Annotated in this window: 95 protein-coding genes (1 of these 95 running past the window's edge); 45 read left to right on the top strand and 50 right to left on the bottom strand. The window is 67.9% G+C overall.

Annotation, left to right across the window (positions count from 1 at the left end; translation table 11 throughout):
- Positions 1-495 precede the first annotated feature (495 nt).
- Complete coding sequence (locus KOR34_RS23235; RefSeq protein WP_146568529.1) at positions 496-690, bottom strand: hypothetical protein; 195 nt, start codon at positions 688-690, stop codon at positions 496-498.
- Between the two features lie 108 nt (positions 691-798).
- On the opposite strand from KOR34_RS23235, the gene KOR34_RS23240 reads away from it, so the two are divergent.
- Together KOR34_RS23240 and KOR34_RS23245 are read left to right on the top strand one after the other, a co-directional pair.
- Positions 799-1,212, top strand: a complete 414-nt coding sequence (locus tag KOR34_RS23240) for an HD domain-containing protein (RefSeq protein ID WP_146568530.1) — start codon at positions 799-801, stop codon at positions 1,210-1,212.
- A 92-nt stretch (positions 1,213-1,304) separates the two neighbouring features.
- A complete protein-coding gene (locus tag KOR34_RS23245; RefSeq protein WP_146568531.1) occupies positions 1,305-1,508 on the top strand; it encodes a hypothetical protein in 204 nt (67 codons plus the stop codon).
- Positions 1,509-1,611: 103 nt separating this feature from the next.
- Here the strand turns inward: KOR34_RS23245 and KOR34_RS23250 are convergent, their stop codons facing one another.
- Both KOR34_RS23250 and KOR34_RS23255 read right to left on the bottom strand, forming a co-directional pair.
- A complete protein-coding gene (locus KOR34_RS23250) occupies positions 1,612-2,394 on the bottom strand; it encodes a hypothetical protein (protein WP_146568532.1) in 783 nt (260 codons plus the stop codon).
- Positions 2,395-2,592: 198 nt separating this feature from the next.
- The gene (locus KOR34_RS23255; RefSeq protein WP_146568533.1) at positions 2,593-3,054 is read right to left on the bottom strand and encodes a hypothetical protein; all 462 of its coding nucleotides are present in this window, start codon (positions 3,052-3,054) and stop codon (positions 2,593-2,595) included.
- A 172-nt stretch (positions 3,055-3,226) separates the two neighbouring features.
- Here KOR34_RS23255 and KOR34_RS23260 point away from each other — a divergent pair, with 172 nt between their 5' ends.
- Together KOR34_RS23260 and KOR34_RS23265 are read left to right on the top strand one after the other, a co-directional pair.
- A complete protein-coding gene (locus KOR34_RS23260) occupies positions 3,227-4,012 on the top strand; it encodes a class I SAM-dependent methyltransferase (protein ID WP_146568534.1) in 786 nt (261 codons plus the stop codon).
- A 22-nt stretch (positions 4,013-4,034) separates the two neighbouring features.
- The gene (locus tag KOR34_RS23265) at positions 4,035-5,327 is read left to right on the top strand and encodes a hypothetical protein (RefSeq protein WP_146568535.1); all 1,293 of its coding nucleotides are present in this window, start codon (positions 4,035-4,037) and stop codon (positions 5,325-5,327) included.
- Between the two features lie 2 nt (positions 5,328-5,329).
- Here KOR34_RS23265 and KOR34_RS23270 read toward each other — a convergent pair whose 3' ends face one another.
- Positions 5,330-5,878: a hypothetical protein gene (locus tag KOR34_RS23270; RefSeq protein WP_146568536.1), complete on the bottom strand. Its 549-nt coding sequence runs from the start codon at positions 5,876-5,878 to the stop codon at positions 5,330-5,332.
- Between the two features lie 1,443 nt (positions 5,879-7,321).
- Between KOR34_RS23270 and KOR34_RS23275 the strand changes: the two genes are divergently transcribed.
- The 4 genes from KOR34_RS23275 (at position 7,322) to KOR34_RS23290 (ending at position 14,468) form a co-directional block, all read left to right on the top strand.
- Complete coding sequence (locus tag KOR34_RS23275; protein WP_390620808.1) at positions 7,322-8,761, top strand: sigma-70 family RNA polymerase sigma factor; 1,440 nt, start codon at positions 7,322-7,324, stop codon at positions 8,759-8,761.
- Positions 8,762-9,005: 244 nt separating this feature from the next.
- Positions 9,006-9,971 (top strand): hypothetical protein, encoded by a 966-nt coding sequence (locus tag KOR34_RS23280; protein ID WP_146568538.1) that lies wholly within the window; start codon positions 9,006-9,008, stop codon positions 9,969-9,971.
- A 158-nt stretch (positions 9,972-10,129) separates the two neighbouring features.
- Positions 10,130-10,978, top strand: a complete 849-nt coding sequence (locus tag KOR34_RS23285; protein WP_146568539.1) for an alpha/beta hydrolase — start codon at positions 10,130-10,132, stop codon at positions 10,976-10,978.
- Between the two features lie 235 nt (positions 10,979-11,213).
- Positions 11,214-14,468: a LamG domain-containing protein gene (locus KOR34_RS23290; RefSeq protein WP_146568540.1), complete on the top strand. Its 3,255-nt coding sequence runs from the start codon at positions 11,214-11,216 to the stop codon at positions 14,466-14,468.
- A 59-nt stretch (positions 14,469-14,527) separates the two neighbouring features.
- Here KOR34_RS23290 and KOR34_RS23295 read toward each other — a convergent pair whose 3' ends face one another.
- The gene (locus KOR34_RS23295; protein WP_146568541.1) at positions 14,528-15,052 is read right to left on the bottom strand and encodes a hypothetical protein; all 525 of its coding nucleotides are present in this window, start codon (positions 15,050-15,052) and stop codon (positions 14,528-14,530) included.
- Between the two features lie 50 nt (positions 15,053-15,102).
- Between KOR34_RS23295 and KOR34_RS23300 the strand changes: the two genes are divergently transcribed.
- The 4 genes from KOR34_RS23300 to KOR34_RS23315 all read left to right on the top strand — a co-directional run bounded on the left by KOR34_RS23300 (position 15,103) and on the right by KOR34_RS23315 (position 19,473).
- Positions 15,103-15,396 carry a hypothetical protein gene (locus KOR34_RS23300; RefSeq protein WP_146568542.1) on the top strand — a complete coding sequence of 98 codons (294 nt, stop codon included), beginning with the start codon at positions 15,103-15,105 and terminating at the stop codon, positions 15,394-15,396.
- 947 nt (positions 15,397-16,343) lie between these two features.
- Positions 16,344-16,721, top strand: coding sequence for a BlaI/MecI/CopY family transcriptional regulator (locus KOR34_RS23305; protein ID WP_228714752.1), 378 nt, complete (start codon positions 16,344-16,346; stop codon positions 16,719-16,721).
- A 211-nt stretch (positions 16,722-16,932) separates the two neighbouring features.
- Positions 16,933-19,071 carry a M56 family metallopeptidase gene (locus KOR34_RS23310; protein ID WP_146568544.1) on the top strand — a complete coding sequence of 713 codons (2,139 nt, stop codon included), beginning with the start codon at positions 16,933-16,935 and terminating at the stop codon, positions 19,069-19,071.
- Between the two features lie 114 nt (positions 19,072-19,185).
- Positions 19,186-19,473 carry a hypothetical protein gene (locus KOR34_RS23315; protein ID WP_146568545.1) on the top strand — a complete coding sequence of 96 codons (288 nt, stop codon included), beginning with the start codon at positions 19,186-19,188 and terminating at the stop codon, positions 19,471-19,473.
- 30 nt (positions 19,474-19,503) lie between these two features.
- Here the strand turns inward: KOR34_RS23315 and KOR34_RS23320 are convergent, their stop codons facing one another.
- Entirely contained in the window at positions 19,504-20,514 is a 1,011-nt protein-coding gene (locus tag KOR34_RS23320) for a nucleoside hydrolase (protein WP_228714760.1), read from the bottom strand.
- A 166-nt stretch (positions 20,515-20,680) separates the two neighbouring features.
- On the opposite strand from KOR34_RS23320, the gene KOR34_RS23325 reads away from it, so the two are divergent.
- The 3 genes from KOR34_RS23325 to KOR34_RS23335 all read left to right on the top strand — a co-directional run bounded on the left by KOR34_RS23325 (position 20,681) and on the right by KOR34_RS23335 (position 26,048).
- Positions 20,681-22,444: an Hsp70 family protein gene (locus KOR34_RS23325; RefSeq protein ID WP_146568547.1), complete on the top strand. Its 1,764-nt coding sequence runs from the start codon at positions 20,681-20,683 to the stop codon at positions 22,442-22,444.
- Positions 22,437-24,182: a hypothetical protein gene (locus KOR34_RS23330; protein WP_146568548.1), complete on the top strand. Its 1,746-nt coding sequence runs from the start codon at positions 22,437-22,439 to the stop codon at positions 24,180-24,182. Before KOR34_RS23325 ends, KOR34_RS23330 begins: the two co-directional genes overlap by 8 nt.
- A 126-nt stretch (positions 24,183-24,308) precedes the next feature.
- Positions 24,309-26,048 (top strand): J domain-containing protein, encoded by a 1,740-nt coding sequence (locus tag KOR34_RS23335; protein ID WP_146568549.1) that lies wholly within the window; start codon positions 24,309-24,311, stop codon positions 26,046-26,048.
- Between the two features lie 3 nt (positions 26,049-26,051).
- Here the strand turns inward: KOR34_RS23335 and KOR34_RS23340 are convergent, their stop codons facing one another.
- Positions 26,052-26,873: a PEP-CTERM sorting domain-containing protein gene (locus tag KOR34_RS23340; protein ID WP_146568550.1), complete on the bottom strand. Its 822-nt coding sequence runs from the start codon at positions 26,871-26,873 to the stop codon at positions 26,052-26,054.
- Between the two features lie 223 nt (positions 26,874-27,096).
- On the opposite strand from KOR34_RS23340, the gene KOR34_RS23345 reads away from it, so the two are divergent.
- Positions 27,097-28,947, top strand: coding sequence for a DUF3592 domain-containing protein (locus tag KOR34_RS23345; protein ID WP_197531692.1), 1,851 nt, complete (start codon positions 27,097-27,099; stop codon positions 28,945-28,947).
- A gap of 9 nt (positions 28,948-28,956) precedes the next feature.
- Here the strand turns inward: KOR34_RS23345 and KOR34_RS23350 are convergent, their stop codons facing one another.
- Positions 28,957-29,412: a GNAT family N-acetyltransferase gene (locus KOR34_RS23350; protein ID WP_146568552.1), complete on the bottom strand. Its 456-nt coding sequence runs from the start codon at positions 29,410-29,412 to the stop codon at positions 28,957-28,959.
- A gap of 166 nt (positions 29,413-29,578) precedes the next feature.
- Here KOR34_RS23350 and KOR34_RS23355 point away from each other — a divergent pair, with 166 nt between their 5' ends.
- Positions 29,579-30,790, top strand: a complete 1,212-nt coding sequence (locus KOR34_RS23355; protein ID WP_146568553.1) for a permease — start codon at positions 29,579-29,581, stop codon at positions 30,788-30,790.
- Between the two features lie 11 nt (positions 30,791-30,801).
- Here the strand turns inward: KOR34_RS23355 and KOR34_RS23360 are convergent, their stop codons facing one another.
- The 5 genes from KOR34_RS23360 to KOR34_RS23380 all read right to left on the bottom strand — a co-directional run bounded on the left by KOR34_RS23360 (position 30,802) and on the right by KOR34_RS23380 (position 40,594).
- Entirely contained in the window at positions 30,802-31,182 is a 381-nt protein-coding gene (locus KOR34_RS23360) for a response regulator (RefSeq protein ID WP_146568554.1), read from the bottom strand.
- 46 nt (positions 31,183-31,228) lie between these two features.
- Positions 31,229-34,642 (bottom strand): PAS domain S-box protein, encoded by a 3,414-nt coding sequence (locus KOR34_RS23365; RefSeq protein WP_146568555.1) that lies wholly within the window; start codon positions 34,640-34,642, stop codon positions 31,229-31,231.
- 185 nt (positions 34,643-34,827) lie between these two features.
- Entirely contained in the window at positions 34,828-35,643 is an 816-nt protein-coding gene (locus KOR34_RS23370) for a PEP-CTERM sorting domain-containing protein (RefSeq protein ID WP_146568556.1), read from the bottom strand.
- Positions 35,644-36,197: 554 nt separating this feature from the next.
- Positions 36,198-37,682, bottom strand: coding sequence for a DUF1501 domain-containing protein (locus tag KOR34_RS23375; protein WP_146568858.1), 1,485 nt, complete (start codon positions 37,680-37,682; stop codon positions 36,198-36,200).
- Between the two features lie 17 nt (positions 37,683-37,699).
- Positions 37,700-40,594: a PSD1 and planctomycete cytochrome C domain-containing protein gene (locus KOR34_RS23380; RefSeq protein WP_146568557.1), complete on the bottom strand. Its 2,895-nt coding sequence runs from the start codon at positions 40,592-40,594 to the stop codon at positions 37,700-37,702.
- A gap of 156 nt (positions 40,595-40,750) precedes the next feature.
- On the opposite strand from KOR34_RS23380, the gene KOR34_RS23385 reads away from it, so the two are divergent.
- On the top strand, positions 40,751-41,179 hold the full coding sequence (locus KOR34_RS23385; RefSeq protein ID WP_146568558.1) for a putative quinol monooxygenase: 429 nt from the start codon (positions 40,751-40,753) through the stop codon (positions 41,177-41,179).
- On the opposite strand, the gene KOR34_RS23390 is transcribed toward KOR34_RS23385, so the two are convergent.
- Both KOR34_RS23390 and KOR34_RS23395 read right to left on the bottom strand, forming a co-directional pair.
- Complete coding sequence (locus KOR34_RS23390) at positions 41,176-41,637, bottom strand: DUF1569 domain-containing protein (RefSeq protein WP_146568559.1); 462 nt, start codon at positions 41,635-41,637, stop codon at positions 41,176-41,178. The two genes, KOR34_RS23385 and KOR34_RS23390, sit on opposite strands and share 4 nt — an antisense overlap.
- 32 nt (positions 41,638-41,669) lie before the next feature.
- The gene (locus KOR34_RS23395) at positions 41,670-42,608 is read right to left on the bottom strand and encodes a homocysteine S-methyltransferase family protein (protein WP_146568560.1); all 939 of its coding nucleotides are present in this window, start codon (positions 42,606-42,608) and stop codon (positions 41,670-41,672) included.
- 275 nt (positions 42,609-42,883) lie between these two features.
- Here KOR34_RS23395 and KOR34_RS23400 point away from each other — a divergent pair, with 275 nt between their 5' ends.
- Positions 42,884-43,297 carry a thioredoxin family protein gene (locus KOR34_RS23400; RefSeq protein WP_146568561.1) on the top strand — a complete coding sequence of 138 codons (414 nt, stop codon included), beginning with the start codon at positions 42,884-42,886 and terminating at the stop codon, positions 43,295-43,297.
- Between the two features lie 2 nt (positions 43,298-43,299).
- Here the strand turns inward: KOR34_RS23400 and KOR34_RS23405 are convergent, their stop codons facing one another.
- The 3 genes from KOR34_RS23405 to pelA form a co-directional block, all read right to left on the bottom strand.
- A complete protein-coding gene (locus KOR34_RS23405) occupies positions 43,300-44,742 on the bottom strand; it encodes a hypothetical protein (RefSeq protein WP_146568562.1) in 1,443 nt (480 codons plus the stop codon).
- A gap of 86 nt (positions 44,743-44,828) precedes the next feature.
- Entirely contained in the window at positions 44,829-46,226 is a 1,398-nt protein-coding gene (locus tag KOR34_RS23410) for a cytochrome c peroxidase (RefSeq protein ID WP_146568563.1), read from the bottom strand.
- A 166-nt stretch (positions 46,227-46,392) separates the two neighbouring features.
- Complete coding sequence (gene pelA, locus KOR34_RS23415; protein WP_197531693.1) at positions 46,393-47,478, bottom strand: pectate lyase; 1,086 nt, start codon at positions 47,476-47,478, stop codon at positions 46,393-46,395.
- Between the two features lie 374 nt (positions 47,479-47,852).
- On the opposite strand from pelA, the gene KOR34_RS23420 reads away from it, so the two are divergent.
- A complete protein-coding gene (locus tag KOR34_RS23420; RefSeq protein ID WP_146568565.1) occupies positions 47,853-48,728 on the top strand; it encodes a PEP-CTERM sorting domain-containing protein in 876 nt (291 codons plus the stop codon).
- A 92-nt stretch (positions 48,729-48,820) separates the two neighbouring features.
- On the opposite strand, the gene KOR34_RS23425 is transcribed toward KOR34_RS23420, so the two are convergent.
- The 7 genes from KOR34_RS23425 to KOR34_RS23455 all read right to left on the bottom strand — a co-directional run bounded on the left by KOR34_RS23425 (position 48,821) and on the right by KOR34_RS23455 (position 57,970).
- A complete protein-coding gene (locus KOR34_RS23425; protein ID WP_146568566.1) occupies positions 48,821-49,951 on the bottom strand; it encodes a M24 family metallopeptidase in 1,131 nt (376 codons plus the stop codon).
- A gap of 98 nt (positions 49,952-50,049) precedes the next feature.
- The gene (locus KOR34_RS23430) at positions 50,050-51,129 is read right to left on the bottom strand and encodes a hypothetical protein (protein WP_146568567.1); all 1,080 of its coding nucleotides are present in this window, start codon (positions 51,127-51,129) and stop codon (positions 50,050-50,052) included.
- Between the two features lie 138 nt (positions 51,130-51,267).
- Complete coding sequence (locus tag KOR34_RS23435) at positions 51,268-52,038, bottom strand: hypothetical protein (protein ID WP_146568568.1); 771 nt, start codon at positions 52,036-52,038, stop codon at positions 51,268-51,270.
- Positions 52,039-52,107: 69 nt separating this feature from the next.
- A complete protein-coding gene (locus KOR34_RS23440; RefSeq protein ID WP_146568569.1) occupies positions 52,108-53,637 on the bottom strand; it encodes an SHD1 domain-containing protein in 1,530 nt (509 codons plus the stop codon).
- Positions 53,638-53,826: 189 nt separating this feature from the next.
- Positions 53,827-55,899, bottom strand: a complete 2,073-nt coding sequence (gene uvrB / locus KOR34_RS23445; protein WP_146568570.1) for an excinuclease ABC subunit UvrB — start codon at positions 55,897-55,899, stop codon at positions 53,827-53,829.
- Between the two features lie 75 nt (positions 55,900-55,974).
- Positions 55,975-57,201 carry an NfeD family protein gene (locus KOR34_RS23450; RefSeq protein ID WP_146568571.1) on the bottom strand — a complete coding sequence of 409 codons (1,227 nt, stop codon included), beginning with the start codon at positions 57,199-57,201 and terminating at the stop codon, positions 55,975-55,977.
- A 76-nt stretch (positions 57,202-57,277) separates the two neighbouring features.
- Complete coding sequence (locus tag KOR34_RS23455) at positions 57,278-57,970, bottom strand: lysophospholipid acyltransferase family protein (protein WP_146568572.1); 693 nt, start codon at positions 57,968-57,970, stop codon at positions 57,278-57,280.
- A 253-nt stretch (positions 57,971-58,223) separates the two neighbouring features.
- On the opposite strand from KOR34_RS23455, the gene KOR34_RS23460 reads away from it, so the two are divergent.
- From KOR34_RS23460 to KOR34_RS23470, 3 genes are all read left to right on the top strand, one after another.
- Positions 58,224-59,819 (top strand): calcineurin-like phosphoesterase C-terminal domain-containing protein, encoded by a 1,596-nt coding sequence (locus KOR34_RS23460; RefSeq protein ID WP_146568573.1) that lies wholly within the window; start codon positions 58,224-58,226, stop codon positions 59,817-59,819.
- Positions 59,820-60,076: 257 nt separating this feature from the next.
- Positions 60,077-60,751, top strand: coding sequence for an ABC transporter ATP-binding protein (locus KOR34_RS23465; protein WP_146568574.1), 675 nt, complete (start codon positions 60,077-60,079; stop codon positions 60,749-60,751).
- Between the two features lie 40 nt (positions 60,752-60,791).
- Complete coding sequence (locus KOR34_RS23470) at positions 60,792-61,271, top strand: hypothetical protein (protein ID WP_146568575.1); 480 nt, start codon at positions 60,792-60,794, stop codon at positions 61,269-61,271.
- A gap of 109 nt (positions 61,272-61,380) precedes the next feature.
- On the opposite strand, the gene KOR34_RS23475 is transcribed toward KOR34_RS23470, so the two are convergent.
- The 3 genes from KOR34_RS23475 to KOR34_RS23485 all read right to left on the bottom strand — a co-directional run bounded on the left by KOR34_RS23475 (position 61,381) and on the right by KOR34_RS23485 (position 64,409).
- Positions 61,381-62,274, bottom strand: a complete 894-nt coding sequence (locus tag KOR34_RS23475) for a hypothetical protein (RefSeq protein ID WP_146568576.1) — start codon at positions 62,272-62,274, stop codon at positions 61,381-61,383.
- 393 nt (positions 62,275-62,667) lie between these two features.
- Positions 62,668-63,567 carry a hypothetical protein gene (locus tag KOR34_RS23480; RefSeq protein ID WP_146568577.1) on the bottom strand — a complete coding sequence of 300 codons (900 nt, stop codon included), beginning with the start codon at positions 63,565-63,567 and terminating at the stop codon, positions 62,668-62,670.
- Between the two features lie 212 nt (positions 63,568-63,779).
- Complete coding sequence (locus KOR34_RS23485; protein ID WP_146568578.1) at positions 63,780-64,409, bottom strand: DUF2238 domain-containing protein; 630 nt, start codon at positions 64,407-64,409, stop codon at positions 63,780-63,782.
- Positions 64,410-64,717: 308 nt separating this feature from the next.
- Here KOR34_RS23485 and KOR34_RS23490 point away from each other — a divergent pair, with 308 nt between their 5' ends.
- The 4 genes from KOR34_RS23490 to KOR34_RS23505 all read left to right on the top strand — a co-directional run bounded on the left by KOR34_RS23490 (position 64,718) and on the right by KOR34_RS23505 (position 68,913).
- Positions 64,718-65,071: a hypothetical protein gene (locus KOR34_RS23490; RefSeq protein WP_146568579.1), complete on the top strand. Its 354-nt coding sequence runs from the start codon at positions 64,718-64,720 to the stop codon at positions 65,069-65,071.
- A 244-nt stretch (positions 65,072-65,315) separates the two neighbouring features.
- On the top strand, positions 65,316-66,344 hold the full coding sequence (locus KOR34_RS23495; protein WP_146568580.1) for a DUF3500 domain-containing protein: 1,029 nt from the start codon (positions 65,316-65,318) through the stop codon (positions 66,342-66,344).
- 58 nt (positions 66,345-66,402) lie between these two features.
- Positions 66,403-67,359 carry an alpha/beta hydrolase gene (locus KOR34_RS23500; RefSeq protein WP_146568581.1) on the top strand — a complete coding sequence of 319 codons (957 nt, stop codon included), beginning with the start codon at positions 66,403-66,405 and terminating at the stop codon, positions 67,357-67,359.
- A 42-nt stretch (positions 67,360-67,401) separates the two neighbouring features.
- The gene (locus KOR34_RS23505; RefSeq protein WP_146568582.1) at positions 67,402-68,913 is read left to right on the top strand and encodes an arylsulfatase; all 1,512 of its coding nucleotides are present in this window, start codon (positions 67,402-67,404) and stop codon (positions 68,911-68,913) included.
- Between the two features lie 10 nt (positions 68,914-68,923).
- Here KOR34_RS23505 and KOR34_RS23510 read toward each other — a convergent pair whose 3' ends face one another.
- Together KOR34_RS23510 and KOR34_RS23515 are read right to left on the bottom strand one after the other, a co-directional pair.
- A complete protein-coding gene (locus KOR34_RS23510) occupies positions 68,924-69,895 on the bottom strand; it encodes a pectate lyase family protein (RefSeq protein ID WP_146568583.1) in 972 nt (323 codons plus the stop codon).
- Positions 69,896-70,090: 195 nt separating this feature from the next.
- Positions 70,091-70,609 carry a DUF3592 domain-containing protein gene (locus KOR34_RS23515; RefSeq protein WP_146568584.1) on the bottom strand — a complete coding sequence of 173 codons (519 nt, stop codon included), beginning with the start codon at positions 70,607-70,609 and terminating at the stop codon, positions 70,091-70,093.
- A 626-nt stretch (positions 70,610-71,235) separates the two neighbouring features.
- Between KOR34_RS23515 and KOR34_RS23520 the strand changes: the two genes are divergently transcribed.
- Positions 71,236-72,906 (top strand): ABC1 kinase family protein, encoded by a 1,671-nt coding sequence (locus KOR34_RS23520; protein ID WP_146568585.1) that lies wholly within the window; start codon positions 71,236-71,238, stop codon positions 72,904-72,906.
- Here KOR34_RS23520 and KOR34_RS26925 read toward each other — a convergent pair.
- Complete coding sequence (locus KOR34_RS26925; protein WP_197531694.1) at positions 72,872-73,045, bottom strand: hypothetical protein; 174 nt, start codon at positions 73,043-73,045, stop codon at positions 72,872-72,874. The two genes, KOR34_RS23520 and KOR34_RS26925, sit on opposite strands and share 35 nt — an antisense overlap.
- A gap of 335 nt (positions 73,046-73,380) precedes the next feature.
- Between KOR34_RS26925 and rpsU the strand changes: the two genes are divergently transcribed.
- Positions 73,381-73,578 (top strand): 30S ribosomal protein S21, encoded by a 198-nt coding sequence (gene rpsU / locus KOR34_RS23525; protein ID WP_146568859.1) that lies wholly within the window; start codon positions 73,381-73,383, stop codon positions 73,576-73,578.
- A 135-nt stretch (positions 73,579-73,713) separates the two neighbouring features.
- Here the strand turns inward: rpsU and KOR34_RS23530 are convergent, their stop codons facing one another.
- From KOR34_RS23530 to nadC, 4 genes are all read right to left on the bottom strand, one after another.
- Complete coding sequence (locus tag KOR34_RS23530; RefSeq protein ID WP_146568586.1) at positions 73,714-74,136, bottom strand: arsenate reductase ArsC; 423 nt, start codon at positions 74,134-74,136, stop codon at positions 73,714-73,716.
- A 91-nt stretch (positions 74,137-74,227) separates the two neighbouring features.
- Positions 74,228-75,448, bottom strand: coding sequence for an Lpg1974 family pore-forming outer membrane protein (locus KOR34_RS23535; protein WP_146568587.1), 1,221 nt, complete (start codon positions 75,446-75,448; stop codon positions 74,228-74,230).
- A gap of 528 nt (positions 75,449-75,976) precedes the next feature.
- A complete protein-coding gene (locus KOR34_RS23540; protein WP_146568588.1) occupies positions 75,977-76,750 on the bottom strand; it encodes a hypothetical protein in 774 nt (257 codons plus the stop codon).
- Between the two features lie 750 nt (positions 76,751-77,500).
- Positions 77,501-78,418 (bottom strand): carboxylating nicotinate-nucleotide diphosphorylase, encoded by a 918-nt coding sequence (gene nadC, locus KOR34_RS23545; protein ID WP_146568589.1) that lies wholly within the window; start codon positions 78,416-78,418, stop codon positions 77,501-77,503.
- Positions 78,419-78,514: 96 nt separating this feature from the next.
- On the opposite strand from nadC, the gene KOR34_RS23550 reads away from it, so the two are divergent.
- From KOR34_RS23550 to KOR34_RS23560, 3 genes are all read left to right on the top strand, one after another.
- On the top strand, positions 78,515-78,889 hold the full coding sequence (locus KOR34_RS23550; RefSeq protein WP_197531695.1) for a ComEA family DNA-binding protein: 375 nt from the start codon (positions 78,515-78,517) through the stop codon (positions 78,887-78,889).
- 106 nt (positions 78,890-78,995) lie between these two features.
- Entirely contained in the window at positions 78,996-79,640 is a 645-nt protein-coding gene (locus KOR34_RS23555; protein WP_146568590.1) for a hypothetical protein, read from the top strand.
- A 10-nt stretch (positions 79,641-79,650) separates the two neighbouring features.
- Complete coding sequence (locus tag KOR34_RS23560) at positions 79,651-79,836, top strand: hypothetical protein (RefSeq protein ID WP_146568591.1); 186 nt, start codon at positions 79,651-79,653, stop codon at positions 79,834-79,836.
- A gap of 30 nt (positions 79,837-79,866) precedes the next feature.
- Here KOR34_RS23560 and KOR34_RS23565 read toward each other — a convergent pair whose 3' ends face one another.
- Together KOR34_RS23565 and rpsR are read right to left on the bottom strand one after the other, a co-directional pair.
- Entirely contained in the window at positions 79,867-80,295 is a 429-nt protein-coding gene (locus KOR34_RS23565) for an acyl-CoA thioesterase (RefSeq protein WP_146568592.1), read from the bottom strand.
- Positions 80,296-80,403: 108 nt separating this feature from the next.
- Positions 80,404-80,682 (bottom strand): 30S ribosomal protein S18, encoded by a 279-nt coding sequence (rpsR, locus tag KOR34_RS27250; RefSeq protein WP_228714753.1) that lies wholly within the window; start codon positions 80,680-80,682, stop codon positions 80,404-80,406.
- 254 nt (positions 80,683-80,936) lie between these two features.
- Between rpsR and KOR34_RS23575 the strand changes: the two genes are divergently transcribed.
- The gene (locus KOR34_RS23575) at positions 80,937-84,101 is read left to right on the top strand and encodes a PAS domain S-box protein (protein WP_146568593.1); all 3,165 of its coding nucleotides are present in this window, start codon (positions 80,937-80,939) and stop codon (positions 84,099-84,101) included.
- A 62-nt stretch (positions 84,102-84,163) separates the two neighbouring features.
- Here the strand turns inward: KOR34_RS23575 and KOR34_RS23580 are convergent, their stop codons facing one another.
- The 4 genes from KOR34_RS23580 to KOR34_RS26930 form a co-directional block, all read right to left on the bottom strand.
- Positions 84,164-84,784, bottom strand: a complete 621-nt coding sequence (locus KOR34_RS23580) for a response regulator transcription factor (protein WP_146568594.1) — start codon at positions 84,782-84,784, stop codon at positions 84,164-84,166.
- A 285-nt stretch (positions 84,785-85,069) separates the two neighbouring features.
- Positions 85,070-86,326 carry an outer membrane protein assembly factor BamB family protein gene (locus KOR34_RS23585; RefSeq protein ID WP_197531696.1) on the bottom strand — a complete coding sequence of 419 codons (1,257 nt, stop codon included), beginning with the start codon at positions 86,324-86,326 and terminating at the stop codon, positions 85,070-85,072.
- Positions 86,327-87,726: 1,400 nt separating this feature from the next.
- A complete protein-coding gene (locus KOR34_RS23590; RefSeq protein WP_146568596.1) occupies positions 87,727-88,455 on the bottom strand; it encodes a hypothetical protein in 729 nt (242 codons plus the stop codon).
- Between the two features lie 516 nt (positions 88,456-88,971).
- Positions 88,972-90,858: a DNA methyltransferase gene (locus KOR34_RS26930; RefSeq protein ID WP_197531697.1), complete on the bottom strand. Its 1,887-nt coding sequence runs from the start codon at positions 90,856-90,858 to the stop codon at positions 88,972-88,974.
- 154 nt (positions 90,859-91,012) lie between these two features.
- On the opposite strand from KOR34_RS26930, the gene KOR34_RS23600 reads away from it, so the two are divergent.
- Positions 91,013-91,846, top strand: a complete 834-nt coding sequence (locus KOR34_RS23600; RefSeq protein ID WP_146568597.1) for a sugar phosphate isomerase/epimerase family protein — start codon at positions 91,013-91,015, stop codon at positions 91,844-91,846.
- Positions 91,847-91,854: 8 nt separating this feature from the next.
- Here the strand turns inward: KOR34_RS23600 and KOR34_RS23605 are convergent, their stop codons facing one another.
- Positions 91,855-92,559, bottom strand: a complete 705-nt coding sequence (locus KOR34_RS23605; protein ID WP_197531698.1) for a C39 family peptidase — start codon at positions 92,557-92,559, stop codon at positions 91,855-91,857.
- 22 nt (positions 92,560-92,581) lie between these two features.
- A complete protein-coding gene (locus tag KOR34_RS23610; RefSeq protein ID WP_146568599.1) occupies positions 92,582-94,036 on the bottom strand; it encodes a transporter in 1,455 nt (484 codons plus the stop codon).
- A 478-nt stretch (positions 94,037-94,514) separates the two neighbouring features.
- Between KOR34_RS23610 and KOR34_RS23615 the strand changes: the two genes are divergently transcribed.
- Positions 94,515-95,771 (top strand): hypothetical protein, encoded by a 1,257-nt coding sequence (locus KOR34_RS23615; protein ID WP_146568600.1) that lies wholly within the window; start codon positions 94,515-94,517, stop codon positions 95,769-95,771.
- Positions 95,772-95,899: 128 nt separating this feature from the next.
- Here KOR34_RS23615 and KOR34_RS23620 read toward each other — a convergent pair whose 3' ends face one another.
- A complete protein-coding gene (locus KOR34_RS23620; RefSeq protein ID WP_146568601.1) occupies positions 95,900-96,313 on the bottom strand; it encodes a hypothetical protein in 414 nt (137 codons plus the stop codon).
- Positions 96,314-96,704: 391 nt separating this feature from the next.
- On the opposite strand from KOR34_RS23620, the gene KOR34_RS23625 reads away from it, so the two are divergent.
- On the top strand, positions 96,705-97,106 hold the full coding sequence (locus tag KOR34_RS23625) for a hypothetical protein (RefSeq protein WP_146568602.1): 402 nt from the start codon (positions 96,705-96,707) through the stop codon (positions 97,104-97,106).
- A gap of 89 nt (positions 97,107-97,195) precedes the next feature.
- Here KOR34_RS23625 and KOR34_RS23630 read toward each other — a convergent pair whose 3' ends face one another.
- From KOR34_RS23630 to infA, 3 genes are all read right to left on the bottom strand, one after another.
- Positions 97,196-97,729 carry a glycine cleavage system protein R gene (locus KOR34_RS23630; RefSeq protein WP_146568603.1) on the bottom strand — a complete coding sequence of 178 codons (534 nt, stop codon included), beginning with the start codon at positions 97,727-97,729 and terminating at the stop codon, positions 97,196-97,198.
- 134 nt (positions 97,730-97,863) lie between these two features.
- Positions 97,864-99,594 carry a hypothetical protein gene (locus tag KOR34_RS23635; protein WP_146568604.1) on the bottom strand — a complete coding sequence of 577 codons (1,731 nt, stop codon included), beginning with the start codon at positions 99,592-99,594 and terminating at the stop codon, positions 97,864-97,866.
- Positions 99,595-99,866: 272 nt separating this feature from the next.
- Positions 99,867-100,091: a translation initiation factor IF-1 gene (infA, locus tag KOR34_RS23640; RefSeq protein ID WP_146568605.1), complete on the bottom strand. Its 225-nt coding sequence runs from the start codon at positions 100,089-100,091 to the stop codon at positions 99,867-99,869.
- Between the two features lie 420 nt (positions 100,092-100,511).
- On the opposite strand from infA, the gene KOR34_RS23645 reads away from it, so the two are divergent.
- From KOR34_RS23645 to KOR34_RS23655, 3 genes are all read left to right on the top strand, one after another.
- Positions 100,512-102,596 carry an HlyD family secretion protein gene (locus KOR34_RS23645; RefSeq protein ID WP_146568606.1) on the top strand — a complete coding sequence of 695 codons (2,085 nt, stop codon included), beginning with the start codon at positions 100,512-100,514 and terminating at the stop codon, positions 102,594-102,596.
- 106 nt (positions 102,597-102,702) lie between these two features.
- On the top strand, positions 102,703-103,689 hold the full coding sequence (locus tag KOR34_RS23650) for an efflux RND transporter periplasmic adaptor subunit (protein WP_146568607.1): 987 nt from the start codon (positions 102,703-102,705) through the stop codon (positions 103,687-103,689).
- A 118-nt stretch (positions 103,690-103,807) separates the two neighbouring features.
- On the top strand, positions 103,808-106,081 hold the full coding sequence (locus KOR34_RS23655; protein WP_146568608.1) for a biotin/lipoyl-binding protein: 2,274 nt from the start codon (positions 103,808-103,810) through the stop codon (positions 106,079-106,081).
- A 203-nt stretch (positions 106,082-106,284) separates the two neighbouring features.
- On the opposite strand, the gene KOR34_RS23660 is transcribed toward KOR34_RS23655, so the two are convergent.
- Positions 106,285-106,608 (bottom strand): type II toxin-antitoxin system RelE/ParE family toxin, encoded by a 324-nt coding sequence (locus tag KOR34_RS23660; RefSeq protein WP_146568609.1) that lies wholly within the window; start codon positions 106,606-106,608, stop codon positions 106,285-106,287.
- Positions 106,605-106,838, bottom strand: a complete 234-nt coding sequence (locus KOR34_RS23665) for a hypothetical protein (RefSeq protein ID WP_146568610.1) — start codon at positions 106,836-106,838, stop codon at positions 106,605-106,607. Before KOR34_RS23665 ends, KOR34_RS23660 begins: the two co-directional genes overlap by 4 nt.
- A 132-nt stretch (positions 106,839-106,970) precedes the next feature.
- Here KOR34_RS23665 and KOR34_RS23670 point away from each other — a divergent pair, with 132 nt between their 5' ends.
- Together KOR34_RS23670 and KOR34_RS23675 are read left to right on the top strand one after the other, a co-directional pair.
- On the top strand, positions 106,971-110,483 hold the full coding sequence (locus KOR34_RS23670; protein ID WP_146568611.1) for a hypothetical protein: 3,513 nt from the start codon (positions 106,971-106,973) through the stop codon (positions 110,481-110,483).
- A gap of 87 nt (positions 110,484-110,570) precedes the next feature.
- Complete coding sequence (locus tag KOR34_RS23675) at positions 110,571-111,881, top strand: hypothetical protein (protein WP_146568612.1); 1,311 nt, start codon at positions 110,571-110,573, stop codon at positions 111,879-111,881.
- A 28-nt stretch (positions 111,882-111,909) separates the two neighbouring features.
- Here KOR34_RS23675 and KOR34_RS23680 read toward each other — a convergent pair whose 3' ends face one another.
- Positions 111,910-112,458: a hypothetical protein gene (locus KOR34_RS23680; RefSeq protein WP_146568613.1), complete on the bottom strand. Its 549-nt coding sequence runs from the start codon at positions 112,456-112,458 to the stop codon at positions 111,910-111,912.
- 145 nt (positions 112,459-112,603) lie between these two features.
- On the opposite strand from KOR34_RS23680, the gene KOR34_RS23685 reads away from it, so the two are divergent.
- From KOR34_RS23685 to KOR34_RS23700, 4 genes are all read left to right on the top strand, one after another.
- Positions 112,604-113,875, top strand: a complete 1,272-nt coding sequence (locus KOR34_RS23685) for a serine hydroxymethyltransferase (RefSeq protein WP_146568614.1) — start codon at positions 112,604-112,606, stop codon at positions 113,873-113,875.
- A 76-nt stretch (positions 113,876-113,951) separates the two neighbouring features.
- On the top strand, positions 113,952-114,305 hold the full coding sequence (locus KOR34_RS23690; RefSeq protein ID WP_146568615.1) for a hypothetical protein: 354 nt from the start codon (positions 113,952-113,954) through the stop codon (positions 114,303-114,305).
- A 52-nt stretch (positions 114,306-114,357) separates the two neighbouring features.
- Positions 114,358-114,804, top strand: coding sequence for a response regulator (locus KOR34_RS23695; RefSeq protein ID WP_146568616.1), 447 nt, complete (start codon positions 114,358-114,360; stop codon positions 114,802-114,804).
- 67 nt (positions 114,805-114,871) lie between these two features.
- Positions 114,872-115,343 carry the start of a hypothetical protein gene (locus KOR34_RS23700; protein ID WP_146568617.1) on the top strand. The gene runs 1,385 nt beyond the window's last position, so only the first 472 of its 1,857 coding nucleotides appear in the window; its start codon is at positions 114,872-114,874; its stop codon lies beyond the right edge, outside the window.

Raw genomic sequence — 115,343 nt, forward strand, 5'->3', positions numbered from 1 at the left:
CCCACCCGCTACGGGCAACGCGCCCAGGCCGAGACCACCATCAGCATGCTCAAACGCCTCCTCGGGCCCCAGCTGCGAGCACGAAAAAAGCCCATGCAGCGACGCGAAGCCGCCCTCAAGACCCTCACTCTCAACCTCATGATCCTCTAAACATCTAGAAGCTTTCTACAGAGCTACTTTTGTCCACCTGCTGCGCGCGATAGGGACAAAAGTCTCCCCGGCCACAGCCACCGCGCACCACGCCGCGTACCCTCATTTCTAAGGCGTCAGGTGGCCGGTTTCTACTCGAAAGTGGCGAGATACACGGATGCCAAACAGGCTGCCGCAATCCGCAGCAACGGCCAACGAACATCGGCCGCGGGGCCTTAGCCCCCAGTTCCGCCCCGCCACGCAACGCCGCGTTGGATCACGCGTTCAGCCCAACAACCGGACGCAAACGCGTTCCGGCTGATGCGTTACGCAGTCGGCGAGAGTGGCAAACCCGCCGTACGGCCGCTACTTCGTCTCGTCGATCCGCCGGGTCAGCGCGAAGTAGATCACGTAGAACCACGACAGCAACCCTGCCACAATCGCCCACAGGATCGAGCGGTTCCGCTCCCACGAGCTGACGACCGCGATCGCCGACCCCAGGCTGATGCCGCCCTTGGTGACGGTTTCAGAAACCTGGTCGGCGAGGAGGAGGATGTCCATGGTGAAGCGCCTGCGTCTGCAAGAGTTGGTCATTGCTGACCGGGTGGGTCCGCGGGGGAGTATAATCGTCGCCAACGTTCCGTCGCAATCTTGCAACTCTCCGCCGCTATGCCCGCCCTTACTGACCTGGCCAAGCAGATCGCCACCGACGCCCACGCCGGGCAGTTCCGCCGCGATGGGGTCACGCCCTACATCGAGCACCCGCGGGCGGTGGCGTCGCGGGTCGGCGATGACCCGCGGCTGGTCGCGGCCGCGTGGCTGCACGACGTGCTGGAGGACACCGACCAGACCGCCGAGTCGCTGCTCGCCCAGGGCGTGCCCGCCGAGGTGGTCGACGCGGTCGAGCTGCTGACCAAGAGCCCGGCGGTCGCGTACGGGGACTACCTGGCGCGTGTGGCCGACAGCCCGATCGCCCGGCAGGTGAAGATCGCCGATATGCTCTCGAACCTGTCCGACGGCCCCACGCCGAAGCAGATCCGCAAGTACGCTGAAGGACTGCTGCGGTTAGTCCCCGCCGGCTGACCGGCGCCGTGGTGTGCCGCCGTTCGGTTTAGGCTATAACAGGCACGGCCACCGCCTGTAGCTCCTCCCCGGCGTCAACCGGAACGCGAACCATGGACCCTATTCTTGTCGGCATGCTGCGCACGGTGATCGGGTACAGCGTGTGCGGATCGGTTGTGGCGTTCGTGATCCGCTGGTGGAACCGCACGCAACCGGGCCCCCCACCCGACCAGGCGGCCGCCGTCGGCGCCCTGATCGGGGCCGGCCTGGGCGCGGTGGTAGCCGTGTTCGGGTCGATGCTCGACCGGGTCCCCTAAAGAATCGGCAACCACCTGTATCCATGCCCCGCCTGGGAGCGGGGAAGCGTCACGGGATACTGCCTACGCGGAGGCGATTGAATGCCGCGTCCGTTCTGTGGCGTTACCGGAAGCGACGCCGGCCGGCAACGCCCGCGACCAGCAGCAGTTCCACCAGGGTCGCCGCTCCGGGCTCGGGCACGACGGTAAGGTGGATCGGCGCGCCGTAGTGGATGAACGTAAGTGTGCTGTTGAACGCCGCAGGATCGCTGCCCATTAGGTTCGCCACCGGCAGCGGCGCCCCGGTCCATTGCGACGCAAGCAACCCGAGCACACCGCCTTCGGGATCCAACGCCCCATCGATCGTGAAGCGGGCCGCGCCTCCCCCTAACCACTCCGAGGAGACGCTTACTTCTTGCGATGGGAGTTCGTACCGGAACGAAGGCGGCTCGACCGTCGTAGCGACGTCGAAGACCCGCGGAACGACCTCCCCATCCAACGGCGACAAGATTGCGGGGGCGTCGCCCCACAGGGTTGGGTTGGTGAGGTTGGGCAGTGTGAATTGGTAGGTGTGATCCTCTACGGCGCTCCGTTCGAGAATCGTCCACGAGCCCGCCAACGCCGCCATCGCCGAGGGCCGCAGGTCGTCTAGCTTCGTGGCGACCAAGCCAAGACTCCCGACCTCTTCGTGCCGGAAGCCGTTGGGCATGGTGATCGAGAGCTCGACGTCATCGTCCCGGTCGACGGAGCCCAGCAGGGTGGGTGAGAGCGTGAACTGAAAACCGTACACCGCGCTCCCGTCAGACTGATCAAACCGACTCGCCCGCACGGCGAGGGAATAATCCGACTGCGCCAGCGCAACCCCCGCCCACGCAAGCACCCAAACACACGCCAAGAATCGAGCCATCATTGTTTCGCCCGCTGCTGCCGTAGATTGCGTCGCCCGTCTAACGCGGAGGGCGTCGCTTGCGGCTGGTCTATCGCCGCGTCGAGGGGGCATTATTGCGGCCGGCGCGCGACAACCGGTGAAGATCTGATGAAGACTGCACACCGGCTTGGTGAAACCCCAACCGCGCGGGCAGAGTGCATCCGGAGAGCAACTGCGCTAGCCGCGGAGCACGGCCTCGTCGCGCTGCCGCCGGCCTTCCTGCTCCAGCCAGCGGGTCACGCCGGCGCGGGTCGGCATCTTGAGCAACAGCGACACCCACAGCAGCGCGGCCATCGCCAACGTCCAGTTCGACCGCTCCTGCATGTGGGCCACCAGGTTCATGAGGACGCCCCCCTCGAGGATCGCCGCCGACACGATCAGCGCCGTCTGGTACACGCCGATCGGGTAGGCCGAGTTCTGCGCCTTGGCCTGCAGGAGCCGCCGTACCGGCCCGCTGAGGAAGATGGCGCCGAGCCCCATCACCAGGGCGATCTTGGTGAGCGGCCCCTCGGTCGGCTCGCCGCGCGCCGTCAGCAGCGCGACCAGGGCGAAGGTCAGCGGCCCCATGGCCAGCGCGCCGATGATGATCTGCATCGTCGTGACCTGCTGGTTGAAGTCGCCGGAGGTGGGCTGCTGCATCGGTTTCTGCGGGATCGGGGTGCTTGCGTTAGAATAGGGCCCCTGGTTCTACCACACCCGGCGGGGGTGGTCAGCGCTTGGAGAGCGTTTGCCGAACGCCTGTTGCGGGGCAGCGCCCCGCGAGCCACCCGCCGCCCACCACTCGCCGCCAGCCACCAACCGATCCCCCTGCATGCTCGACACGATCCAAGGCAACCTCTACGACCACCCAAAGTACTACGACCTTGTGTTCGGATCGGACTGGAAGGCCGAGATGGACTTCCTGGAGGACGTGTTCGAGCGGCACACCGACCTGGTCGTGGAGCGGCTGTTCGAGCCGGCCTGCGGCACCGGGCGGCTGCTGTACCGGTTCGCCCAGGCGGGGTACCAGGCGGCCGGCAACGACCTCAACCCCGCGGCGGTCGAGTACTGCAACGAGCGGCTGGCCAAGCACGGCCTGCCGGAGACCGCCGTCGTGGGCGACATGTGCGACTACCGCGTGGCCAAGAAGGTGGACGCGTCGTTCAACACGATCAACAGCTTCCGCCACCTGGCGACCGGGCAGCAGGCGCACGACCACCTGAGTTGTGTTGCGCGGTCGCTTAAGAAGGGGGGGTTGTACGTGCTGGGCCTGCACCTCACGCCGGCCCGGGGCCAGCCCGCCAGCAACGAGGAGAGCTGGGCCGCGCGGCGCGGAAACCTGAGCGTGCTGTCACGCATGTGGTCGATCAAGGTCAACCGAGCCGCCCGCAAAGAGACGGTCGGAATGACTTTTGACGTTTATACCCCGAGCCGCACGTTCCGACTGCAGAATCAGTTCGATTTCCGAACCTACACGGCCGAGCAGATGGACGATCTTATTGCCAGCGTCCCTTCGCTCCAGTGCGTCGCGACCTACGACTTTGCGTATGATGTCGATTGCCCCGTTCAAATAAACCGAAGCACCGAGGACGTGGTGTACGTGCTGCAGAAGCAGTGACGCCGCCCCCTCGGCCGGACCCGTGACGCCACCCACCACCCCCAGCATCACGCCCCCCAGCGCCTGCGGATGGCAGGAGCCCTGGGGCGTGTTCGCCAACTGGGCCGCCGCCCGGCTCGGCCTGGTGATGGAGTTCGACGGGCAGGCGTTCACGCTGCGGCCGGTCGCCGCCGACGCCGAAGACGAGCCGCCCCCCCAACGCAGCGGGCTGGGCTCAGCGTTCCTCTCACGCCGCCGCGCCAAGGACGACCCGCCGCCGGGCGAGAGCTTCGCCAACGCCGCGGAGCTTGCGCAGCAGCTGCTCGCCCGGCTGGCCGCGCTCGACCCGCCGCCCGACCTCGCGCCGGTCGACCAGCCCGAGCGCGTGCACGACCTCGCGCCCGCGCTGCTGGCCGCCTACCGGGTGCAGGACGGCGGCGTGCACATCGCCGGCTGCCACTTCGAGGACGTGCCGTTCGTGCGCGGCACCACGCTGGTCGAGGACGCCGCCGAGCCGACCTTCCGCCACACCCTGCACGACGCCGCCGGCGACGAGGTCGCCGCCCAACTGGCCGACGCGCTGCACCTCGCCCACACCCGCGACCTCGACTACCACCCCCACGCGCCGGCGCCCCGGCCCGCCGCCGACGACGCGCCGCCCACCACCGCGGTGGTGTGGGCCAAGCGGGTGGTGGGGCACCTCCAGTTCACCATCGGCGACGCCACCCTCAAGGCGCCGTTCGAGGGCTGGGCCAGCACGCTGGAGCCCCCGCTGGTGACCTGCCCCAAGACCGGCCGGCAGACCCGCAGCCTGGCGGCCGTCGAGCTGCCCGGACAGGGGAAGACGGCCATCGTCGCCGCCGAAGAGATCGCCCGCTGCGAAGAGAGCGACCGCCCGCTGCTGTCGCGTGACCTGGTCGACTGCGGCGCGACCGGCCGCCGCGTCGCGCCCGACCTGTGCGAGAAGTGCCCCGTGTCGGGCGAGTGGACGCTCAAGTCAGCGTTCACAACCTGCAACCGCTGCGGCCAGCGGGTCGGCCGCGGCTCTCAGCAGGGGGGCCGGTGCGAGGGCTGCCGCCGGATGCGCCGCGTCCGCGGCGGCGACCCCACGCTGCTGGCCATCCTGGCCGCACACCCCACGCTCGCGGCGCTCGGGCGGTGGCGGCTGGCCGAGACCAGCAAGGTGTACCTGCTGCAGGGCTCGCGGATGCTGGCGCGGTACCTGCTGGTGCTCGACCGTCAGGACCTGAGCGTGCTGCGGTCGTGCCGGCTGCAGCCGCTCGGCGGGACGACCGACCTGACGCCGGCCGAGAAGCTGTCGCTGCTCGCCTCTTAGCGCTACGCCTGCTTGCGTGGCTTCAGCTGGGTGAACAGCAGCAGGCTCAACACCGCGACCACCGCGCCGGCGATCACCAGCGTCGTGCGGACCAGGCGCATGTGCCGGACGTGGTCGATCGCCGCCTGCGTGCGCGGGTCGGTCACCGGCGCCAGCGGGCGGTTGAGCGAGTAGAACTCGACCCACTGCTTGTAGGCCTGCTTCGCGTTCATCTGATCGACCAGGCCTTCCATGCGCTGCGCGGTGGCGTTGGGGTCGAAGCCGCCGGGCATTGGCGGCTCGGTGGCCCACCACCAGCCGCCCAGGCCGGCCAGCACGGCGGCGATCAGCAGCCCGGCCGTCAGCACGCCGGCGCGGAACGACCACTCGCCCCCGCCGCGGGCCGACGGCGCGTCACCTGGTTGCACATCGAGCGGCAGATCACGCAACTGCCTGAGCGGCGGCACGTCGAGCTCAGCGCCGCACTCGCACACGACACGGTCGCCCGCCTGCGAGGGTTCGACGCGGATACTCTTGCCGCAGTCGCAGGGGAGCAGGTGCTTGGTTGCCATAACTTTGAGAACAGTCGCCGCTGGGGCCGCGTAGAGCAGGTAACAGGGAAGCACGCCGCCAAGCGGGAGAGCGGCTTCCCAGGCGAGCAGGAACGGACGGCGCCGCGTGCCCCGCCGAGGCTGCCTGCCAGCGTGATAGCTTATCTGCCGGGGCCTCCCTAGGGGGGCGGTCCTGGCGTGATTCGTCCACCGGTTTGCATTCGGGTGGCCGGCCGAGTCGGTCTATCGTACGGATTTTTCCGGTTTTGGCTATGGACCGGCGGCTTGGGCTGCTTAAAATTTAGTGCAGACCATTGACATCGCCCTAAAGACGGTATGCCCGGGCATGGCCTCCCCCCGCTTGGAGCCCACTGCAGCCGGCGACCAGGCTTTGTGCACAGGACGCGGTGATGAACGGTGGCTGCTTGCGTTCCAATAATCCGCCCCAGCGGGGGCAACTCCCTAGGCGAGTCAAGCTCGTCGACGGGCCGCTCAAGAATGAGCACTGCTGGGTCAGCGGTTGGTGATGCCCTGCAAGGTCACAACCAACAACAGACAGAGAAGAACGCGAGGGGTTGCGAGGCGGTGTCCGGCAGGACACGCCAGCGGCGTGACGGGATGGGTTTCGTCACGGCCGCCGCGCCGAGCAACCAAGATTAAGGGCGTGGCTGCCTGCGGGTCTTGGCCCGCGGCGCAGGCGTGTTGGGCAACTTCTATTTGGGTGGCATTCACGACAATGCACGAGTGAGACGACGCCGCGGGCGCGACGCCAGAGGGTCTGGGCAGCAGCCGGGATCGTTTGCCGAAGCGTCGGACTTTGCGCCAGCGTAATCTCCTCCCAAATAAGCTGCCCCACCCGGCTGGCGGTCACGGGGTGTTAGAATTATTTATCTCTACGCGACTTACAAAAGGGGTTGGCACTAAGGGGTTGGCAGACAACGGGTTGATGAGCACGCAGGCGGTCCTGGGATCGCCGACCTGCCACGACGGGACGGCCCACCGGCCCGCCGCGACTCAGCCCGCTTGCCCGGCTCGGGCCGCAGCTTCGCCGCTGCCGGCGCCCGCCGGGCTTGGCTCCGCTGCAGACGCACGGCTGCTTCCACATCCACGGCGAACGCGACGAACCGGCGGCCCTCCCTACCAGGGCGCCTCTCGCGAGCGTGTCTCGGAAGCATGGCGACAACACGGACGCTGCGGGCCACGCGTTGGCGCCGTCCAGCGGCCGGCCGCGTCGACGGACCGAGCACAAGCCTGCGGGGTTTGAGTCCCCACCCCCGACCGCCAAGCACTCCGGTCGCGAGAGCGAGCTAAACCTTCGATTGGTAGGAGTAAACTAAGTTGTACGAATCTATTCTGGACAACGACCTGGATGAGGATGGCGCCGTTGCAACCGAGGTCGCGACCGGGCTGGGCTCGGGGCTGAGCAAGTCCAGCGACGAGGACGACGACGACGGCATCAGCGCCGTGAGCTCGGACGACTCGTCCGACGACGACTCCGATGAGGAGGGCCTGCTCGACGGCGACGAGAACGAGTCCTGGTCCGACGACCCGGTGCGGATGTACCTCACGCAGATGGGCGAGATCCCGCTGCTGACCCGCAAGGAGGAGATCTCGCTCGCCCGCAAGATCGAGACCACCCGCACCGCGTTCCGCCGCAAGCTGCTGGCCTGCGACCACGTGATCCAGAACGCGGTGAAGATCCTGGGCCGCGTGCACCGCGGCGAACTGCCCTTCGACCGCACCGTGCAGGTCAGCGTGACCGACCGGCTGGAGAAGGAGCAGATCCTGGGCCGCATGCCGCACAACCTGCGGACCCTCGAGACGCTGCTCGCCCGCAACGCCGACGACTACCGCATCGCGACCAGCAAGTCGTACAAGCTGACCGAGCGTCGGGCCGCGTGGCGCCGGCTGGGCCAGCGCCGCTGCCGCGCCGTGCTGCTGGTCGAGGAGCTCGGCCTGCGGACGCAGCGCATCGAGCCGATGATCGAGCAGCTGGAGCAGTTCAGCCGCCGCGTCGACGAGCTGTGCGACCAGCTCTCGCAGATGAAGAAGGACCGCCGCCCCATGGAGGAGCGGAAGCCGGTCATCATCGAGACCCGCAACATCCTCCGCGCCCTGCAGGAGACCCCCACCAGCCTCCGCAACCGCGTGGCGGACCTCAAGCAGATCTACACCGAGTACCAGCGGGCCAAGCGCGGCCTGTCCGAGGGCAACCTCCGGCTGGTGGTGTCGATCGCCAAGAAGTACCGCAACCGCGGCCTGTCGTTCCTGGACCTGATCCAGGAGGGCAACGCCGGCCTGATGCGGGCGGTCGACAAGTTTGAGTACCGCCGCGGCTTCAAGTTCTGCACCTACGCCACGTGGTGGATCCGCCAGGCCATCACCCGCGCGGTGGCCGACCAGAGCCGCACCATCCGCATCCCGGTCCACATGGTCGAGACCATGAGCCGCGTGCGGAACGTCAGCCGCGCCCTGCTGCAGAAGCTGGGACGCGAGCCGACCATCGAAGAGACCGCCCGCGCCGCCGAGTGCACCATCGATGAGGCCCGCCGCGTGCTGGCCATGAGCCGCTACCCGATCAGCCTCGACCGCCCGGTCGGCAACAGCGAGGACAGCCACTTCGGCGACCTGCTGCCCGACTCCGGCGCCGAGAGCCCGTCGGTCGGCGCCGCCCAGGAGATGCTCCGCGGCCGGATCACCTCGGTCCTCAAGACCCTGTCCTACCGCGAGCGCGAGATCATCAAGCTCCGCTACGGCCTGGGCGACGGCTACAGCTACACGCTGGAAGAGGTGGGCCACATCTTCAAGGTGACCCGCGAGCGTATCCGCCAGATCGAGGCCAAGGCCGTCCGCAAGCTGCAGCAGCCCAGCCGCAGCGCCGAGCTGGTTGGCTTCCTCGACTAGAGTCCGCTGCGAATCCGATTACCCCAAGAGCCCCGCGTTCGGTTGAACGCGGGGCTTTTTTCGTCAGGTCCGCGCCGCGGTGTCTGAGGCAGCGAACGGAGTGGAACACTAGTCGACGCTGATAGCAGCGATCCGGGTTTCTGAGTCTTCCCAGCTTCCGAACGCGCCGACACGATCCGAGCTTTACCCCCGCCAGGCCCCGTGCTCGAATGCACCCGGGGCTTTCTTCGTTTGAGGGGCGCGCATGGGTTTGTTCAGCATGAGCTACCGGCGGTTCTCGCTCCGGGCGCTGCTCTGCCTGACGACCGTGGCGTGCGTCGGCCTGGGCTGGTGGACCTACCGCGCGCGGGAGCAGCGTTCCGCGGTGCGGACCCTCACGGAGCTTGGCGCCAACTGTGTGTACGACCGCCGCTCCGGCACGGCGCCCGGCTGGCTGCTGACCGCCCTTGGTCCCGACTACTTCTACGGGGTCGCGCTCGTCCAGCTCAACCTGAGCCCGATGCCTCCGCCCCCGCGTCCAAACCTAACGTCTGGCCTGCCGCTGCCAACGATGCCCCGGGGCGCCCCGCTGCAAGACCACGAGCTAGCGGCCGCCGTGCAAGCGGCGCGCAGCCTGGGATCGCTCCGCTCGGTGTGGCTCAGGTTGCCCGCCGCGTCCGCTGCGGCGCGGGCCGACACGCTCGCTCCGATCTTCGCCAAGATCGACACGCTGATGATCTGCCGCGAGCCGCCGGGCGATGAGCAGGGCTCGTCGCCCACGGGGCTGTTCGGCCTCCCGGAGCGCGACCCGGCCGCGCTCTCCCTCCCTCCACTGCTGCCCAACCTGGAGCTGCTGGTGCTAGAAGCCTGCGAGCTGAACCCCGCCGACCTGCGTCAAATCGCTTCCTGCGATCAGCTTGCCCAGCTCGACCTCTACCGCTGCGCGGTGCGGTGCAACAACCTGAACCGGCTCGCCGGCGCCATGAGCCTGCAGAACCTCCACCTGTTAAACATGGACTGGGTCGAACTGCCCTACAACTCGAATGGTGATCTGATGGGAAAGCAGTTTCTGAAACCGTCCGACCTCGCCGCTAGGGCCGGGCGAGAGCAGTTCTTCCCGGCCGATCGAAACCAGCGACTGCGAGAGCTCTTGCCTGGGGTGGCCACGCTACACCAGTACGTTGTGGACGATTACGTCATCCAGAGCATCCCACTGGCGCCGTCCCGATAGCGCGCGTGTCTTTGCATCATCAAACGCCGCGGCTACTTGATACGAACGGCGCGAGTTCAAGGCCGCTTGCTGCGGTTGACTGGGAACGGTCCGTTCTGCTACCTAGCCCCGCCGGCGCCGGATGTCGCGCCGACGCTGCTTACTCCCCGGGGCCGACGATGCGCGCTACAGGATTGATTGCACTAGCGGTCTGGCTGCTTGGCGCGGCCGGCTGCGCCCGGCTCGGACCGCTGTCTCCGCTGGCGCCGCTGGAACGCGCGGCGCTGTACCACCCGGCGGAGTACCCGATCGGCGACTGGTTCCCCGAGGACCTGGAGTACGAGGACGCCTGGTTCCGCGCCGCGGACAACGTGCGGCTGCACGGCTGGTACGCCCCGCACGACGAGCCGCGCGGCGTGGCGCTCTGCCTGCACGGCAACGCCGGCAACATCACGCACCGCGCCGCGATGCTGCGCACGCTGAACGGCCTGGGGCTGTCGACCCTCGTGTTCGACTACCGCGGCTACGGCCGCAGCCAGGGCAAGCCGAGCGAACACGGCATCCTACAGGACGCCCGCGCCGCGAGGGCGTGGCTGGCCGAGCGGGCCGGCGTCGTGGAGCGGGATGTCGTGCTCATCGGCGGCTCGCTTGGCGGCGGCGTGGCGGTCGACCTGGCCGCCCGGGACGGCGCCCGCGGGCTGGTGCTCAGCAGCACGTTCACCTCGCTGCCGGACGTCGGAGCGCACCACCTGCCGCTGCTGCCAACCGGCCTGCTGATGACCAACCGGCTCGACTCGCTGTCGCTTATCAAGCAGTACCACGGGCCGCTGCTGCAGTACCACGGCGAGGCGGACACGGTGGTTCCCTATGAGCTGGGGCGCGAGCTGTTCGACGCCGCGCCCGGCCCCAAGCGATTCGTGTCGCAGGAGGGAGCGGGCCACAACGACGACCTGAGCGCCGAGTTCTTCGCCTCGCTGGACGCATTCCTCGACTCGCTGCCGCCCGAAGAGCAGCCAACCGCGGGCTAGCAACCGCCCAGCAGCTGCCGGCGGAAGCCCGGCGGTTCCGAGGCCTACAAGTGTTGGCGCAGCGCCTCGGCAGGCAGCCCCAAGCGGCGAGCCGCGGCGTATCCGGCGCCGCCCGCGCATCCGGCGCCACCCGACACCGCGACGGCCAGACGCGGCGGCCGCGCCCGCGGGCCGCGCGGGCGGTGGGACGTACGTTTCCGGTGGACCCGCACTGGCCACCCGCCCGCCACGCCGCATGCCCCGTCGACTGTTTTTCCTGCTGACCGCCGTCGCGCTGCTCGACGCGTGCGGGCTCCGCCGCGCCGTCGCGGCCGACCTGCTGTTCGTCCGCACCAACTCCGGCGCGTACACCAGCGAGGAGCAGGCGCGGGTGACGCAGCTCGAGTCGTGGGGCTACACGGTCACGCCGATCTGGGACGGCGACTCGCAGGCCAACTTCGACGCGGCCGTCGCGGCGGCGGACGTGGCCTTCGCCGGCAGCACCGTGGACGATCACGAGCTCCTCTACAAGCTCCGCACGGCAGGGTGCGGCGTCGTAAGCGAGACGCACGGCCTGGACGAGGAGTTCGGCTACGTGAGCGCCGAAGGGTACAACGTTTCGGCCAGCACGATCGAGTCGGTGGACAACTCGCACACGGTTACCGCCGGCCTCGCGCCTGGAACGGTGACGATCGTTTCGTCCGCGCAGGAATTGTCCGCGAACAACGGCACGATCGCCACGGGGATGACGGTGCTGGCCAACCAGAACTACGGGCTGTCGCTCGGCGTCCTCGAGGCCGGCGGCGCGCTGGCCAACACCCACAACAGCAACAGCACCGCCAGCGGCCGCCGCGTGCGCATGCCCTGGGGCTACACGTTCAGCTGGTCGTCGCTCAACGCCGACGGCCTGCTGATCCTGCAGAACGCGCTGAGCTGGGCCTCCGCCGGCGACGACACCGACCTGCTGCTGCACTGGAAGCTCGACGAGACTTGCGGCGCGACGGCCACGGACTCCTCTCCCTACACCCGCGACGGAACCGTTTCGGGAACGACCGCCTGGACCGCCGCGCCGCGGAAGAACGGCCTGAGCACCGGCGCCGGCGGCAGGGTGGCCGTGACGGACGAGCTGGGCGAACCGGCAAGCTGGACCGTCGCCGGCTGGGCCGACACCACGGGCACGGAAGCCGACGGCGCCGCCGTGGTGAGCGTCGGCGACTGTGTGGCGCTGCTGTCCCACTACAGCGGCAGCGGCTCGCCGGCCGTGGCGTACTGGAACGGCTCGGCGTTGCAGTACGTGACCGCGTCGGGCGGCAGCCAGGTGGGCGCCGGCTGGCGGCACTACGCCGCCACCTTCGACAACGCCACCAAGTCGCTGCGGATCTACATCGACGGCGAGCTGGCCGGCAGCGGAACCACCAGCGGGTCGCCCGTCTACGACGTGGGGACCCGGACGGTCGCCGGCGACGTCGACACCACCTACTACGCGATGCAGCTGACCGGCGCCCTAGACGACATCCGGGTGTACAACCGGCCGCTGTCGGACGCCGAGGTGGCCGAGCTGTTCGGCTTCATGGGCCACTGGCGGCTGGACGAAGAGAGCGGCGCCACCGCCTACGACTCGTCACCGAGCGGCAACGACGGCGACTACCTCAACGCCCCCTATCTGGGCAGCCAGGGGGCGCGGACCAACAGCGTCACGCTGGCGGCCGACACCGGCCACGACCGGGTCCGCATCCCCCACGGCGCCATCGACGGGCAGACCGAGGCGACCGTGGCGTGGTGGATGCGGACCTCCAAGACCGGCGAGCAGGCGGTGCTCAGCGGCGCCAACGCGACGTTCTCCCAGGCGAACTCGTTCCTGCTGTTCTTCAGCAACCACAAGACCTTCACGCCCTACCTGGATGGGACCAACAAGTCACTCGGCATCAACTCGATCGCCGACGACCGCTGGCGGCATTTCGTGTTCACGCACGACCGCGCCAGCGGCGCCGCCGAGCTGTTCATCAACGGCCAGTCGGCCGGCACGCTCTCGTACCCCGCGCGGACGGGGACTTTCTCCGTCAGCGCCAACGGCCTGATCCTCGGCGAGGAGCAGGACTCGGTCGGCGGAGGGTTCGTAGAGTCGCAGGCGCTGGTGGGCGACCTGGACGACGTCCGGATCTACAACCGCATCCTGTCGCAGGAAGAGATCGCCGCGCTGTACGGGCTGATCGGCCACTGGCGGCTCGACGAGGCCAGCGGGACCACCGCGGCCGACTCATCCGGCGCCGGCAACGACGGCACGTACAACGGCGGACCGGCGCTGGCGGCCGCGGGGCCCTACCCCGGCGACGGCGCCAACTCGGCCGAGCTCGACGGCGCGGGCGACTACGTCGACCTGCCAGACCTGGCGGTCGACTTCCAGGACGGGTGCACCCTGTCGTGCTGGGCCCGCCCAACCTCCAACGGCGTGTGGGAGCGGTTCGTCGACCTCGGCAACGGCGCCGGCGGCGACAACCTGCTGTTCGGGCGGCGGTCGACCTCCAACGACCTGACCGTGCACCTGTACGGCGGGTCGCTCGGCGGGTCACAAATCATCACCGCCACCGATGGCCTCACCAACGACCAGTGGCGCCACTACGTCGCGGTGGTCGACCACCAGGGGCAGGCGACCCTGTACCGCGACGGCGTCGAGCTGACCACGGCGACCATCGGCGTGCCCTCGAGCGAGCAGCGTGCGGACAACTTCATCGGCCGGAGCAACTGGGGCGCCGACGCCAACTTCCAGGGCCGGCTGCACGACGTGCGGCTCTACAACCGACCGCTTTCGTTGAGCGAGATCGGCGAGCTCTACGGGCTGGTCGGGCAGTGGAAGCTGGACGAGTCGAGCGGCTCGGTGGCGGTCGACTCGTCGCTGATGCAGCAGCACGGGACCTACGCGGGCGGCGTCGCGTTGGGGGGCGCCGGGCCGGTGAGCAACCTGCAGGCCGCGTCGTTTGACGGCGTCGACGGCCACGTGCAGCTGCCGAGCTACTCGACCGACTTCTCGCGCGGCGTCACGCTGATGGCGTGGGGCAAGCCGTCGGCGGCGCCCTACTGGGCCCGCTTCCTCGAGCTGAGCAACGGCGAGGACGTCGACAACCTGGTGCTCGCCCGCGACGAAACGACCAGCACGCTGGCCGCCACCAACCACGACGGCAGCCTCAGCGCGGTCGAGCGGATGTACGCGGCCGACGCCATCACCAACAGCACGTGGCAGCACTACGCGTTCACGCTCGACTCCACTGGCCTGGGCACGCTGTACGTCAACGGCGAGTCGGTCGCGACCGACGTCATGGGCACGCCGAGCGACGCCGTCCGCGCGACCAACTACATCGCCCGCAGCTCGTACGGCGTTGACGGCTACTACCAGGGCCAGACCTACGACGCCCGCGTCTACAACCGCCCGGCCACCGCGGAAGAGATCGAGGCCGCCTACCAGTCGGGCCGTGTGCAGGGACTGCGGATCATCCGCTGGGTCGAGTCGCGGTAGCGCGAGTACGCACTGGCGGGCCGACCAGCGAAGGCGCTGTCACCTCGATTTCCCGAACGCTAGAAACTCCAGCGGACCTGGGAGTGGAATCCGGCGCCCGAATTCTCTGGCAGCGACCGGTAGATCGTTTCACGCCAGGTGAACTCGAAGCCGACCCGGCAGACCTTGTTCGCGTCCCAGAGCAGGTTGGCGAAGTAGGTGTCGTTCTGCACGCGTCCCAACGCCAACGGGTCGGCGGTCACGTCGGCGTCCCGCGGGTCGTCGATGCCGTAGCCCCAATGGCTGTGCAGGCAGGGCGTGAGGTACACGTAGGCCTCGCACCATCCGCCGCTCGTGCGGATCGAATTCAGGGTGTCGACGTTCACCATCTGGAGGATGCCGCCGTTGTAGGTGCCGAGCCCCCGCCCGGTGTGGTATTCGGCCGCGAAGCCGAACATCGGGCTCACCCGCCAGCGGACGTCGGCGCCCAGCCCCCACACGTCGGCCACCACCTGGGGGTCGGGCGGGAGCGGGGTGGTGCGGACCTGTCCGACGATGCCGGACACGCCCACCTCGAATGGCCGCGGCGCCCTGCGGCGCGCCAAGCGCCAACGCCAGGCGCCCCTCGACGTTGGGCCAGCCGTTGTCTTCACTGATGCCGAACGTGGGGTCGACCGTTGTTGGAACCGGCTCGCTCAGCGCGCCCTGCACGGTCCACTGCACCTGCTTGCTGGGGTTGAAGTACCGCTCGAGCCGCACCTGGCCGCGGAACGCGTTGCCCGAGTTGCCCGAGGCGGAGAGCGCTGAGAACGGGAGGATGGTCGGCAGCAGCGGGTTGAACACGTCGAACTGCAGGCCCGCCGCGAACCGCCAGTCGTCGTTCCGCACCTCGCCGAACGCCAGCATCGGCAGGAAGCCGTACTTGTCCGCCAGCACGTTGTCGTTGTAGAAGATGCCCAGCACCTGGCCGCCCGTCTGCCAGCCGCCGATCCGAGGGCCCGTGAAGGCCGCGCCCAGCGAGCTCTGCCGCCCGTGCAGGTCGAACGTGTTGTCGTCCCGCCCCGCGATGGCGCCCGGCGCCAAGAAGTAGGGCGTGCCCGGCGAAACAGGGCGGGCCTCGCTGAACAGCATGTCGGCGGTCAGGGTCCCGAACACGCTGACATTGTAGAAGGGGTTCAGCGTCGAGACCCGCGGGCAGTCGACGCAGGGCGCCTCGGGCGTGGGACACAGGCAGGAGTAGCAGCCGCTGCAGCCGCAGCAGCAACCGGCGCCGCACGTTCCGCAACAGCCCGAATCATCCAGGCAGCTCCCGCAGGTAACGCTGTCGCAGCCGATGTCCGTTCCCCAGCTGCACTGCGACGTGAGCCAGCTGTCGTCGGCGTCCAGACGCTGGATGAGCGCGTTGTGGTCCGCCTCGCGCTGCGCATCCCGCTCACGTAGGGACTTCAGCTCCTCCTGGATCGCGTCGAGCTGCAGGCGGGAGACCTCGACCATGTCCCCAGCCTCATCGGGCGTCGGCGCGGCGCCCAGCAAGGAGCACGCGCAAACCAACACCTGAGCCAACGCCATTGAGCCGTGTTTCACCACAATCGCCTCCGCGAGTGCTCTCAGGGGGTCTTCCCGCCGGCTGCGCGGCGCAACCTGCATTACTCCTGCCACAGGAACCTTAGGAGGGATCGGCGCCACAGTCCTGCAAACCGCTCGATCTAGCAGGATTAGCGGTTATGACGACCGACGATCTTCCCGCACCGTCAAAGTCCAACAGGGCGGCGGGGGTCACCTAGGATGTGCGAAGCAGGTTGGGCGGCCCGGTCGATCCGCCTTGACTCCGTTTACATATGTAATCTATGGTGCCCCGCAGACGAAGGATTCGCCCCCGCACCTGAGGAACCCGCCGTGGCAGACAGCGTCGCTATCTCCGATGCGGAGTGGCTGGTGATGAACGTCGTGTGGGACGACCAGCCGGTCGAGGCGCAGCAGGTGGTTGACCGGCTGTCCGCCGCCAACGACTGGTCGCCCGCCACCATCAAGACCATGCTCCACCGGCTGGTGAAGAAGCAGGCGCTCACGTTCGAGCGGGATGGCAAGCGGTACCTGTACCGCGCCGCCGCCCGCCGGGGCGACTGCGTGCGGCGGGCCAGCCGCTCGTTCCTCGACCGCGTGTTCGGCGGCTCGGCCGCGCCGGCCCTGATGCACCTGGTCAAGAACTCCAAGCTAACCGACGACGAGGTGGCCGAGCTCCGCCGCCTGCTCGACAAGAAGTCCGCCGACTAGCGGGGAGTCGCCCCCAGGTTCCCGTGCGATCCTACTAGTACGCTCTCCCTAAAATGGCTTCCTGTGATGCACTCGGGCGTGAGCACGAATCCCGCAGTTTACGAAGGGTTTCGTGCGGACCCAACGGCCCCGCTACAGGAACGTTGTTCGTGCCACTGGCACTAGCCGCAGGGCGTTAGCCCCCGGTTGCCAACCCAAGGAAGGTTCGATCATGCGAGGTTTCATCCACCCTGTCGAAGAGCTCTTCGAGGGGATCGCCAACGCCGCGATCGCCGCGGTGGCGGTTGTGCTGCTGGTGTGGCTGGTCGACCGGCTCGCCGGCCGGCGCCTCTCGCCAGGGATCCGCGCGGCGCTGTGGCTGCTGGTCGCGGCCCGGCTGGTGATGCCCACCGGCCCCGACAGCGCACTGAGCGTGCAGCGGGTCTGGAGCCTGTTCGAACGAGCGCAGCCTGCCGCCGCGGTCGCCGAGGCACAGAACGGAACGCAGGCGAGCCCGATGACGGGCGATCAGCCATCGAGGGCGGCCGAATGGGAGCGAGCCAGTTCCGGCACACCGGCAAGCGCTCAGCCGGCGCGCCCCACGCGGCGGAGCGGCCCGGACTGGGACGACATCATCTTTTGGACCCTGATGTTCGCCTGGCCCGCCGGCGTGGCCTGGGTGCTGCTGCGGGCGGCGTACGCGTCGGCCCGGTTCGCGTGGCGCCTCCATTCGAGCGCTGAGGAAACCGCGGACGCAACGGTCGACGTGGTGCTGCACGCGTGCGACGAGGTCGGCGTCTGCCGCCCCCGCATCAAGCGCGTGCCGGGCCTGGGTGCGCCGGCGCTGTTTGGGGTGCTGCGGCCGACGCTCTGCCTGCCCCTCGATAGCGAACTCTCCACCGCCGAGCTCCGCATGATCGCGCTGCACGAGGCGGCCCACCTGCGACGCCGTGACTGCCTGGTCGCGTGGCTGCTGACCCCGATCCGGGCGCTGCACTGGTGCAACCCGATCGCGTGGCTCGCCCTGGGCCGCTACGAGCGCTACCGCGAACAGGCGTGTGACGAGGCGGTCCGCCGCCGTTTGCCCGCGTCGCAGCTCACGTCGTACGCCGACCTGCTGCTCCGCTTCGCCTCGGCCAAGCCCGCGCCGGCGCCCGGGCTGGTGGGCCTCTGGTTCGCGCGGTCGGCCCGTGAACTCGGCGCCCGCATCGAGGCGCTTGACGAACCCACGCCCGGCCAGCGCCGCGTTCCGAAGCTGGTGGGCGTCGCGTTGCTGGCGGTGGTCGCGGTCGCGACGCTGACCGATCCGGCGGTGTCGCGTTCCAACGCCCCCGCGGCGGTTCTGCCGAAGCAGGTCAGCCCGTACAGCTGGACCATCCCGCCAGGTACTGACGCGGTTGATGATGAACTGCTGCACGAAAGCTACGACCTCACCGACGCGGTCGCCAAGATCGCCGAGGTTCGGCCGGAAGAACAGGAACCGCAGCAGTGGCTGCTGAAGTACCTGCACCTGTTCGACGGCGAGCACCGCGTGCTGCGGCCAGCGGGCTCCAACCGGGTGTTGGTGCGATCAACCAGGGAGGGACACCGGTTCTTCGCCAACCTGCTGGGCGATGCCGAGCGGTTCGGGCACACCTGGCAGGTGGTGGTCTCCACGCGGGTGTTCAGAGCCGAGGACGTCGAGAGCCTGCCCGATGTCGACTGGAAAAAGGTCACCGTGTTCCCCCCGACCGACAGCACCGTGGACCCTCCCCTGCCGTCGTCGGGCGAGTTCTCCGGCGATGAGCACGCGGCCGAAGAAATCTCGCTGTCGACCGAGTCAGTTAGCTTCGAGTACGCGCCGCACCTGGCGGTGCGGCTGTCGTCGGCTGCTACCGACCGCCTGATGAGGGCCGCCTCCACCGGTCGGGGCGATTCTCCCTACAGCGCGCCGAAGGTGACCCTGTTTAACGGGCAAGAAGCGATGGTGATCGACCGCTCTCAGACGCCCTTCGTCGTTGGGGTCGAGTACGTCGAGGGCGAGCACGCCACCGCCGCGCAGCCAACCATCGCCGTGCTGCCCGAGGGCGCCCGCGTCGACGTGCGGCCCCGGATGGTGGACGCCGACACGGTTGACCTCAACTGCCGGCTCGTGCTGACGCACATCGGCCGCGTGGGCGAGGCCAAGCTGCCGGGCCAGGACATCGTGGTTCAGACCCCCCGCATCGACCGCAAGTCGCTCTCCGCCCGCTGCCGCCTGAAGAAGGGGCAGACGCTGCTGCTGGCGCCCCTTACCGGCTTCAACGGGGACGCAAAGCAGCCGTCCGATCGCTCGTTCTATTACGCCGTGACGGTCGACTGGTTCGCCGACCCGCTGGAGCCCGCCAACTGACGCCCCGCCCGCACGCCACTTGCGGCCTCCTGAATCGCAGGGCTATCATCTAGCGCAGCGGCGCGGCGCCCGGCCCGACCGCATTCCCCACAAGGCATCCGGAGGGAGTCTGACATGCGTGCTTGTGTTCTGGCGTTGGTGCTTGGCGCCCTCGTTACCGGTTGTTCGAGCGACACCTCGGCGCCCGCCGCCGGCGCCGCGGACGGTGAGACGTCCGAGGTGATCGTGGTGGACGGCGTCTGCCCGATCAGCGGAGAAGCGGTCGACGAGGCGGTTACGGTCGACTACCAGGGCAAGACGGTCAAGTTCTGCTGCAAGGACTGCCTGGCCTCGTGGGAGAAGATGACCGACGAGGAGAAGCAGGCCAAGCTGGCCGCCGCCGAAGCGAAGCTCAACAAGTAGCCGCGGAGCTGAACAACCAGCCGCGGCGCATCACCCGCCGGGCGGCTGGCTGGCGAGCTGCACCATCGCCTCGATGGCCCGCGGCCGCGTCGCCTCGTCCACAATCAGGTAGCGGTCGCGGCCCCCGCCCGGCTCGAAGCGTGTGAGGCCGTCGTCGGCGATGCTCACCCGCCCCGGCTGCGACAACCGGAAGTAGCCGCGGTCCGGTCGGACCGCGTACAGCACCGACGTCAGGTCCCAGGTGGGGCGGTCGTGCGGCGGCGGGTTGTACAGCCGGTACGCCTCGGGCAGCGGGTGGTGGTCCGCGTAGCGGTAGTCCCGCTCGATGCTCTCGTGCGGGTAGCGGAGGTTGAGCCCCACCTCGAAGCCGCTCCACACGATCGGCGTCGGCCAATTGGCGCACAGCTTCTGAGCCGCGGCGATGTCCATCACCACGTTGTACTCGTAGTGCTCACGCGGCTGGCCGGTGGAGTCGTCGGGGACCTTGGCGAACGCGCCCGCCATAACCGACAGCAGCCGCACCTTCTTGGCCGCCAGCTCCCGCCCCGCCAGCGGGCTGTGCTGATCGGGCGCCGACTCCAGCAGGTCGGCCAGGTTGGTCGAGAAGCCCACCTGGCAGACAACCACCGAACCGTCCTCGGCCGCGGCGAGCGTCCTCCGCAGCACCTCGACCGCCGGCGGCGCCTCGCGCCCCGAACCGAGGTCGTGCGGGTAGCGAGGTCCGTCGGCGTCGGCGGACTCGCACAGACCGTTGTACTTCCCCTCCTCCGGCGTGACCCCGCTGCCACACACGCCGATCGGCACATCGCCCCGCCCGTAGAACGTGTTCACCACGTCGGCGAAGGGGGCGGCGTACGGGTGGTCCTTGGTGATCGTGACGGCCAGCAGCTCACACTCGCCCCGCGAACAGAGCGCGTGGATCATCCCGAGCGGCAGCACGTCGTCGCAGTCGTTGCCGAGGTCCGTGTCAAAGATCAGCGGGATCGCCGCGCCGTCGTCGGCCGCGCAGGCGCCAGGCAGGCCCGCTGCCAAAAGCAGCATCAGGATCACGCGGGCGGGTGCGTTGTTCGCCATTGCCGACTCCCCAACTACCACAGGAACAGGGCCCCCAGTATAAGCCAACCCGACGCGCGGCGCAGACGTTGCCCCGGCGGCCGCCCGCGAGTACCCTGAACCTAGTTACGCAGGGCCGCGTCTTGAGGGCAGAATGAGTCAGATTATCGGCATCGACCTGGGCACGACGAACTCGCTGTGCGCCGTGTTCTCCGAGGGCGAGCCAAGGCTGGTCCCCAACTCGCTGGGCAAGACGCTCACGCCGAGCGTCGTTGGCGTGCTGGACGACGGCCAGATCCTGGTCGGCGAGGCCGCCCGCGAGCTGCGCGTCACCCGGCCTGAGCGGTGCGCCTCGACGTTCAAGCGGCTGATGGGCGGCGGCGACAAGGTGACCCTGGCCGGCGCCGAGTACACCGCGCCGGAGCTGTCGAGCCTGGTGCTGGGCTCGCTCAAGCACGACGCCGAGAGCTTCCTCGGCGAAGAAGTCACCGAGGCGGTCATCACCGTGCCCGCCTACTTCAACGACAACCAGCGCAAGGCGACCCGCCTGGCGGGCCAGCTGGCGGGGCTGAAGGTGCGGCGGATCGTCAACGAGCCGACCGCCGCGGCCCTGTGCTACGGCTTCCACGACCGCCAGGCAGAGAAGAAGCTGCTGGTGGTCGACCTGGGCGGCGGCACGTTCGACGTCACGCTGATGGAGGTCTTCGAGGGCACGCTGGAGATCATCAGCACCGCCGGCGAGAGCATGCTGGGCGGCGAGGACTTCACCAACCGGCTGGTGGCCACCATCCTGGCCAACGACGGCCAGCAGCTCGAGGTGGCCGAGATGCGGTACCCGCTACGCACCGCGCGGCTCCGCCAGCAGTGCGAGCAGGCCAAGCGCGAGCTGGCCGCCAACGACGACGCCCGCGTCCGCCTGCCGGACGACGACGGCGTCGTGCCGCCGGACGCACGCGGCGTGAAGATCACCCGCGAGGCGTTCGCCAAGGCCGTGAAGCCGCTGCTGGAGAGAATAGAAGGCCCCATCGCCAAGGCGCTGCGCGACGGCCGCACCAGCCGCGACGAGGTCGACGAGATCATCCTGGTCGGCGGCGCCACGCGGATGCGGCCGCTGCGCGACTTCGTCTCGGTGTACTTCGACCGCGAGCCACTCACCCGCTTCGACCCGGACCAGGTGGTCGGGCTGGGCGCGGCGGTGCAGGCCGCGCTGATCGCCGACGACCGCGCGGTCGATGACATGGTGATGACCGACGTCTGCCCATTCACGCTGGGCGTCAACTACTCCAAGGAGCTAGGCGCCCAGCTGCGGGACGGCTACTACCAGCCCATCATCCACCGCAACACCACCATCCCGGTCAGCAAGGAGCACCCCTTCTTCACCATTGTCGCCAACCAGCCGACCGTCCGGTTCGACGTCTACCAGGGCGAGCACCGCATGGTGGAGAAGAACCTGAAGATCGGCTCGCTGGAGGTGACCGGCATCCCCCCCAGCCCGGCTGGACACGCCGTGTACGCCCGCTTCACGTACGACCTGAACGGGATCCTCGAGGTCGAGGCCTACGCCGAAGGCGCCGCGAAGCGGTTCCGCACGGTGATCACCTCGCACGCGTCGGAACTGGCCGAGGACGAGCTGGCCGAGGCGCTCGAGCGGATGCAGCGGCTCAAGTACTACCCCCGCGACGACATGGTCAACCAGCGGCTGCTGCGGCTGGGCGAGCGGCTGGTCGGCGAGGTCAGCCCGTTCCAACGCGAGCAGCTGGAGTCCGCCATCGACGCGCTGGAGCACGCGATGGCGGCCGGCGAGCGCGAGCCGGTCGAGTCCGCGCGGCAGACGCTGCTGCAGACCCTCTCGGCCCTCGGCTTCAACCCCGAGGCGGACCCAACCGCCGACGGCGAGGAGGGTCCGCCGCGTGAGTAGCCCCGCCGACCCGAAGGTCCGCGCGTACCTCAAACGCCAGCTCGCCCGCAACCCGTGGGAAGAGAGCGAGCGTATTGTCGCCGAGCGCGCCCGGGCGCTGCGGCTCAGGCCCCGCGCCGCGGCGTCCGCCGGCGTCGACACGGGCGAGGAGCGTCAGCGGCTCCGCAGCGAGCTCGACGCATTGCGGACCACGGCGTTCACCGCGCCGCTGCCGGAGCTTTCCGAGCGTCTCGCCCGGCTCAAGCTAGACGACTACCCCGACCTGCGGTCGGCGGCCGAGCGGCTGCGGACTATCCTGGCGTCGCGGAGTGTGCTGCCGCAGCTCACCGGCCACCGCGACTTCAACCCGGACTTCCTGGCGTGCTTTAAAGAGGTGCTGGTCTCGCCCGCCCGCGACACGGCCGTGCTCCGCGAGCGGGTGCTCAACTCGTTCGGCAACCGCAAGCTCCGCAAGTCGGGCGTGCGGATGATCCGGCTGCTCGAGAAGCAGGCGCCCGCCCTGTGCGCGCTGGAGCGGCCGTGGCTGGACGCGCTGACGAAGCAGAAGCACAGGTCCGGCGGTGCGGCGGCCGCAGGCAGCGCCAGCGAGAAGGCGACCCCCGGCTGGGTAGTCGCGGTGATTGTAATCTTCATCGTCCTGCCGGCGCTGCGCGCACTAAGCCGCTTCGGCGATGAAGAGCAGCCGGCGCGCAAACCGCCGACGGTGACCGTGACGCCACCCGACGTGACGTTCCCAAGACCCGACCTGCGGCTCAGCCCCAACACAGCGGAGCAGACCGAGCTTGTCAGCTGGTTCTCGACGGACGCCCTATTCGGCGCCCAAACCTACCAGTTCTCATTCCAGCCCACCCCGTCCAACCGCAGAACCGGCGAGTACGATCCCCTCCAGCAGCCTGAGGTCATTGCTTTCTACATGGCGCCGCCGGCCATCGATGAGGAGATCCAACGTCTGATTGCAGACTACAAATACCCCCTGCCAACGATGCCCGGCTTCAACCGAGCCGACCGACGCGAGATCGCGCGTCTCCGGTTCTACTACGGCCTCAAGAAACTGCACGACCAGTACATTGCCGAAGCCCAGAAGCGGGTGGAGACCGCGGCCAATGACCCTCCTCCCCAGCCCGCCGCAACGCCACTCGATGATGAGGCGAGCGGGAGCCCATGGGACGGCATGGCGACTGCGGGTGAAGAAAGTTTCAGCGACCGGCTAGGTCGTGGACGCTTCCCTCGACCGCGTTACGCCACCCCACCACCACCGCCCCGCGGCTCCCCGTTCAGGGTAGACCACGGCTCGCCGTGGACTGTTGGTGGGCGACGAAACGCCAAGATCACCCGCAGCTCGGCGACCACCGGTGAGATTCGGATCAGCCTGGGCGAGAAAGACGGCGTCCGCGTGTGGAAGTTTCGTTTCAAGCCCACCCCGGACGGCGTTGATACCGAAGACCAAGAGCCGCTGCATGAAACGGTCTTGCTGGAGTTCGAGGCCCCAGGTCCCGTCATCGCCCAAGCGCTCGACAATATTGCCGACGAACTCGCAGGGCAGCAGTTGCGTCGTCCCCCAAGCTTGCGCGAGGACTCCAACGAGTCCTGGGGGCGAATTAGCAAGCGGCTAAGCATCCCCACCGAGGCCCAGCGCTTGCGGCACGTCCAGCAGCTTAGCCTCCTTCACGCTCAGCACCGTCAGGACGCGCCGAAACCTGACGAAGCTGAGGCCTCCTCCCCGTGGGACAGCGAGTAGCCTCCCATCAATCCCCCACGATCCCTCGCAATCGCCCTGTCGTCTGGCGCCTCCCACCAGCCACGCCCCCATGGCTAGCAGACAGATCGCTGCCGCGCCGCTTCACCCCGCCCCGTTCATAGCCACTTGAGCCCATCCGACGAACCGCCGCCCGACTGGTCGCTACTGCCGCACGACGCGGCCGGGTTCTTCGGCCTGTCCAACCCTATCGACCGCAAGGACCTGAAGCGGGCGTACAACAAGCTGCTGCGGCGGTTCAAGCCGGAGAAGGCGCCGGAGGAGTTCCAGCGGATCCGCGCCGCGTACGAGTCGCTGGACGAGCGGCTCCGCTACGGCGACGCCTCGGCCGCTGCGCCGCAGGCGCCGATCAACTGGAACGCCGCGGCCAACAACAGCCAGCCACCCGCCACAGCGGCCCCCGAAGGTTCCTCGCCCTCGGGTGACGCGCCCCAGTACGAGATCATCCACCAGCCGCCGGATACGCCGGCGGAGAAGACCCCGTCTGAGGTTCTGGACGAGCGGCTCGATCGCGACTCTCCCCAGGAGCTGTACGCCGAGCTCGCGGCGGCGCCGGAGAAGAGCCCGTACGAGTACTACGCGCTGGCGGTGATGTCGGACGTTGTCGACCGGGGCAAGCCGCTCCGCTTCGCCGAGTGGCTGCTGAGCGGGCTCACCAAGCACCCGGACAGCGGCCCGCTGTGGCGGCTTCTGCACGACTACCTCCGCGGCCCGCTGCCCGACGGCGCCGAGGAGACGCTGCTGCCCGCGCTCGCCCGCGTCGCCGAGGACGACTCGTTCTACCCGCTGACCGAGCCGCTCTGGCTGGCGTTGCTGCGGGCGCCGACCGACGGCGACCCGGTGGAGCGCGTCGCGCGGCTGCTGCAGCAGTGCGAGCGCGAGCTGCGTGACGAGCGGATCGCCGGCCGGATGGCGTTCTACATCCAGCTGGCCAAGGCTTCGCTGCTGGCGAGCGACCACCCGTGGCCCGGCGAGGCGCTCGACTTCCTGGAGTCCAACTTCGAGCACGCCCCGCCCTGGCTCGAGGCCGACCTCGACATGCTGGGCGTGATGCGCGACTACCGGGCGGTGCGGCAGCGATTTGCGGCCAAGCACCCGCTCTGCCGGCGGCTCGACGCGGCGCTGCGCGACTACTTCCTGCAGGACCAGCAGGAGGGCGACCGCGCGGTGGTGGCGGCCCAGGTGGCGATCACCGAAGACCTCGACGCGCTGATGGCCGCCTTCCCGCTCTCGGACAACGACCTGCACGAGCACTTCTTCCCGCTGTGGAGGTGGGTGTCGTGGGACGTGGGGGAGCGCAACGCCCCGCCGCCTAAGGAGGAGAGCGGGCCGCGGCCGAACTGGCAGAACCGCGTGTACACGCTCATGGCGCACCTCGACCGCGACACCAACGGGGGCTGGGAGGGCTGGAAGTGGACGCTGCTGACCATCGTCTACCGCGCGGCGCAAGGGGCATGCTACCTCGGTGCGGCGATGCTGGTCGTGTCGCTGCTGGTTGGCTTCGAGCAGGCGGTGTTCCCACGGAACGCGCCGGAATGGTTCGTCGCCCTGCTCATCCTGGCGCCGATCGCCGCCGCGGTGCCGAGCGGCATCAAGCTGAGCCGGATGATAACCGACCGGGTGTGGCACCCGTACTGCCTACGCAACAGCCAGCGGCTCTACCATCAACTCTGGCGGATGCCGGTGCTGCAGCTGCAGGAGCGTAGCCACCTCGACGACCGCGAGTTCCGCGAGTGTTTCGCCGCCAGCGTCAGCGGCGAGGCCCAGATGTCCGCCTACATCAACATGTACGTCCAGCAGGACTACGCGCCGGCGGTGCTGTCGACGGCGCAGCGGTTCCTGGCCTGACCGCTAGCCGATCCGCCGACGACGGCGCAGCGACGCCAACAGGCCGACCGCCAGCAGGCCGGCCGCGGCCGGTTCTGGCGCCGACGAAGCAGCGGCGGCGGACGGAACCTGGCCGCCGTAGTTGGACCGCCAGTCGTCGTAGCTGGTGAGTCGGTCCTTGAGCGGGCCGTCGGCGTCGCGCCACACGGTGTAGTCGGCGGAGTCGACCTGGCCATCGGAGTTCATGTCGCCGCTGAGCGTCTGAGTCAGCAGGAAGTAGGGCGATGAGATGTCGATGGCCAGGCTGTAGCCGCCCACCGGATCGCCGAGCGGCTGCGCGAGCGGCGGAGCAAACCCCTCCAGCGAGAGGCCCTCGGCGGGGCCCGAGTTGTCGAAGATCAGGTTGGTGAACGAGCCGGTCTCCTGCGTGACGGCGCCGGCCGCGGCTTGGCTGACGAGCGCGCCGTCGGCCGCGTCGGTGCGGACCTCCCAGCCGCCGGCGTAGAGCACGTCCGGGCTCTCGAGGTAGATCCAGATCGCGTTGTCGTCCAGCACCCCCAGGTCCGCGACCGGGGTGATCTCGCCCGCCGACGAGACGTATAGCGGCGCCGCGGCGCCGTCGGGCGTGAACCGCACGTCCTCTAAGTCCCAGCTCACACGGTACGAAACCGTCTGCAGGTCGGTGACCACTTCGATGCCGACCGGCACGGTCTGGGCGTACGTCGGCTGAGCGGCGCCGGGCGCGTGGTCTTGCAGGACGAACTGCGCGTCGAACTCGGCGGTGAAGGTCAACGCGGCGGCGCTCTGGGTCAGCAGGAGCACCGCCATCAATGAGCGGAGGGGCATCGCGGCGGGGGGGATTAGAGGCGGGATCAACAGCAGCCCAATCCAGTCATTATAGTTGCGATAGTCGGACGGCAGAACGAAATGGCAAGATTCGCCGCCGCGTCCCGAATCTGCGGGCAATACGGCTTTCCCCTCTACGCGAACGGCCTGGTAGGGTAGGCTTCTGCAGCGTTTGCCGGTTGCCCGCATGCAGCCCACTCATCCACGGCCCGACCCCACCGCCATGGCGAGCAAGAAGCCCAACCAGAACGAAGGCGGACTTCAGCTCGGAGCGGGCTGCCTGGCGTTGTTCGCGCTGCCGTTCGCCGGCTTTGGGCTGATGGTGGCGTGGTGGTACGTGTCGGCGATCAGCACGTGGCTCGACGCGCAGCAGTGGGACGAGACCACCGCCGTGATCGAGTCGGTTGACCTCAAGGTGAAACGCGACAGCGACAGCACGTCGTACCGCGTCGTGGCCAGCTACGAATACACCTACAAGGGCCGCCGCCTGCACGGCGACCGGGTCGGCGTGTTCACCGGATCGGACAACATCGGCCGCTACCACCACCGGATGCACAGCCGGCTCCAGGAAGCGATGCGTCGGGAACGACCGACGCCGTGCTACGTCGACCCGGACAACCCCGAGCGCGCGCTGCTCGACCGTTCGATGCGGCTCGGCATGCTAGCGATGTACACACCCTTCGCCACGCTGTTCACCGGCGTGGGGGTGGGCCTGCTGGCGTACGGGCTGCCGATGGCGGGCCGCGAGCGGGCGGCGCTGCGGCTGGCCAAGCTCCACCCGGACGAGCCGTGGCGGCAGCGCCCGGCCTGGCAGGGCGAGTCGATCGCCCACAACAACGCCGCCAAGGCGTGGGGGCTGACGGCGGCCGCCGCCTGGGCGCTGGCGTTCACGCTGCCGTCCGCCTGGATCGCGTGGCAGGTCGACGACGGCGGCACGGCGCCAAGGATCGTCATCGCCGCGATGACCGCCATCGCGCTGGCTGTGGCCGGCGTGGCGGCGTTCGAGCAGTGGCGGACGCTCCGCTACGGGACCTCCCGCCTACGGCTGGCGACCATGCCTGGCGTGATCGGCGGGAAGCTGACCGGCGTCGCGGTGATCCCCACCCAGGTGAAGCCGGCCGAGGGGTTCCGCGTGCGGCTGCTGTGCCAAGAGAAACGCAACGTGAAGCGGAGTGGCAAGTCGCAGACCAAGACCATCACACTCTGGCAGGACGAACGGCTGGTGCTCCACACGCTCGACACGGGCGAGCCCCGCAGCACCGCCGTGCCGGTCGACTTCACGATCCCGTCCGACGCGCACGCTACCGAGCTAACCGGTCGGACCAAGCTGACGTGGAGGCTCCTGATCTCCGCCAAAGCGGCCGGCCCGGACTACCGAGCCGAATGGGAAACGCCCGTCTTCCTCACCGAAGACTCGCGGGACGGCGTCATCGCTGAGCTTCCAACGGCACACGCACCGGACACCCCGCAGCCAGAGGTCCCGCTGGCGAAGCTCGCCCGGCACGACGGCATCCGCGTGCAGGAGTCGGTCGGCAGGCTGGAGGTCGGCGTTCCCCCCTTGCGCGGCGGCAAGCTGGCGCTGCCGCTGATGGTGTTCGGGCTGATCACGGCCGGCTCGGCCTACTGGCTGTACACCGAGGCGCAGTGGATCTTTGTCGTGGTGTTCTCCCCGATCGCGGCCATCTGCATCCTGAGCGCGGTCGGCGTGCTGCTCGGCTCCAGCCGGTTGACCATCAGCGGCGACGATTGGACCGCCCGCTCCGGCTGGTACGGGCTGCGCCGCGCGCGGCGGATGCGGGTCGGCGACATCAAGGCGATCCGGCTGCGGACATCGTTCCGGGCGAGCTCTGACAACGGCGAGACCTACCACACGCAGCACGTGCTGGCCGACCTGCGGTCGGGCGGCAAGGCGACGCTTGTCACCGGCGTCCGCAACCCGCGGCTGGCCGACCTGCTGCGGGCGGAGCTGACCCGCCGCGCCGGGCTGGAGCAACCCGTACGCGACCAGCGGCCGCTCGACTCGTCCGGCTGGACGGACGCGCTCGACCTGCCGGCGGACGACCATGCGTCGTAGCGCAGTGGGTCACAGGTCGAGCGTCATGATAACGTTGACCCGCCGGTAGTCCGGGTGCGGGCCCTCCCGCGACACCCGGAAGCCGACCGAATCGTACAACGCCCTGGCGGTGGTGAGCTTGGTGTTGCTGTACAGCTCGAGTTGCCGGGCCCCGTTCGAGCGGGCGTAGGCGATGGCTGCTTCGATCAGCCGGCGGCCGATCCCCAAACCCCGGTACGCGGGGTCCACGGCGAACCGGATGAACTCCTGCACCTCGTCGTCTTTGGCGACCACCGCACACACGCCCGCGACCGCCCCATCAACGGTCGCCGAGAACACCACGCCGCCGGCAGCCGCGATGGCGCCCGGGTTGGCGGCCAGCCGGCGGTCGGCTTCCTCGATCTCGAAGTGCTCGGAGATCCAGGCCTCGTTGAGCGCGACAAACGCGGCCAGGTGAGCGGGGTTGTTGGTGTGAAGCGTCGTCATGATATGCCCTGCGGGGTGGATTCTCTCGTAGGTCACCTCTGCTGCGTGGCGGGTTCGGGACTTAGGCGGCGGCCAGCCTGCTGCGGACGGTCGCAGACTTGACCCGGCCGCCCGAGCGGGCGAACGTTACAATAGCCGAGTCTCCTTCTACCGTCAGGCAGGCGCTGTGCAGACCGCGATCCAATTCTTTATCGAGTGCTGGAGCATCACGCTGGAGCTCGCGCCGTGGCTGCTGCTCGGCGCTCTGGCGGGCGGGCTGCTGCACGTCGGCCTACCCGCCGGCTGGCTCAACCGGCAGCTGCGGGGGCCCTGGGGCGTGGTGAAGAGTGTCCTCCTGGGCGTGCCGCTGCCGCTCTGCTCGTGCGGGGTGATCCCCGTGGGGCTGAGCCTGCGCAAGGGGGGCGCCTCGAGCGGGGCGTCGGTCGGGTTCTTGATCAGCACGCCGCAGACCGGCGTCGACTCGGTGCTGGTGAGCGCCAACATGCTGGGCTGGCCGTTCGCGGTCTTCAAGCTGGCGGCCGCCGCGGTTACCGGCGTGGTGGGGGGCTGGCTGGCCGACGCGGCGGACAACACGCGGTCCGCGCCGGCGCTGCCGATCGCCCACGACGAGGCCCCGCCCGAGCGGAGCGTCCGCGAGGTGCTGAGCTACGCGTTGATGCTGCTGAAGTCGCTGTGGCGGTGGCTGGTGTTCGGCGTCGTGGCGTCGGCGTTGATCTCGGTAGCGCTGCCGCAGGACGCGCTGACCGGGCTGTCGGCCTACGGCGGCCTGGGCGCCATGGCGGTGACGCTGGCGATTTCTGTCCCGCTCTACGTGTGCGCGACCGCGTCGGTGCCGATCGCCGCGTCGCTGGTCGCCGGCGGCCTGCCGACCGGCGCGGCGCTGGTTTTCCTGATGGCCGGCCCGGCGACCAACATCGCGACGATCGGCGCAGTGCGCAAAGCGCTCGGCGGCCGCGCGTTGGCGGTCTACCTGGGCGTCATCATCGTGGGGAGCGTCGCCGCGGGGCTGCTGTTCGAGGCGGTCATCTCGGCCGAGACCGTCACCGCGATGCTGCACCACCACTCCCCCACGTGGTGGGCGGTGCTCAGTGCTGTGGTGCTGCTGGCGCTGATCGGCAGGTTCGCCGCCGAGGAGGCTGCCGCGTGGCTGGGCGGCCGCGCGGCCCACCCGGACGCCGCTGACGCGCAGGCGGTCGGCGTCGATGGCATGACCTGCGGCGGCTGCGTGCAGAAGCTCGAGTCGACCCTCCGGGCCGACGCCGAGGTGCGGGGCGCCAGCGTCACCCTGGAGCCCGGCCGCGCCGTCGTCCAGGGTCCGATCGCCCCGCAGCGGCTCCGCGAGCTGATCCGCCAGGCGGGGTTCAGCCCCCGCGCCTAGTCGCCGCGGGCCTACCCGAGCGACGGCAGGGCCGCCTCGAGGGCTTCTCGGAGCTGGTCCATGTCGACCGGCTTGGAGAGCGCCGAGATCACCGGCTCGCGTTCCAGCACCATCTGGTGCAGGTCGGCGTGGCCGGAGATCAGGATGCACGGCTGCCCCAGCTTGGCGATCTCCTCGGCGGCCTCGAGCCCGTCCATCCGCGGCATGTCCAGGTCGGCCAGCACCACGTCGAACCGCTCCGCGCGGCACCGCTCCAGCAGTTCGGCGCCGTTGGCCACGATGCACGCCACGCGGTAGCCCAGCTTGTCGAGCAGGCGGACCAGCACGGTCTGCGACGCGGGGTCGTCCTCGGCGACAACGATGCGGACGTGGTGGAAATTCGGCGTGGGCATCTAACGGCGGCTTCCTTGCTGCGGAATTCGAGTGGGGCGTGAAAGTCTAGCGGAGATTGCCGCTGCGTGCAGTGGCCATCAGGCCGTGCAGCGTGTTGATGAGCCGCTCCGGGTCCACCGGCTTGGCGATGTGCGACTGGTAGCCCGCCATCATTGCTTGCATCCGGTCTTCCGAACGGGAGAGCGCCGTGAGTGCGACCGCCGGCGTCTGGCCCCCCTCCGACTCGGGCAGCTCGCGCACGTTCCGCATGAACTGGTAGCCGTCGACGCCCGGCATGCCGATGTCGCTGATGATGACATCCGGGCGCGTGCTGCGGAGCAGCGACATGCCCTCGTCGGCGGACCCGGCCGCGGCCACCCGCGCGTCGGCCTGCCCGAGGATCCGCTGCAGCAGGGCGCGCGAATCGATCTCGTCCTCAACGATAAGCACCTTCAGCCCGTCCAAGCCGCTGTGGCCGTTGGCCTGCTTGTCGTCCCGCGACCGCTGGCCCGAGTTCAGCGAGCGTTTCAGGGGCAGGCGGACGGTGAATGTGGCGCCCTGCCCCTCGCCGCCGCTCGCGGCCTCGATCGATCCGCCGTGCAGCTCGACCAGGTTTTTCACGATCGACAGCCCCAGGCCGAGCCCGCCGTACGCCCGGGTGGTCGACGAGTCGGCCTGCCGGAACCGGTCGAACATCACCGCCAGGAACTCGGGCTTCACGCCGATGCCGGAGTCGCTGACCGCGACCTCCACGTGGCCGCCGTCGCGGCGGAGCGACATGGTCACCCGGCCCCCCTCGGGCGTGAACTTGATGGCGTTGGAGAGCAGGTTCCAGAACACCTGCTGCAGCCGCGTGGGGTCGCCGGACACGACCACCGGGTCGGGATCGATCTCCTGCCGCAGCTCCACGCCCTTCATGTCGGCCGAGTGCCGCACCGACTCGACCGACTGGCGGAGGACGTCGGCCGGGTTGATCGGCTCGGGCTCCAGCCGCACCTTGCCGGAGATGATGCGGCTCATGTCCAGCAGGTCCTCGATGAGCTGGGTCTGCGTCCGCGCGTTGCGCTGGATGATCTCCAGCCCCTCCGCCATCTCGTCCTTGTCCGACGACTCGGGGTCGAGGATCTGGGCCCACCCGAGGATCGCGTTGAGCGGCGTGCGCAGCTCGTGGGACAGGGTGGCCAGGAACTCGTCTTTCATCACGTTGACGCGTTCGGCCTCGGAGCGGGCGGCGCGCTCGGCCTCGAGGAGCCGCAGCCGATCGTCGGCGGCCTGCTTGAGGTTGTCGTAGAGCCGTGCGTTCTCGATCGACACCGCCGCCTGCGAAGCGATGCCGGCGACCACGTGTTCGATCTGCTCGCTGAACCGCCCCGGCTCGGGGTGGCCGAAGAACAACCCGCCGATCACCTCGCCGGAGCGGATCGCCACCGGCACCGCCAGGTAGCTCTTGACCGGCAGGTGGCCCGTCGGGAGCCCGTTGTGCGGCGAGTTCCTGCCGAACCGCTCGTCCTGGGTGATGTCGTCCGAGCGGATGATCTCCTCCCCGCGGAACGTGGGGCCGAACAGGTCGGTCGCCCGGGGCATGCCGAGGCTGTCGAACTCCTCCCGGTCGGCGCCGGAGAGCGCGTAGAGCAGCAGCGCGTCGCCGTGCTCGTCCTTGGTGTTGTAGAAGAACGCGGCGAACTTCGCGCCGCTCAGCCGGCGGCCGATGTCGGTTATGAACTGCAGCAGGTCGTCCAGCTCGAGCACCGAGCCAACCGCCTTGGCGGTCTCGTTGAGCAGCTCGAGGGTCTCGGTCTGGTCGCGGAGCCGCTGCTCGACGCGTTTCACGCGGTCGATGTCGGTGTTGGTGCCGAACCAGCGGACCACGCGTCCGGAGTCGTCGCGGAGGGCCTGCACGCGGGTCAGGAACCAGCGGAAGTTGCCGTCGGCGCCCTTCAGCGGGAACTCCATCTCGAACGGCGCGCCGGTCGCGAGGCTGTGCTCCCAGCGGGCGAGCACGGTCGGCAGCACGTCCGGGTCGTGCACGTCGCGCCAGCCCCAGCCGCGCATTTCTTCCAGCGAGCGGCCGGTGTACTCGTTCCACCGCCGGTTGTACCAGAAGATGTCGCCGTCGGGGTGCGCCATCCAGGCCAGCTCCGGCATCGTGTCCGCCAGGGTGCGTAGGTCGGACTCGCTGCGGCGGATCATCTCGTCGGCCCGCTTGCGCTGGGTGATGTCCCGCGCGATGTTCGACGCGCCGACGATGGCGCCGGACTCGTCCCGCACCGGCGAGACCGACATCGACACCTGCACGAGCGACCCGTCCTTGTGGAGCCGCTCGGTCTCGAGGTCCTGGATCCGCTCGCCCCGACTCAGCCGGGCGAGGATCTGGTCTTCCTCTTCCCGCCGCTCCTCGGGCGTGATCAGCATGACCGTCTTGCCGACGATCTCCGCCTCGGTGTAGCCGTACAGCTGCTCGGCGCCGGCGTTCCAGCTCACAATCGTGCCGTCGAGCGACTTGCTGATGATCGAGTCGTGTGAGGTCTCGACGATGGTCGCCAGGTGGTTGTGCGCGCGCTGCGCCTCGATCGCGTAGTTGCCAAGGTTCTTGGCGGTCCACCACAGCAGCGCCACGAACACCGCGACGCCGATCAGCACCAGCATCGCGGCGTTGAACTGCGCGTCGTAGTAGCCCGCGTCGGCGCCCCGCACCAGCACCCAGCCCAGAATCGGCGGGACGATCAGCACCGGCGCCAGCATGCGTCGGAACAGCCGCCCGCCGATGTCGTCGCGGCTCAGCACCGACGACACGCCGCGGTCGGGGAACGCCGCGATCGCGCCCACCGACAGCACCGCCAGGATGGTGCTGCTCTGCAGCGCGATCCCGGTCACCTTGGCGATGCCGAAGAGCTGGTCGGCGTTGAACAGGTACCCGGTCAGCGACAGCGAGGAGATCAGCAGCGGCGCGACCGCCAGGATGCTGCCGATCCGCCGGGCGCGGCGGCCGCGGATCATCAGCAGAAGGGTCACGCCGAAGATGGTGAACGAGATGCACGCCGGCGGCCCCATCCGCATCTTCGACGTGGTGGCGTCCTGCCCCCAGTCGCGGTTGGCCAGCAGCGTGTCGATGCCGAGGTTGGCGCCGGTCACGTGCTCCAGCAGCGTCAGGCCGCCGATCAGGATCGACAGCCACGCGGCCCCCTGCCCGATGATGCGGGCCCAACGCTGGCGGTACTGCGTGAGGAGGATCAGGGCCAACCCGCAGGCCATCGACGCGACCGCCGTGTTCATCAGCATCGAGATGCCGTCGTTCACGCCGTCGCCGTTGCCGTCGCCCCACCAGTTGGTGAGCTTGGGGACGTCGAACACCCAGCCGACGACCGTCACGGCGCCGCCGGCCAGCGCGTACCCACCGGCCGCGCACACCACCGCCTGAGACACCGCTTTGGGCGACAGGTTCCAGGTGCGGACCGGGGGAGAAGAGTCTGACTGCGGCATAGAAGATCGGGTCGCAAGCGCGCAACGGGAGTACGCCCCGGGAACCCCGGGAGCGGACACACGTGCAGACCGCGTGCCGGTGGGAGAGCGTTTACCCGATCGCTAGGGGCCGCCTGCGTTGCAAGCAGAAGCCTGGCAAGGCGGTTTCCCCGCCCGGCCTAGCCTAGCTGGCGGCCGCCACCTCCTCAAGAAGCCCGCCGGCGCCGTCCCGCCTGGTCCGCCAACGACCAGACTGCCACACTCAGCGCCAGGGTGATTGCTAGCGGCTCAGGGATGCTGGGCGTCTGGTTCACGCCGATCACCACCCGGTATGAGCCGTCGTTGTCGTCGTACGCGCCCGGCGGACCGTTAAAACCGAAGCCATCGGGGATCCCCAGGAACAGCCGAGTCGCCCCGGTCGGGGCGGTGAACTCCTGGAACACGCCGCCGCTGGTGACGCCGTCGCCGATAAAGAACACCTGGCCGATCTCGGGGCTGAGCGACAGGAAGTCCTGCCCCAGGCCGCCCGGGCTAAAGTCGAGCGCCGAGGGCGGGCCGCTGACGGGGATGGCGTCGTCGAGGAACACGCCGGTCAGCGGGCCCTGCGGACCAGCGTACCCGCTGAGGCCGCCCAACGCCGTGAGATTGCTGCCGGCCGCGGTGTTGCCACTCGGACCAAAGTAGGGCGGGCCGAACCCGTTGAAGAAGTTGATGCCGCCGATGGTCGGGTCGAGCACGCGGACGACGTCGCCCGCCACGACGCTGATCACCGACGGGAAGGACTCCTTGGCTTCCTCTGGGGTGGGACCGCCGTGGCGCACCAGGTAGTCGCCCGGACCGGTCCACGGCGCGGAGGGGTCGGGGACAGTCAGGTCGGTGCGCCCCGCGAGGTAGATGGCGTCGGCCCCCTCAACGGTAACCACGAAATTAGCGGCGCGTCCTTCGCCGCCGACAACGCCCCACAGCAGGGCGACAGCAATCGCCCCGGCATGGCGCCCGATCCGCCAATCAATCGGTTTCATTAGTCGGCTCCCCCTGGGACCCCGGCGTCGCAGCCGCGACGCGTTCATCCGGGATGATACGGCGAGGCCAACCACCAAACAACCAACCAGTGCGTCGGCTCGCGGTGGGTGGACAGCGGCGCGCCGCCTGCCCCGCGGGCTTGCCCAACGCGAGCGTCAGCGGTTCTTTCTGGTCCTGGTCCCCAGTTCGTTGCTGAAACCGGCCACCCCGCGCGGATTAATGAACGGTTGCCCGCTTGCCCACCGCACGCCAGCTGGAGGGGCCGCTGCGCGCAGTTCGAGGATTCGAGCGCGGCAATTGTCCCCGCAGCGCGCCCAGAAACGGACAAAACCCCGCGGCCTGTTCCCAAGGAGGATTCCGCAATGGCTTAATACGAAACCACTTACGAGAAAACGGGGCGGCGGCACGCCCCGAGTTTTGTCCCCTGCGCGCGTGTTTTTGGACAAAACAAAGCGGTCAGAACCCGCTACGCAAAGTGCGAAACGAATATCGGTTCGCGATCACGGGGCGGTTATCGACCTAGGCGGGCTGCGGCATTGCGCCTGTCGCCGATTCAAGCGAGCGCTTCTTCGACAACCCTCGCCGGCTTCACGCCGGTCAGCTTCTGGTTGAGCCCCTGGTGCGGGTAGATCAGCCGCTGGTGGTCCATGCCCAGCTGGTGCAGCAGCGTGGCGTGGAGGTCGCGCACCTGGATCGGCTCGGTGAGGGGCTCGTAGCCGATGGGGTCGGTCTCACCGACGTGGGCGCCGGCCTTGACGCCGCCGCCGGCCATCCAGATGGTGAACGCGTGCGGGTGGTGGTCGCGGCCGATGAACCGCATCTCGCGTCCGCCGCGGTTCTCGCGCATCGGCGTGCGGCCGAACTCGCCGCCCCACACGACGAGCGTATCGTCGAGCAGGCCGCGACGCTCGAGGTCGGTCAGCAGCGCGGCGATCGGCTGATCGATCGAGCGGCACTTGTCGGCGAAGCCGCCGTTGAGGGCCTCGCTCTCGGCGGCGCCGTGCGAGTCCCAGCCCCAGTCGTAGAGCTGCACGTACCGCACGCCGCGTTCAACGAGGCGCCGCGCCAGCAGGCAGTTGTTCGCGAAGCTCTCGACGCCGGGTTGGGCGCCGTATTCGTCCTTGGTGCGTTGGCTCTCGCGGCGGACGTCCATCGCGTCGGCGGCGGCCATCTGCATCCGGTACGCCATCTCGTACTGCGCGATGCGGGTGACGGTCTCCGGGTCGCCGAGCTCCTGGTGGGTGCGTTGGTTGACCCGGTTGATGGCCTCGATCACGCGCCCGCGGAGCTTCGCGTCGACGCCGTCCGGGTTCGAGAGGAACAGCACCGGGTCGCCCTTCGACCGGCACTGCACCCCCTGGTAGACCGACGGCAGGAAGCCCGATCCCCACACGCTCTTGCCGGCGCTAGGCACCTTGCCGCCGGAGACCAGCACCACGTAGCCCGGCAGGTTCTGGTTCTCGCTGCCAAGCCCGTACGTGACCCACGAGCCGATGGACCCAAAGCCGAGCCGCTGGTCGCCGGTGTGCATCAGCAGCTGCGCCGGCGCGTGGTTGAACTGGTCGGTCCGCATGGTGTGCAGGAAGCAACACTTGTCGATCACGCGTTCGAAGTGCGGCAGACGGTCGCTGAGCCACACGCCCGAGTCGCCGGTCTGGTGGAACGGGTAGCACGGCCCCAGCAGCTGCGGCGTGCCCTGGATAAACGCGAATCGCTTGCCTTCGAGGAACTCCTGCGGGCAGTCCTGGCCGTGCAGGCGTTGGAGGTCGGGCTTGTGGGTGAACAGCTCGAACTGGCTTGGCGCGCCGGCCATGTGAAGGTAGATCACGCTCTTGGCGCGCGGCGCGAAGTGCGGGCGGCGGGGCAGCAGCGGGCGGGCGGGGTCGATCGGGGTCGGGCGGGCGGAGCTGGCGGCGGCCGGCTGCGCCAGCTGGTCGGCCAGCCACAGCGATCCCAGCCCCGCCATCCCGCCGGTCAGGAACGTCCGCCGGGTCTGGCTTTGCAGCTGGTCGTGCTGGAGCTGCTGCAGCAGGTTCATTGGCATGGGGTTCCGCCTTACTTGCTCAGCGTGGCGTCGAGGTTCAGGATGGCGTTGGCCAGTACGGTGCGGGCGAACGCGTCGGCGTCGGGCGCCAGCCGCTCGGCCGACGCGGGCTCGCCCTCAAACCGCAGCCGCGCCGCGGTGTACAGTTCCAGCAGCGCCGCGAGGCTCTCTTCGTCCGCGGGCGAGCCGGCCGCCGCCTGGTACGCCCAGGCGATCTGGTCGGCGGGCGTGTCGCCATGCTCGGCCATGCGGTCGCCGAACCCGCCGGCGAGCTCGACGTAGGCCGGGTCGTTGAGGGTCACGAGCGCCTGCAGCGGCGTGTTGGTCGTGAGCCGCCGCGGGGTGCAGACCTCGCGGCTGGTCATGTCGAAGGCGACCAGGCTGGGGTAGGCGCTGGTGCGTTTCCAGAACGTGTACACGGCGCGGCGGAAGCGGTCCTCGCCTTCGGAGGTCCGCCAGTCGGCGCCGTTGTACACGGTGCGCCACACGCCTTTGGGCTGGTAGGGCATCACCGGCGGGCCGAACTGCTTGTCGGACAGCTTGCCGGAGAGGGCGAGCGCCTGGTCGCGGATCATCTCGGCCTGCAGCCGCGTGCGTGGTCCGCGGGCGAGCAGCTCGTTGCGGGGGTCGCGGCGGGCGAGTTCGGCGCTCACCCGCGCGTCCTGCCGGTAGGTCGATGACAGCACGATCTCGCGCAGCAGCCGCTTGCACCGCCACTGCATCTCGCCCTGGAATTGGACGGCCAGCAGGTCGAGCAGCGGCTGGTTGGACGGCCCCGAGCCGCTGGCGCCCAGGTCCTCGACGGTCTCGACGATGCCGAGGCCGAAGAGCTGCTCCCACACGCGGTTCACCAGCGCGCGGGCGGTGAGCGGGTTCTGGTCCGAAGCGATCCAGCGGGCCACGTCGAGCCGGGCGCCGGCGTCGGTGCGGGCGAGCGGCGGCAGCGACTCCGGCGTGCCGGGCAGCACCCGCTCGCCCCGCTCCAGCCAGTTGCCGCGGATGAAGGTGAAGGTGTCTCTCGAGCCCGCGGTGCAGCGTTCGGCCATCACCGGCGTGGGCGCCGAGGGGATCTGGGACCTGGCGTCGGCGATCTTCTTGAGCCGGGCGTTGGTCGAACTGAAGTCCTTGTCGGCCAACAGGCCGGTCCACCGCTCGTCGGAGCTCACGCTGTACCGGGAACGCTGGAGCACCAGCGGCAGCTGACCCGAGCCCTTGCGGTCGTGCCGCAGCTTGAGCTGCAGCTCGGCGCCGGGAGGGATCGTCAGCGGCTCGTCGAGCAAGAACACGGCCCAGCGGGGGCGGAACAGCTTGCTCAGCGCCGCCCAGCCGGCGACCGACTTGTTGAGGCTCTCCTGCGGGTCGAACTCCGGCTGGGGCTCGTCGCTGAAGGCGTAGCGGAGCTTCACCTCGGTGGGCGGCCCGCCGTCCGGGGGGATCAGCGACAGCTTCAGCCGAGTAAGCATGAAGCCATCTTCGGGGATGCGGAGCGCCCGATCGGTGTCCTTCGGCAAGGCCTCGATGCGGAGGGCGGTGATCGGGCCGGCGTCGGCGGTTGGCTGCGCAACCAGGGTGTACGCGGTCTGCGTCGCGACGGTGCCGGCGGTCCACACCTCCGTGGCGCCCGCCGCCGGCTTGATCACCAGCTCGGTGCTCTGGTTGGCGTCGGCGGAGGTGACTTCGAGCGGCGCCCATTGCGAGTTCTCGGCGGCGATCTGAGCGCAGCGCTCGTGCCGGGCGCGGCGGAGACGCGACGCTTCCCTGTCGAGCGCGGTCGCCTCTTCGCACGCGTCGGGGTCGGTGGGCACGGCGAGCAGCGGCTCCTCGCCGTCGAGGTCGCAATCGGCCGTGTTGTTGAACACCGCCAGGAACTCGTAGTACTCGTGGTGCTTGATCCCGTCGTAGGGGTGGGCGTGGCACTGAACACAGGCGAAGGTCTGCGCCTGGAACACCTGCCAGGTGGTGTTGACGCGATCGATCACCGCCGCCAGCCGGTACTCCTCGTCGTCGGTGCCGCCCTCGGTGTTGTTCGCCGTGTGGCGGTGGAACGTGGTGGCGAGGCGGTCGTCGGTGGTCGCCTTGGGCAGCAGATCGCCGGCCAGCAGCTTCACGATGAACTGGTTGTACGGCAGGTCGGCGTTGAGCGTGCGGATCAGCCAGTCACGCCACGGCCAGACCGTGCGGCCGAGGTCCTTCTCGTAACCCATCGTGTCGGCGTAGCGGGCGAGGTCCATCCACATGGCGGCCCACCGCTCGCCGAACTGTGGCGAGTCGAGCAGGCGGTCGACCACCCGCTCGGCCGCGTCCGGGCGGTCGTCCGCGATGAACGCCTGCTGCTCCGCCACGGTCGGCGGGAGGCCGGTCAGGTCGAATGTCACGCGGCGGAGCCACTGCCCGCGGGGCGCCGGGTCCGCCGGCGCCAGCCCTTCGCGTTCTAGCCGGGCCAGCACGTGGTAGTCCAGCTCCCGCTGGGGCCAGTCGTCGTGGGTGACGCCGGGGCGGGTCGGGCTGTTGGGCGGCACGAAGGACCAGTGCTCCTCCCACGGCGCCCCCTGCCGGACCCACTCGGTCAGCAGCTCGACCTCGCGGTCGGAGAGCCGCGGGCCGTGCTCCTTGGGGGGCATGCGGAAGTCGTTGTCGGGGTCGCTGACCCGCTCGATCAGGTACGACCCGGCGGGGTCCCCCGGCGCCAGCGTCTGGCGGCCGCTTTCGCCCCGAGCGAGCAGATCATCGCGGTACAGCACTGATACGCCGCCCGCCTGCTTAGGGCCGCCGTGGCAGCCGGCGCAGTGCTCGACCAGGATCGGCCGGATGTGGTCGTTGAAGCCCACCTCTCCCCTGGCGGCCGTCAGCGGCCAGAGCGGCGCTAAGCAGAGCGCTGCGAGCGTGAGTCGGCGTGGGCGGAACATGCCTGCGTCGGGGACAGGGGACGGGTCCGGCCGCCACGGTTGGCGCCGGGCGACCTCCGACAATTATAATGCCGCTTCGCGTGACGGACGAACCTCCGTCGCGCAAAGCAGCACTCCTCGGCTTTTCGTCTCGCTCCCCCCCGGTTGGACACCACTATGACCCGAACGATCATCGCGACCCTCCTGCTGGCGCCCGCCGTGCTCGCCCCCACGGCCCTGGCCGCCGATCTGCACCCGATCGCCCAGGAGGTGTCCGGCAAATTACCCGACGCCAAGAGCCCGTTTCTGCTGATCGTCAACTTCACCACCACCGACAAGGCGGCGGCCGGCGAGCTGATCGAGGCGTTCAAAGAGCCCGTGGTAAAGACGCGTAAAGAGCCGGGCAACCTTGGCTACGTGCTCAGCCAGGACGCCGCCGACCCGACCAAGCTGATGGTGCACGAGCAGTGGAAGTCGCTCGACGCGCTCGACAGCCACCTCAAGCAGCCGTACCTGGCCGAGCTGCTGGCGGCGTTGGGCCCCGTGCTGGCCGAGCCGCCCGCCCTGTCGGTCCACGTCCCGGCCGCCGAGCCGAAGAAGGACTAGCCGCCGCCGTTGGGCTGGAGGTTGCCCAGGTGGTGGGCGGCGTGCACGCACATCAGCCGCTGCCACTTGGGGACCGTCATCCCGGTGCTGAACATGTGCGTCGGCAGCGGCTCGGGGAAGCTGGCTGCGCGGTCGATCGTCGCCAGGCAGGCGTCGATCACGGCCGGGTCGTCGGCGGCGTGTTCGGCGGGCACGATCTCCGGCGGCGCCGGCGCGCCGCCGGGCATCTTGCCGGTCGCGAGGATCACCTCGGTCATCGCCCGGAAGACCGTCGCGCGGAGGATCCAGGGCATCGGCTTGATGCTCCCCTCCATGCCGGCCTGCATCGTCTTGTCGAGGTGCTCACAGCACTGGGTCAGGTTCCAGTTGACCAGCGGCGTGTAGCCGCCGGAGCGGAGCCGCTCGATCTCGGCGGCGACCTCCGGCAGCGAGTCGAACGACAGCTTGCGTTTGCCCATCTCATTCCTGCGTGTTCCAGGGATCGTAAGGATTACCCGCCGCAGCACGCCTCGGCGATGGCGGCGATGTGGCGGTGATCGGTGCCGCAGCAGCCCCCCAACACGTTGAGCTGTGGCAGGTCCTTCCGCAAGGCGCCAAGTCGCTCGCCAAGGTCTGCTGGGTTACCTTCGTCAAGGGTTGTCATCTCGTCCAGCTCGGCGTGGCTCTTGGTCGAAGCGTTTGCGCGGACGCCGCCTAGGCGTTTGGTCCATGGATCGCCCTGCGCAACTACGGCCGCGAAGTGCGTGGGATGGGCGCAGTTGATCATGTAGTAAGCCGGCCGAACAGGCGACAGATTGTCGCACTGCTCGATTGCCTCGCCGAGCGGCTGGCCGGTCGGCAGCCGGCCGTCGGTCTCGACCGTGAACGAGATGGCGCACGGCATGCTGGCCTCGCCCGCCGCGCGGGCCAGGCCGACCGCCTCTTCGACGTAGTTGAGGGTCAGCGCCGTGATCAGGTCGGCCTCGCTGCCGGCGAGGGCCTCGACCTGAGTGCGGTGGTAGCCTTGCGCCTCGTCGGCGGTCATCGCGGCGCCGGGGACGTAGCCGTCGCCACGGGGTCCGATGCAGCCGCTGATCACGGTCGTGACGTCGGGGTTCGACGCGCGGGCCGCCGCCAGGAGGTCGATCGCCTCGCGGTTAATGTCGGCCGTGTCCGAGTCCTTGAAGCCGAGCCGGGCGACCCAGTCCGGGCTGGCCCGCCAGGTGTTGCTCTCCAGCAGGAGCGCGACGCCGTGCCGGCGGGCGATGGCGAGGTAGTCGTCTAGGTAGGCGGCCACGGCGCGGCGGCCCTCCTCGTCGCGCAGCAGGGGAAACGCACAGAACTCGGGGAGCTCGAAGCCCTTCTGGAACAGCAGCACGGTCTCCAGGCCGCCGTCGGTAAGCACGGTCTGGTTGTTGAGCTGGGGGAGGGAGTCTCGGTGAAGGGGCATGCTGGCGGCCTCATTGGTTTGAGAAGCTGGGTTCCGGTAGCGGCTCCTACGCCGGAGCGGGCCCGTTGTTACAAACGGCCCCGCAGATGCGCCAACGGGGCGCCCGCCTCGTCCTCCAACGAGCAGCCGAGAAACGGCGGGGTTCGCGGGCATTCTACAGCCGCCGGGAACTTTCGCCGAAATACCTCGCCGGGCCGTCCGCCGACCTCCGCGGGTGGTGTGGCAGGCTAGGTTTTCAAGGTAGCCCCGCCTAGAGCCACCCGAGGTACCCGCGGATGAATTGGCACGTGCTTGCTGTGGTTGTCGCGTTGGCGGTGGCCGGACCGCCCCTGGCCGAGCAGTTGGGCAGCCGTTTTCGCCACGCCACGCCCGAACGGTGCGCAGCGCCCAGCGATCTGCCGGTAGTCGTCTACAGCGCCGCGGCCGACCACCGCCACAGGGACGTCGAACTGCTCCACTTCTGGCGTCCCAACTGCCCCGTGAGCGTGAAAACCCAGGCCCGCGTCCGCGCCCTGCAGGCGCAGGGCTACCCGATCCGCACCATCAACACGCTCCGTCAGCGTGAGCTGTCGAGCCGCTACCAGATCAACGCCACGCCGACCTTCATCACGCTCGAGGATGGCGTGGTTGTGGGGCGCGTGGCGGCAGGGTTGGGTAAAGAGCAGATCGCCGCGCTGATCGAAGGGTAAGACTACCGGAGAAACAGCTCCGCCTGAGCGCGGCTCGCGGCGTTGAGGTTCTCTAGCGGCACGTACAACACCTGGCCGTCGCGCGTGCCGAGCTGCAGCTCGGTGGGCGTGCGGGCGACGAGCTTCGCTTCTATCGAAACACCGGTCGGGCCGGTCCAGATTAGAAATTCGTCGACAGGCGACTCGGCGCTGGCCAAGCTCACACCGCTACTGTGCCGTGGGTGATGCTCCTCAAGCCACCGCCGCCCGTAGGGAGATTCAACAAAGTGGGCGAACTCCGGTCTCTCACGGAGGTCCCCCCAAGCCGGCGAGAGCCGCTGTTCATAGGCGTGCATCGCGTTGTACAAGGCCTCGTGGTCCCGCTCAATGATCAGCACTGCCAGGAACACGTCGTGGGCGAACTCGGAGCTCGGGTAGTTTGCAATCGCGACCCGGGCGAGCCTGGCGGCCGGTTCGAGCTCACCTGCCCGCAGGTAGAGCCGTGCGCGAATAATGTCGAGGTAGCTGTCTCCGCCCAGCCGACGATCCAGCCGGTCGAGCGCGGATAGCGCCTCGCGGTACCGCTGCTGCACCCGGAAGGCGCCGATCGCGATCAGGTCGATCGCCGGGTCGTCCGGGAACAATCGGTCGTAGTCCGCCGTTGCGGCCTCGACCAGGTCGGCGTCGTTGCTCACCACCGCCGAGTGGTATCGCAGCAGCTGTACGGGCTTCATCTCCTTCATCGCGGTTGGAAGCGTGTCGAAGAGCTGGAGAGCGGCCGCGGGGTTACCGGCCTTGATGGCGTGCTGGATCGCCGCCAGCGTCTCAAGATCCTGAAAGAAGTAGTCGCGCTGCCAGGGGCTAGCTCCCGCGTATTGATCGTGCTGATGGAGCAAAGGCTGCAGTGTCTGCAGGAGAGTTTCGGAGATCAACTCGCCCTTGGAGTAGATCCGCAGGTCGCTCGCCACGACCTCCGCGCCCTGCTTCTTGAGTAGAAATTCGTGGTAGTCGAGCTGGCTTGTTCCCGCCAATCGGAAGAGGGCCCGGACGCCCTCGGGACCTCGACGGAATCGGACTAGCCGATAGGCGCCGCCGTCCACTTGGCTGAGGATCTTCCGGAGCAGACCACCATTGGCCGTTATGGCGGTGCGGACATCGACGTCAAGTGAGTCCGCGAGTTCCTCCCCGCCGTCCAACGCGTCCCCGATTTGGACCGCCAGGCCCTCCCAGTCGACGCACCGGTTGATCTCGGCCCAATCGGCGTTGGCCGCCGCGTGCTCCAGGCGGGACGCGAAGCGGCGACACGCGATCTCGGTTGGCAGGTCGCCCTTCCCGAAATCGATACGTGGCGCACGCCCCACCCGGGGCCTAAGCCGATCAACTTCCGGAGTCTCGCCCCCACGGTTGCAGCCGGCTAGCAGTGCAGCCAGCATCGTGACAAACGCAATCGTCTGGCGGCGGCGCATCAGCCCAACCCCTCGGGAGCGTAGTAGCGACAGAGTGGAGAGGGGACTCTATCGGCAAACCGCTAGCGGCCGAAGGGCAGTTTTAGCTAGCAGTTCGGCGCTGGGCTCCGGCTTCGTAGCGTAAGCCACGTCGCAACCCAGGGCAGCAGCACCGCAATCGCTACCGGCTCGGGAACGGCGCCGCTGCTAGCCGACCCGGGCGTGAAGTCCTCCCAGCTGGCGCCCAGGTTGTCGCGCCACAGGGTGTAGTCGGCGGCGTCGACCATACCGTCGGCGTTGCCGTCGGCCCAGTTGTCGCCCGTAGCGCCGAACTGGTCGCGCCACAGAAGGTAGTCGTCTTGATCCACAACGCCCGAGCCGTCGTAGTCGCCGGGCAGCGAGACGAACGGGTTGCTGAACAGATCGCTGGTGAGGAAGGCCTCGTCGGTGAGGGTTTCCATGAAGGCGACCAGCGCGTCGATCTCTTGATCGGAGAAGTTGAACACGGTTGGCTCGCCGTTGGTCTTCAGGCGGTTGTCCAGGTACGGATTGTCCTGGATGCCGGTGCTGTAGAACTCCACCACTTCTTCCAGCGTGGTGTGGCGGCCGTCGTGCATGAAGCGGCCCCGCACCGCCACGTTGCGGAGCGATTGGGTCTTGAACGTCCCGTTGCCGGCGCCCTCGTCCGCCGTGTTGTCGGCGTCCAAGCCGATATTGCGGGCGCGGTCGCCCACCTGGGCGTGCGTGGTGTGGCACTGACTGCACTGGCCGGCTCCGTGGAACAGCTCGGCGCCCTGCTGCTCGAGCGGGGTAAAGATCGACGCGTAGTCGGGGGCTTCTGGCGTGCCCGCCTCGACCGCCTGGTCGTATTTTGACTGGTACGAAACCATCGACCGCACGAACTGCCCCAGCGCCTTGGAGATGCGGTCGTTGGTGATCTGGGAATCGCCGAACGCCTGCTGGAAGAGCTTGGGGTAGTAGTCGGTGGCGGCCAGCTCGTCGCGGAGTTGGTCGAGGTCGGTGCCCATCTCGACCGGGTCCTGGATCGGCATCAGCACCTGCTCCTCAACCGAGGCGGCCCGCTCGTCCCAGAACATGCGGCCGTTAGCGTAGTAGGCGGCGTTCGACAGGGCCGTCGAGTGGCGGCCGGTCAGCCCGCCCTCGAACCCCTCGCTGAACTGGTTCTCGTCGCCGAAGCCGGTCGCCTGCTGGTGGCACGAGGCGCAGCTTGTGCCGTCGTTGTGGGAGAGCCGCGGGTCGTAGAACAGCACCCGCCCGAGCGTGGCGCCAGGGTTGGTGATCGGGTTATCGACCGGCGTGTTGTCTGTGGCCGCGACCGGGCCCGACTTGAAGTGCTCCGGCAGGTCGGTCACCGCGTAGGCGACAAAGTCCTGGTACATCTCGGGCAACGCGGGCACGCCGCGGTCCGCGGCGTGGGCCGTAGCAAGGCTAAGCGACAGCGACAATGCGCAAGCGCGCACCAACAGGCAGATGGTTCGTTGCAAGGCCTTCTTCCTCTGTTTCCCACGAGAGCGGCCGTCAGTGCTGTTCCTGCAATACCGACGAGCCGGCTAGATGATACTCACACGGCGAACCAGTGTCGAATGTAAAGATTCTGTGAAGGACCGTGTGGGGCGGTCCCTCCGATGCATTGCCGCGGATGTGTTCCGCCTAGTCGGCGATACCAATCCGCTGCCGCCACCTCGGGTAGCTTCTCGCCAGCAGCCGGTCGGCGTACGGCCCCAGGTAGCTGTAGCCGAGGCGGCGTTCACGCTCGATCGCGTTGTAGTCCTGCTTCACGACGCCGTCCCGGCCGACAAACATCGGCTCGTTGGTTTCGATGTCGTAGAAGCGGGCCCACAACGCCGGCGCCGAAGCGTCCTCCACCAGCACACGGTCGCGTCCGCCCGGCACGTCGGCGCCGCGGCGGTACTCGACGCGGACCCCCTCGACCTTCGAACGCTCGAACCAGTCGACCGCCGCCTCAACCGCGCGGACCACTTCTGGGCTCGGGTCGGGGATGCCCATCAGGAACTCCACCACGCCGACGCTCTCCTGGCCGCTGATCGAGGGGAGCTCGTACGAGCGCGCCTTGGCGGGCGCCAGCGTGTGCTCGTCGTGCTGCGCGCACCACGCGGTGAGCTTGCCGTCGACCTCGATCTGGGTCTGGAGGATCGCCTCAACGCCGCGTTGCACGGCGTCCGCGGCTCGGGCGCGGCGCTGGTCGTCGACAAAGGCCCAGTCGCCTTCGCCGTGGCTGGCGTCGCGGAGCGTGCGGAGCACGCCGACCATGGCGCCGTCGTTGTAGGTGATGTGGGTGTAGTAGCCCCGCCGCGGCGGGTGCATCATGGGCCAGCCGCCGCCCGGGTACTGGGCTTCTAGCAGGTAGTCGACGCCCCGCAGCGCAGCTTCGCGCAGCTCCTCTCGGCCGGTGGCGGCGTAGACGCGGGCCAGGTAGCGGATCTCAGTGTGCGTGGCGCCGTTGTCGATGATTGGCTGTCGTGAAGGCGCCTGCCGGCGAACCTCCTCCAGCGCCTCCGCGGAGAGGGGCCGCGCCTTGTCGATGTTCTTGGGCCAGCCCCCTGTGGGGTGCTGGTAGGCGAGCACGTTGCCCGCGATGCGGACCGCCTCTTTGCTGGCGTACCAGTCGTCCGGCTGGCGGAGCACACCACGCCACGAGACGGCCACTGCCGACGACGGCGCCACGGCGAACGACAATACGAGCGCGACGACGACCAGGAATCCCCAACGGGTCACGACCGACCTCCTGAGCAAGATGAGCTGATGAGCAAACCCCGGTGATTCTACCCCGATCGCCCGGCGGGGGACCGCTGGCGCCACGCCAAAACTGGGGCGGAGACTTGTTTTGAGACACTGCGGGTGACCCCCAATTGCAACCCCGTATCCGGGTCTTGCAATCCCTCCGTTACAGCCTCAAAAACCGTCGACAAGCCGAGATCGGCCGTATTATCCTGGCTTCTGCCTTTTCTGTGTTGGCCCGGCGATGCTGCCCCGTTTACGTGGCGCCGCACGAGCCGCTTGTCAAAGTCTCTAAGCCGCGGTCGTGGAATAATGAGCTCCAACTTGGTTTGGCCGCGGCGTTGTCTGTTCTCTTGGGAGGTTACCTGCTAATGACTCGCTTCCTCACCCCTTTGGCGCTGTGCACCGCCATGGCCTTTGCGGCGTCCGCGTCGGCCGAGTTGCTGCTGTATGAGCCGTTTGGATACACCGCCGGCGCCGACCTGGTTGGACAGAACGGCGGCACAGGATTCACCGGAGCTTGGCGAGATGGCGCCGCTGGCGGTGGCATCATTCAAGCAGGCAGCCTGCCGGCTCCCGCCGGCGTTCCGACCGCGGGCGGCCACGCGATGCTTTCTGGCGCCGCGGGCACCTACCAGGTGTACCGCGACTTTACGAACATTGAGGGCGCCGACGGTGAGACCACCTGGATCAGCTGGATCGCCCAGCGGCAGGGTGATTCGATCCCGACGCCGGACCCCACCTACGGTGACAACCCGTACCCGCGTGGCGTCAACGCCGGGTTCTTCAACACCGAGCACCCGACCCGTCCCGAGCGTGTCGGCATCGGCAACTCGTCCAACGCGACTGAGAACGAGTGGTCCATCATCCCCGAAGGCAGCGGCGGCCTCCGCGAAGGTTCTGGCGTGCCATGGGATGAGATGCACTGGGCCGTTATGCGGCTCGACCATCACGGTGACATCAACACCCCGGACGACGCCTACCTGTGGCTTGACCCCGATCCGAACGTCGAGCCCGACATCATGAACGCCCTCGCTTCGTCGGTCGGCGTCGTTGACTTCTCGGGTCTCGACTTCATCCGCCCGTTCGTCGGCAACGAGAGCAGCGGGCGTCCCGCTGGTCAGATGGTGATCGACGAGATCCGCGTCGGCACGACCTACGCCGACATGAGCGCCGTCCCCGAGCCGGCCGCTCTGTGCCTGGCCGGCCTGGCGGCCTGCGGCCTGGTTGGCCGTCGCCGCCGCTAGTCCTCGCCAGCGAGGGATCGGCTAGTTGATAAGAGCCGGCGGTCCGAAAGGACCGCCGGCTTTTTTCATGCGCTGCCGATCAGGCGCCACGGCTACTCGAACGGGCGGTCGATCGACTCGGACGGCCGCGACAGCCAGCGGGGGCCATCGGGCGTCACAACGAAGTGATCCTCCAGCCGCACGCCCAGCTCGCCGTAGACGCAGATCATCGGCTCGATGCTGGCGATCATCCCCTCTGCCAGCGGCGTCTGGTTGCCGCGGACCAGGTAGGGCGCCTCGTGGATGTCCATCCCCAGCCCGTGACCCGTGCGGTGCGGCAGGCCGGGCGTCTGGTAGCCTGGGCCGAGGCCATGCCGCTCGATCACCGCCCGGGCGGCCGCGTCGACCGCCTCGCACGGGGCGCCCGGCTGCGCTGCGGCAAATGCGGCGGCCTGAGCCTCGTGCTCGATCTCCCAGACCTCGCGGTGTCGCGCGGTCGGCTCGCCAAACACGTAGGTCCGCGTCAGGTCGGAGTGGTACCCCTCGAAGGTGCAGCCGGTGTCGACCAGCACGATCTGGCCCTCGCGCAGGCGTTGCTCGCCCTTGGGTCCGTGCGGGTACGCGGTCGATTCGCCGAAGGCCACGATCGCGAACGTGGAACCGTCGTCGGCGCCCGCGGCCCGGTGCTCGGCGTCCATCCAGCGGACAATCTCGGTGTTGGTCATCCCTTCATTGAGGCGTTCGCGCACTCGGCGGTGGATGTCGAGCGTGACGCCCATGGCGTGCTCAATAATCGCAATCTCCGCCGCCGACTTCTGCATCCGGCAGCCGTCGACCACGGGCGCAGCGTCGGCCAGTTGGACGCCCGGCGCAGACGTGCGGAGCGCGTCCGTCATGAAGAACGGCGTCGTGCCCTCGACCGCCAGCCGCCCGGCGCCCTGCTCCTTCAGCAGCCCGGCGAGCAGCTCAAACGGGCTCTCGTGCTCCTCCCACACCTGCAGCGGGCCTTCGATCGAGATCAGCTCCCGCACCTTCGGCTCTTCGAACGCGGGCGCGACGTAGACCGGCTCGCCCTCCCGCGGGAGGAGCAAGCCGAGGAACCGTTCGCTCAGCCCCCACCCCACGCCGGTGAAATACCGCAGGCTCGTGCCCGCCGGCAGCAGCAGGGCGTCGAGGTCGTGCTCGACGAGCAGTCGCTGGGCCTTGGCCAGGCGCGACTGGTATTCGGCAGGAGCAATCGGCATCAAGCTGGCATCCTCAGAGTTGCACCAAGCACGGAAGGTTTGTCACTACCGTCCTCCGCCGATCGCGATACGCCAAGTCCGCTACGGCCAAGAAGTGCCTACGGTTTCCTTCGGCCGAAACCTGCGGCGGCGACAAGTGTGCAAGCAAGCGCGGCAGCAGTTGGCTCAGGCGCCAGTTGCTTGACGGCGAAAGACGCCGAGAGGTTTGGCGTTCCAAACCCACTGCTCCAGACCAAAGTCAAATCATTCTCAAGGAATTCCAAGGGCAGCCCTGGCGGGACGATTCGACCCAGCGAATAGTCGTCGTCAATGATTACGCCAGACCCTGCATTCACGACTACGGAGACTCGGTAATCTGTGTCGACAGGAAACAGCCCCCCCGGAAGTGTAGCGTCCTCGAAGCGAAAAACCCCGCTTTGCGACTGCAGATCGATCAGTCCGACTGCGTTCCCATTCGGTACCAGCGTTACTTCACCTGAAAGGGAATCGTACTGGAATTCGACCTGTCCACTTGGGTCACGAGGATTGGTTGGTGGATTGGTTGGTGGATTGGTTGGTGGATTGGTTGGTGGATTGGTTGGTGGATCGGTTGGTGGATCGGTTGGTGGATCGGTTGGTGGATCGGTTGGTGGATCGGTTGGTGGATCGGTTGGTGGATCGGTTGGTGGATCGTAGGGTGTATTGGGATCACTGCTGTAGTAAACTAGATCTGGAACGGTCTCCCGATAGGTAAAGACCGAGTCGTACTGCTCAGGGGTCGCGTATATCAAGTCGGCGGGCCGGGTGGGTGTGCCGAAGCCGCCGGTCCAGTGCAGTTTCAGGTCATTGAGCAACCAGTCCTCCGACAGCCCAGCATCCAGGACCGCCCCGAACGAATAGCTCATATCCAGATAGAACCCGGTTGCAGGGTTCGTAACGACCCCGATATGCTTCGCACTAGCCGTCGGGAACAGTCCTGGAGGAAGCCGTGCGACGTCTGGCGCCAACGACCGACTTTCTGACTTAACGTAGATCAGACCGACATGATTGCCGTCGGTCTCAATCCCGAGTTCCCCGGTCGCGGAGTTGTAGACGTATGAGAGCAGGCCGTCGTTGAACGCGCCTGGGATTGTTACGCCTCGCACGCTCTGGGAACCAAGACCTAAGAGAACCAGCCAAGCAACACAGAATCGCACCATGGCGTGACTCCACGAAACTACCTGCCAATAACCCGGGTGGGGAAACCGCATGCTAGCCCGCCCAGCGGAACTACGCAACCTTCTGGCCTATTGCCCCACCGCGAACTGAGTCCAGGCCGACAAGCGGCAAGGCGGAGTTCACTCGGCTCCGGCCGCCACTGGCTCCATCGCCGATTCGTCCTCTACTTCGGCTTCGGCGCCGGGGGCTTCTTGATCCTCCGACTCTTTCAGCCGCAGGATCAGTTTGTCGCCTTCAACGCGGATGCTCTCGAACTTGCGGATCTTCTCCGCCACTTCAGGCTCGTCAAGCAGGTCCTTGGCCAGGTTCTCTTTGGCCAGGGCGTCGATGAACTGCTGCGGCAGAGGCTGCCCGTTCACCTCGCCCGCCTTGAGGGTGACGATCGGGATGCCGCCCTCGTAGCTGGCGTCGAGGGTCACCTTGGCGTTCAGGAACCGGCCCGCGCCCATGGGCACCTCGTCGAGCGGGATGCTGACGTCGCCCGTGATCTCGCCGTTCTCAATCGTCACGTAGACGCGGCCTTTGAGGTCCTCGTTGCCGGCGATCAGGGCGTTGATGTCGTCTGAGGTGAGCACCAGCTCGTTCTCGGCGGCCGGCGCGTCGTTCTCGACCGCCTGCTGCAGGCTGTCGACCCGGGCCTGGATCTCGGCGATCTCTTCCTCGCTAGCCTCGGACACGGGGATATCCACCGGCTCGGTCGACGTGTACTTGTCCACCTGGCCCTTCAGGAAGAAGTAGCCCCCCACGCCGCCCCCCACCAGGAGCAACAGCATCAGCACAAATCCGATTCCGGCAATCAGGCAGCCGTAGAACAGGCAACCCTTGGGCTTCTTCTCCGGCTGGGTTTCGGGCGAGTCGTAAGCGTTGGGGTTGTCGGTGGGCATCGACATGGCGGATCTCCGGGGCGAATTGCGGGCCAACCAAGACTCGGCGGCGACACGCTGCGGCAATGGATCTAGTCAGTCGTCGTTCGCGCGGGAAGAGCGACTATTGGATAGGACGGTTTTTTTCTGTTCGGCGGCCTGCTGGCGGCTGGCGTCGCTCAGCCGCCCAAGCGGCACGGTAATTACCTTGCCGTTCCGCTTCCGCAGCGTAACGCCCTGGTCGTCAGACTCAACGTACTGGGCTTCCACGTTGAACTTTCCAGAAGCGTCCGACCAAACGAGAAATGTTGGGGCTTCCGCGTACGGCGCGGCCGCCTGTTCCCGCAGGAAACCGGTCTGACGCAGCCACTGCTTGCCCTCGTCTGACGCCACGAAGCTTGCGTACGCTTCCTCGTTGCGGAGATCGCCCCATTCGTAGCCATAGTCCCGATCCATTTCTTGGAGGGCCGCGAGCACTGCGGCATGGTTTTCCTGTGCAAGCAGCACTGAAACGAGTCCGAACTGGAGTTCGGCGTTGTCAGGATCAAACTCGAGCAACTCCCGTGCGTATCGCTCGGCTGCCTCCAAGTCCCCCATCTCCAGGTTAATCGAGCACCTGTACACATCGAGGTAGGGATCGCCGCCGACGCTCCGGTCGAGTTCATCAATCGCCTGGAGAGCCTGTTCGTACTGTTTACGGATCGCCAAAGCGTCCAACGATAACAACGCAAGTGCAGGATCACCGGGGAACAAGCGCTCGAAGTCGTCCAATGCCTCCAGCAGTTCTCGGTTTCCCACCATGCTAGCGGCGTGGTAGCGGAGAATCTGCACCGACTTGATCTCCTGCATATCACGGGGTAGCTCGCGGTAGATCCGCAGGGCTCTGCGTGCGCCGTCAGGTTCCGAGATATTCATCTCTTGCAGTTTTTCAAAGTTCTCGATGAACGCCCGATCCCCTCCCGCTAGCTTCTGCACCCAGTTCTTGGAGAACTGCTGAGCCGCAGGGAGCAGAGTACGGTAGATGGTCTCTGACAAGTACTCGCCAGACATGTAAACGTAGATGTCGTCTGCGAGCACCCGGCCGTTCTGCAGCGAGAGGCGAAAGTCGTGGTAGTTCAGACCATCTCCGCCCGATAGCCTGAACAGCGCGTGCTCGCGGCCATCCCGAGTGTGGAGTCGCACGAGACGGTACTGAGATCCCACCCCGCCCGACTGACATACCTGTCCGGCAAACCCCTGCCCGGAGCTAAGCGTCCGATTGGCTCCCACCCTGATGCCGGCCGCCATCTCGGAATCGAACGGGAGCCGCGTTAGCACCCCGTCCATTACCCCACTCCAATCAATGCAGTCGTTTAACGCATCGACATCCTTGGCTGCGTAGGCTGCGTTAACGCGTTCTACAAAGTCCGCCTGAAGATCGTGGCTAATGATCGATACTGCCGCGGCGGAAGGCCCCGGCGGCGAGGTTTGATGCTGGTATTCAGCCGAACTCTTGGGCTGTTTTGACGGGCTTTCGTCCCGCGGGAGACGCTCCTCCGCACCACCGCCGCAACCGGTGGAGATCAGCAGGAACAGCCCCGCTGGAACTGCCTGCAGAAGAAGCCGTCCGAATCTTTGAGCAACCATATGAGAGACGAGAATTAGCGGTGGATAGGAGATAGCCGCCCTGTGGGGAATACCACACTATTACCCCTACAGCGGTCGACCGCTAGCAGGAACCGTGAGAATAGAGCGAAGAAGTATGGCAGAAACCCCATTGCGCCAGTCCCACCCCTTGCGGCGCGGGCTGCATGAGCTTGCCACCAAGCATTAACCTCACACCCCCTTCTTCGGCCGCGGCACCTTGGCCTTCTTCGTGCGGCCGCGGCCCTTCTTGGCGGACTTCTTCAGCGAGTCCTCCACCGCGGCCACGCTCTGGCCGATGCTCTCGCGCATCTTGTCGATGCGGTCGCGGAGGATGGCGGCCCGCTCGAACTCCATCTGGTCGGCCGCCTCGTACATCTCCTTCTCCAGCTCGTTGATGTACTCCTCGGTGATGTACTGCGTATCGTCCGAGCGGCCGACGGCGGCGTTCGCGGCAGCGTGCGCGGCGGCCTCGGTTTCGATGCCGGCGCGGATCGCCTTGATGATCGTCTGCGGCGTGATGCCGTTCGCCTCGTTGTACTCCTGCTGCAGCTTGCGGCGGCGCTCGGTCTCGTCCATGGCGGCCTGCATGCTGCGGGTCACCTTGTCGGCGTACAGGATCACCTTGCTGTTGACGTTCCGTGCGGCGCGGCCGATGGTTTGCATCAGCGAGGTCTCACTCCGCAGGAAGCCCTCCTTGTCCGCGTCGAGGATCGCCACCAGCGACACCTCCGGCAGGTCCAGGCCCTCGCGCAGCAGGTTGACGCCCACCAGGGCCTCGAATTTGCCCTGCCGCAGGTCGCGGAGCAGCTCGACCCGCTCGAACGCGTCCAGCTCGGAGTGCAGCCACTTGCACAGCACGCCCTGCTCGCTGAGGTAGCTCGACAGGTCCTCGGCCAGCCGTTTGGTGAGCGTGGTGACCAGCACCCGCTCGCCCTTGGCCGCCCGCTCGCGGACCTGCTCCAGCAGGTGCGGCACCTGGCCGCGGGCCGGGCTGAGTTCGATCACCGGGTCCAAGAGGCCGGTCGGGCGGACAATCTGCTCCACCACCTCGCCGCCGGTCTGCTCCAGCTCGTAGTCGGCCGGCGTGGCGCTGACGTACACCACCTGCTTGATCCGCTCCTCCCACTCGTCGAACTTGAGCGGGCGGTTGTCCAGGGCGCTGGGCAGCCGGAAGCCGTGCTCCACCAGCGTGGTCTTCCGTGCGCGGTCGCCGTTGTACATCGCGCCGACCTGGGGGATCGTGGCGTGGCTCTCGTCGACGAACAGCAAGTAGTCGTCCGGGAAGAAGTCGAACAGTGTGTTGGGCGCCGAGCCGGGCGGGCGGCCGCTCAGCGGGCCGGAGTAGTTCTCGATGCCGGGGCAGTAGCCCATCTCGAGCATCATCTCGATGTCGTACCGCGTGCGGGCGTTGAGGCGCTGCGCCTCGAGCAGCTTGCCCTGCTCCTTGAACAGCTCAAGCCGGCCGGTCAGCTCGTTGCGGATGCTCTGCACCGCGTTCTCGATCCGCTCCTCGGGCAGCACGAAGTGCTTGGCCGGGTAGATGTACACGCTCTGCAGCTGGTCGACCGCCTCGCCGCTCGTTGGGTTGATAATCGACAGCTTCTCGATCTCGTCGCCCCACATCTCGATGCGGTAGGCGAACTCCTCGTAGGCGGGCCAGATCTCGATCGAGTCGCCCCGCACGCGGAACTTGCCGCGGGCCGGGTCGTGGTCGTTGCGCTCGTACTGTATGTCGATCAGCTTGGCGAGCATTTCGTCGCGGTCCACGACGTCGCCCACCGTGAGGCCGACCATCATCTCCTTGTAGTCGTCGGGCGATCCCAAGCCGTAGATGCACGACACGCTGGCCACCACGATCACGTCGCGCCGGCTGACGAGCGAGCTGGTGGTCGCTAGCCGCATGCGGTCGATCTCCTCGTTGATCGACGCGTCCTTCTCGATGTAGATGTCCCGCTGGGGGATGTAGGCCTCGGGCTGGTAGTAGTCGTAGTAGCTGACGAAGTAGCTGACCGCGTTCTTCGGGAAGAACTCGCGGAACTCGCTGTAGAGCTGCGCGGCGAGGGTCTTGTTGTGGCTCAGCACCAGCGCGGGCCGCTGCAGCTCCTGGATGACGTTCGCCATGGTGAACGTCTTGCCGCTGCCGGTAACGCCCATCAGCGTCTGCGACCGGCGGCCCGCCTTGAGCTCCTTGGTGAGCTTCTCGATGGCGGCCGGCTGGTCCCCGGCGGGCTGGAACTCGGAGCTGATCTCGAATTGCGGCATGACGAAGCGTAGGGGCGGGGGCGGAGGGGGCTCGCGAACCTCCATCATAGCGCTTCGGCGGCGGGAGGGTAATTGTCAGGTTTGTGCCGGACCGGAATCCAGACGCTGCACAATGAGCCCCAGTTCGTCGACGCCGGTCACCAGCACCTGGGCCCCGCCCGGGATCGGCGGCCCCTCGGTTCTTGCCGGCCGAGACCGCCCCTCCACCACCGCCATGCCGTAGGGGCCGATGTCGCCGTTGGCCACCCCGGTGCACCCCACGAACGACGCGAAACGCTTGGTGTCCGCCTTCTTGATCTGCCGCTCCCACGGCCAGCAATCGCAGCACATACAACAGCTCGGGTCGCAGCAGTTGGCGTCGAGGCCGTCGCCGGCGCAAGCGGGGGCATCGCAGCCGCCACAGTCGCAGGCGCCGATCGGGCAGTCGCAGTCCCCCGCCCTCACCAGGTGCGTTGGTCGCAAGCGAGGCCGGGGTTCTCGTGCTCCCGCCGCGCAGCGTCGAGACTCGATGCGTTGGATGGCGGCGCTTAGCACGCGTTGCGAGACCGATTCTCCGGACGCTTCCGGTCGGCAGTTGGCGGCCGCTACAAGCTGACGCTGAGCCGCGCGGTAGGCCTCGTCCGCGGCGTCGCTGTCCCGCACGGGATTCGGAAGGCGGCGACGCCGGTCGAGGCGCCAGTCGGCGGCGCTGTCCGCCATGATGATCGCCGCGCCGACCGACTTGCCGATACGCCGGAAGGTCTCGCGACTCGCCACGAGCCGCGGCGCCGCATCCGCCAACAGAGAGAACACATCGCCGAACCCCGCGGCCGTGGACGCGGCGAACGCCGGGAGCGAGCACGGCCCGCCCGCTGACTCTAGCGCGACGTGCTGGTCGATGACCGATTGAAACCGCGCAGGCGCCGCCGGGTCGAGGCGCGCGAAGTACGCGTGGGCCGTGTCCACCGGCCGGCGCCAGACTGACAGCGCCAGTCGCGCGGCGAGCGAGCGGTCGTCCCGCACATCGTCCGCCAGCTTGATCGAGGCCAGCAGCATCCCCAACGCCGCCGCGAACTCGCCGAGCGGCGCATCGGCGGCGCCCTCGAGCTTCTTCGCCCCACGCAGCCGGCAGCAGGTCGGCTCTGACTCGGGCAGTAGGGCGCTGCCGAGCGCCTCGCGCGACAGCAGGTACGCGAACACGCCCTCGTAGCTCACCACCGGCGCCGTGCGGGCGCCGAAGAACAGCCGCTGGAACCGGCAGCACCGCGCGTACGCCCGGCGGTAGTCGGCGTCGCCGCAGGGGCCGCGGAGGAATCCGAACATGGAGCATCCGTTGAGGGACCGATTGCCAATCGTCGGTCGCTAGTCTAACGGATATCACGCCGCAGCGTGGCTAGCGCTACGCCGCCCGGCGTTTGCGCTCGATCCGCTTGGCGGTGGCGGCGCCGGCTTCGGCGGCTTCCTGGGGGTCGTGCTCGGCCTCCAGCGCGTTGAGCTGGTCTTCGATCCGCTGGCGGAAGTCGTCGACGCTCTCGCCCAGTTGGTAGAACAGCGGCTCGCCAAAGTAGCCGTGCACGGTGCTGAACGGCTTGGGCACCTGGAACCGGTCCCACGCGCCGCGGATGGTCCAGCGGCTGGTGGGCACGCCGACCACGTTGATCACCGCGCAGCCGGTCTGCTTGGCCAGCACGGCCACACCCTTGTTGACGCGGCCGCGCGGGCCGCGGGGGCCGTCGACCGCGATGATGGCCGGCTTGCCGGCGCGGAGGTTCTCGGCCAGGCCGCGGAGCGCGGCGCGGCCGCCCTTGCCGTCGGCGCCGCTGGAGCCGCACTTCGGCTTCACCCGCATCAGCCGGAAGGCGGGGATCAGCAGTTGTCCGTCCTTGGACTGCGACACCATGGCCGCGGTGCCGGGCTCGCGGTTGATCACTACCGCCACCTGATGCGCGTGCAGAACCGAGTAGGTGTACGGAATGCCCGCGTCGCGGAGCTTGGGGCGGGGGTCGTTGTAGACCCGCACACGGCAGGTGACGCGGAGGGTCACGATCGCCAGGGCGATCAGCCAGGACAGCGCCCAGCGGGCAACAGGCATCTCGGTATCGGGGGCAAGACTAGCGGGTGCGGGGTCGGCTTCTGCGCGTATCGGGTCGGCGCGAGCCGCGGTTTTAGCGGCATCGCCCGCTTGCGGATACAGCAATCGGGGGCCCCTGGTGAAAAGGGGCAGACCCTCACGCCGACCGGCCCGCCTGCGGCCCCCCGGTGGTGCGACGTGGAGAAGATTTACCGCGCCGGTGGTCGTGCTATCATGACGGGCCCCGCCACCCTCTCCTAGGATTGCCCCCCCGATGCGCGCCACCGCCCTCTTCGCCTGCCTGCTAGCACTCACCTCGACCTCGACCGCCAGCGCTGACGATACGGCCCGCGGGGTGGTGTTCCTGGACGCCAACAACAACGGCGCCCGCGACGCCGACGAGCAGCCGCTGCAGGGGATTAAGGTCAGCAACGGCCGGCAGATCGTGAAGACCGACCAGGCGGGCCGGTACGAGCTGCCGGTCACCGACGACACGATCCTGTTCGTCATCAAGCCGCGCGGCTACCGCACGCCGCTCTCCGAGCAGATGGTGCCGCGGTTCTACTACATCCACAAGCCGAACGGCTCGCCGAAGAACTACCAGTTTGCCGGCGTCGAGCCGACCGGCCCGCTGCCGGAGTCGGTCGACTTCCCGCTCTACAAGCAGGACGAGCCGGAGCGGTTTCAGGCGTTGATGTTCGGCGACCCCCAGCCCCGCACGCAAGAGGAGGTCGACTGGATCTCGCACGACGTGATCGAGGAGCTGATCGGCACCGAGGCGAAGTTTGGCGTCACGCTGGGCGACATCATGTTCGACGACCTAAACCTGTTCGACTCGTCCAACTCGGCGATCGCCGTGCTGGGCATCCCCTGGTACAACGTCATCGGCAACCACGACCTCAACCACGAGGCGCACGAGGACCACCTCAGCGACGAGACCTTCGAGCGGCACTTCGGCCCGCCCTACTACTCGTTCGACTACGGCGCGGTGCACTTCATCGTGCTTGACGACGTCGAGTGGCGCCTGAACGAGGCCGGCCAGGGCGGCTACCGCGGCGGCCTGGGCGAGGACCAGCTGGCGTTCGTCGAGCGCGACCTGGAGCTCATCCCCGACGATCAGCTGGTGGTGCTGATGATGCACATCCCGGTCACCAAGATCCAGACGCCCGAGCGGCTGCGGCTGTACCGGCTGATCGAGCAGCGGCCGTTCTGCATGTCGATCGCGGGCCACGAGCACTTCCACGAGCACCGCTTCCTCAAGCAGGCCGACGGCTGGAACGGCCCCCAGCCGCACCACCACGTGGTGAACGTCACGGTGTGCGGCAACTGGTGGGGCGGCATGCAGGACGAGCGCGGCATCCCCCACGCCACCATGGGCGACGGCGCGCCCAACGGGTACTCGATCATGACTTTCGACGGGCACGAGTACCAGCTCGAGTTCCGCGCCGCGGGCCGGCCCGCGGACTACCAGATGAACGTCGACGCGCCCGAGGAGTTCCGCGCGTCCGACGGCGCCGACATCGTTGTGAACGTGTTCAACGGCTCGGAGAAGTCAACCGTCGAGATGCAGGTCGGCCCGGCCGGCGGCGAGGGCCAGGAGTGGACCAAGCTGGCGCACACCCCGATGCGAGACCCGGACTACGTCCGCATGGCGGGCCGCGAGGACCAGGTAAAGGACTCGCTCACCAAGTCCGCCTCCGAGCAGAGCCTGGTGTTCAACCCCGACAACCGCAACCTCTACTCCACCCACATCTGGAAGGGCCGCCTGCCCGCCGGGCTCGCGCCGGGCACGCACTGCGTCCGCATCCGCACGACCGACATGCACGGCATGGTCCACCACGGCTACCGCCTGGTGCGCGTGGTGGAGTAGCGGTTGGCGGTTGGAAGTTGGAAGTTTGTAAGTCGCTATCGTGCGGCGCTGGTGTTGTCGACTGCCACACCAATCGACTCGTAGCCCCCGGCTCTGCCGGGGGATCGTCCTGCGAACATGCATCGCCGTTGTGCAATCCCCCGGCAGAGCCGGGGGCTACGGGCTGTCCGCGCGGTAGAACCACCCACCACCCACCAAGTTCCAACTCCCCAACCGCCCCACTTGGCGTCGGGCGACCGGCAGCCGACAATCACGGCATGTCTGATCTGGTTGTTACGCACGCCGCGAAGAGTTACCCGACGCCGTCGGGGCCGCTGGAGGTGCTCAAGGACGCCGACTTCTCGATGCGGCGGGGCGAGAGCCTCGCCATCGTCGGGCCGAGCGGCTCCGGCAAGAGCACGCTGCTGGCGCTGCTCGGCGGCCTGGAGCCGCCAACCTCCGGCACGATCACCATCGCGGGCCAGGACCCCTACTCGCTGCCGGAGCAGGTGCTGCCCAAGTTCCGGGGGGAGCAGTTCGGGTTTGTCTTTCAGGAGCACTACCTGCTGCCGCAGTGCACGGTGCTGGAGAACGTGCTGACGCCGCACCTCGCGATCGGGTCGGCCGGCAAGCCAGAGCAGGACGCCGCCCGGGAGTTGCTCAGCCGCGTCGGGCTCGCCGAGCGGCTCACCCACCTGCCGCGCGAGCTGTCCGGCGGCGAGCGCCAGCGTGTGGCGATCGCCCGGGCGCTGGTCCGCCGGCCGACGCTGGTGTTGGCCGACGAACCCACCGGCAACCTCGACCAGACCACCGCCGGCCAGGTGACCGAGCTGCTGCTGGAGCTGCAACGCGAGACCGACTCGGTGCTGGTGGTTGTAACGCACAGCGCGGAGCTCGCCGCGGCCATGCAGCACAGCAAACGCCTGGACGACGGCCGGCTGGTCGATCAGTGAATATGTCAGGCCCTCTCTTCCGCCTCACCGGGTACCCACGATGACGCACGCCGAGATCCTTGCCGCCCTGTCGGCCGGCTCGCCCGACCGCCAAGCCGCCGCCCAGCAGGCGATGCACCAGGGCGAGGACGCGGGCCCCGTGGCCGCGGTGCTGGCCGCCCACACCGGCGACTCGGACATCGGCGAGCCCTGCATTGCGGCGCTCGAGAAGTGCGGCCCGCCCGCCGCCGACCAGCTGCCGGCGCTGACCGCGCTGCTCGCCGACACCGAGCTGCCCGCCTACTGGGCCGCCACGCTGATCGGCCGACTGGGCGCCGACGGCGCGGCGGCGACCGCGGCCCTGGCCGCCACGGCCGCATCCCGCCAGCCGCTGGCGGTGCGAGAGAGAGCCGTCTGGGCGCTCGGCAAGATCGGCCCGGCCGCCAACGCCGCGTTGCCCGCGCTCGAGTCGCTCATTGACTCTCCGCAGCCACGGCTCGCGCGACTGGCCAAGCAGGCGGTCGCGGCGATCAGCGGCTAGCGGCAGCGGCAGCTACGCTGCACTGTATAGGCAACAAAAAAACGCCGTGGCCAAGGACGGGAAGTCGCTTGACCACGGCGGAGAGTCTCTCGCCAATGCCGCTCCTCGGCTAATTCCGCGTGCGTGCGAAACCAGCGCCAACGAGCGAGCAGAGGACCAGCAGTGCCGACGAGGGCTCGGGCACGGTGGTCATGTAGTCCACCGCGCTGAGGAACAGCGTCTGACCGTCGGCGGTTAGGTCGAGGAGGCCGGCGGTCTCGCTGCTGACGCCATCGGCCTCGCGCGTTCCGGCGATGAACAGCATCCGGGGCCCGCCCGTGATGTCGCCGTTACCCAGCGTAGCGCCGGTCGGCCACTCGGCAATCACCGGGCCGCCGGGCAGCGTAGCCCCATCGCCGTCGTCTCCAGATACCCTGGCGATCAGGTTCCCGCTAGCGACAATCGGCTCTGTGTTGATTGATGTGCCGCGCTCAGCGCCCACGAGGTCCAGGATCGCCCCCGTTTCGTTGGCGCCACTCAGAAAGAAGCCGTCAAAGATGGGGTGCGACGGGTCGACCGCCTCCAGGCTGGTGGGGCCTGCGATATCCACCATCGTCGTGCCGGTCGTGTAGTTCAGCCGGCTGGTGCGGAGCGTCCATCCGGACATCGCCATCAGCGGGGAGGTGACTTGGGTGTTCCACCAGGCGGTCTCGTTGCCGCCCTGGTAATGACTGCTGCTGATCGACCGGCCGATGATCACCAGGTCCATCGAATTGAGCGCGCTGAGGTACGCCGCCGAGTCGGCGCCGTTCTCTGCCGGAACCGAAACGTCCGGGTCATCGGTCGTGAGGAAACGGGTCACGTTGTGCCCGGCGCTGCTCAGAAGGTCGGTGAAGCCCTTGTCGGGGGCCTCGGTGAACCCTGCCCCAGCGGCGCCCGCCGACGGCGCGTTGTCGGCCGCGTGGAAGGTGATCCACCCGATGTCCGCCGCGTTGGCGGTCGTCGCGGCGGCGAGGAGAGCCACCGCCCCCACCCAAGCGGCGGCGCATCGGCGCCGCCGAGAATCAATCGGCCTAAGTCTCATGAGATGTCACTCCCAGCACGTAGAAGAGAAGAGAAACACGTGTTGCCTTGGGCGCGCCGTCGCCTCCGCGTCAGCGATCACCCGCACGCAGAACAGAATAGTTGCTCACCGGCTATAATCCGGCAGAAGATGAGAAGAGCTACACGCCGCCCGGTCGACCATTGGTCGCCGCCGGTCCAGCCGACGGCTCCTGCAGATTCCCACGCGGACCGCATCAAGTTACTGCAGCTAGCCCCGCCGAGTCAATAAATTCCGGGTCAATGCGTAAATGGGGCGCTCCCGTGCAATCTTGCACGGCTGATAAGGCGACCAGCGGCTAGTTCGCGGGGATTGTCAGCCGCGCCAGCGCCCGACGCCGGCAGCGAGGATTGTGCCCAAGACGAGCGCCGCAGACGTGGGCTCGGGCACGGTAGTCATGTAGTCCACCGCGTTGAGGAACAGCGTCTGGCCGTCGACCGTCAGGTCGAAGACGCCGGCCGTGTGTCCGCTGGCGGGCGGCGCCTCGCGGGAGCCGGCGATGAACATCATGCGGCGCCCGGCGGTGATGTCGCCGTTGCCCAGCACGGCGCCGGCGGGCCACTCGGCGATCACGGGCGCGCCGGGCTGCGTGTCGTCCAGGCCGTCGTCGCCGGGGATGCGGGCGATCAGCCTGCCGCCCGCGACGATCGAGTCGGCGTTGATCGAGGCCCCTCGCTCGCCAGGCGCGACATCCAGAACCGGCGGCGTCAGGTTCACCCCGTTGAGCGACATGCCGTCGAACACCGGGTGCGACAGGTCCACCGCCTCGAGGCTGGTCGGGCCGCTGATGTCGCTGATGTGATCGCCCACGGTGTAGTTGAGCCGGTTGCTCCGCGTGGCGTAGCCGGACATCAGCATGACCGGCGCGGTCACCTGCGAGTTCCACCACTCCGTGTTGGTCCCGCCGTAGTCGCCGCTGCTGATCGACCGGCCGATGATCACCAGGTCCATCGCGTTGAGCGACGCGAGGTACGCGGCGGGCGAGTCGCCGTTCTCCGGTGGGACCGAGGTTGCGAGGCCGCTGGCCGAAACGAACCTCGTGACCTGATGACCGGCGGACGCCAGCAGGTCGGTGAAGCCCTTGTCCGGCGCCACCGTAAACCCGCCCGCCGCGGCGGCCGACGACGGCGTGTCGTCCGCCGGGTGGAAGCTCACCCAAGCGATGTTCGCGGCGTCGGCGGTTGTCGCCATCGCAAGGGCAAGGACGCTTGCCACCGTCGCCAGCGGGGTGAGAGAACGCACGAGGGTTCGTTGTAACTTTGCTTGTTGAGTCATCGTGGAGAACTCCGAGGCCTAGGTGAGAAGAAGAGGAACAACGCGCGGCGGCTCGCAATGACGGCGGCCAACCGCACGCAGCTCAACCTACCGGCGCCCGACTCGCGGTGTCAATCTCGCGCGGCAGTCGGCGCCACCTGTCGGCTAGACCGCTAGTTCAGGGGTGCGCTCCGCGCTTTGATCAACAACGCCGCCACCACGGAGCCGATCAGGTTCGACACCAAGTCCCAGCCGGTGTTCTCGTACTCGCCGACGTTCGTCTCGGGCAGGGTTTGGAAGGCGGCGAACTCAACCACCTCGTTCATCGCGCCGGCGCCCATGCCGACGCAAACGCTGATCAGCAGCAGGCCCCACGTGGGACGCGCCGTCGCGCCGCGCTCAGCGAACGCGTGCGTCAGGCCCTGCCACGCGATCCAGGTTACTAGGCCGAAGCCGAACGCGTGCACCAATTGGTCGTACTTGAGCCGGCCCTCGATCAGCCACAGGTTGTAGAGCACGTGGGTCTCGCCGCCGATCGGCCAGTCGTGCGGCAGGTAGACCAGACCGCCGGCCATGTGCGCCAGCCCCCACACCGCCAGCCCCCACAGCGTGCCGATGTGGAGGTCGATCCTCCGGTGCAGCAACAGCACCAGCCCAGCCAGGAGCAGCGTCACGGCGAGGTAGAACGCGAACTCGGCGTTCGGCGAGGTCACGAGCCTTGCTAGCGACGCCAACAGATACACCGAAGTGAACGCCACCACGCCCCACTCGCCGGTGGTGATCGGACGTTTGAGGAGCTTCATGTGCGGAGCTCGTTTGTTCGCGCCAGGCTCAACGGTGCAGGCAACCAACCCGCACCAGTCTAGACCGCCGGGGGCGCCCACGCGAACAACAACCGCGGTCAACGTGTCGGCCCGAATTGCTCCCCCTGCCGCCACCGTGGTCGAGCGCCAGCCACGCGCGTCTGTGAAGTGAGGAACGAGGCTCGTGCAGCACCGTGAAAAACGCTCGTGCTTCCAACGACCACCCACTGCGCCAAAGTCGGCACGCAAAGTGCACCTTCTAACCTTCGATGAGGAGAGGAACTTTCCCTTGCTAAGGAGACGCCACCATGGCCACCAAGACCACGACTTACACGGCCGCACAGGACAGCACTTGGGAACGCATCAAGGCCGCCCTCGCCAACGACTGGGAGCAGACCAAGGCCGACTTTGGGTCGGACTCGGCCCGCGACATGAACCAGGATGTTGACGACACCATCAAGCAGGCGATGGGCGCCGACGACGCGTTCGAGAACCGCGAACAGGCGTTCCGGTTTGGCTACACGGCCCAAGAGTCCTACCGCTCGGACCACCCCGACTGGGACGACGACCTCGACGCCCGACTCCGCGGAGAGTACGCCGGCGACTACGACGCCGACCGGCCCTACATCCGCCACGCGTACGAGTTCCGACCCACGCTTTAGGACAAACGCCTCGGCGCGGTTTGCGTAAGGTAGTAAGCCAACTTCATCTACCAACCGTAGGGCGTTGCCACGCTCTACGGTTTTTTTCTATCGGAAACTTAGCTTCTCGTCGCAGCGAGCGGCGAGGTGATCGGCGGCACGCCGGCTCACTCGCCGGCGGGCGGATGCCTGGGGTACACTATCGGGTCCGGTTCCCGAACCCTGCGCGCCGTTGGCGCCGCCCCTCCTCGCCAGGCTGTCCGCCATGAAGACGCTTCTGCTTGTGCCCCTCGTGCTACTCGCGGCGTGCCCCGCTCTGGGTGCGGAAACGCCGCACACGCCAACAGCGGTGGTCGCGCAGGCGGTTGAGGCGGCCGACTCCTTCATCGCTACGCTCAACGACGCGCAGCGAAAGGCGGTCCGGTTCGACTTCTCCGACGACGAGCAGCGTCGCCGCTGGTCCAACCTGCCGGCTGGCATGTACCCACGCAATGGCCTCCGCTGGGGCGATCTCAATCAGCAGCAACGCGACGCGGCCATGCAGCTCTTCTCGGCGACGCTCAGCCCCCGCGGCGTGCAGCAGGTGATCGACAACATGCAGGGCGACGAGGTCCTCAAGCAGCAGGGCGGCGGCGGCCGGGCGGACTTCGGCGCGGACGCGTACTACCTCTCCATCCTGGGAACCCCGTCGGCCGACACGCCCTGGATGTGGCAGTTCGGTGGGCACCACCTGGCCATCAACGCCACCTTGGTCGGCGATCAAGTCACCCTCTCGCCCAGCCTGACCGGCGGGCAGCCGGTCGACTACGAGGTCGACGGCCGCCAAGTGCGTCAGCTCGCCGAAGAAGAGGACCTCTCGTTCGAGCTGATCGGCTCGCTCTCGCCCGATCAACGCCAGGCGGCCATTCTAGGCGACCACCACGCCAACATGATCTACGGGCCGGGCAAAGAGGGCGCCAAGCCGAAGCCCGAAGGCCTCAACGCCGGCAAGCTCGACGACCGCCAGCGGGAACTGCTGCTGTCGCTGATCGAGGCCCGCATCGGCGTCCTCAACCAAACGCACGCCGAACGCGCGATGCAGGCGATCAAGCAGAACCTCGCTGAGACCTGGTTCTCCTGGTACGGCCCCACCACGCCCGGCGCCGCCGCGACCTTCCGGGTCCAGGGGCCGACGCTGCTGATGGAGTACTCGCCTCAGCACCTCGGCGGCGACGACACCCAGCACACCCACGCCATGTACCGCGACCCCGCCAACGACTACGGCGCCGCCTGGGTGAAGCAAGCGGACCGCTAACCCACGCCCGCTAGCCGCCTGACCGAACATTCTCTACCGACCTCCAGCATCACACCTTATGCAAGCCCCATTCTCTCGTACGTTGTCGCTCCCGGCGGCGTTGCTCTTCATCAATCTGCTCCTGCCGGCGTTACTCGTAGCGGCCGAAGAGCTCCCGCAGCCCACGCTCTCCGACGTGCGTTACGGCGATCACCCCCGCCAGAAGCTGCACTTCTGGCGGGTCGAGTCGGCAGAGCCGACCGCCGTAGCGATCCACATCCACGGCGGCGGCTGGAACGGCGGCACGCGGCTCAACGGCAACCTCAAGTCTGCGCTCCCCCGCCTGCAGGAAGCCGGGATCGCGGTCGCGAGCGTAGAGTACCGACTCATCCGCCACGGCGTAGCGCAGGGCGTCGAGCCGCCGGTCAAAGCGCCGCTCTCCGACTGCGCGCGGGCCGTGCAGTTCGTCCGCAGCAAGGCCGACGAGTGGAATCTCGACCCGCGGCGGGTTGGTCTGTTCGGCGGCTCCGCCGGCGGCTGCACCAGCCTATGGCTCGCCCTGCACCGCGACCTGGCCGACCCGGACAGCCCCGACCCCATCGCCCGGCTGTCCACCCGGCCTACCTGCGCCGCGGTGATCAGGGCGCAGACCACGCTCGACCCGCGGCAGATGCAGGAGTGGATGCCCAACAGCTTCTACGGCGGGCACGCGTTCGGAGTCGGGAAGCCGGGCAAGGAAAACCGGGCCGCTAACTTCAAGGAGTTCCTCGCCCGCCGCGACGAGCTGCTGCCTCAGATCAACGAGTACTCGCCCTACGCGCTCGCCACCAGCGACGCCCCGCCCATCTACCTGTTCTACACAACCAAGCCGGCGATGGGGGAAAAGACCAAAGACCCCACGCACAGCTCCAACTTCGGAGTCAAGCTCGACGAGCGGCTGCGGGAGCTCGGCGTGTCGAGCGAGCTGGCCTACCCCGGCGCGCCGGGAGTAGAGCACGCGACCGTCGCCGACTACCTGATCCACCACCTAAAGTAGCGCCGCGGCGCTACGTTTCCTGGACAACCCCGAAGATCACGCATGAGCACCCCGCTGAAACACCCGATCCATGGCCGCCGCCTTTGCGTTCTGCTCGCGTTCGCCGCCGCTCTGCCCGGGCTGAGCGTTCGGGCGGCCGAGCCCTCGTTCGGCGAGCGCCCGCCAAACATCGTCCTCGTGATGACCGACGACCAGGGCTACGGCGACCTGAGCTGCCACGGGCATCCGCTGCTCCGGACCCCCAACCTCGACCGGCTTGCCTCGCAGAGCACGCGATTCACGGACTTCCATGCCAGCCCCACGTGCGCGCCGACCCGCGCCGCGCTGATGTCGGGTCAGGCGCCGTTCAAGGTCGGTGTGACGCACACTATCGTCGAGCGTGACCGGATGGCCCTGGGCGCGCCCACCATCGCGGAGGTGCTGCGGTCGGCGGGCTACGCCACCGGCATCTTTGGTAAGTGGCACCTGGGCGACGAGGACGCCTACCAGCCTCACAACCGCGGCTTCGATGAGGTCTTCATCCACGGCGCCGGCGGCATCGGGCAGAAGTACGCCGGGTCGCAGAGCGACGCGCCGGGCACCAGCTACTTCAACCCGATCATCAAGCACAACGGCCGCTTCGAGCAGACCGAAGGCTACTGCACCGACGTGTTCTTCCGGCAGGCGCTCGGGTGGATCAAGTCGCGTTCCGAAGGCGACGAGAGCGACCGGCCGTTCTTCGCGTACATCGCCACCAACGCCCCGCACAGCCCGTACATCGTCGACGAGAGCTACTCCGCCCCGTTCAAGGGCAAGTGCAACGAGAAGGCCGCCGCGTTCTTCGGGATGATCGTCAACATCGACGAGAACATGGGCCTGCTGATGGAGAAACTGGACGAGTGGCGCCTGGCCGACGACACGCTGCTGATCTTCATGACCGACAACGGATGCGCGGCCGGGTCCCGCGTGTACAACGCCGGCATGAAGGGGCCGAAGGGCTCGCCGCATCAGGGGGGCTCGCGCGTCCCGCTGTTCATGCGGTGGCCCGGCAAGGTCAAGCCGGGCGTTGACGTCGACCGCCTGGCCAGGCACTACGACCTGTTCCCCACGCTGGCGGAGATCGCCGGCGCCGACCCGCCCGCCAACGCCGACCTCGACGGCCGCAGCCTGACGCCGCTGCTGCGGGACCCGGACGCCGACTGGGAGGACCGCTACACCTACTTCCACGTCGGCCGCTGGCCGAAGGAGGGCGCGCCGGGCAAGTTCGGCCAGGGCAACCCGGACCCGGACGCCGCGAAGCACAAGAACTACGCGGTGCGGAACGAGCGCTGGCGGCTGGTGAACGGCGGCCTGTTCGACATCGACAACGACCCCGGCGAGCAGCACAACGTGGCCGACGATCACCCGCAGGTCGCCGCCGAATTGCTCGCGGCGTTCGACGCCTGGTGGGACGAGGTCCGGCCGCTGATGGTCAACGAGGACGCCCCGCTGGACGTCCCCAAGCCGTTCCGCGAGCAGTTCCGCAAACAGGCCGCCAGCGGCGGCATCCCCGACTGGACTCCGCCCAAGTTGTAGCGCGAATGCCCTAGGGCCGCGGCGGCTTGTTGCCGGCGCCGTGACGCTCGTCGGTCACCAGCGTCTTGACGTCGGCTAGTTCGTCTGGCTGGTAGTCGTAGGGCGTTTCGAACACCGGCCAGCGGTTGGGCGCGTAGGTCGGCTGCTGGCATCCGATAAACTCCAGGTCGCGCCAACCGATCTCGGCCTTGCGGTCCATGCCGCCCATGTCGTTCCACGGGCGGTTGACGTCGTCGAACACGCTCCGCTCCACGCGGATGCGGCTCTCGACGCCCGTGCCGATGCAGTAGTTGTTGCCGTGGCAGGCGTAGTAGTTGTTGTACAGGTGCACCCGGCCGAACCGGACCCGCGGCATCCGCGACCGGCAGCCGGCGTCATACCAATTGTGGTGCATCGTGACCCGCAGCTTGCCCCGGTCCGAGGTGCGGCTGTCGCTGTTACCGATCAGGTGTGGGAAGGAGTGCGAGTCGGGGTCGGGGAAGTGGAACTTGCACCACGATACCGTCACGAAGTCGGCGCCGCGGACAATCGAGCAGAGCTCGTCGCTGCTGCCGAAGAACTCGCACCGCGTGATGAAAACGTTCTGCCCGCCGGAAACCTCGAAGACGTCCCCGCGGGCCGGCCCGAAGACCAGGTTCTGAAAGATACAGTTCCGGCCGTCGACGCGGACGGTCCCGCCGGACAAGCCGGACTTGGAGTCGGCGCCCAGCAGCGTCTTGTTCGACCCCACCCGCACGCCCCCAGCGTCCAGCTGGCCCTGCACGACAATCACGGCCGGCTCGTCGCCGGCAATCGCGGCCCGCAGTTCATCGGGCGTCGCGACGGTCACCGACTTGGCGTCCCCACCGCCGGTGACCCCGCCGTTCTGCGTGGCGAAGCCGTCCGCCTGGACAAGCCGCGGCGCCGCCTGCGCTCCCGCCGCCCACCAGAGGCACGCCGCCAAGCACACCGCGACCCGCGCGTCATTCCGCCGAACAAGCATTCCAGCCCCCCTGGTTAATCTCTCTCAACCAAAGCCGGGCGCGGACCAACCGCCGCGCCGCGTGACCGATCCTAGAGACTCTCACCACGAGACGCCGCCCTGTTTTGAGCCGCGGTGTGGTGTTGACTTGCGCGCCACTGGACCGCCGATCTGCAAACGCAGAACCACCAATGAGCGCGGCTGACAACCGTGGGGCTACGCCCCTGAGTCCGCACCGATAGCCGAGCGGCTGGTTGCCGGCAGTCCGAAGCTGCTCAGCCAGTCGCGGAGGGCGGGCAGGCTGCAGGCGAGCCACACGGCGCCGAGGGCCATTGCGGCGAGGCCGCCGAGGAGGGTCCCGTGCGCGGCGCGGTCGACCAGCTCGATGTCGGCCATGTCGCCGATGTGGCATAGACCGCTGCTGTCGGGGACAAAGACCACCGTCACGCGGGCGCCCCGGGAGAGCGACCGCCAGCTCTGCTCGGTGACGTCGTCGAAGAGCTGGTAGGTGCGGCCGCCGTGGCCGACATCCAGGAACACGCGGTAGTGCGTATTGTGGCTCTTGCCAGAGCTGGACGTGAAGGTCGTCAGTCGGGTAACCCTGCCGGTCGCCTCGACGCCGTTGGCCTGCAAACGTCCCATGACGCCACTGAGGCCCCAGCCGACCGCGACCGCCGACGCGCCGGCCAGCAGCAGGAAGAAACACGCGCACAGACACCAGCGTTGCTGCAGCATCGGACCGCCTTGGCGGGGTGGGAAACGGACACTCCTGCAAGCCTAGCACCCCGGCCCAGCAGCCCGGCAACGACGCCGGCGAGAAGGCGATAATCACGCTGGTTTTCAGTCGAAACCGGCCACCCAGCGCGGTCCAATGGGGGGCTGGGGAGGGTCCCGCCTCACCCACAACCGATGCATTCTAGCCGCTGAGTTTTGTCCGTTTCGTCCGTTTCCGGCGCGCCCCAATCGGACAAAACCCCTCCGCCCTTTCTCTGAGGAACGACAACGAACACTGCCATAGCAGCTTGAAACGACAACCGTAGGAAAAGTAGGCCCCGAGTTTTGTCCCCTCCGCTCGTGTTTTCGGACAAAACGAATCGGACAAAACCCTGCCCTGCGACGAGCGGAGCCAGGGAGGCCGATGCGCGACGCCTAACTGCGAACCGATAGCCTGCGGCCTGCCGGTTGCGGGGGCACGACCGCGGCGCCCGCGTTTGCCGCCCCAATCCGCGCAGGCGTCGCAACCCGCACGCGGGCGCCGCGATGCGGGCCTACCGGCGGGCGCGTGTCGCCAGTGCGTGGGGCGAGAGGTACCATAGGAGAGCCGGCCTTCCGCCCCCGCTCCCCTGCCCCGCCCGGCGTGGATGAAGATCACGACCATCCCACAGCTGTACCGCAACGCCAATCGCTGGCGCGAGATCGTGGCGGTGCTGAGCAAGTACCAGCTGGCCGGGTGGCTCGGCCGGTTCGACCTGCCGATCGCCGCAAACCTGCTGACCGACGCCGACGGCGGCAAGATTGCGAACCTGGATCAAGAGGCCCGCGTCCGCCGTGCGTTGGAGGAGCTGGGCCCCACGTTCATCAAGCTGGGGCAGGTGCTCAGCACCCGGCCGGACCTGGTGGGCGGCAAGCTGGCCAACGAGCTTGCGCAGCTGCAGAGCAGCGCGCCGGCCGACAAGCCGGAGTGGGTCCGCTCAGTGATTGAGACCGACCTGGGCGCGCCGCTGGAGGAGCTGTTCGCCGAGTTCGAGCTGAAGCCGGTGGCCTCGGCGTCAATCGGCCAAGTGCACCGCGCGCGGCTGGCGGACGGTCGGCTGGTCGCGGTGAAGGTGCGGCACGAGCGGATCGAGGAGCGGGCCCGCGTCGACACGGACATCCTGCTGGGCCTGGCGTCGCTGGCGGAGCGGGCGCCGGAGCTGCAGAACTACCGGCCCAGCGCGGTGGCGGCCGAGTTCCAGCGGACCCTGCTCCGCGAGCTGGACTTCTCGCACGAGCGGAGGCGGCTCGACCAGTTCGGCGGGTTCTTCGAGAAGTCGGAGTGCGTGTCGGTGCCGAAGCCGGTGGACCAGCTCTGCTCGGCGCGGGTGCTGACGGCCGACTGGATCGAGGGCCACAAGGTCAGCGACGCGGCGCTCCAGAACGGCGGCGCCGACCTGGAGCTGGTGGCCCGCCGCGGCGCCGAGGCGTTCGTCAAGATGGTGTTCGAGCACGGCGTTTACCACGCCGACCCCCACCCGGGCAACCTGATCGTGCTGCCGGGCGACCGGGTCGGGCTGATCGACTTCGGCATGGTCGGGCGGTTGAGCGACCCGCTGCGAGAGGACCTGGAGGACATGATCTCGGCGATCATGAACAACGACGCGCAGATGCTGACCGCCGTGGTCACCAAGGTCGGCTCGACGCCGATGGACCTGGACGAGGCGGCGCTGGCGATGGACGTCGCGGACTTTGTGGACCACTACGCCAGCCAGCCGATCAACGGGCTGGACCTGAGCGGGGCTTTGCACGAGCTGATCGGCATCATCCGGCGGTACCAGATCGTGCTGCCGGCCTCGATGGCGATGCTGCTGAAGCTGATCATCATGCTGGAGGGGACGTCGAGGAAGCTGTCGCCGGACTTCTCGCTGCTGGAGGTGCTTGCGCCGCAGCGGCGGAAGATGCTGATGCGGCGTTACTCGCCGGCCCGACACGCGCGCAAGCTGCAGCGGCTGTTCTTCGAGACCGAGGCCCTGGCCGAAACCCTGCCGCGGCGGATCGGCAACATCCTGGAGCAGGTCCAGTCCGGCAAGTTCGACGTGCACCTGGACCACCGCGGGCTGGAGCCGTCGGTCAACCGGCTGGTGCTGGGCATGATGACCAGCGCGCTGTTCCTGGGCTCCTCGCTGATGGTCAGCCACAAGGTGCTGCCGATCAACTTCTGGCCACTGGCCGGGACCTCGGCGCCCGGGCTGGCCGGCTGCGTGCTGGCGGCCATGCTGGGGCTGCGGCTGCTGAGGGCGATCAGCAAGTCGGGCCGACTGGAGCGTCGGAAGTAGCCGACGGGGGGAGCAGCTCCGCCAGGGCGGCCTCGATGCGGGTGTTGAGCGACTCGAGCTCGTCGATCAGGTCGTCGTGCCGGCGGTCGAGGGCGGCCAGCCGCTCGGCGTGGGATTCGGCGGCGGTAGAGGCAGACATAGGGCTGTCGGCGGGCGGGGGGAGCGGCTAACGGAGGGATAGATCGTCCCGGCCGGGCCGCCGCGTGCACCGGTTCCGGCCGCGACGGTCTGCCTCAACCCGTTAATATGCCAAGAGTTAGGCGTTGCGCCGGAAGTCCGGCTGGCGCCGCCTGGAACGGCTCGGCAAGATTTTCGGGCTGGCGAGCCCCTGGCGGCCCGATAGAAGGGACTCCGGCCCCGCAGATGCCTTGGCGCTGAGGGCGGTTATTGGCTATCCTTACGAATTCCCGCTCGGCCGCGCACCGCGCCGACGGCGAGTGGCACCGAAACACCCAATCAGGACGAATCAACGACGTGGTTAAGCTGACCCTTCGCGAACGAGAAACGGCCCAAGAGGCGGTCCGCCGCTTCCGCAAACTGGTGGAGCGTAGCGGCATCAAGAAAGAGATGCGCGTCCGCGAGTTCTACGAGAAGCCCAGCGAGACCAAGCGTCGCGCCCGCCTGCGTGCGCAGCGTCGTTCGCGTCGCGAGCGGATGCTGACCTCCCGCTAGCCTAAGCGGAACCCGCGCCCGGCGCCCCGGTAGGTAGTGCGCCGCGTCCTGCGCGACACGATACAAGCAAACCGAGCCCCCGTTGACCGTTGGTCGACGGGGGCTCAGTTTGTTAGCGCAGCGTATCCTCTGGGGCTACGTATCCAGCGAGCCCGGCAGCGACTCCACGTACTGGCGGATCTCGTCCCGCACCCGCCGGTAGACCGCCATCTTGGCCTCGTCGTCGGTCAGGTCGGCCGCCAGCCGGGGCGGGTCGTCGAACGGCTGGTGCACCACTCGCGGCGCCCCGGTAAACACGGGGCAGTTCTCGTCCGCGTGCCCGCACACGGTCACGACTACATCGAACTCAACGGGCCCGATGTCCGCCACAGTCTGCGACTGCTGCCCACGGATATCGACCCCGGCTTCCTGCATGGCCCGCACCGCATATGGGTTGAGCCCGTGCTTCTCGATCCCGGCGGAGTAGGCGGTAAGCACGTCGGGCTTAAGGGCGCGGGCCCAGCCCTCGGCCATCTGGCTGCGGCACGAATTGCCGGTGCAGAGGAACAGGATGTTCATGGTCGCGTGGGGCGGGGTTGGGGCGCATAAAAAAGCAGGACCGGCTCATTCGAACCGGCCCTGCTGTGGGTTTCAAGCCTCGATCGGAGGGCTAGAACGCGCCCTCGGCCCGCAGGAACCAGCCGTCGAACGCCAGGATGTTGGCGTCGTCGAAGCTGTTGAGCTGGCCGCCGGTGGTGGCCGCAAAGTTGTACTCGGCGCGGTGCCCCAGGTCGTGCCACGCGGAGAACAGGTAGCCAGCGCTCAGGTTCATGCTCTTGGTCAGCGCGACGGTGCCGCCGGCCTCGATCTCGGTGACCGGGATCACGTGGGTGCAGCTGATGCTGGACGGGGTGAAGACGTTCGACCCGGTGGCGTCGGTGCCGACGGCCGAGTAGTCCAGGTCACCCACCAGCAGCGAGAGGTCGGCCTTCAGGAACACGCTGGTCATGCCCGTCTTGCCAAAGTAGCGGCGCCCCAGGAACCCGCCCCGCAGACCAACGCCGGTGAAGTCCACGCGGCTGTAGGCGCTGCGGCTCGGCACCGCGGTGGTGCTCACGATGTTGTTGGCGTAGTTCAGCTGCGAGCTGATGTCAGCGAACCGCACGGCGCCGGTCCAGGTAATGTCCCAGGCGGGGCACCAGCAACCACAGGGGTCGCAGCAGCCGTCGCCGCAGGGGTCGCAGCAGTCACCGCAGTCGCTGCAGCCCAGGGCGCAGCCGAGCGGGATGGTCTTCATGCAGGCCAGGTCGAAGTTGTTCAGGTCGACCGAGGCGTTTCCGAAGAGGGTGTCGCCATCGCCGGCGGGGACCACCTCGAACGGAGCGGCGATATCGACCGTGCCTGAGCCGGACGGGCCGACCTGCGCCACGCTGTTAAAGTCGCCGTCGCTGCTGAAGTTGGAGTAGGTGAAGCGGAACTCCTGCCCGCACTCCGGAATCCGGCAACCGACGTACAGGCGGTACGACGGGTCGTGGCTGAACTCAAACTGGTGGTACCGGATGAACTCGTTGTTGTTGGCCAGGTCGACGGTGTTGTTCTCGACGTAGGCGATCTGCTGGCTGTGGGTCGCGCGGAGCTGTAGATACTCAACGCCCGCTACGATCTGATGGGTGCACCCGGTGGAGCCCAGCCCGAGGTCGGCTAGGCCCGACTGAAACTGGACGAGCTCAACGTTGCTGCCGCCGCCCAAGAAGGCCGCGTTCTCAACGCTTTGCGAGTCGCCTTCGTAGACTGCCTGCGTGGCGTCCTGCTGAGCGGTCGCGCCGCTGGCCAGAACCCCCAGGGCGACGCCCAGGGTGAGCGCATACCTTGCGCACAGAAGCTTACTCATTTCGATTTCCCCCCTTTTGGATCCCGACCGCCTGGCTTGGCGAACTATCGCCTGCGGGGCCACGCAGACCGGAGAAAGCGCTCGTAGAACGCGTCCCGCCAATCACGAGACGTATCCAAGGATCGGAAACCTCATGGCCGGCACTTTGCTGTTTTTCGGCACAATCCGAACAACCCCGACCGGCGGCACAGCCGGAACAACCCGCACCACTGGGCGCACAAAGAAAGGCGGCGCCGTCCCACCCCTACCCGAGTGGACGGCGCCGCCTAGCGATTTCTCAAGTTCTCACAGCCGCCGGCTATCGCCTTGCTAGGGCCTGCAAACCCGCTGGGGGGCCGAGGGGCGGCGCCGCACGGCTACGCATCTGCCGGGCCGCTGTCTCCGGCAGATTCCAGAAGCAGCGGCTGCGACACAGCGCCGCGTGTTGCAACGCATGCGGGCTACAGCGCATTCACCGCTATCAGTCACTGCCGGCTCGGCCATAGGGGCTTCCCAAAGGCTACGCGGTGCGGAGCGATGCTCCGCGGGTTACCGGCGACGGACGCAACCGCGGACCGCCGCCAGCGACAGCAGCGCGAGCAACCCGGCAGCGGGTTCGGGCACCTCGCCGCTTAGGTCGAACCGGTCGGCCGGGTCCATCTCGGTGTACGGGCGCAACCCGCCGCCGTTCAGGTAGACGGGGTTCTGCTCGTAGTCCGGCAACACGTTCGTCTGGGTGGTGGTCCCACCGTTCGTCGTCTGGAAGGTAGCGCTGATGACCGAATTGTCCGAGTCGTCGTCTCCGTTGACGTCGAAGAACACCATCCGGTAGTCCGGGTACGGGTACAGGTCGGGGAACGCCGGGTCGACGTCGATATCCACCTGGAAGCGGACCGTCTCGTTCGGCTGCAGCCCATCGGTGAAATCAACGATCAGGAGCGAGTCGCCGTTGGCGGCGCTGCTTGTCATCGCGACGCCGGGCGTGGTTGTGCCGAGCTTGGCGTAGGACAGCAGCACGTTGTCCGAGAAGTCGTACTCGGGCTTGGCGATTGTCATCGTGAACTGTGTGAGCGGGGTCGCCGAGGTCGAGGTGTTGGTGATCTCGATGAACGGCATGTTGCGCTTGCGGATTCGGGCGATCGCCGAGTCCCAGCTCTCGTAGTGGGCGACGTCGTCTTCGTCCGGCGTGCCGTACGCGGCGAGCATGGGCTCGCTGTACGAAATGGCGAAGTCGTAAGAACTGGTCGCTTGGGCGTCGCTGCCAGCGGCGCCGAGCACCGCCGCACAGCAGGCGGCGAGCATGATTCGAAGATGATTTGACATGGTGATTAATCCTTAGCGCTCGTAACGCGGCAGGGCGTCAATGAGGGCGCTTGAGTTCTGGGTAGGTGAACCGCCCGCTAGGCGGAGCGAAACGTGATCTCGAGGGTGCGGCCCCACGGGTCGTTGCCCTGGGGAGCCACGCCGCGGGAAGAACCGCGGCAAGAGAATTCGGCGAGCCAATCACATCGCAGAGCTGGACACGCGGCGGGGCAATGGATGCCGGGCGCGCGATTGTTGCTCGTGGGGCAGGCCTGGGCGTCTAGCAGCCGAGCGAGTTCGCAGCAGAGAAACCGCTGCGGGTGGGTTAGCCGATGACAGTTTGCAGCGCCGAGATAACGTACTGAATGGCTTGCAAGTCAGGGCCTGACCTAACAGCAGTCAGGCCAAGAGGGGTCAAAAGACTAACTCACTGAATGCCCGGACGAGACGCGGAGGAGCCCCGCGGCCGCCGAATTGACATTCATGAGTTCACCCCTCAAACAGAACCGAAGAAAACAGAACAGGGCGCCGGACGGCACTCCGCAATGTTCATTCAGACTAAGCAGGCCCGGGGAGGCTGTCAACAATTTTCCCCGATTCTCGCCAATCGCCGCAATCCGGACAAAGTGAAAAAGCAGACGCGGCGGGGTCCCCTCGAGCTCCATGCTCTACCCGCCGCGTCCAAGTCGAGGCGCCCCTCCCCAAGGGCCCCTCAACCGAGCAAAGCTAGCTTGCGGCTACCGGAAGCGGCGGAATCTTCGGCAACCCGGCTCAGCGGGTCTCGCCCGGGTCGCTGCTGGGGGCCCAGTCGAGCCCGAAATCGAAGGAACCGGCGGAATGGGTGAGTGCCCCCACGCTGATCCTGTCCACGCCTGAGGCGGCAATTTGGGCCACCGTGCGGAGGTTCACGCCGCCGGATGCTTCGAGGACCACTTCTTTGGAGGCGGCTTCTCGCATTGCGACGGCCTTGCGGAGCTCGGCGTCGCTCATGTTGTCCAACAGCACGATATCCGGCCCAACCGGCAAGACCTGGGCGAGCTGATCAAGCGAGTCCACTTCCACCTCGATGACGACGCCTGACGGGGCTTGTCGCCTGGCCAGCTGAACCGCGTCCGCCGGGGTCAGGCCCGCCGCAGCCGCGTGGGCCAGATGGTTGTCCTTGATCAGCACCGCGTCAAACAAGCCTGTCCGATGGTTCCGCCCCCCCCCGCGGTTCACGGCGTACTTCTCCAGCCGCCGCCAGCCGGGAGTGGTCTTTCGGGTGTCGTACACCCGGGCGGCGGTGCCGGCTACCTCGCCAACGAAACGACGCGTCAGGCTGGCCACTCCCGACAGCCTGCAGAGGAAATTGAGCATCGTCCGCTCACAGGTCAGCAGCTCGATCGCGGGGCCGCTCATCCGGGCGACCGCTTCTCCCGTGCGCACGGGATCGCCGTCCGTCGAGAGCAGCTCCACCTCCACCCCCGTGCCGGCAACCTCGGCCACCAGTCGCAGAACCGGGAGGCCGGCGACCACTCCCTCTTCTCGGGCGACAAACGCCGCGGCGGCCGGGCTTTCGGGCGAGGAGATACAGCTAGACGTCAGGTCGCGTTGCTGGTTGAGGTCCTCATCCAGCGCCAGCCGGACCAGCGTCCGGGCCGACTGTTCGGTGGCGTCATCCCATTCAATCGTGGCGAATTCAGCTGGCAATGTTCCTCCCTCTGCGGCACGGCGGTAGACGGCATGGTAACCTGAGAAACCCACAAGGAGTCTGATCCCGTCGCTTCCTGTTGGCAATCCACCGCCGTGCCCAAGCCCCTGCTCCGCCGACTCGACCAGCTGGCAATCGGCGTGCTCACGCTGCTCGCCCTGGTGGGGATGCTCGCCTGGCTGACCGTGCAGCACCGTAGCAGCGATGGCCTGGTGGACATCGAGCACGCCACGCCGCTGCGGCGGCAGTTCTTGGTAAACGTCAATCAGGCCGGCTGGCCCGAACTGGCCCAGCTGCCGGGTATCGGCGAGGTGCTGGCCCGCCGGATCGTCGCGTCCCGCGACGCGGATGGTCGGTTTCGCACTGCCCAGGACTTGTTGCGAGTAAACGGAATCGGTCCCCGGAAGCTCGCCCAGATGCGGCGTTACCTGCTGCCTCTTGCCGAAGACGAATGGGTCGCCGGGAAATAGCCCGCGGGCCAGGTCTCGACACACGGGCGTTGATCCACCATCCTGGGGGCGTCGGGCCTGCGCCCGCGTGGCGGACCCCCACCTGAACTACGCTGCGAGTTCCTTCATGCCTCCGACTCCTCCCCCTGGCGGGATGCACGTGGTCGTCGTGCACTTCCCCATCGCGTTGCTGTTCGTCGCCCCGGTGTTCGTGCTGCTAGGCGCAATCACCGGGTTGCGATCGATGATGATCAGCGCCCTAATCCTAATGACTCTGGGCGTCGCGGCCGCCTTTGTGGCGACCAGCACGGGCACGGAGGCGATGGACTACATGGACGACTTCCCCGTCGAGGGCCAAGCATACGACGACGCCTACGAGGTGCTTGACCAGCATGAGCTCCAGGCCACCTACGCCCGCAACCTCTTCACCGGGATGACCGTGCTGTACGCCGGCGTGGTCCTGCTTACCACGTTCGCCAAGCCGATGGCGAAGGCCGCGCCCCGCATCCTGCTCAACCTGGTGTTCCTGGGGCTGTGGGCCTACCCGGTCACCCAACTGGCCAACGCCGCCCACGATGGCGGACGCTTGGTGCACCAGTACGGACTGCAGGCGCCGCTCGCCGAGACCGCCGAGGTTGAAGAGGACGAGGAGGAACCCGAAGAGGACGAAGTCGACGTTACCGATGAAGACGTTGAGGACGCTGCCGAAACACCCGCCGAGGCAGAAGCAGAAGAATCCGAGACTGGACTCGAGGCGGTCCCCGCCGAGTAGCACCAATCCGATGAACCAACTCCGAAGCCTGATTCGCGACACCTGGTGGCTGTGGGCCGCGGCCCTTGCGGCGACCACCCTGCAGATACGCTATGTCAGCTGGTTCTTCCTCGTAAACCTGCCCATCCTGCTGGTGGTGTTCGTCTACTTCGCGTTTATCCGGTACGACAGCGAAGGCCGCGTCCGGACGCAGTAGCGGTCGCACGACCGGACCGCGAATCACCGCCTACTCGTCAGCGACAAACGGCCGCAGGCGGTCGGCAATCTCGTCGGGTATCGGTGTGGCGACGGGCGTCTGCCCCGGCTCGATGCGGCAGCAGACGCTTGTCATCCGTCCGGTGGCGGCCGGCGTGTCGCCACGAGAGATGTCGAACCGGTAGGTCACGCTCTTCGTGCCTAGGCGTTCGATGGACACCGCGACGTCGAGCTCGTCCTCGCAACGCACCGGCGCCTGGTAGTCGCACTGGACGTTGACCCGGGGGAAGCTCAGGGCATCGTCGTCGCCGAGCCGCTGGAAGACGCTTAGGCCCAGGCTTCTCAGCAGGGCGTGCTCGGCCGACTCCATGTACCTGAAGAACGCCGAGAAGTGGGCGATGCCCGCCATGTCGGTGTCGGAGAACTCGACGAACCGCTGCGTGCGAAAGACTTCGGGCATGACGCTAGTTGCCTGCGGTTGCGGCAGGCCGAGGGGCCACACGCCTCGTGATCGGCCGGCAGGTAAAAGCACGAACCGAACCCACCCGGTTGGGCCCCGATCGCGGGATCAGTCGCCCACGTAAGGCATCAGGGCCATGAAGCGTGCCCGCTTGATCGCCCGGGCAACCGCGTTCTGGCTGGCGGCGTGGCAGCCGCTCTTGCGGCGGCTGACAATACGGCCGTGACGGTTGGTCAACTTGGAGAGGAGCTCCAGGTCCTTGTAGTCGACGTACATCGGCTTCGGCTTGACGCCATCGATGAACAAGGGGTCCTTCTTCGGTGTCTTAACCTTGGAACGCCGCTTGTTGTTGGGGCCGCTGCTACGCCGCTTCTTGCCAAACGCCATGGTCGAAAGCTTGCTACGTGGGGGATTGGGGCTCGCTCAGATACACAAGCCCCGCATTATACGCCTTCGAAGGACCTACGCAAGCCCGTAGGCGGCCGGCGCCTGCTGCCTGCACCTGTCGGCCCAAATCCGGCAGACGAGGCTTGCGTTGGTTGCGGCATTCACCAATGCTGGTGCGGAGTGGCCCAGCCGGGGACGCCTGGGCCGCCCTCCTCGGCCCCTCGACGCACCGCCACCCCGCGGAACCGGCAACCATGCCGCAGCGCAGCACCGCCTCGGACGCCAGCCCGACGCCACGCCACCAGCCGGCTACGCCCCCGAACGGTCCGCGGGCCGATCCCCCGGTCCCCCCCCACGGCGAAGGCAATCACTTTGGCGGGCCGCAGGCCTCGGCCGCCGACCTGAGAATCGCCGTCGATATGTCGCCGGCGCCGTGCTGCTGGCTGGGCCGGAATGGGGCGATCCTCCACTGCAACAGCCTGGCTACCGACCTGCTCGGCGCGGTTCCGCCGCCCGGCACGCTGATCCAGTCCTTCGGTGTTCCGTGGGAGCGGATTGGCTCTGATGGCAGCGGGACCGCGGAAGTAGCAGAAATGCCCGCCACACTTCGTGATGCCGCGGGCGTCAAACGTCAGGTTCAGCTAAGCGTCCGTGCGATCGAGAATGGCGACTTCTTGTGCGCCCTGACCGAGCTACCTTCCACCGAAAGCTGTAGCGCCGGCGGCGCCCTCAATGCTGAGGACGAGCGGGATCGACTTCGCACGGTGCTGGAGAACGTCGCTTCCGGAGTGGTGGTGATGGACTTCAACGGCGTCGTTCGCGGCGCCTACTCCGTTCGCTGCGGCGGACAGGAAACGCCGCTAACGCCGGGGGTCAACATCCGCCAAGTCCGCGACCAGTTTCACGTGGAGCTGCCCAGCGGCGAACCGTTGCCGTTCGAACAGTGGCCCTACATGAAGATGATGCGTGGCGAGGAGGTCAATGACGTCCTGCTCTACGTCCAACCTCGCGGCAAGCCACACGGCGGTTGGTTCCGGTACAACGGGCGGAAGGTTCACGACGAGCACGGCGGCGAAGACCTGTTCGTCATGACGGTGCGCGACGAATCCGATCAGCAGAACGCACTCGCCGCCCTCCGTGAGAGCGAGGGACGCTTCCGACAGATCTTCGACAACACGGCGGTCGGACTCACGATGATCGACTCGGCCACCGGGCAGTTCCTCGCCGCGAATGGCCGCGTGGCCGAGATGCTCGGCTACTCGCCAAAGGAGCTGCTCGGGAAGACCTTCGCCGACGTCACGCACCCCGACGACCGCGAGGCCGACGCCGCTAGGTTCAAGGCGGCGATCGCGGATGGCAAACTTCAGTACGGCATGGAGAAGCGCTATCAACGCAAAGACGGCTCGACCATGTGCGCGTTGCTGGAGGTCGTGGTGCGTCGGGAAGACGAGGACCTCCCGCGCCGCTCCTACGGAATCATCCTCGACATCACCGCCCGCAAGCAGGCGGAGGAGCGGCTACGGGAGAGCGAAGAACGCTTCCGTGCGATCTTCGAGAACGCGGCGGTCGGGGTGACAGTTGTCGAAGCGATCAGCCGCCGTTTCATGGAGGTTAACCGGTGCTTTGCAGACATGCTGGGCTACACCCGAGACGAGATGCTCCGCCTGACCGTCGACGACATTACCCACCCCGAGGACATTGAGAAGTACCCCAGGGGCCTGGCGGCGGCCGTTGAGCAGGGCGGCCGCGAATTTGTGGCCGAGAAGCGACACCTCTGCAAGGACGGCTCGGTCAAGTGGGTCAGCGTCGACGTGGCGGTCCAGCGTGACTACCGGGGCCGGCCCACCCACTCGATCGGGATCGTACGGGACATCACCGCGACAAAGACCGCCGACCGCAAACTACGCGAGAGCGAGACGCGGTTCCGCCGGCTGGCCGACTCGATCCCCGAAATCGTCTGGGTGTCCGAAGCCGACGGGCGGCTGCGGTACCGCAACCGCCGCAGCGAGGAGCTCTTCCAAACTTTCCTGCAAGACAGCCAAGATCCTCGGGTCGCAAAGATCATCCACCCGCTTGATGTAGCACGCCGCAACAAGGCCTGGGCGCGGAGCCTGAGAACGGGCGAGGACTACGAGTGCGAGCTGCGGGTGGCTGATCCGGACGGCGCCAACTTCCGTTGGATGCTCTCCCGGGCGGTCGCGGCGCGGGACGACTCGGGGCAGATCGAGGGTTGGTACGGAACGGCGACCGACATCCACGACCTGAAGGTGGCCGAGCAGGCGTTGCAGCAGGAACGCGAACGCTTCATGACCATCGCCCAAGCGTCACCGGGCGTGCTCAACACGCTCCACATCGACCCCGGTGGGCGCCTCTCCTTCCCCTACGCCAGCGCCGGAATCGTCGACCTGACCGGAATCCCCTCCTCCGCGTTGGAAGCGGACGCCTCGCACCTGCTCGACGCCGTCCACCCCGACGATCTCGCCGGGCTGCTCCAGACGGTACAGCAGGCGGCCGCGGGCCGGGACGGCTGGTGCCACCAGTTCCGGATCCGCTGCCCCGATCGCGGTGAGGTCTGGCTCGAGGGTCGCTACGCCCACGGGGCGGTCATGAACGGCGCAGTCACCCAACACGGGGTGCTGACCGACGTAACCGACTCCCGCCGTCTGGCGGATCACATCCGCGACACGCAGAAGATGGAAGCGATCGGCCGGCTGGCCGGCGGAGTCGCCCACGACTTCAACAACCTGCTCGCTGTGATCCTCGGCGAAGCAGAGCTGCAGCTCGAAACGGAGCGGCTCGACGACTCGACCCGCGAAGCCTTGAGCGTGATCGCCGAAGCAGCCGGAAAGGGCGCCACCCTCACACGACAACTCCTGACGTTCAGTCGCCGCCGGGCCGAGACCTCCCTGTCGCTCGACCTTAGTGAGCAGATCCAGGCGCTCTGGAAGCTGGCGGCTCGACTTGTCGGCAAGGGGGTCCAGTGCGACAACGCCCTCTCCGAATCTGCGCTCCCCGTGCGCGCGGCGCCGGGCCAGCTCGAGCAGGCTCTGTTCAACCTGTTGATCAACGCCCGTGACGCCATGAGCGGCGAAGGGACGATTACGATCGGGACGCGGCTCGTTGACCAAGAATGCGTCGCGGGGAGATCGGAGACCGGCCCTTGGGCTGAATTGTTCGTCCGCGACCATGGCCCCGGCATCCCAGAAGAAGTTCGTCAGCGGATGTTCGAACCGTTCTTCACCACCAAGGAGGTCGGCAAGGGGACCGGGCTCGGCCTGGCGGTCGTGCACGGCATCGCCGAGCAGTGTGGCGGCGCCATCCTGGCCGAGTCGCCTCCCGAGGGGGGAGCGACCTTCCGGCTCCTGCTCCCACTCTGCCCGCCAGACGCGGACCCAGCGGACGGGCGAACCGGCGGGTAGTCGGAGTCGCGATTGCCCCTTGAACAAACCTTGGGGCAACCAACGCGTTGCGTCTATGCCCGCTACCGGCGTCCGAACAGCGCGTACCGCTCCGACACCGCGGCGAGTTCCGCGGCGGTCGCAACGCCCATCTTCTCGAACACCGAGTGGCGGCGTCGGTCGAGCGTGCGGGCGCTCATGTTGAGCCTGCTCGCCAGCACCTTGTTGGCGGTCCCCTGCACGACGCCCTGCATCACGGCCAGCTCCTCCTCGCTGAGGCCGGACATCCGCTGCCGCATGTCGTGGGCCTGGTCGCGTCGCAGGCGCCGTTCCGTGCCCTTGTCGACCGCTCTGGCGACGGCCGCCAGCAGTTCGATCGAGCTGATCGGCTTCTCCATGATCGTCGCGACGCCGCCCTCCATCAGCTTGACCGCGGTCGGGACGTCGGCGTAACCGGACAGCACGATCACCGGGAGCGTCGGGTCGATTTGCCGCAGCCGCTCAACCAAATCTGCCCCCTCAATGCCGGGCATCTTGAGGTCGGTCACGACACAGGCGTCGGTCGGGCTGTAGTCCTGGAGGTAGGAGCTCGCGTCGTTGAAGCAACGGCAGCGGTACCCGTTACCGTCGAGGATTGAGCAAGTGACCTTGAGCACGGCCGGGTCGTCATCGATCACGCACACCGTATGGGGCGTTATGGGCAAAACGGCCCTCCAACTGCAGAGCGAAAGGGAAGCCAAATACTCGTGAGCCCCTCGTCTATCCCGCCGCCTACGTCTAATTAAAGCGACCGCATGATCCGGTCGCAACACCGAAGCGTTACTTACTCCAAGCTTAGCTCTTAGCCTCAAACGCGTTGCGTCATGCACACACCGCCCGCTGGTGCAGGAGACACTAACGCGCACACGCCGGATAGGTTGGTCGCCTACGCATGCAACGCTCGCCGCCGCGATTGCAGTATTCGTTGCTCAAGTAACGAAGCGTGCGATCTAACCGCCTGACTGGCCGTCAAACCGGAGAAGTTTACTGCGGGTTCGGAAAAGCACCCCGTCGCGCGTTGGCGTGGGCGTAGCGACAATCTCTCCCCCTAAGTCGCCCTCTGAGATGAGCTCAAAACCATCCTTTACCGACACCACAAACACGGCGCCGTCCTCGCGAGCGCAGTACAGCCGCCCGCCGGCCAGCAGCGGAGAGCTGTAGTACTTTCGGTTGCTGCGCGGCAGGCGCTCGCTCCACAGCACCTCGCCGCTCTTCGCGTCCAGGCAGCTGAGCGTTCCGCGATCTTCCAGGTTGTAGATGCGATTATCGACAATCACCGGCGATGGGACGTCGGCGCCCACACGGGTGGCGTTCCACAGCCAGCGTTCTTCCTGCGTTGCGTCGGCGGGGCCGGTAACCCGAACAGCGGCGAAGTAGTCGCCGCGGCCGTACGGAACGTAGGCCACGCCGTCGGCGACGGTCGCCGACGCGATCACGCGCCACATCCCCTGGTTCTCCGGGTTGAAACCGCCACACTCCCACAACAGCTTGCCGCTCTGGGCGTCGTGACCGGTGAGGTGGTCCGCCCCCCAGGTGACAATGGTCTCTCTACCGTCCTCCGAAATGACCGCCGGAGTGGTGTACGCCTGGTCTGATTCCCGTGGCCGGGCGTAGTGCCGATCGGCCCTCCACACCTCTTGGCCGGATTTCAGGTCGAGTGTCACGAGGTACGCGTTTTTTTCTTGGATTACCGCGACAGCGACGCCAGCACTCGTCAGCACCGGCGAGGTGCCCAGGTCCCACCACAGCGAATCATCGCCGTACTCCTCCTGCAGGTTCTTCCGCCACAGCTCGTCGCCGTCGTGCGTGAGGCAGACGATGTTGCCGCTCTTGAAGTAGGCCACCACGTAGTCGGCGTTGCAGACGGCCGACGGGTTGCTGCCGGTCGCGCTCTTGTGCTTCCCACCCTCGCCGCCGGGCAGCGCGACCCGCCACTGCAGCTCCCCCTCTTGCGAGTAGCAACAAACCAGGTCGCTCCCGTCGTCGGACGCGGTCAGGAAGATCGCGCCGCCCCACTCCACCGGCGTCGACGTCCCCTCGCCCGGCAGCGGTGTCTCCCACGCCTTGGTCGCGTCGGAGATCTCGGCGGGGTACTCGCCCGCCGGCGCGACGGCGTTGCCATGGGGGCCACGCCAGCTCGGCCACTCCATCGACCAACTCGGCGAAGCGCACAGCGCGCAGAGGACAAGAACGGATGCGGATCGCATGGCGGGAGCCCACGGGGTGAGGGGGGAGCGAGCCCTGAGCCTAAGCCCCCGCGGCGCGACAAGCAACAATTTCCCGCCCGCAACGGTGAGCCACTCTACCGTTCTTCGACTCCCCCACGATCGCCGAAGCATCGGCGCTCGGCGCGTGACCGAAGCGGCAGGGCTGCGGTGCAAGAACACCAGCAAACCTCCATTGGATCGCGCCCGGTGGCAGGTTTCTACTGAAAAGTAGCAAGAACGCTTGGGTCCACTGCCAGGCCGCAGCGTCCGGAGGTTCTGTTCGAAACGTTTTGTCCAAAAACACGCGCGGAGCGGACAAAACTCGGGGCACAGCTCCGCCTTAATCGACCATTAAGCCTTCTTAGGACAACGACTTGCAGCGATACCAGCGTATTTGAGCTGCGAGGGTTTTGTCCGTTTTGGCCACCGCGGCGGACAAAACCCCGATCGCCGCCCGCTAACTGGCAGGCCGACACGGCGCCCCCGGCAACCCTGTATTTGACCGCGCCGGGTGGCCGGTCTCTACTGAAAACTGCTGACAATGGCGGGTGGCCAGGGTGCCGCGTCCCGCCGGAGCAGCCGCAAAATAGGTATCGTTTCAGGAGCCAACGCAATTGGCAGATTCAGGAACCACTTACTTCGGGGGTGGCAGCGGCTTCTTCGCGTCTGTTGGGCTACTCCTCGGTTTACTTGATCTTCAGACACCCGCGACGGGCAATCCGCGTGCGTACCGATAGGTGAATGAACTTGCTCTTGATAACGGCGTGGGGTTGCCATCCCGCCCGACGCTCCCGCTCACCGAAATAGGAGGGTGCGAAGAAGGTGTCCGACACCCTTTCAATCCGCGGACGAACTTACTGAACGGGACGGGGAGGGGCAGCCTCCAGGAAGCCTGCAACCTGCTGTCTGACTGCTGGACCCAGAACCCCCATTTCTAGTCGCTTCGTGACGAACGCCTCGCCCGCGATCGTAGCCAACAATTGAGACAGGAGATTCGCTCTGCGGGCATTGGTGGCATGCTCCAGGCGTCTGATGCACCACTCGTCTAGTTGCTCTGCATCCACCCCATCCCACTCACCAAGCAGCACCAGCGACTGAGTTGCGGCATCGACTAGCGTCGCCGGTGCATCTGCGTCTGCGAGCACCGTCAGGCACGCGTCTGCGTGCCTCTGCTCGCACGGCAGCATTAGGCAGGTTCGCCATACGGCTTCCTCTAGCAGGGTATCGGTGTGCTCGGCTCTCGCATCAGCAACGCTTGCCGTCGGCGATCCCAGCCGAGCTATCGCTTGGAGGAGATTGACTCGTGAAGGTGAGGCCACGCGATGCGTTTGCAAGAATTCTCTCGCGTTGAGCTGCACGAGCCAGGCCCTGTCTGGCCTCAGGTTGAACTCAGTGCGGAGTCACCGCATGTACGGGTCGGCAGGGGGGGCAATTTCAGTGTCGAACGCCCCCACCAGGCCGTCCTCCCACTGGAGAATCGCTCCGGCAAGCAAGTCGGCAACAACGGAGTTTCCAACCATATCATCTCGGTCGGCCTCGATCGTTTCGGCGGCCAGCTTGCAGACAAGCGCTGCGTTGATCGGGACCGCCGTGTCTTCCGCAGCCGGCCAAGCGAGTCTCCAAGCTTGCAAGGCGAGCTTTCGCGAAGGGGCATCGTGGGCCCCCAGATTAATCCTTGCGTTTGCGACGTCGTCCGATGTCTGCTCGGCATCCAGTTGTTGCAGAAGGCTTTCGTGGGAGGGGTGAACCACTCGTGCGTACGGTATGTCCGTCACGCAAGCGCCAGAGAGAGCGACCGACGCGCCGTGGCGTCCCACGACGCGGACGGTCGACCAGCGGCGCCCGAACTGCCTCGCATCCACCGCGCTCCTCAATCGAACTAAGAGGCCGCCGTCATCCTCGCCCCTCCACTCGTAGGTCAGAGAGGCCCGATGCCATTCATGCGTGAGTTGCCCCCTGGCTGCTTCGGCTTCTATAAGGTTCCTGACATCGACAGCGACTTGAGGCCCTGCGTTCTCTTCCTGCTTGGCACGTCTGATTGGTTGGTTGAGGTTACTGTCATCAAAGCGGAACTGCCACGGGTGTCGCGGGTAGGCCCTCCAGCGGCCTAGCTTTACATCGAGATTCACGAGTTTATCCTCTTGATGAATCAGGTGTGGCAGCCCCTGATCTCCCTTCATAAAAGCGATGGCGCTAGAACCATTCCAATCGCATAGGTAACGCAAACGCCTCGGCTTCTTGGTTGGCGCCTTGTCGTTCACCAGAGGACCAACCGCGAGATAGTACACCGCAAACGAACTACTAGATTCGCTGCTGAACGCAGCACTTTCGACAGCCAGGGCCGAACTGACTTCCTGAGGGAGGGGCACTTCTGAAGCGGGGCAATCGGCGCACCAAGATATCGAAAGCGCCAACGCAACGCGGCAAGCAATGCGATTCGTAACCTGGAAGATCGTCACAGCCGAATCCCTGGACCCGCGATCAGAGTATTGCTATTTACTGATGCAACTATACTCTACTCGAGAAAAACCGGCAGAGCCCAGTGGCGCCCTATCGCAGCGAAGCGAACGCCCACCACAAGCGGGTCGCCAATCCAAGAGCTACACGAGCCCACAGCGTTCCGTGTATCAGGCGGACCAACGGCGCTAGTCCAGCGTCACCTCGAGCGCCGGGATGTTGAGCCGCGGGTTGTAGCGGCCGACCAGGTTGACCCACAGCAGCTCGCGGTACTCGTCGCTGGGGAGGTCTTCGGACAGGATCACTCCCACCTGGGTCACGGAGCGGCCGGGCGCCGACGCGGCGGCGTGGGCCGCGAGCCGCCGGCCCAGGTCGAGCGTCTCGCCGAGGTAGAGGGCTTCCTTGGAGCGGTTCCGCAGCAGGTAGATGCCGGGCTGCTCGTCCAGCTTGTCGGCCTTGAACCGCGACCAGGGCTGGAAGCGGGGGAAGTCCTTCTTCTCCAGCACAAAGTGGTACTGCTTGGCCTCGGTCGCCAGCGAGTGCCGCACCTTGCGGAGCCGCAGCGCGGCCCACCGGAGCTCCGCCGGGTCGTGGTCCTTGACGTACTTGGCCGCGGTGCGGTCGAACAGGTACGCCTTGCCGGGCGAGCAGAGCAGCGCGTCGAGCGACCAGCCCGGGAACTTCCGCTCCATCTCGGCCCAGGCGATCTCGCCGGCGAAGGCGAACTCGTCGCGTTGCTCGGGCGAGAACTCCACCTTCTTCAGCCAGCCGTGCTTCTCGTCGTCGCGGCGGGCGAGCCGCCCCGCCTTGCGGAGCTTCAGCAGCTCGCGGTTCCAGTCGCCGGCGCGGCCGATCATGCCCGACTCGCGGCACTTGGCGTGGAACGCCTCCTGCAGCTCGGGCGAGCAGAGCAGCCAGTCGACCGAGTAGCCCTCGTGCGTGTCGTGGAACGCGTCGACGATGACCTGCTGCTGCATCTCGCGGAGCGACTTCTGCTTGCGGGGCGGCGCCACCGGCTGCTCCGGGGCGCCGGCGGCGGCGATCACGGCCTGGGCGGCGGCCGCGGCCAGCTCGCCCGCCTCGGGTGCGGCCTGGTCCTCCACCTCTTCGGCGGTGGCCGCCTGCTTGAGCTCCGGCTCGAAGTCGTCCTTCTCGAAGGTCGGCAGCAGCGGGTGGTCCTTCAGCCGGCGGCCGGCGGCGGTGGTCGGCGAGCTGCTGACCGGGTCCACGGGGCCGCTCAGCTCGTCGCCCTCCTCGGCGCTGTCGAGGCGTTCGTTGGCGTAGCGGACGTACTCGTCGGAGAGCTCGAAGCCGAGCCAGCGGCGGCCCAGCTTCTTAGCGACCGCCAGCGTGGTGCCGCTGCCGGCGAACGGGTCGAGCACCAGGTCGCCCGGGTTACTGCTGATCCGCACGATCCGCCCCAGCAGCTGCTCGGGCATCTGGCAGCCGTGGAAGCCCTGCCGCTCCTTGAACGTGCCCGCCACCCGGCTGTAGTACCAGGTGTCGTCCATCGGCTGGAACGCCTCGGGCTGGTCGCGCAGGTCCTGCGGCCGCAGGATCCAGGTGTCGTCGGGCAGCCGGCCGGTGGGGTTGGCGCGCTTGTCGCCGTAGACAAGCGCACGGGCGGAGGGGACGCGGACCTTGGGGTCCTCGGCGTTGAAGGTGTGCGGCTCGGCGCCTTCTTTGGTGAAGTGGAAGATGTGCACGTGCGAGCGGTTGAACTTCCGCTTGCAGTTCTGCCCGAAGGTGTAGTACCAGACGATCCAGTTGCGTGGTTCGAACCCGATGTTGCGGTGGGCGTCGACGCGGAGGTCGGCGGCGAACTCGTCGCCGATCGCCAGCCAGAACGCGCCGCCCGGCTTGAGCACGCGGTGCAGCTCGCTCATCCAGTCGCGGCACCATGCCATGTAGTCGTCGTCGGCGTGGTCGTCGTGGTACTGGTCGTACTCAAAGCCGATGTTGAACGGCGGGTCCGCGAACGCCATGTCCACGGAGTTGTTCGGCTGCTCGCGGAGCCGCTCCAGGCAGTCGCCGTGCAGGATTGCGTCGACGGCCGTCGGGGAGGTGACGCTCATAGGGATGTATCCGCGGAAACGTGGCTGCAGTAGAATACCGAAAATACCCAGCCTAACCGGCGCTCGGCGGCGGGGCAATTAGCGCTCATCTGTGCGCTCCGGCGGCCCGGACGCGGCCGCCCGTTCCACTCGACTCTCTCCACGCTCCCCAAGCATGAAATACGCGCTCTGCAACGAGACCTTCGGCGACCTGCCCTTCGAGGAGTCGTTCGCCACGACCCGCCGGCTGGGCTACACCGGCATCGAGATCGCCCCGTTCACGCTGCTGCCGGGCGCCACGGTGACCGACGTGCGGGACGTGCCCGCGACGCGTCGGGCCGAGGTGAAGCGGATCGCCGAGGACGCCGGCCTGGAGGTGGTGGGCCTGCACTGGCTGCTGGCCAAGACCGAGGGCTTCTACCTCACCAGCCCCGACCCCGCGGTGCAGCGCGCCACGGCCGAGTACCTGAAGGAGCTGGCCGAGCTGTGCGGCCAGCTGGGCGGCAAGGTGATGGTGCTCGGCTCGCCCCAGCAGCGCAACCTGCTGCCGGGCGTGGGCTACGAGCAGGCGGAGGAGATCGCGGCCGGCGTGCTGCGCGAGGCGATGCCCGCCTGCGGCGACAACCAGGTCACCATCGCGCTTGAGCCGCTCGGCCCGGCCGAGGGCGACTTCATGCTGACCGCCGAGAGCGGCGTCGGCCTGGCGACGATGGTCGACTCGCCCTGGTGCAAGCTGCACCTGGACGTCAAGGCGATGGCCAGCGAGCCGAAGCCGATCGCCGAAATCATCCGCGAGAACGCCGCGTGGACCGCCCACTTCCACGCGAACGACCCCAACCTGCTGGGCCCCGGCATGGGCGAGGTGGAGTTCGCCCCGATCTTCGCCGCGCTCAAAGAAACGGACTACCAGGGCTGGGTGTCGGTCGAGGTGTTCAAGTACGAGCCCAGCCCCGAAGAGATCGCGCGGCAGAGCATCGATTACATGCAGCGGATCGAGGCCGGCGCGTAGTTTACGCGTCAGTTGGTCGGCGGCGGCGCCACCACGCGGCTCGGCAGGGTGTGCATCAGCTGGTCGTTGGTGCGGCCCAGCTGCACGTCGTCCAGGCGGAGGGTGAGCGCCGAGTGCGTGGGCGGCTTGGCGCCCGGCTTCGCGACCGCCAGCGCCAGGTTCTTCTGCCACTGGCATGCGAAGTCCCGCGGGTGCAGCCGGATGTTGCCGCGGATCGGGTCGGCCAGGTAGATCCACCGCATGTCGGAGCCGCGGTAGACGACAAAGTGCTTGAAGTCGTCCTTCTCGATGCCGATCACCAGCGGCGTCTTGGCTTCGAGCAGCTTCTCCATTGTCAGCTTGGCGACCACCGACTGGTAGCCCAGCTTCACCGCCGCGCGGCGGATGTCGCTCAGCGCCAGGCCGTTCTCGATGCGGTCCTGCACCTCCTCGGGGGTGAGGATCTTGTCGAGCTGGCGGAGGACGTCCTGCTCGGTGACGTCGTCGCCCAGGTGGTAGCGGAGCACGGTCGCGAGCGCCGCGGCGCCGCACGAGTAGTCGCGGCTCTGCATCACGATGTTGCGCTGCCGCAGGGCCTGCCAGCTCGCCACCCGGCGGGCGATCAGGTGTCCGTCGTCCCGCACCGGGGGCCCGGCCGCTGGCCGCTCGGCGGCGGCGTCGCCGCACAGGGCCAGGAGCGTGAGCGTCGCAATCAGCCGGGCGGGCGGCTTCATGGGGGCGTCCTGCTGCGGGGGGCTAGTAGGTCCAGACGATGCCGAACCGGGTGTCGGCGGCGTCATCGGTGGTGCCGATGTCGACGAACGGCTCGACGATGTGCTGGCACTTGAAGATGGTCGCGGCGAAGCGGAGCGACATCGGCTCCTGCAACGACCCCGGCACGCTGACGCCGTCGAGCTGCGTGCGGGTGATGTAGGTCGCATTGAAGCGGGTGCTCAGCGTGATGTTCTGGTTGACCGCGAACCCAAGCCCGAGCGTCGCGCGGAACTCGTTGCCCGGCCGCACGTCGACTCCGAAGAACTCGCTCTCGAACCGGTGCCGCATCCCCACGCCGTAGAACACCACGACCGGGTCGTAGCTGTTGATCCACAGGAGGTCCGCCGACAGCGCCCAGAACCCCTCGCCCAACGCCGGCTGCGACTGGCCCAGCAGGGTGCTCGGGAAGGGGTCGTCGCCGGTGGGCAGCGTTGCGGCCACGGTCAGCACCGTGTCGGTGCAGCGGCCCTGCCCATCAAACAGCAGGAAGGTGAGCCCGGTTGTCGTGTCGCCCAGGCCGCCGTAGTTGTCGTCGAACGAGAACGACTCGGTGGCGAACTCGTTGTTGGCCCAGCCCACCGTCGACCCGACAAAGAACTGCGCCCGCCGGGTCAGCCCGTAGCGTAGCTCGAGCGGGACCACCAGCTCGCGCTGGCGGACCCGGGCCTCAACGAGGTTGCTGCCCGAGTCGACGACCGTGAAGTCGTTCTCCACGAGCTGGTACACCACGCCCAGGTCGCACTGCATCTGCCCCGGCTCAAGCAGCACGGTCGCGGTGCGGAGGAACTGAAGGCTGGTGTCGACCGGCTCCTCGCCGAGCGACTCGGCTTCGGCCAACCCGCCCCCGCCCGGGGCGTTGGCGTCGGGCGCCGGGACCGGGGCCGCCGGCTGCTGCGGCACGGTCGAGGGGATCGGGATGATCTCCGCGTTGGGCTGCTCGCCGGGGATCTGCAGCTGCTCGTTCTGGGCGAGCGCGAAGGGGCTGCCCGGCGCCGGCGGCAACGCGGCCGCCGCCTGGGGGGCGGCCGCGTTGCGCCAGTGGAGCGGGCCGAGCAGGTCGACCGATTGGCCGAGCCCGTTGGTCGGCGCGGGCGGCGAGGGGTTCGCACCGGGCGTGAAACGCTCTCGACGCGGATTGGTCCAGGAGAACGGCCCCAGCAGCCCGGCGGCCGGGTTGGGCTGGGAACGCACGTACTGGGTCGCCTCGTTGGACGCCTGGTTGGTCCACTCCAGCGGGCCCGAAAGGTCCTGCCCTTCTGACTGGTAGGCGACCGGTTGAGTCTGCTGCTCCGACCAGCCCGCCCAGCCAAACGCCCGCTCGGCGTCCGGGGTTTCGGCCCCTGCCATAGTTGGGGCCGCCACCATCAGCAGGCACGTCGCGGCGAAGCGGAACGCCCGCGCGGCGTGTATCGGGTTGGCGGTAGGGGGTAGCGTCATACAGGTTCAGGGCGCCTGCCCGTGAGCGTCGTCAACGCCCGTGCTTGGTTCTAGGTCGGTCCGAGGGCGTGCGACAATGCGGCCGGTTGCGCCGCCTGCCGCGACCGTGCGTGTCGAGGCAGTCGTCACGGCTAGTGGGGTTGATCGGCAGGTTCCGGAACTATCTTCATTAGGGCCGCGCTCCCCGGGTGGGGGGATCGCGGGCGGCTTCGGCCTGAGCCGGTTAGGCAAGCCGGGACGCCAAACCGCGCTCGCCGGCGTTAAGCAGTGCCGGTTGCGCCGGATCACCCGGTCAGGGGGAACCGATCAGCTTGACGCGGCAATGTGTCATGGCGCGGCTGATCGGGTCGATCCTGCCCTAGGAGATCGCACGGATGCGGTCACTGTGCGGGCGCCGGCGAGGGCGCCCGGTCAGGGCAGACCACCCACCCCAGCTACGGCAGAGCGCCCGGCCTCACCCCCTGGGCGAGAACGCGATATGAAACTTCCCCCGCTGCTTGTCTGCGTGCTTTCGATCAGCTTCGGCGCCGCGTTGTCGGGGAGCGCGTTCGGCCAGGGCGACGTGCGGACCCTCCCCCCGGTGGCGCCGGCCGCCGGCGAGGCGTTGTGCGTGACGTACACCTCCGCCGCGCAGGCGTTGGGGCAGGAGCCGGTCTTTGTCGGGGCGGCCGACGACGCTGCTCAGGACTACGACACCGCGATCACGACCATCGCCTGCGAGAAGTGCTGCGCCGACGAGTGCTGCACCGACGGCTGCTGCGACATGGGCTGCTGCCCGCCCTGCGTGCCGACCTACTGGGTGGCGGGCGTCGAGGCGACCTTCCTGGCGCCGGACATGAACGCCGGCACGGTCAGCTACCGCCTGCAGGACGAGTTCAGCAGCCCGCAGCTGGACGCCACGTTCGGCAGCGACGACGCCGCGGTCAACGACTTCTACATTGCGCCCCGGATGTGGCTCGGCGTGCAGCACGGCTGCCACGGCGTGGCGGTGCGGTACTGGCACCTGCAGGCCGCCGAGGCGGCGTTCGACCCGTTCACCTTCACGCCGCCCGGGCCGACGCTGGACTACGGCTACTTCATCCACAACCGCCTGGACGCGTACACGATCGACCTGGAGGGCACCCGCAGCTTCTGCGTGTACGACACCAAGAACACCTTCACGTTCGGCGTGCGGTACGCGCTGCTGCAGCACGACACCGCGCTCAGCGTCGACGCCCAGGTGGACAACGGCGCCAGCGGAACCGGCGTCATCAGCGGCAACGCCCGGGCCAACCGCCTGGCGGCGGGCACCGGCATCACCAGCTCGCTGTCGGGACGCAAGCCGCTGTTCTGCGACTCCTGCATCCACCTGTTCTACGGCGCCCGCGGCTCGGTGGTGTGGGGCAGCATCAGCAACAGTGTCGAGACCGACACCATCGAGGTGACCGCCGGCGCGACCGCCGGGTCGTACAACGGCGCCGTGGCCGAGGTTGACGACGCCATGTTCATCGGCGAGGTGCAGCTCGGCCTGGAGTTCGACTACCGCGTGGTCTGCTTCCCGGCCGACGCGTTCTTCCGCGTCGCGCTTGAGTACCAGTACTGGAACGCCGACTCGGGCAGCGCGGTCGCCAGCTCGTTCGCGGGCTTCGGCGGGCCGTCGCCCACGCCGCTGTCGCAGGGCCAGGCCTACGCCCAGGCCAACGGCGCCACGCTCGACCTGATCGGCCTGTCGGTCGGCACCGGCTTCACCTGGTGACCCCCTGAGATCGGCCTGATAAACACGAAGAGGCCCGGACGCGTCGCCTCGTCCGGGCCTTCTTGCGTTGCTCTCCTCTGCCAGCCCCGCGCGGGGCGTGGATCGCTGTCGCTTAGAACGACATCTGCTTAGAACGACATCGACGACGAGTAGCCGCCCGCGTACACGCGGATCGACTTGGTCGTCTTGATCGACTTCTTGATTCCGCCGATGTTGACGACCTTGGTGTTGGTCTTTGTCAGGCCGGCCTCGGAGAAGTTCTCGCCCGATGCGGCGTAGCGGCCGGCGGCCAGGTAGCCGTTGACGCTGCCCGCCGCCGCGTTGTTGGCGCCCACGCCGGCGAACGATCCGCCCGCGGCGATCGAGATCGGCAGGTAGCCCATGCCGCGCACCTCGGCGGCGGTGGCGTCGCTCACCACCGTGGCGCCGCCCAGGCCCATCGCCTCGAGCGTGGCCGCGGGGACAACGCCGTCGGCGGCGTGCGCCTGACCAACCATCGAGATCGCAGCGACACAAGCGCTCAGCAAGAGACTCTTCTTCATAGCAAGCATTCCAGAACTGGGTGGGGAAAAGTGGGGGCGACCGTCGGTTGAGCGCTGGGGGGTGGCTCGTCGGACGCGTCGGGGGGACTCTCAATCGCGACTCACGAATCTCAGGCTAGTCGGGGCGACCGGGCCTGCAAGAGCCGCAACGGCGGGGCAGCATAGGGAAATCCCTACCCATCGGCGGGCTGTAGCGGTTGGGCCGGCCGCGCCCCGTCAGGGCCGGGATCCGCCGGCGGTTACGCGGCGTTTCTGGGCTTCGCAGAAACTTGTTGACACACGCCGCCGCCCTGATTGGAGTGGAAGGGTGCGGGTCGCGCCGCCTGTGCCGGCTGTAGCGCCGATCGGTCGCCCGCCCCGCCCCCCTCGAAGCCACACCAGGAGAAGCACCATGAGAACCATCCTCTGCGCGGCCGCGTTGATCGCGTCGGCCGCCTCGACCGCCGCCGCCCACGACGGCGCCATCGACAACAACACCCTGGCCGCGATGGGACTGTCCGGCGCCCAGATCGTCTCGGACCAGGAAGCGTCCTCGGTCCGCGGCAACGGCTTCGCGATCGCCGCGGGCGGCTCGTTCGCCTTCGTCGGCTCGCACCACGCGGCCGCGGGCAGCGCCAACGGGTACCTCGCCGCCGGGTCCCACTTCGCTGGCGGCGTGAACGGATCGGTGGCCGGCAAGACCGTCACACGCACCCGCGTCGTCCGCGGACCGCGGGGCCCGGTCCGCTCGGTGCGCACCACGCGGTCGGTCAACGTGTACGCGGGCGGGTTCTCCGCCGCGGCCTCGTACTAAAGACTCGCCGCGCTAAGAAACCCAATGACGCGGCGTGGGCCTCGGGGCCTGCGCCGCGTCTTCTGCTGCGCGGAGATCGAGCCGGCCGGCTACTCTTCGCCCGCCAGCGACACGTCCACCATCAGGTCGGCGGCCACCGCCTCGAGGGCCTCGCGGAGCTGCACCTCGTCGACGCCCGGCGGCATCCGCAGCCGGGCCTTGGCCTGGAACAGCAGCTGGCCGGTGTTGGCGGCGGCGGTCCGCTCGGTGCTCAGCTCTTCGACGTTGACGCCCGAAGCGGCCAGCACGCGGCTGATCTCGCGGATGATGCCCGCGCGGTCCTGCCCCATCACGTCCAGCAGCACCAGCGGCGTCGGGAGCGCAGGCGCCGACGTGCCGTCGGTCTGCACAACGGACTCCAGCCCCCGGTCGGACAGGGTCCGCAGGGCGGCGGTCAGGTTCTCGGCCTGATCCTCCGGCACCTCCACCCGCAGGATGCCGGCGAACTGCCCCGCCAGGTGCGCCATGCGGCTCTCCAGCCAGTTGCCCCCGTGGTCGGCGACCAGTTGGGCGATCGACTCCACCAGGCCGGGGCGGTCCTGCCCAAGGATGGTGAGCACAAGCGAGGTGACGTTGGTGGACATAGCGATTGGAAGGCAAAAGGAGCGAGGGGGTAGTGGCTGTCGGCTCTCGGCATTCAGCCATCGGCTAACAAAAGAGCGGCGCCGGTCGACCGGCGCCGCTCTGGGATTGTAGCACAGCCCACGCAGCCCGGAGGCTACTGGCCCATCTGGCGGCGCTGCATCTCGGCGCCGAACTGGCCGAGCGCCTGCAGCACACCCTCTTCCACCTTGACCCGGTACAGCAGGCCGTTGGCCTCGCCGTCGACCGTCACGTGGATGTGGCTCTGGTCGCTCTGGCCGAGCATCTGGGCGATCATCTGCGGCACGGCCGCGTCCTCGCCAGACGCCTCGGCGGTGGCGGCGGCGAAGTCCATCACCTGGGCCAACGCGATGTCCATCTGCATCGGCTTGACCTCCGCGGAACCGGAGCCCGACGCGGTGATCGCCGCCTTGAGCGCGCCCACGCCGTCCGGGCCGAGCGAGAAGTAGGCCGCGTCCGGGCCGATGCCGACCGCGATGGCCAGCGTCTTGCCGAACACGTCCTGCGCCTCGGGGGCGCCGACCGGGATCGACATCGTGTGCAGCGTCACGCCCTCGTGGGTCTCAGCGTTCCAGTTGATGCCGGGGAAGTTGGGGTCGCCCTCGGCGAGCGCGGCGACCTTCTTGAGGGCAGACTCGATCTTCTCGGGCGCCGTGGTGCGGAAGCCGCCGATCGCCGAAGCGCCGCCCATCTTGAGCTGCATGTTGCCGACCATGTCGACCTCGCCGGAAGCCACCATCGCCTCGGCGCAGGCCATCACGTCCTCGAGCGCGGACTTGAAGGTGTCGCGGACCTCCTCGTTGGGCAGGTCGGCCTCGTCGAGCAGCTGCTCGAGCGCCGCGCGGCTGGTGGCCATCTGGCGCTGGTACTCGGCCTGGATCTTGGGGACCACGTCGGCCGGGATGGTGTAGGCCGAGGCGACCGACACCGACGCGTCGTCCTGGAGGAAGCCGCTCAGCTTGGTGGCGCCCCCCTCTTTGTACATCGAGAACTGATCGGCCAGGCTGGTCCCGGCGACCGCCGAGCCGCGGAAGTCGAGCGTCAGCCCGCCGCCGTCCGGGTTGATAGCGATGCCGACCACCGCCTCGTCGAGGTCCTTGATGAACTGCTCGATGTTCTCGATGTTCGCCTGGGCCACCTTCTGGCGGGCTTCGAACTCGGCGTTCGACTCGTCGGGCTTACGCTCCAGGCCCTCCTGCATGCCCTGCCGGAGCTGGTCCAGCGCGAGCTGCTTGAACATCGGCGGCACGTTCTGAGCCATCAGCCGCACGCCGATATCGTAGTTGTCGATCAGGCCGTCGACCGAATCGGTCGGGTCGGCCGGCAGCGACGCGAGCTGGTCGGCCCGCTGCGCGGCGTAGGCCCACTGGCCGTTGCCTTTGACGAAGTAGGTCTGGCCCTGCATCGAGAGGCTCTTTACGTCGTCGCCCATCTCCTCGACCAGCACGCCGGCGTTGCCGCCCAGCGCGAGCAGGCCGTCCAGGTCGGACACCGGCAGGCAGACCAGCGGCGAGAAGTCCTGGCCGGAGGACTGCACCAGCAGGCACCAGGGGCGGTCGCGGTCGAGGCCCACCAGGCCCTTGTTCTCCGTGAACATCGAGATCATCGCCTCGACCATCGTCGCGGCCTGCGGCTGGCCCACGAGACCGCCGATGTAGCCGACGTCGTCCAGCACCTTCTGGTAACTCGACACCGCCACCACGGCGACCGTCTGGGGCGCGCCGCCCGGCCCGGCCGGCTGGAGGTCGAGCTCGAAAGTCGGCTGGGCGGATGCGGGCGGGGCGATCAGGCAGGCGGCCGCCAGCAGCGCTGGCAGCGCGGCGCGGCGTGTAATCGAATGGAACACGGCAGAGCTCCTTGGATCCTTGGGAGTTCGGAAGGGCGCGGGCGCCCGATGGGTGTACTTTGCGGCGTGCGTCGGCACGCGGGCGGCCGGCGGCGCTTTCCTAAACATAGCCCAGCGCAGGGCGTTGCTGGGCGGGCCGGCGACGAACAGGCCGCCGCGTCCTAGCGAAGCGGGCGGCGGCCAGGGGCGAGCTCATCGAATCTGCGGGGATTCCGAAACCTTTATTCGCCTGCGGGGGCAAGTAGGTTCGCCGGCTGCAAGAATACCGCGGCTTACCGCTCGCGGTAGGTGATCCGACCCTTCGTGAGGTCGTAGGGAGAGAGCTCGACGCGGACGCGGTCGCCCGGCACGATGCGGATGAAGTGCTTACGCATCCTGCCCGCAACGTGGGCCTGCACCATGTGTCCGCCGTCGATCTCGACGCGGAAGCGGGTGTTGGCCAACGCCTGGGTGACCGTGCCTTCGACTTCGAGGGCCTCTTCTTTCTCTTTCGCCATAAATGAAAACTAGTGGTCTTTGCAGGCCGCCAAGGGTTTCTGCTGCCCGGCGGCTCGAGGTCGGTTTCCGAGGGCCCCCTGCCCGGCAGGTGATGGCCGTGTCCCGTTTCCGTAGAGCGAGTCCGCAAGTATATCCTTTGTAGGGGTTTAGAGTCCAGATTCGGTCGGCAAATCCTGAAACAGTCGGCCGCGGCCGCCGTATCAGCCGGTAAGCAGGCCGGCGCGACCCCGCCCACACGGGTGACCCGCCATCGGCCAGTTAGCTTGCAGCGATTATGCCGGCTGGGTCAGCGGAAGGGCCGACAGACTGGCCCGCAGCCCAACACCGGGCAACACGGAAATCCGTGCTTGCGATACACTTATACGAATACTCCCCTCACAACCGCAGGTCGCGGTATGCACCAGAGTCCTCCAGCCGGCATGTCCCAAGTAACCTCCTCCCCCGGGCCCGACGACGACGCCGTACGGCGCGCCAAACGGGAGATCCAGGGCATCCTGCAGCAGATCACCGAGCTGTCCAAGTCGGACTCCTCGCCCCAGCAGTTCTACGACTCCTTCCTCAACAAGGTGGTCGCGGCCCTGGCCGCCAGCGGCGGCGCGGTGTGGACGCTCTCGGACGCGGGCGTGCTGCAGCTGGCCTACCAGATCAACCTCCGCGAGACCGGCCTGATCGAGAACCCGATCGGCCAGGAGCAGCACGGCCGCCTGCTGACGCAGGTGCTGCAGGAGCCCGACGGCAAGCTGGTGGCGCCCCACTCCGGCGCCGCCGGCGGCGCAGACACCGACGAGCACGGCGCCTCCAACCCGACCGACTTCCTGCTGGTCATGGCCCCGGTCCACAACGACCAGGGCGTGCAGGGCATTGTCGAGGTGTTCCAGCGCCCCGGCGCCGGCGAGGCAACCAAGCGGGGCTACCTCCGCTTCCTGATGCAGACCTGCGACCTGGCGGGCGACTACCTCCGCGGCCGCCGCCTGGCGCACCTGTCGGAGAAGCAGTCGCTGTGGGAGCAGCTGGAGTCCTTCACCCGCAGCGCCCACCAGACGCTCGACGTGACCGAGGCCGCGTTCACCATCGCCAACGAGGGCCGGCGGCTGATCGGCTGCGACCGCGTGACCGTGGCGGTCAAGCACGGCAGCCGCGTCACGCTCGAGGCGATCAGCGGCCAGGACGTGTTCGACAAGCGTTCCAACACCGCCACGCTGCTGACCAAGGTCGCCCGCGCGGTCTGCAAGACCGGCGAGGACGTCTGGTTCACGGGCGACGGCTCCGGCCTGGCGCCGCAGGTCGAGAAGGCGATCGACGCCTACGTCGACGACTCGCACACCAAGAACATGGCCATCCTCCCGCTCGTCGAGCCGGAGGACGAGGACCTGCCGCCCGAGGAGAAGCAGCGCCGCAAGGGCCCGCCGAAGGTGCTGGGCGCGCTGATCGTCGAGCAGATGGTCGACAGCACCGTTCCCGAGGGCTACCGCCAGCGGGTCGACGTGGTGCGCGGGCACAGCGTCACGGCCATCGGCAACGCGCTGGAGCACAGCGGCCTGTTCCTGATGCCGGTCTGGAAGACGCTCGGCCGCGCGACCTCGCAGTTCCGCGGCCGGGCCCTGCCCAAGACCGCCACCGTGCTCACGCTGATCGCCGCCGCCATCGCGGCGGGCATGCTGGTGCAGGTGGACCTCAAGCTGCAGGGCGACGGCCGCCTGGTCCCCGTGAGCCAGAAGCCGGTGTTCGCCCGCATCGACGGCGAGGTCGAAGAGCTGCTGGTCGAGAACGGCCAGCCCGTGCAAGGCGGGCAGCCCCTGATGCGGCTCAAGAGCTACCAACTGGATTCCGAGCTCACCGACGTGCTCGGCAAGCTCGAGCAGGCCCGCGCCCGCTGGAACTCGCTCGCACGCTCCAATACCGACGAGCGGCAAGAGAAGGACGAGGACCGCGCCAAACGCTACGCCGAGCGGCTGCAGGTCGACAAGGAGATAAAGTCGCTGAACGTGCAGCTCGACATCCTCAAGAAGAAGCAGAAGCTGCTGGAGATCGTCAGCCCGATGGCGGGGCAGGTGGTGAAGTGGAAACTCAGCGACGACTTCCCGCCCGGCCGCCCCGTGCAGCAGGGCGCCACGGTGATGGAGATCGCCGACCCCAGGGGCGACTGGGAGGTCGAGGTGCTGATGCCCGAGAAGAAGATGGGGCACGTCACCCGCACCTGGAAGGAGAGCCTGGCCAACGAGGAGCCGATGAAGGTGGTGTTCATCCCCGCGTCGAAGCCCGAGGACGAGATCGAGGGCGTGGTGCAGGCGGTCGACCAGACCTCCGAGAGCCGCGGCGAGGAGGGGAACGTGGTGAAGCTGACGGTGGCCTTCGACCAGGCGGCCTTCCGCGAGCTGATGCCCAACCCGAAGATCGACGCCGCGGTGACCGCCAACGTCTACTGCGGCAGGCGGTCGTTCTTCTACTACTGGCTGCACCCGCTGTACGACACCATCCAGCGTGAGATCGTGTTCCGCTTCTAAGAGCGTGCGTAACACGCGGGCCGCGTCCGCGTATAAATCAGTATTCCGCCCCACTACCCAACCGCGACGCCGCCTGGCGCCGACCAACCGCATCGCGAGGACCGCCATGCCCGCTTCACGCCCCACCGCCCTGGCCTGCCTGCTGCTTGGCTGCAGCATGGTTTCCGCCCAACCCGGCCGCTACGAGCTGCCCGCCGAGCAGCCCGCCGCCCGCGCCAACAACAACGCGGTCGTGCTGAACAACTGCGGCGTGAAGCTGATCGACCCGGTCGAGCTGCCCGCCCCCGAGGCCGGCGTGCTGATCTTCCAGGGCGTGCGGGAGGGCACGCGGGTGAAGTCCGAGGACGTGATCGCCAAGATCGACACCCGCATGCAGGAAATGGACAAGAAGGTCGCGACCTACAAGTACCACGCCGCGGTCAAGAAGGCCAACGACGACATCGAGATCCGCTACGCCGAGAAGGCCAAGGAGGTCGCGGTCGCGGAGCTCGAGGAGGTCGAGGGCGTGCGTGAAAAGTACGAGAAGGCGATCTCCGACCCGCAGTACCGCAAGGCCAAGCTCGAGGCGGAGCGCTCCGTGCTGGCGATCGACAAGGCCGCCAACGACCGCAAGCTGGCCCTGCTCGAGGCGTACGTCGCCCGCGGCGAGGTCGAGTCCGCGGAGCTGATGATCGAGCGTCGCACGGTGCGGGCGCCGTTCGACGGCGAGATCACCAAGGTCTACCGCCACCAGCAGGAGTGGGTGAACCCGGGCGACCCGATCGCGCGGCTGATCCGGATGGACACGCTCGAGGTGTCGGGCGAGGTCTCGCTGAACGACTACTCGCCCGCCGAGATCAAGGGCTGCGAGGTCACGGTCACCGCGCCCTCGACCCACGGCGAGGTGAAGGCCGTGGGGCGGATCGTGTCGTACGACCCCAACCTGCATCTGGGCGCCAACGGCCAGCACTTCACCGTGCGGGCGGAGATCGCCAACCGCTCGAAGAACGGCGAGTGGGTGATGCTGCCCAACATGACCGCCACCATGACCATCCACCTCGGCACCGGCGGCGTCAGCACCGGCCGCACCCCGGCCGTCGAGGCGCAGCGCTAGACCGTTCCGAATCAAGTTGGCGCCGTGCGCCGCGTGCCACTGGCTCCGCCAGTGCCGCACAGTGAGCCTAGCCGCGTAGCAGGCTGTCCCCCCTTCGCCTTTCCGCCCTCCCCTTTCCATGGCCACCCTCGCTGAAAGCCTGGTCAGCAGCTCGTCACGGGCGCTCGCGATCCGCGTGCGGCCCGACCTGCAGGCGCGGCGGCAGAAGTACCAGGGCAACGTGTACTGGGTGGTGAAAGACCCGATCGCGCTGCAGTACTTCCGGTTTGAGGAGGAGGAGTTCGCGATCCTGCAGATGCTCGACGGCGAGTCGAGCCTGGAGGAGATCGCCGACCGGTTCGAGGCCGAGTTCCCGCCCCAGACCATCCGCGCCGAGGAGCTGCAGCAGTTCATCGGCATGCTGCACCGCAGCGGATTGGTGCTGGCCAACGCCGGCGGCCAGGGAGAGCAGCTCAAGAAACGCCGCGACGAGCGCAAGAAGAAAGAGCTGGTCGGCAAGATGTCCAACATCCTGTCGGTCCGCTTCAAGGGGATCGACCCGGAGTGGATCCTCAACGCGCTGTACAGCTTCCCGCCCGTGCGGTGGTTCTTCAGCGTGCCGGCCATGATCCTGTGCCTGCTGCTGGTGGCGGCGGCCGCGACGCTGGTGCTGGTGCAGTTCGACGTGTTCTACGCGCGGCTGCCCGACTTCCAGGGGTTCTTCGCGCAGAAGAACTGGCTGCTGCTGGCGGTGGTGCTGGGCTGCACGAAGATCCTGCACGAGTTTGGCCACGGCCTGTCGTGCAAGCACTTCGGCGGCGAGTGCCACGAGATGGGCGTGATGTTCCTGGTGCTCACGCCCTGCCTGTACTGCAACGTGTCCGACAGCTGGATGCTGCCCAACCGCTGGCACCGGGCGGCGATCGGCGCGGCGGGCATGTACGTGGAGGTGGTGCTGGCGTCGATCTGCACGTTCATCTGGTGGTTCACCGACCCGTCCAGCATGCTGAACAACATCTGCCTGAACATCATGTTCGTCAGCTCGGTCAGCACCATCCTGTTCAACGCCAACCCGCTGCTGCGGTACGACGGCTACTACATCCTCAGCGACGTGCTGGAGATCCCCAACCTGCGGCAGAAGGCCAGCAGCATCCTGACCCGCAAGCTCGGCAAGTGGTGCCTGGGCCTGGAGGAGCCGGACGACCCGTTCCTGCCCAAGCGGAACCAGGGCTGGTTCGCGGCTTACACGGTCGCCTCGGCCGTGTACCGCTGGGTCGTGGTGCTGTCGATTATCTACTTCCTGAACAAGGTGTTCGAGCCGTACGGCCTGAAGCCCCTGGGGCAGGCGATCGCGGCGATGGCGATCTACGGCATGCTGGTGATGCCGCTGGTCAAGCTCTACAAGTACTTCAAGGTCCCTGGGAGGATGGCGAAAGTGAAGAAGCTCCGCATGCTGGCCAGCTTCGCGATAGCGGGCGCGGTGATCGCCGGGGTGCTGCTCATCCCGCTGCCGTCGGCCGTGTTCTGCCCCGCCGAGCTCAAGGCCCACGCGCCGGCCGACGTCTACACCGAGACGCCCGGCATCCTCACGTCGATCGACGTCCAGCCGGGCCAGGTGGTCCGCGCCGGCGACCGCCTGGCGACGCTGTCGAACGTCGACAACGAGCTGAAGATCGAACGCCTGCGCGGGCAGATCGAGCAGTACACCGCGCAGATGGAGAACCTGAGCCGCATGAGCCTGTCGCAGGCCGACGCGGCCGAGCAGCGCGAAGAGGTCCGCGAGATGCTCGAGGCCACCCAGGAGCAGCTGGCCAACGCCGAGAAGGACGCAGCGCGGCTGATCATCCGCGCGCCCGCCGACGGCATCGTGCTGCCCCCGCCCTACAAGGGCCCCCAGCCGACCGACGACTACCAGCTTTCCGACTGGCACGGCACGCCGCTCGACGAGAAGAACCTCGGCGCGACGCTGCCGATCTCGACCCACCTGTGCCAGATCTACAACCCCGACCGGCTCGAGGCGCTGCTTGTGATCGACGAGTCCGAGGAGACCGACACCCTGGCCGACCGGCAGGTGGAGCTGCTGTTCAACCAGTCCACCGACTTCACCTTCGTCAGCCGCGTGAACGAGGTCAGCAACAAGACCATGAAGACCACCCCGCCGCGGCTCTCCAGCCTGTCGGGCGGCGAGGTGCCCACCGAGATGGACGCCTCTGGTGTGCCGCGGCCCATGACGCCGCACGTGTCGGCCGACGCGCTGCTAATCAAGCAGGCCGACCTCCCCCCCGACGCCCGCGAGGCGTTCGAGCTGCTGCGGGTGGGACTGACCGGCAAGGCCAAGATCCACACCGAACCGAAGACCCTCGGCCAGCGGATGTGGCGTTACCTGTCGCGGACGATTAATTTTGAGCTGTAGCGAAGGTTTCGGGTTTCGGGTTTCCGGTTTCGGAGAGGTTGGACGCGGAGCGCTGCGGGTAGTTCTCTGCATTTCAGCAGGAGTCGTGCGTAACCCACGGGGTAGCGGCGTGGCAAGCTTACCGCCGTCGCCCCCGGCTTACGCCGGAGTTTGTTGCGAGACTCGATTGAGCCGCAAGCTTGAATAGTCCAAGGGCCGCGATGTCAGAGATCGCCTGACTTAAGGTCCCGCTGAGAGAGGTGCCGCACCGCCAGGACTTCGACCACGCTACCGTGGATCCGGAAAAGGGCGCGATGCGTGGGCTTGCCGCTAACGCCAAAGTTCAACTGACGCAGGTCGAAGTCGAAGCTGCCATCCTCGGCGGCGAGCAGATGCCGGTCGGCGTTCTCGCTGAGCCCTGCAATCGACGACTCAAACCCAGCAAGCCAACGCTCGGCCTGTTCGACACTGCGGTGTTGGGCCCACCAGACGGCAGAACTCAGCAGCTGACGCTGGGCCTCCTCGGTAACGAAAACCGAGTAGCTCACCGGCCTTCCTGCAGCGACTGCCGCACTTCAGCGAACGCCTGGCTCACAGGGAGAACCCGGCCTGCCTCCGCGTCGGCCACGCCCCGACGAACCGCCTCGAGGTCGTCGCTCCGATTGCACTCCTGCCGCCACAACAAGAGCAACTGCTCAAGACTCTCGGCGCCGGCAGCATCCAGCCTTGCAGCGGCGAACTGGTGAAACAGGTTCAGATCGTCGATCGTAACGGCCATACTCCCATTCTGCTCAATACGTCGAGCATCGGCAAGCACAATAGCCCCTCCGCGATACTCGCGTGGTGAGCCCCGTATTATCCCGGTAGAATCAGCAGCAGCCGACCACAGAATCTCCCCGGATCCCACCGCATGGCCAGCAGCGATAAGTCCCGCCCGCGACCCCGGCGGCTGCGCCGCGCTGTGCTGTGGATGCTGGCGCTGGTGGTGCTGGCGGTCGCGTTCGGGCCGACCATCGTGATGAAGACCCCGCTGCTGAGCGGGGTGATCGCCGACGCGATCCCGCCGGAGGCCGGGTCCCTCTCGCTGGCGTCGGCAGGCGGCGGCTGGCTGACGCCGATCTCCGCCCAAGGGGTCGAGCTCCGCGACGCCAACGGCCAGCCCGTCTTCCAGGCGGCGGAGGTCAAGCTCAGCCAGAACCTGATCGCGCTGCTGTCCGGCGTCGAGGCGATCAAGATGCACGTCGATCGCCCGGTGGTGAACCTCGCGGTGCGTCCCGACGGCAGCAACCTGCAGGACCTGATCGCGGCCATCGAGCGCGCCAAGCCCGTCGAAGAAGAGCTCACCCCGCCCGGCGCGACGCCCGAGATCGCGGGCCGGCCGCTGGCGGCGTTGTCGGTCGCCGGCGGCACGGTGTACGTCACCGACGCGACGACCGGCGGGCGGTGGACGCACCAGGGGATCAACCTTAACGTCGACTTGACGGGCGGTCTGTCGAAGCTGGAGGGCAGCGCCCGGCTCGGTTCGGCATTCAACCAGTTCGAGCCAATCGACGAGGGCGAGCCGGCGCCCAACATCCATTTCGCTCTGGCGCCCGCCGAGGGCCAGCAGAAGCAGGTCGCGCTGGAGCTGCGCGGCGTGCCGCTCAACGCGGCCGAGCCGTTCGCGCGGCGAGCCGACCCGCAACTCCGCCTGACCGGCGCCGCCACCGGGCGGGGCCAGGTCGCCTGGACCCCGCCGCCGCCCGGCGCGCCGCACTGGGTCGACGCGCTCGCGGCCAGCGGGCTGACGAGCCAGGGGAGCATCGCGGCCGAGGCGTTCGCCGTGCAGTCGCGGCTGCTCGGCGGCGACACGCTGCGGCTCTCGCGGGTCGAGGCGCCGTGGTCACTGCGGGTCAACCAGGGCCGGCTGGAGCTGGTCGACGCCAGCGTCGCTTCGCAGGACGTGGGCGCGGTGCGGGTCCGCGGCGTCATGTCCCCCGACGAGCTGAAGGCGTACCTGGCCGGCGGAGCGGAGACCCTGCGGCAGTCGCAGCGGTGGCCGGTGGGCCGCGTCGCGGCCGACATCGACCTGGCGCGGCTCGCGCAGCTGGCGCCCCGCGCGGTCGCGCTCCGCGAGGACGTGCGGCCGGTGTCGGGCCGGCTCACCGCGCAGCTCGAGACCGAAGCCAACGCCGGCGCCAAGGTGACCGGCAGCGTGACCGCGACCGAGTTGGTCGCCGAGGCGGCCGGACAACGGGTCGGCTGGCAGCAGCCGTTCACGCTCACCGGCACGGTGTCGCGTCCCGAGGGGCTGCTAACCATCGAGGCGTTGCGGTGCGAGTCGGAGTTCCTGTACGGCGACCTCTCCGGCAGCCTGGCCGACCTCAACGGCAACCTCGGGTTCGACCTCGACAAGCTCTCCGAGCAGGTCGGGCAGTTCGTCGACCTGAGCAGCTGGCAGCTGTCCGGCAAGGGGAACTCCACCGTGCGGGTGGAGCAGACCGGCCCGGCGACCCGCGAGGCGACCCTGATCGCCGCCATGACCAACGTGATGGTCGCCCGCCGCGGCGAGGTGTACCTGGAGGAGCAGCAGCTGGACGGCAGCGTCGCCGCGACGGTCGGGCTCGACGCCAACCAGCGGCCGGCGCAGCTGACCGCCGGCCGGGCCGCGCTCAAGTCGGACGCCGACCTGCTGGAGGTCAATCTGGCCGAGCCGGTCCGGCTCGACGCGCCGGCCGCCGCCCCGCTGACCGCGTCGCTCAAGGGCGACCTCACCTCCTGGCAGAACCGCCTGCGGGTGGCGCTCGCGCCACTTGGCGGCGGCGCCCTGCTGGGCAACGTCCGCCTGGCCGGCGCGGTCGACACGACCACCAGCGCACGCCTCGGGGGCGGGGTGCTGCAGCTCACCGGGCTGGACGCGAAGATCAAGGACCTGCAGGTCGACGGCCTCGGCCTGGCGGTCCGCGAGCCGCTGGTCACCGCCGCCGGCGACGTCAGCTGGGACGCCGCCACCGGCACGCTCGAGTCCCGCCAGGGAGAGCTCCGCACGTCCTCCCTGACGCTCGCCTCGCAGGCGCTGCGGGCGGTGACGGCCGCCGGCCAGCCGGCCGCATCGGGCAGCGTCGCGGTGCGGGCCGACCTTGCGCGGCTGAACAACTGGTTCGTCGCGAGCGACCGGCCGCAGGCGATCGGCCAGGTGCAGGGCACGATCGAGTTCACCCAGAACCAGGGCGTGCTCCGCGCCGCGCTCCGGGGCGGCGGCACGGGCGTCGCGTTCCTCGACGCCGCCACCAAACGCCCTCTGCTGGAAGAGCCGCAGCTGACCGTCAACGCCACCGCCGCCTACGCCGCGGCGACCGAGCAGCTGACGATCGAGTCGGCCACCATCACCTCCAACACGCTGACGGTGCAGGCCAATGGCGGCGTGCAGGACGGCGCCAGCCAGTTCGCCGGCACGATCGACTACGACCTCACCGCCCTCGCGCCGGTCATCGCCGGCTACGTGGGGCCCGCGGTCCGCGTCACCGGCAAACACACCGGCCGCTTCAACCTCGCCCGCACCGCTCCGGCCGCCGGCGCGGCGCCGCTGCCTTGGTCGCGGGCGTGGCAGGGGCGGCTCGAGGCGCCGTGGTCCTCCATCAACCTGTTCGGCCTGCCGATCGGCCCCGGCACGCTGGGCGTCACGCTTGCGAACGGCGAGGCGAAGCTCGATCCGCTCAACCTGGCGGTCAGCGGCGGCACGTTCACGCCGCAGCTCTCGGCGCGGCTCGACCCGCCGCCCGCGGTCTGGGGCGCCGCGCCCGGACCGGTGCTGACCAGCGTGCAGGTGACCCCCGAGATCAGCAACCAGCTGCTCAAGTACATCGCGCCGGTCGTGGCGGACGCCACGCGCACCCAGGGCGTGTTGTCGCTGCAGCTCGAGTCGGCCGGCGGCCCGCTCGACCCGCTGCTGCAGCTCTCGGCCGCGGGGCGGCTGGACGCCCAGAGCGTGCTGGTCACGCCCGGCGCCACGATGGAGCCCATCGTGCGCGTGGTGCAGCAGGTGGAGGGGCTGATCCGCCGCCCCGACGCCCGCCGCCTGTTCGGCACCGAGCAGCAGCAGCCGGCGATTATCTCGATCGACCAGCAGTCCGTCGCGTTCCGCATCGACCAGGGGCGGGTGTTCCACGACAAGCTCACCTACAAGGTGGGCGGCGTCACGATCTACTCCAGCGGCTCGGTCGGCTTCGACCAGACCCTCGACTACACCATCACCGTGCCCATCCAGGACGATTGGATCGGCTCCAACCCGCTGGTCGCCGGCTTCCGTGGCCAGCTGATCCAGTTCCCCATCAAGGGCAGCTTCGAAAACCCCAAGCTCGACGCCCGAGCGCTGGAGAACCTCGCCCGCACCGGCGTGCGCGGCCTGCTCGACGGCGGTCTGAAGAAGCTGTTCGGCGAGTAGCGGAGCCGGCGAGCGTTTGAGATGAACGACCCATCGCAACCATTGATCTGTCGGCCGCGCCAACTGGCGTGTTTAGCCGGCGGCGGTTTGCGATCGCTCGCGGTTGCTGCCGCGCTGGCTTTGCTCGCTGCGCTAGCAGGTACTTCCCTTGCCCAATCGGCTTGGCCGACGCCCAAAGCAATCGACGCCCTGCGGCTCGAGCCGCAAGGGCTGCGTGTGCTGCAGGGCGAGCACCTCACGCTGATCACCGACCTGCCCAGCGACCCGGAGGTCGACGCCCTGCCCCGTCTGTTCGACGCGGCCGTGCCGCTGTGGGCCGAGCGGTTCGACGTGCCCGCCGCCAAGGCCGACGCCTGGCGCGTGCAGGGATGCCTGATCGGCGACCGCGAGAAGTTCCGCGCCGCCGGGCTGCTGCCCGCGGGGGGCGAGAGCTTCCCCCACGGGCTGTCGAAGGGCTACGAGCTGTGGGTCATGGAGCAGGACTCGCCCTACTACCGCCGGCACCTGCTGCTGCACGAGGGCACGCACAGCTTCATGGCCACACAGCTCGGCTCGTGCGGGCCGGGCTGGTACATGGAGGGCATGGCCGAGCTGCTGGGCGCCCACCGCTGGGACCCCAAGTCGGGCGAGCTGGCCATCGGCGTGATCCCGCCCGACGGCCGCGTCGGGCAGCTGCAGGACGCGTTCCGAGAGAAGCAGGCGCTGCCGATCGCGGCCGTGATGAAGATCAACAACGACCGCATCCTGCCCAACCGCGCGTACGCCTGGGTGGGCGCGCTCGCGCACCTGCTGGACGCGCACCCGCGGTACCAGCAGCGGTTCCGCGAGCTGACCAACCACGTGCTCGACCCCGAGTTCAACGACCGCTTCCGCCAGGCCTACGCCGACGACTGGTCCGACCTGTCCACCGAGTGGCGGCTGATGATCGCCACGCTGCAGTACGGGCACGGCATCGCCCGCGAGGCGATCGACTTCCAGCGCGGCAAGCCCCTGGCAGCGGGCGTCACCGCGACCATCGCCGCCGACCGCGGCTGGCAGAGCACCGGCGTGCTGGTCGAGGCCGGCCAGCAGTACGAGGTCCAGGCCGCCGGCCGCTACACCATCGCCGTCGAGCCCGACGGCCGCCCCGTGCCGTGCGAGGCGGGCGGCGTCACGCTCGACTACCACGCCGGCGCGCCGCTCGGCATGCTGCTCGCGGCGATCGACCCGCGGGACGCCGCCGGCCAGAAGGTCTCGCCCGCCGCCAAGGGCGGCTTCCTCCGTCCCGCGCGGCTCGGCCTCGCGTCCCGCTTCCGGGCGCCGTACTCCGGCACGCTCTACCTGCGGGTGAACGACTCGCCGGCCAAACTGGCCGACAACAGTGGCGAACTGCGAGTCAAGATCTCCGGCGCCCCGTGACGCGGAGTTAGCCTTTGGGCGGCGATCCTCATTCAGATTCGATAGAGCTTTCGGTAAGGTCTAGCTGAATCCGGTCCGGAAGCTCCTTTAGAATCGCCAAGTAGTGCGGTGAGATCCGCTGCCCCTGGAACGCCACTCGCTCAAGAGACTCGATCTGACCGAGCGACTGAACTTCTGCCGGGGACAATTGGACCAACTCGAAGGTGATCTCCTTGATCGGTAATCCCTGCGCGTGGGGGAGCACGGGCGACGGGTCGGTACAGTAGAAGTACATCTTCTCCACGTTCTCGAGCGAAGCCACGTGGGCGGCATGCTCTTGATCCACATCGCACCAGAAGGTGATGTCGGTCAGATTCTCAACACACTCCGGCTCCGCCGCCAGCAACGGCAACAGCTCCGGATACGACAGGCCGACCGAATCGACGCCCGCCTTCACCTCGCTGAGCTGTTGGGCGATACGCTCGGCCTTCGCCTCCTCGACGCGAGCCAGCGACTGTTGGCGGGCGAACACAAGGAGGAGAAAGACCACGCTAATGAGCGACACGGACGCGGCCAGGAATCCGAGAGGACGCTTCATCTGGGCTCACACGGGGATCGGGACAACTGCATTCTACGCGAAACCCGCGAGCCGCACGGGGATCTAGCGCCGATTGACACTTCCCGGGGCCGCTTCGACAATGAAGGGACTCACCACCGCCCCCTGACCCCCTTCCCCCTCACACATGAACTTTATCGAAGCCAACGACCCGGACGTCTGGGCAGCCATCGCCAGCGAGATCGAGCGCCAGCAGGACGGCCTGGAGATGATCGCCAGCGAGAATTACACCAGCCCGGCGGTCATGCAGGCGGCCGGCAGCGTGCTGACCAACAAGTACGCCGAGGGGTATCCGGGCCGCCGCTACTACGGCGGGTGTGAGCACGTCGACGTGGTCGAGACCCTCGCCCGCGACCGGGCCAAGGAGCTGTTCGGGGCCGAGTTCGCCAACGTGCAGCCGCACTCCGGCGCCCAGGCCAACACGGCCGTGTTCCTGGCGCTCCTCGAGCCGGGCGACTGCGTGCTGGGCCTGGACCTGGCCCACGGCGGCCACCTGACGCACGGCATGAAGCTGAACATCAGCGGCATGCTGTACGACTTCCACGGCTACCAGACCCGCAAGGAAGACTGCCGCATCGACTTCGACCAGGTCGCCCAGCTCGCCCGCGAGCACAAGCCGAAGCTGATCATCGCCGGCGCCAGCGCGTACCCGCGTGAGATGGACCACCCGAAGTTCAAGGAGATCGCCGACGAGGTGGGCGCCAAGCTGATGGTGGACATGGCCCACTACGCCGGCCTGGTCGCCGCCGGGCTGCACAACAACCCGGTCGAGGTGGCCGACGTGGTCACCACCACCACCCACAAGACGCTCCGCGGCCCGCGCGGCGGTTTGATCCTCGCGAAGAAGGACTTCGCGAAGGTGCTCAACAGCCGCGTGTTCCCCGGCACGCAGGGCGGCCCGCTGATGCACGTGATCGCCGGCAAGGCGGTCTGCTTCGGCGAGGCGCTCAAGCCCGAGTTCCGCACCTACGCCCAGAACGTGATTGACAACGCCCAGGCGCTGGCCGATTCGCTGCTGGCGGGCGGGCTGTCGCTGGTCTCCGGAGGCACGGACAACCACCTGATGCTGGTCGACGTCACGCCGTTCGGCATCGGCGGCAAGACCGCCGAGACCGCGCTGGACGCGTGCGGCATCACGGTCAACATGAACATGATCCCGTTCGACGAGCGGAAGCCGATGGACCCCTCCGGCATCCGCATCGGCACGCCCGCGCTGACCACCCGCGGCATGGGGCAGGCCGAGATGAAGACCATCGGCGGCTGGATCGTAGAGGCCCTCCAAAAGGCCGACGACGCCGCGGCCCACGAGAACATCCGCCAGCAGGTCAAGTCGCTCTGCAAGGAGTTCCCCGTGCCCGCCGCCGCCCTGGCCGCCGACGAAACAGCCGTGATGAGCTAGGTCGCTGTAGGGAAAGAACCACAGAGGTCACGGAGGAAACAGAGGTCGGAGAGGCTCGAGCACGAGAGGTTGTGAGTTGACTGTTGAGGGCCCCGAAGCTGTCGAATGGCTAAAGTCAAATGGTCACGAGGCGGCCCTTGCGTCTAACCGTTTCGAATCGACGAAAAAAGCGATTGAGTTCGTTGAATTGCTGTACACGGCGGGGGCTCGCCGGGTAATTGTTCCCGCCGACTCAATTTGGGATGACGAAGAGGAACGTGAGCTAGGTGGTGCATACTCGGACACGCTACTAATACAAATCGAGCAAGGTGAGGTGCCAACCGCGTTGCTTGAAATCTATATTCAGGAAGCAACGCTGGAAGGCTACGACCTTCGAAAAGAAGCTCCACCGATCGTTGAGGAGCAGTATCTCGTGTTATGGTGGGATTGAGACCGCTTTCTTCTCCGTGACCTCCGTGTCCTCTGTGGTAAATCAAGACTAAATGGCAGATCCCGAAAAACACCGCGTCCTGATCGCCGACGACAACGAGCCCAACGTCGAGCTGCTCGAGGCCTACCTCGCCGGCCTGGACATCGACGTCGAGATCGCCGTCGACGGGCAGGACACGCTCGACAAGGTCGCCTCGTTCAAGCCCAACCTGGTGCTGCTGGACGTGATGATGCCCAAGCTGAGCGGGTTCGAGGTCTGCCAGCGGCTCAAGTCCGACCCGGCCACCTCCGGCGTGATGATCCTGATGGTCACCGCGCTGAACGAGCTGGGCGACATCGAGCGCGCCGTCGAGGCCGGCACCGATGACTTCCTGTCCAAACCCGTGAACAAGCTGGAGCTGCTCAAGCGGGTCGAGAACATGCTGAAGCTGAGCAGCGTCACCGACGAGGTCGAGCGGCTGCGGCGCTACATCGAGGCCATGGAACGCCGCGGCGAGTAGCCGGCAACATGATCCCCTCCCCTACCCCCTCCCCGTCAACGGGAGGGGAATAGCTGCGAGCAACTCCATGCGCACGCCACTCGCGATCGCCCTGCTCCTCGCACTCGCCCCGCCCGCCGCGGCCGACCCCACGCCCGAGGAGCTCCAGCAACAGACGCCCGCGCTGATCGAGCAGCTCGGCAGCGAGAAGTACGCCGAGCGCCGCGCCGCGCAGCGGGACCTGGCAGCGATCGGACTGGCGGCGTTCGACCCGCTGTACGCCGCCCGCGACCACGACGACCTGGAGATCGCGTCGACCGCCGAGCGGCTGCTCGCCGAGATGACCATCCGCTGGGCGCAGCCGGGCGACTCGCCCGCCGTGCGTGAGCAGCTCGAGCTGTACGGCCGGCTGGACGCCGACGAGCGGGCCGAGACCGTGGCCGAGCTCGGCGCCATGGACGACGCCCAGGGCCTGGCCGCCCTCTGCCGCATCGCGTGGTTCGACCTCTCCGACCGGGTGGCCGCCAAGGCGGCGGCGCTCGCCATGCACCTCACGTCGG

The sequence above is a fragment of the Posidoniimonas corsicana genome (assembly GCF_007859765.1).
Lineage (GTDB): Bacteria > Planctomycetota > Planctomycetia > Pirellulales > Lacipirellulaceae > Posidoniimonas > Posidoniimonas corsicana.

Excerpts from the sequence above, each read along its gene's own strand:
- KOR34_RS26930 (WP_197531697.1), bottom strand. The coding sequence starts at position 90,858 with ATGAGCGTCACCTCCCCGACGGCCGTCGACGCAATCCTGCACGGCGAC.
- KOR34_RS23405 (WP_146568562.1), bottom strand. The coding sequence starts at position 44,742 with ATGCGCCGCCGCCAGACGATTGCGTTTGTCACGATGCTGGCTGCACTG.
- KOR34_RS23375 (WP_146568858.1), bottom strand. The coding sequence starts at position 37,682 with ATGAACCTGCTGCAGCAGCTCCAGCACGACCAGCTGCAAAGCCAGACC.
- KOR34_RS26925 (WP_197531694.1), bottom strand. The coding sequence starts at position 73,045 with ATGTCTGCCTCTACCGCCGCCGAATCCCACGCCGAGCGGCTGGCCGCC.
- KOR34_RS23585 (WP_197531696.1), bottom strand. The coding sequence starts at position 86,326 with ATGCGATCCGCATCCGTTCTTGTCCTCTGCGCGCTGTGCGCTTCGCCG.
- KOR34_RS23260 (WP_146568534.1), top strand. The coding sequence starts at position 3,227 with ATGCTCGACACGATCCAAGGCAACCTCTACGACCACCCAAAGTACTAC.
- KOR34_RS23630 (WP_146568603.1), bottom strand. The coding sequence starts at position 97,729 with ATGTCCACCAACGTCACCTCGCTTGTGCTCACCATCCTTGGGCAGGAC.
- KOR34_RS23510 (WP_146568583.1), bottom strand. The coding sequence starts at position 69,895 with ATGCTTGTTCGGCGGAATGACGCGCGGGTCGCGGTGTGCTTGGCGGCG.
- KOR34_RS23505 (WP_146568582.1), top strand. The coding sequence starts at position 67,402 with ATGAGCACCCCGCTGAAACACCCGATCCATGGCCGCCGCCTTTGCGTT.
- KOR34_RS23555 (WP_146568590.1), top strand. The coding sequence starts at position 78,996 with ATGCCTCCGACTCCTCCCCCTGGCGGGATGCACGTGGTCGTCGTGCAC.
- KOR34_RS23390 (WP_146568559.1), bottom strand. The coding sequence starts at position 41,637 with ATGGGCAAACGCAAGCTGTCGTTCGACTCGCTGCCGGAGGTCGCCGCC.
- KOR34_RS23395 (WP_146568560.1), bottom strand. The coding sequence starts at position 42,608 with ATGCCCCTTCACCGAGACTCCCTCCCCCAGCTCAACAACCAGACCGTG.
- KOR34_RS23605 (WP_197531698.1), bottom strand. The coding sequence starts at position 92,559 with ATGAAGCCGCCCGCCCGGCTGATTGCGACGCTCACGCTCCTGGCCCTG.
- KOR34_RS23520 (WP_146568585.1), top strand. The coding sequence starts at position 71,236 with ATGAAGATCACGACCATCCCACAGCTGTACCGCAACGCCAATCGCTGG.
- KOR34_RS23340 (WP_146568550.1), bottom strand. The coding sequence starts at position 26,873 with ATGCCCCTCCGCTCATTGATGGCGGTGCTCCTGCTGACCCAGAGCGCC.
- KOR34_RS23425 (WP_146568566.1), bottom strand. The coding sequence starts at position 49,951 with ATGCCGATTGCTCCTGCCGAATACCAGTCGCGCCTGGCCAAGGCCCAG.
- KOR34_RS23245 (WP_146568531.1), top strand. The coding sequence starts at position 1,305 with ATGGACCCTATTCTTGTCGGCATGCTGCGCACGGTGATCGGGTACAGC.
- KOR34_RS23465 (WP_146568574.1), top strand. The coding sequence starts at position 60,077 with ATGTCTGATCTGGTTGTTACGCACGCCGCGAAGAGTTACCCGACGCCG.
- KOR34_RS23540 (WP_146568588.1), bottom strand. The coding sequence starts at position 76,750 with ATGTCAAATCATCTTCGAATCATGCTCGCCGCCTGCTGTGCGGCGGTG.
- KOR34_RS23345 (WP_197531692.1), top strand. The coding sequence starts at position 27,097 with ATGGCGAGCAAGAAGCCCAACCAGAACGAAGGCGGACTTCAGCTCGGA.
- KOR34_RS23430 (WP_146568567.1), bottom strand. The coding sequence starts at position 51,129 with ATGGTGCGATTCTGTGTTGCTTGGCTGGTTCTCTTAGGTCTTGGTTCC.
- KOR34_RS23615 (WP_146568600.1), top strand. The coding sequence starts at position 94,515 with ATGAAACTTCCCCCGCTGCTTGTCTGCGTGCTTTCGATCAGCTTCGGC.
- KOR34_RS23665 (WP_146568610.1), bottom strand. The coding sequence starts at position 106,838 with ATGGCCGTTACGATCGACGATCTGAACCTGTTTCACCAGTTCGCCGCT.
- KOR34_RS23695 (WP_146568616.1), top strand. The coding sequence starts at position 114,358 with ATGGCAGATCCCGAAAAACACCGCGTCCTGATCGCCGACGACAACGAG.
- KOR34_RS23460 (WP_146568573.1), top strand. The coding sequence starts at position 58,224 with ATGCGCGCCACCGCCCTCTTCGCCTGCCTGCTAGCACTCACCTCGACC.
- KOR34_RS23600 (WP_146568597.1), top strand. The coding sequence starts at position 91,013 with ATGAAATACGCGCTCTGCAACGAGACCTTCGGCGACCTGCCCTTCGAG.
- KOR34_RS23300 (WP_146568542.1), top strand. The coding sequence starts at position 15,103 with ATGCCGAACGTGGGGTCGACCGTTGTTGGAACCGGCTCGCTCAGCGCG.
- KOR34_RS23625 (WP_146568602.1), top strand. The coding sequence starts at position 96,705 with ATGAGAACCATCCTCTGCGCGGCCGCGTTGATCGCGTCGGCCGCCTCG.
- infA (WP_146568605.1), bottom strand. The coding sequence starts at position 100,091 with ATGGCGAAAGAGAAAGAAGAGGCCCTCGAAGTCGAAGGCACGGTCACC.
- KOR34_RS23610 (WP_146568599.1), bottom strand. The coding sequence starts at position 94,036 with ATGACGCTACCCCCTACCGCCAACCCGATACACGCCGCGCGGGCGTTC.
- KOR34_RS23575 (WP_146568593.1), top strand. The coding sequence starts at position 80,937 with ATGCCGCAGCGCAGCACCGCCTCGGACGCCAGCCCGACGCCACGCCAC.
- KOR34_RS23385 (WP_146568558.1), top strand. The coding sequence starts at position 40,751 with ATGACCCGAACGATCATCGCGACCCTCCTGCTGGCGCCCGCCGTGCTC.
- KOR34_RS23255 (WP_146568533.1), bottom strand. The coding sequence starts at position 3,054 with ATGCAGCAGCCCACCTCCGGCGACTTCAACCAGCAGGTCACGACGATG.
- KOR34_RS23240 (WP_146568530.1), top strand. The coding sequence starts at position 799 with ATGCCCGCCCTTACTGACCTGGCCAAGCAGATCGCCACCGACGCCCAC.
- KOR34_RS23535 (WP_146568587.1), bottom strand. The coding sequence starts at position 75,448 with ATGAGTAAGCTTCTGTGCGCAAGGTATGCGCTCACCCTGGGCGTCGCC.
- KOR34_RS23450 (WP_146568571.1), bottom strand. The coding sequence starts at position 57,201 with ATGTTCGGATTCCTCCGCGGCCCCTGCGGCGACGCCGACTACCGCCGG.
- KOR34_RS23645 (WP_146568606.1), top strand. The coding sequence starts at position 100,512 with ATGTCCCAAGTAACCTCCTCCCCCGGGCCCGACGACGACGCCGTACGG.
- KOR34_RS23530 (WP_146568586.1), bottom strand. The coding sequence starts at position 74,136 with ATGAACATCCTGTTCCTCTGCACCGGCAATTCGTGCCGCAGCCAGATG.
- KOR34_RS23685 (WP_146568614.1), top strand. The coding sequence starts at position 112,604 with ATGAACTTTATCGAAGCCAACGACCCGGACGTCTGGGCAGCCATCGCC.
- KOR34_RS23310 (WP_146568544.1), top strand. The coding sequence starts at position 16,933 with ATGCGAGGTTTCATCCACCCTGTCGAAGAGCTCTTCGAGGGGATCGCC.
- KOR34_RS23250 (WP_146568532.1), bottom strand. The coding sequence starts at position 2,394 with ATGGCTCGATTCTTGGCGTGTGTTTGGGTGCTTGCGTGGGCGGGGGTT.
- KOR34_RS23655 (WP_146568608.1), top strand. The coding sequence starts at position 103,808 with ATGGCCACCCTCGCTGAAAGCCTGGTCAGCAGCTCGTCACGGGCGCTC.
- KOR34_RS23440 (WP_146568569.1), bottom strand. The coding sequence starts at position 53,637 with ATGGTTGCTCAAAGATTCGGACGGCTTCTTCTGCAGGCAGTTCCAGCG.
- KOR34_RS23320 (WP_228714760.1), bottom strand. The coding sequence starts at position 20,514 with ATGCTGCTTTTGGCAGCGGGCCTGCCTGGCGCCTGCGCGGCCGACGAC.
- KOR34_RS23515 (WP_146568584.1), bottom strand. The coding sequence starts at position 70,609 with ATGCTGCAGCAACGCTGGTGTCTGTGCGCGTGTTTCTTCCTGCTGCTG.
- KOR34_RS23490 (WP_146568579.1), top strand. The coding sequence starts at position 64,718 with ATGGCCACCAAGACCACGACTTACACGGCCGCACAGGACAGCACTTGG.
- KOR34_RS23290 (WP_146568540.1), top strand. The coding sequence starts at position 11,214 with ATGCCCCGTCGACTGTTTTTCCTGCTGACCGCCGTCGCGCTGCTCGAC.
- KOR34_RS23670 (WP_146568611.1), top strand. The coding sequence starts at position 106,971 with ATGGCCAGCAGCGATAAGTCCCGCCCGCGACCCCGGCGGCTGCGCCGC.
- KOR34_RS23650 (WP_146568607.1), top strand. The coding sequence starts at position 102,703 with ATGCCCGCTTCACGCCCCACCGCCCTGGCCTGCCTGCTGCTTGGCTGC.
- KOR34_RS23500 (WP_146568581.1), top strand. The coding sequence starts at position 66,403 with ATGCAAGCCCCATTCTCTCGTACGTTGTCGCTCCCGGCGGCGTTGCTC.
- KOR34_RS23565 (WP_146568592.1), bottom strand. The coding sequence starts at position 80,295 with ATGCCCGAAGTCTTTCGCACGCAGCGGTTCGTCGAGTTCTCCGACACC.
- KOR34_RS23680 (WP_146568613.1), bottom strand. The coding sequence starts at position 112,458 with ATGAAGCGTCCTCTCGGATTCCTGGCCGCGTCCGTGTCGCTCATTAGC.
- KOR34_RS23315 (WP_146568545.1), top strand. The coding sequence starts at position 19,186 with ATGCGTGCTTGTGTTCTGGCGTTGGTGCTTGGCGCCCTCGTTACCGGT.
- KOR34_RS23560 (WP_146568591.1), top strand. The coding sequence starts at position 79,651 with ATGAACCAACTCCGAAGCCTGATTCGCGACACCTGGTGGCTGTGGGCC.
- KOR34_RS23365 (WP_146568555.1), bottom strand. The coding sequence starts at position 34,642 with ATGCCGCAGTCAGACTCTTCTCCCCCGGTCCGCACCTGGAACCTGTCG.
- KOR34_RS23350 (WP_146568552.1), bottom strand. The coding sequence starts at position 29,412 with ATGACGACGCTTCACACCAACAACCCCGCTCACCTGGCCGCGTTTGTC.
- rpsR (WP_228714753.1), bottom strand. The coding sequence starts at position 80,682 with ATGGCGTTTGGCAAGAAGCGGCGTAGCAGCGGCCCCAACAACAAGCGG.
- KOR34_RS23420 (WP_146568565.1), top strand. The coding sequence starts at position 47,853 with ATGACTCGCTTCCTCACCCCTTTGGCGCTGTGCACCGCCATGGCCTTT.
- KOR34_RS23235 (WP_146568529.1), bottom strand. The coding sequence starts at position 690 with ATGGACATCCTCCTCCTCGCCGACCAGGTTTCTGAAACCGTCACCAAG.
- KOR34_RS23470 (WP_146568575.1), top strand. The coding sequence starts at position 60,792 with ATGACGCACGCCGAGATCCTTGCCGCCCTGTCGGCCGGCTCGCCCGAC.
- KOR34_RS23285 (WP_146568539.1), top strand. The coding sequence starts at position 10,130 with ATGCGCGCTACAGGATTGATTGCACTAGCGGTCTGGCTGCTTGGCGCG.
- KOR34_RS23360 (WP_146568554.1), bottom strand. The coding sequence starts at position 31,182 with ATGCCCACGCCGAATTTCCACCACGTCCGCATCGTTGTCGCCGAGGAC.
- KOR34_RS23325 (WP_146568547.1), top strand. The coding sequence starts at position 20,681 with ATGAGTCAGATTATCGGCATCGACCTGGGCACGACGAACTCGCTGTGC.
- KOR34_RS23455 (WP_146568572.1), bottom strand. The coding sequence starts at position 57,970 with ATGCCTGTTGCCCGCTGGGCGCTGTCCTGGCTGATCGCCCTGGCGATC.
- KOR34_RS23380 (WP_146568557.1), bottom strand. The coding sequence starts at position 40,594 with ATGTTCCGCCCACGCCGACTCACGCTCGCAGCGCTCTGCTTAGCGCCG.
- KOR34_RS23485 (WP_146568578.1), bottom strand. The coding sequence starts at position 64,409 with ATGAAGCTCCTCAAACGTCCGATCACCACCGGCGAGTGGGGCGTGGTG.
- KOR34_RS23370 (WP_146568556.1), bottom strand. The coding sequence starts at position 35,643 with ATGAAACCGATTGATTGGCGGATCGGGCGCCATGCCGGGGCGATTGCT.
- KOR34_RS23280 (WP_146568538.1), top strand. The coding sequence starts at position 9,006 with ATGGGTTTGTTCAGCATGAGCTACCGGCGGTTCTCGCTCCGGGCGCTG.
- KOR34_RS23620 (WP_146568601.1), bottom strand. The coding sequence starts at position 96,313 with ATGAAGAAGAGTCTCTTGCTGAGCGCTTGTGTCGCTGCGATCTCGATG.
- KOR34_RS23400 (WP_146568561.1), top strand. The coding sequence starts at position 42,884 with ATGAATTGGCACGTGCTTGCTGTGGTTGTCGCGTTGGCGGTGGCCGGA.
- KOR34_RS23495 (WP_146568580.1), top strand. The coding sequence starts at position 65,316 with ATGAAGACGCTTCTGCTTGTGCCCCTCGTGCTACTCGCGGCGTGCCCC.
- KOR34_RS23435 (WP_146568568.1), bottom strand. The coding sequence starts at position 52,038 with ATGTCGATGCCCACCGACAACCCCAACGCTTACGACTCGCCCGAAACC.
- uvrB (WP_146568570.1), bottom strand. The coding sequence starts at position 55,899 with ATGCCGCAATTCGAGATCAGCTCCGAGTTCCAGCCCGCCGGGGACCAG.
- KOR34_RS23270 (WP_146568536.1), bottom strand. The coding sequence starts at position 5,878 with ATGGCAACCAAGCACCTGCTCCCCTGCGACTGCGGCAAGAGTATCCGC.